The organism is Gilvimarinus xylanilyticus (genome assembly GCF_024195295.1).
In the GTDB taxonomy this organism is placed as follows: domain Bacteria; phylum Pseudomonadota; class Gammaproteobacteria; order Pseudomonadales; family Cellvibrionaceae; genus Gilvimarinus; species Gilvimarinus xylanilyticus.
The window spans coordinates 1-115,343 of sequence record NZ_JAMFTH010000004.1; the positions used below are offsets into that span (position 1 = coordinate 1).

Below are 115,343 nucleotides of genomic sequence, written 5' to 3' on the forward strand. Positions count from 1 at the left end.
GCAGAACGCAGAACGCAGAACGCAGAACGCAGAACGCAGAACGCAGAACGCAGAACGCAGAACGCAGAACGCAGAACAGTGTGTTGTAGTTCGCTGCAGAAAACAAACATTACTACTGAACGCAGTAGATTTTGTTCCCTGACAAGGCGCTTGGGAGCCACCCGCAAGGAGCATATATTAATATGTGACTGAGGATTGCGAGCAAGCAACGCAGTTCAGGGGACAAAAGATCAAGTTCAGGGCCCGTAGCTCAGTTGGTTAGAGCATCCGACTCATAATCGGCAGGTCGACAGTTCAAGTCTGTCCGGGCCCACCATACGGAAAGCCGCTATCTTTCATGTGCGGGGTACCATAGTTTGGCCAAAATGGCCAAACTATGGTCACCTAGCATACCTGAAGTGGCCATTTTTTAGCCCCTCCCCTCTCTCGGCAATAGCAGAGGGGGATTAGGGGCTCACCTATAGATTACTCTCCCTATCGAACTGCCTCCCAATGTGGCTCACCCTCCTCACCTCAGAAACCCTATTCGTGGTATGCTTTGGCGCATAATCTTTTAATGTAGAGCTGTCTGATAACGACATCTAACAGCGCTAAATATGATGGTCGAGTCGAGATTACTCTCAGGCGATACCCGCACCTTGCAACACACCAACATTTCGCCCAGTAGCAAGACCAAGGAGTGGCCTGATGGCATCTGAAGCGGATACCCGCGCAAATTATATCGATCCTGCCTTACGAGCAGCAGACTGGCAGCCGAGCAATATCATTCGGGAGCATTACTTCACCGACGGTAGAAAGATGGCCGGAGGAGTGCGTGGGCGACGTTGCTTTGTGGATTACTTGCTTCACAAAGACAATCGGTCTCTGGCTGTTGTAGAAGCCAAAAAAGAATCCGAGCATCCAACCAAAGGCCTGCAACAGGCCATCGACTATGCGAATAAGCTTCGTGTTCGTTTCGTCTATTCCAGTAACGGCAAACAAACCTACGAATTCGATCTGGAAACAGGCAAAGGCGACTACATTGAGTTCTACCCAACGCCTGCTGAACTGGAAAGGCGTTATGCCGGAGAAACCACAGATTTAAGTCAGGAATTAAGAAACATCCCATTCCATTTAGAAGGGGCCATGCAGCCACGTTATTATCAAGAGCTGGCAGTTCATGCGGCTACCGATGCCATTGGCCAAGGCAAATCCCGCATTTTGCTCACCCTGGCCACCGGTACCGGTAAAACCTTCATCGCCTTTCAAATTGTTCATAAGGTATTTCAGGCACGCTGGAACCGAGATAATCCCGGTTCACGCAGGCCACGCGTTCTGTTTCTGGCTGACCGTAATATCCTGGCCGACCAAGCCATTAACACCTTCAACCCCTATGAAAAAGACCTAATCAAAATCAACGGGGAAGAAGTGCGTAAACGCAATGGTGTGGTGCCAACCAACGCACACATATTTTTCGCGATCTATCAGGCAATTGCGGAACGAGCCAATTCCGAAAAAGAAAGTATTGATGGCTACTACAAAGCTTATCCCAAAGACTTCTTTGATCTGGTGTTGATTGATGAGTGTCACCGAGGTGCTGCTAATGACACAGGCTCTTGGCGAGCCATACTCGATCACTTCAATAGCGCGGTGCATCTGGGCTTAACCGCCACACCGAAGCGCACAGACAACGTAGACACCTATGAATACTTTGGTCAGCCAGCCTATGTCTATTCACTTAAAGACGGTATCAACGACGGTTTCTTAACCCCGTACCGGATAAAGCGCGTTAGAGCCAATCTGGATGAACTGGTGCTCACCAAAGATGACTTGATCGTCGAAGGTGAATCTGGCCAAGATTTATATCAGGTCGAAGACTACGACCGCAAAATTATTGTAGATGAACGTACAGAACTCGTCGCCAAAGCCATCTTACAAAACATCAACCCGCTGGAAAAAACCATTGTCTTTTGTGAGAACCAAAACCATGCGCTGACCATGCGCGACATGATCAACAAATACAAAGCCGTAAAAGACCCACATTACTGTGTACGAGTGACCAGCGACGAAGGCAAGGTCGGCCGCGAGTTGCTGGAAAAATTCCAGGACAACGACAAAGACATCCCAACCATTATTACCTCATCACAAATGCTCACGACCGGTGTTGATGCCCGCAATGTCCGCAATGTGGTGCTGGATCGAACCATCGGCTCGATGGTGGAGTTCAAACAGATTGTGGGGCGAGGTACCCGAGTTTTTGATGGTAAGGACTACTTCACCATCGTGGATTTTCGGGGGGCGACCAACAACTTTTATGATGAGGAATGGGATGGCGAGCCCGAAGCTCCGGGGCCAGGCGGAACCCGAGAACCAACACCGCCACCCTACACGCCAGAGCCGCCCGAAGGCGGCGACGGGCCGGAACCCGAGCCAGGAGAGCCGCGCCCGAGGTTAAAAGTAAAACTTGGTAAGCACCGCGAGCTCAAGGTCATCGATATTGAAACCCGTTATATCGACGAAAATGGCAAGCCTCTGACTATTCAGGAGTTTGTTGAACGGTTAATTCAACAACTGCCAGGCTTGTTCACAAGCGTTGATGAGCTTCGGGATATCTGGTCAGACCCAGACCTTCGCGAACAACTCTTGGCCAAACTGGTACAGGCTGGCTTTGATAAAGTACAGCTCTCGACACTGCGCCGGATGTTCGAAGCCGACGACTGCGACATGTTCGATTTGCTGGCGTTTTTAGCCTTTGAGCAACCCATGGCTACCCGTAAATCACGAGCGGCAGCAGTGCGAGCGAATAACGCCTTCTTTGACCAATACCAACAGGAAAAGGCCAAGCAATTCCTGCATTTTGTCTTAAATCGCTACGAGCAAACGGGCGTTACTGAATTGGCGCGTGAGCGCCTGCCAGCGTTGATTGAGCTATCCGGCCTAGGAACTACCAAAGATGCCTCCATGGCTTTTGGTGGAAAACCTGCGCAATTACTCGCTGCCTTCAAACAACTACAACACCAGCTGTACCACGTGAGTTAACCAATGGAACTGAACTTAGCCCCTAACCCTTTGCATAGACAAGTACAGACCTTGCGAATTGATAAGGTCGCTACGCTGATCGGCGAGAACGGCTCAGGAAAATCTAGTATTTTGCAGTCGGTGTTTGAACAACGATTAGCCGGGCGGGATCATGAAAACCTTAAGGTCGTGTGCTTCTCATCTGGTCAGAACGAGAACTACTCAGAAAAATTCAGTGCTTATTTGAAAAGAGAAAGGCAAGCCGGGCGCGGCCTCAATCTCGACTGTTTCTATTTCGACAAAACCTGGTCGAAGCTGCTGATCTTTTTAGCCACAGCCATTAAACGCAACGGCAAAGTTCGGTCTTTCCTGGTGGAACAGGAATACGTCAATGAGTCGCAGCCAGATAAAGACGATTTGAGTACAACCTTCAAATGCGCCTTTAAAGTGGATAGAAACTACATTGCTCGAGTGCAAGATGCACTCAAGCGAGAAGAACGCGGCGAGGCCGATACTCTGCGTGCGACGCCATATTTTCGCTCACTGGAAAGCTTTATTACCAACCTGATATCCCGTGAGTATGAGTTTGAAGAGCCCCTGCGAAAGCGAACCGTCGATCTCACTGCCAATGGTTTAATTAGGGTTTCTTTCGACTACGCCACGCTACTACAGGCGGGTGATGATGAAGCTCAAGCCGGCGAGCCCAACGCCCAAGCCATGGCTACTCACTGGGACCCGGAAGTGGCCTTTTTCACTCAGGCCGCTGACAACAACTACTTTATCGATAAGCCACGCAGTCAACTCGTATTCAAACACAATATAGAGCTGGACCAGCTTAGCGATGGGGAATACCAGCTCCTGTTCTTGTATGCGCTAATCGATCTGTTCGACTCCGAGAAAACCCTGTTCCTATTCGATGAGGCCGACTCGCATCTTCATTATAAAAACGTCGAAAAGCTATGGGGGCTTCTCCACAGCATTCAAGGCCACGCCATCACCACTACACACTTACTCGATTCCATTTCAGCTAAAGAGAATCGTATTGAGCATCTAAAGGTGGTGGAAAAAGGCAGGATCAACGAAGACAACAAAATCAAACAATTGATCAATCGCCTGAGTGTGCTGTCACGCGCGAAATCCGTGGAATTTGAAGTTTGTGGCAAACTGCTAAACATCGCCTTGCTAGATGATTACAACGATTGGATTATTTTTACCAAACTCGTATCAAAAAAAGGTTTAGACGCTGGTCGATTGACTCAAGTTCATGCTCTAAAGAAAACTTCCAGCTGTGCAAGTGACGCAGAACGTTTAGGGCAGGCAAAAGTAGATTGGGTGAAAGGTCTTGGAGCGTCCGAATCACAGCTGAATACTACGAGAATATTTCTGATTTGCGACAGAGATGAGGCAAATCCAAACTGGCAACAAAATGGTGTTGAGTTAGCGGGAAAGCCTTACAAAGATCTACTGAAAACGATTAGATGGCCAAATGGTTTCAATACTAAAACCTACCTGCTCGCCTGGAAGCGGCGTGAAATAAAGAACTATTTACTCTCATACACGGCCCTCGAACACTTCGGTGTACTCGAACATATCAATGGGGCTAATATCGCTGCTATAGATCACCTCAAAGCAGGTGATTCAGGTGACAACAATTCAATTCGTCGCGTTAACGCGAAAGCCACTATTGATCCATTGATTAACTCCGATGGCGAAGGCTTAGACCCAGGAAAACTCCAAGCCTATATCGACCTGATGCCGCCCGAAGAAATCAGCGAAGACATCACCAATATGTACAATTTTATTATCGGAAAACTCTGAGCATGTCACTACAACAGAAAATAGATCGCATTACCGACATTCTGCGCCGCGACGATGGCATCAGCGGTGCCATGCATTACACGGAGCAGACATCTTGGGTTTTGTTCCTGAAGTTTCTCGATGATTATGAATTGGGAAAAGAAGACGATGCGGTATTATCCGGCAAGGACTATCAACCGGTACTCGATGACGAGCATCGCTGGGCATACTGGGCCTGCCCTAAGACAACTGATGGTAAATTGGACCTGGCACGTGCAAAAACCGGGGATGACCTCACCGATTACGTCAATAACCAGCTATTCCCATACTTGAAAAGCTTTGCAAATGCTGCCGCAACGGGTGCAGATCCAAAATCTTTTACCTACAAAATTGGCGCTATTTTTCAGTACTTGGACAACAAGGTCGCCTCTGGCCATACCCTGCGTGAAGTATTAGATATTGCCGATACTTTGAATTTTCAATCCGATGACGAGATGTTTGAGCTGTCTCAGGTATATGAAAGTTTACTGCAAAACATGGGGGATGCTGGCGGCTACGCTGGTGAGTATTACACTCCGCGCCCTGTTGTCCGAGCGATCGTTAAAGCTATAAATCCACAACCACTTGAAAAGATCTATGACGCAGCGGCGGGTTCTTGTGGGTTCTTAGTTGAAGCATTTGAATACAACAAACCCACACCTTTCAAAAAAAGAACCGGGAGGGAACTAACTAGCGAAGAATACGATTTCCAGCGCGTCGACGCTTATTGGGGGTTTGAAAAAACCTCACTCGCCTACGTGATGGGGATGATGAACATGATTTTGCATGGCATCGAATCCCCCAACCTGTTTCGTGGTAATACCCTGACTCAAAATATCCGCGACATTCAAGAAAAAGACCGTTACAACGTTATACTGGCGAACCCACCGTTTGGCGGCAAAGAAAAGGCGCAAATTCAGCAAAACTTCCCTATCCAGAGTAATGCGACTGAATTGCTGTTTTTGCAGCACTTTATGAAAACCCTTAAAAGTTCAGGCAAAGCAGCTATCGTATTGCCAGAAGGCGTGCTCTTCCAAACCAACAGCGCCTTTAAGCAGGTGAAACAAGAGTTGCTTGAAAACTTTAACCTACACACCATTTTAAGCCTGCCAGCAGGGGTGTTTTTGCCGTATTCAGGCGTTAAAACCAACGTACTATTTTTTGAGCGCAGCGGCGGCACAAGCGATGTGTGGTACTACGAATGCGAGCCCGAGCAAAAACTCACCAAAAACAAACCGATCACCGACGAACACCTAAAAGAGTTTGTTGAGCTCTATAATAGCCGCGAAACCACCGAACGCTCCTGGACGGTATCGGCCAGAAAGCTTGCAGAAGACTATGATCTAGCCGCCAAAAACCCCGCCAAGCAAAAAGATACCGAGCATTTAGCGCCAAGTGACATCCTCAAGGAAATTCGCACCAAGGAAAAGCTGGTGTCTGGGCTGCTGGATGAAATTGAAAACCTGTTGGCGGAGCATTAAGAATGAAGCAGGTTCAATACACGCTTCCGAATACTTGGACTTGGAAAACTCTCGATGACGTATCTGAAAAGATTACTGACGGAACTCATCACAGCCCCAAGGTGCAACACTTGGAATGGGCGCCAGGTCGATTCAAATACATTACATCAAAGAATATCAAAAATAATGGCATGAAACTGGATGACATTTCCTACATAGACCAAAATATTCACGATGAAATTTACGCCAGGTGTCCTCCAGAGTTTGAAGATCAGCTTTTAACAAAAGACGGCGCGATGACTGGTACGTGCTGCCTAAATGAGTTGAATGAACCTTTTTCATTGCTGTCGAGTGTTGCTCTGATCAAGCAAAAGCGCTCAATAATACAGCCTAAATACTTGAACTATTACCTGCAATCTCATGTGGGTCAGAACTTCCTTCTCGGAGATATTTCTGGAGCAGCAATAACTCGAACAAATATTAAGAAGCTCAAGAGCACGCCAGTTCCATTAGCGCCGTTTTCAGAACAAAAACGCATCGTCGAAAAACTCGATGCACTGCTCTCCCGCATCGACACCGTCATCGAGCATTTTCAGGAAAGCGTCAAATTGTCTGATGCCTTGTATGCAAGCTCTCTTGATCAGGTGTTTGAGAAAGTCTATTCAGATTATTCAACGAAACCTTTATCGGTCCTAGCGAGTAAAATTGGGAGCGGGGCAACACCAAAAGGTGGACAAAAAGCCTACAAGAAATCAGGGATATCATTGATACGCAGCCTTAATGTTTATGACTCGGAATTTAAGCTAGAGGGACTAGCTTTCATAGATGATGACCAAGCTGTAAAGTTAAGCAATGTAGTGGTCGAAGAAGGTGACGTTCTATTGAACATTACCGGTGCCTCAATCGCTAGGTGCTGTGTTGCTCCAGTAGATTTTCTGCCTGCTCGCGTGAACCAACATGTATGCATCATTCGTCCGAATGAAGAGTTAAATTCTACATACCTAAATTATTTGTTGATTAGCCCTAAGTTTAAGGCTGCTTTATTGTTTCAAGGCGCGGGCGGAGCAACGCGCCAAGCTTTAACAAAAGTAATGGTTTCTAACTTAGATATACCGTTGCCACCGCTAAAGACGCAGACCGAGCTAGTAGGAAAAGTGAATCTGTTAAGCCAGAAGAATCGAGCTTTAAAGGAATCTGTCAACTCAAAGATATCTGATTTAATCACCTTAAAAACATCAATTCTCGATTCCGCCTTTAAAGGCGAGCTCTGAGGAGGAAAGCATGAGCTTACAAACCAATCTCAAAGGCCGTTTACGCAATACTTCTTTGCCCAAAAGCCACGGCTTAATGCCGGTATTTGAGGCGGTGGTAAACTCCATTCACTCCATCGAAGAAAAAGGAAACGCTGATAATGGCAAGATTGTTCTTCGCATTAATCGAGCTACCCAACGCGGATTGGACTTAGACAAACAATCTTTACCCCCTATCATTGGCTTCACAATAGCCGACAATGGCTGTGGTTTTGATGAGACCAATTTTAAGTCCTTTGAAACCCTCGACTCCGACCATAAAATTGCCAAAGGCTGCCGGGGTGTTGGCCGCTTGATGTGGCTGAAGGTGTTTGATCTGGTCGAAGTGGAAAGCCACTTTCTCGATGTTGATGGTGAACTAAAAAAACGCGCATTCCGTTTTGACGACAAGTTGGGCGTTCATGGTGAAAAGGTTGAGACAGCAACTGCTCAGCAAACAGGAACCCAAATTAAACTTGTTGATTTTGATGAGAACTTCCGTAAACATGCGCCGACAAAGAGCGAATCCATAGCCAATCAGCTACTGGAGCATGTACTTTGGTATTTTGTGCGAACTCAGGATGCTCCAAAAATACTTGTAGAAGATGCCGGAGAGAGCGTTGACTTGGATGTACTCTATGATCAACACATGCATGCAAGCGCTTACCACGAGAAGATTAATATTCGCGACTATTCTTTCGACCTTACTCACATTAAGTTTCGTGCCTCAGTAAATAAAAAGCATCATTTAGCTCTCTGTGCGGCTAACCGATTGGTTAAAGAAGAGTCTATCCAAGGTAAGCTCCCTGGCCTGTACGGTAAAATTTCAGACGCGTCCGGCGAGTTTACCTACACCTGCTATGTGTCTTCTGATTACCTAAACGAGCACGTGCGAAGCGAACGTACTTCCTTTGATATTGCCGAAGATGTAGAGGACATGTTAAATGAAGTCAGCTTTAAAGATATTCGCGATGCGGTATTAGATCGCACAAGGGAATATCTACAAGATGTACTGGCAGAAAATGTCCATGCCGGTCGCAACCGTGTCGATGATTTTATTAACAATCACGCGCCGCGCTACCGCCCCATTGCCAATTACGTTTCGGAAGAGCTACTGATTGTTGACCCAGAAAAGTCGGACAAAGATCTGGAGCTACACCTTCATGCACAGTGGTATGAGGTGGAGCGACAATTGGTCAGCGAAGGCCATGACATCATGCAGCCCCAGAATGATGAGCATGTAGAAGAATACAAAGAACGGCTGAGTGAGTATCTTCGCAAAGCTGAAGACCTTAAAAAATCAGACCTAGCTAATTACGTTTCGCATCGCAAGGTCATTATTGACCTGTTACAGAGATCTATCGAGCAATTAGAGGACGGTAAGTACGCCCGTGAAGATATGATCCATGAGTTAATCATGCCCATGCGTAAAGATTCCGGTGAGGTGTTCTTAGATTCCTGCAACCTTTGGCTGATTGATGAGCGGATGGCATTTCACAACTATTTGGCCTCAGACAAAACGCTGAACGCCATGCCTATTACCGGCAACGAGTCCACCAAAGAGCCCGATTTACTCAGCCTCAGAGTATTTGATAATCCACTACTGGTTAATGATCAAACCAGTTTTCCCCTCGCCGCTATCACCGTTGTCGAAATCAAACGTCCAATGCGAAACGATATGCGAGAAGGCGAAGATAAAGACCCGATTGATCAAGCACTCAGCTATCTAGAGCGAATTCGAGAGGGGAAGGTCTCTACAAAATCCGGGCGTCCGATCCCAGGCAATAATGACATCCCGGGCTATTGCTATGTGCTCTGTGACTTGACTGAATCCATGCATCGACGTTGCCGCCGCGCCAATCTGCGTATCACATCTGACGGCATGGGTTATTTCGGTTACAACGAGCCATCTCATGCCTATATCGAAGTAATTAGCTTTGATCAGTTAGTGAAAGCGGCAAAAGAGCGGAACCGAGCATTCTTTGACAAGCTTGGCTTGCCTTCTGTTTAGTAAACCATAACTACCAAAAAATTTCTTTATCTTGAGCACACGGTTGCCAGGGTCTTTCCTAGGCCAAGCTGGTAACTTCGCTAGTTACATGCCACCTGCAATACCCTATAAGCTTTTTGAATCGCATCTTTCAGCATCCACTTAGGCAACCCTGTCTCCTCCCGAATAACCCTATATGCCTGCTTCCTGGAGACCATCTGCTCATCACAACCTGCAAAATACTCAAGTGCCTTAGACTGAGCTAAACGCCTCTTAGCGAGCTTCTGCTGCTCGATGTAGGCCTGATGTCGGCTCACCAACTGCTTAACCTGCTCTGGAAAGCGATACTCCAGGTAGCCCACTGATACATCCAGTTCAGCCGCTATGGCTTTAAGCGAAAGCGGCTCATCTTTTGATTTGAGCAGGCGAGCCAGCCTTTTGAGGATCGCGCGATGATCACGCTTAAACTTAGAAGAGATTTCCATAAAGCTAGGCGGAAAAGGACAAAAATGGCCGAAATCCAATGCCTGAGTGACATGGGCAGCATTCCCGCTAATTAGGTCATAAAGTGAGATTCCTAGGCCAAAAGCCACTTTTCTCGCATCATTCAAGCAAAGCCTTCGCTGAGAGTGAATAACCGATAACAAGTGGTCTCTGGATAACAATTGATAAAACTCATCTTCCCGCCCAGATTTCCAGTAGTAGTCAAAGATTTGATCTAAAGATTGCCATATTCCTGAAGAGGTTAACGAGTCTGGGCCATAGGTGGCAATATCGCCAAAAAGCTCAACAACATCTCGCCCAATGTCTTGCCAGCTGGACACTATGTCCTTTTTCTTAAGGCGGGCCTTACGTTTTGAGAGCGTTACTCCGCATTCCTGACAACGCCCGAGTGGGCGCTTTTTAATATAACTCGCCTGATCGCAGCCACAATGGTCACATTCAGTCAAAAATGGCGTGCGATGAACAGGGCACGCCAAAAGTGCTCTTAGCTGCCAAATTAATTTGAAGTAGCAATCCTGACCAAAAGCTTCCATTTCGGCAAAACACTCTGGACACCAGCGGAATCCATGATGCAGCTCTCCTCTGGAGAGCGTAAGCGGGCCGTTAAACACTGAAACCGTCGCCCCCTCTAAGGGCTGCCTAGTCATATAACTCAGCATTAACTGAACGCCCTTAGCCAATTTGTTACTTCTCAATAGACTGTGCACACCGATGTAGCTAGGCAGAAATGGCAATGCCGATTGAATCTCTTCATGGCCTTCGATCTGCCTATAGCAGTATCTAAGAAGCTCTCCCACATAAACTCCGTGTTTATACGAAAGACGGTGTAAATATGAAGGCAAGGACTCAACTTCGGAAGTGCCGAGTGCTCGAAGAGCCACAGGAAAGAGGAAGTCATTCATGCTCTGGCACCTCTGTACGGTTGCCTGGCTTACGCCTAACCGGCTTTTTCTGGAACGGCTTCGCCTTGGTTTTTTTCTTCTCAGCTCTAGAAGCGCCTGTGGTGTCCTTCTGTCCCTGCCGTGACAGAGAGCTACGCCGAAGCGATTTTTCGCCCAGCTGAATTTCAGCGCCAATTTCAGCCAAATCTACGTCTGAGAGCCTCTTACTCATCAGTAACTCTCGCGTGATGGGAGTCCCTTGATAGGAGGCAACTGAATCAACGCGCTTTAGCCATGCCTTCAGAAGTCCAATGCACCCGAAAGAGCCCTCGTAAAGGTCTTCGGCCACATGTTTCAAGTCCCCAACACACGGTGCTAAGCTAAGCATGCCAGAGTAGGTGTTCAATATTTGGGCGAAATAGTAAATATCTTCTGCATTTGCGTGGTATCGCGGAAAATGCACCTGATGATTCCGGCCCAATAGATGGGGTGAGTTTTTTAACATATCTAGAATTGGATAGGCCCCAACCAGAACAAGCACTATACCGGTAGTCTGTGCTAGGCACTTCAGCGAGTCCATATAGGCATGTGCTGCCTGGGCATCTTTGCTCGCGTAGCGAATGTGCTGGGCTTCATCGATAAAGAGAAACTGAACCCGTCTCTCACGAATCGCGTTCTCAAGTGCAATCCGTAGCGTCGCCTCTGTAGCACGATCCATTTTTTGCATTGCGATGACATCGTCAAGGTCTTGCCCCTTGATTGTAAATAATGGATGCTTAACAGCTTCTAGCATCCGCTGGGTAAACGCCTTCGTAGAGAAGCTGCCATGTGGACCGGCGTTTACCGCTTCTACCACAACCGCATCCATTAAACCCGTATCGACGAAACGACACTTACCAAACATCATTTCTGCCACTTTTCGAATCAGCAGAGATTTTCCTGCCCTTGATGGGCCTACGATACTTACCACTTCACCGGGAGAGGCACAACTCAGAACAGAAAAAGTTTCTGCAAGCGCCACTTGCCAATTTCTATGCTTTATCGCGATGTCAAACTTTTTAGAGTTAATCATCCCAGACATGCTTAACCTCCCAATCTTCCGTTGCTAATTGGGAAACTTCAGCGCCTTTTAGAGCATCAAAAATAGACTGACCTTCACCGGAATCCATCTTATCTGACTCATCAGAGCTCACTTCGAGAATCATACTGCGTCGATCTTCTGATTTTTCCGTCATTTCCCTCAGAATACCGACCAGCTCTTCATCAGCTTGCTGCTTGATTAATTTTTTATCATTGTACGATTCTGTAACCAGAAGGCTTTCAACACGCTGTGATACGGGGTCTAAAGACGAAAATCGATTGATCGATGACGTTTGGCACTGTATCCATTCCCGCCCAACGAGGACGTAGATCACGTGTGGATTGTCTGGATCTTTTCTACATTCTAAGCTTTTTTTCTGACCCTGATATTGTCGTAGTTCTGGGTTGTAGTACCACATGGGGTCTATGTGTATCCCCCGAGCATAATCCACTTTATATTTACCCTGATCTACGGAGCTGGCCACCATGTACTCTTCATTAAGCTCTTGCGGTATCGCCATAAAGGGAAATTCTTTTTCATGACGCGCCAATGCCTTAGCGGGACTCTCCGATATAATCCCCCGAGGGTTAAACGAGCGCCATTGCACAAACCGCTCAAATTCACAGTAAAAATCATACGCCGACATTACTGCAAACTTGTCAGGCTTAGACTCCCCATCGAATGATCTGGCGTTCTTATAATCTGTCAAATTTCCAGGCCTTTGGGAAAGCCACTGGGTCTTGAATTCGCCGATAAGTCGTTCAACCTCAGCTCCGTAGCGGGAATGAGAAGCTGGCCGTAGAACCAGCTCGATCATATTGTGCGCAACAAGGGCATAGAAATAAACAGACCGAAAGTCAGCCCCTCTATCTACTATGATTTCTCTGGGAAGCTTTCCGTGCCTCCGCACGCATTCACGCATCACCCTTGCTACGGATACTCTCGAAGGTGCCTTGAAGGAAACGCAAAAAGCTAAGACGCTGCTTGTGGCCAGATCTAGCATCACTGTGACCCAAGGCCTCATTACATAAGGATAATCACCATCAAAATAGACCAGGTAAATTTTGGCAAGAAAATGGTCTATCGCCACCCTTTGCCAGGCAATATCTGCTTTAAGCTGGCGATCCAGAGGATTTGATGGCGCAGAGGCAGCATTCTCCGCTCGCCTTCCCCCCTTTAGCTTCGCCAACTTTTCCGGGGCTATTCTTTCCAGAGCTTTCGTGAAGGTTTTCTTGCTAACTGGAGTGAAGGCTTGATCGATATCTTTAACGTACGATCTATACTCGATATATAGCCTATACGTAGACTTGAACCTGCTTTCATTGTCATATAGCGTCGAGCCTTCAAGGAGGAATTTCTTAAGACATGATTCTTGAGAGTGCGTCAACCTAGTTCGACGGTTTCCCGAGTAGAGCCACCTGGGAATCAATGCTTCAAATGCACTAACTCCTCTTGCTTCTCCTTCTTTTATTTGAGCTTTCCAGCGGCGTACCGACCGACCTGCCTCACCTGACCTGATTCGCTCAATCTTCGCAATGGCAGCTTCAGCCTGCTTCTCGGTAGGGCATCTTGCAGCATTCACGCTGATCGAATCAGATTGCTCATACACCCCTACCCCCTTAAAATCCGAAACAAACTCGAGATGCGCTTTGTGACGCACCAAGAAGCATCCCTTAGGCTCGGAAATTAGCTGACGATCCCAGTCAAAAAACAACTCCTCACGATCTATAGCTTTAAGAATTTCAGAATAACACTCTAGCTTTAGACGCTTACGTAGCTCATACAGCGACCAGCAGAAAGATTCGTCAAATACTCGGTCTAGCTCACTAGTCGATAAAGAACGTGACTCATATGAACGGTTGCGGATAAGGTTTTCAATATTAAGAACCTTAAAACCAGGTGAAGATGGTACTGCATAAACTATGAAGTGCAGCCCGGCCTTTCCGAATGCTTCTTTAGCAGGAAGGTGTTGGTACGAACCATCGCTATTTTTTATCCAATCTGAAGGGTTACATTGGATCTTTTCGAGAACCTCCTCCTCCATCTTTACTTCAACCACACAGGGGCCATCGTTTTTAAGAAGCAGAAAATCTGGCGTGTACGAATATCGCTGACGCCGACCAGTCTTAATCGTTTTGATAATCGTTACGGGCTCTAGCTGATCCCATATCTCTACCACCATGTCATCGTATTCAGCGAGCAGAACAAATGCCTTCTCTCCCTTTCTGCTTTCCGATGAGATCGTTTGCCCCATTTTTGTGGAGTATGTCCAACTACAAATATTGGTACGAGCATGTGTACCCACCATGCGAGAAGGCTCAGAGGAGCGTACTCGCGCTATGTAATCAATCGCATCCTGACTAAGATTGTGCTCCTCCAAGTACCTGTGAAACTGAAGTTCTGTAAGCATAGATCCCCCTAATCCGTCCAAGTAACCGCAAATTTGAGGGCGAGCGGGTACCTCGAACGGCAGATTCGTGAATGAAGGTCTTGACAGGGCTTTTAGGGGAAGGGATACTTGACCTACACCACGAAGGTACTCCCTTCCCTAAAGGCCGATTACAAGAAATTGTTTTCGGCTTTTTTGTATCTACAGCACACTGTCCTCCTTTTTTCTCTGGCGATTACGTTAAACTTGGGTTCTTGTATCTGAGCGCACATCCTGTGCACGCGCACAAGTCATACACTAGAGCTCGATACGCCCCAAGACTACCAGCTTTTTAGGGAAATTTCACTTTTCAGCTTATTTGCCGAACTTAGCGTACATTATCAACGTTTTCGACGATTTTTATATGTATATTATGTCTTCTTGAATGTATGTGGCGTATTGAGTACATCTAAACTCTTCTGATATGATTTCCCATATGTTTCAATAAGTTACACAACTTTATCGATTGCTCGAGGCTATTGCCCGCCTGCAAGCAGCAATGGTCCTAAGCTGAAAGCTTATACACTTAGGGCTAACGACAGTTGTGAGCCGGCGTACTCGGACAAAACCGCTAGGTGCAAACTTCTAAACATATAACCATCAGTTAGTTAGCGCTCACATCAGGACAAGAATTTTAAGAATCTGTAATCCCCTTCCAGACGGTAACTGAGGCATTTAAACCCCACAGACCTAAGCGTAAGATTTTTAATAAGCCATTCCTCTATCCACTTCTATTGGCCGCACATCGATGCAATAAAGTTTCTCGGCTTAAAGGAAAATTCGGTGCCCTTCTATTTTCAGACCTTTCTGACAAAAAGCATGATTAATTACCTAGCGCTACCGAATGCAGCGATCTCCACACCCTTTCAAAGGCGTCCACATCACCTTCAAGTAGCAGATCAATGGGGCGTCGACCGTTAAACGGGGCATTAAAATTCTTCATTTGCATGAAGCCATCAACATTCTGAGGGTTCTCGAACATCATCCTCAAAGTTTCGTTAATGAGTTCTATGTATTCTAATTTTTTACCGTACGTCTCATCCATAGTGCTGGAATCGAGCGATCCAGGCTTTCGATCTGGTATCATTCTCGCTTGGTCAGAGGGTGAAACCCCCCAACGAATTAAAATTTTATGTGCTTTAGTCTCGCTCATTGCTAGGCGCTCTTTTAACCTATTGCTAATAATACCCATTCTCATTACGAGCCAATTGAGGAAATATGGCTACGCAATACATATCCAGAATTACTAGATGATTCTTAATCCATTACAAGGTTTTAACGGGCTTCAACTGGCGTTTTGTCAAAACATTGTGACAAATATTATTTCGCTAGGCTTTCAATTTTCTTCCATTTACAACTAGCACTTTCTTTATTAAGACCAAAAATTTACTTATGAAATGGAGATTAGCACGAATAGGAATTTCAATTAAGAAGCATCGAGAATAATAATTCTTTACGGTTTTAGCTGTCGCGGAGAAAACACGGCTGGCCTGCCAACAAATTTGGCTATCTAAAGTGACGATTTTGAAAGACCAATCCAAAAACTTTTAAGTTACATTGATCTCGCCGACACTGAAATCTCAAATCTGAGGATCACCGCCCCCCCACCGAATGAAATTGATTCAATATTCGGTGTAAACTAGCTTTAACGCCTATAGGTTTCCAAGAGGCTTCAATGCATCACTCCTCCACCATAACTGAATCTAAACTAACCCGTGAAAAACAGATCCAAAGACTCATTCTGGGCTGCTTTAACGCCCAAAAGTACTTGAATGACCCGCCACACCTTTCCCCCTTGCTTCCCACTTCTTACGTCGCTTATAACCAGAGCACTGCCAAAATAGATACCCGTACAATAAAGATCTTTTTGGTATACATTGATTTCGGTCTAGTAGGGACTTTTGAAGCCACTATCGACGGTCTCATAATCACCAATCTGAGCCCCCGAGTATGGGGCGATTACCCCGAAGGCCGCACCTTATTGAGGCATGGTGATGTAGAAAACCAGTTTCGATTCCCTTTTTTTGAGTCGCTGGACTTAGAGCGTGATTGCCGACGCATGGGCTTCGAGGTGGACGAGGATGACGTCTTAACCATCGCGGCTATAACTCTGGAACCTCTTAATGAGAAGCTTCAAGTCCTGGCTAGCGACCAAGTGGACCTTAAGCCTCTCTACATGTCGCCTGCCTCTTCGAAGCAAGAGAGAAACTCAATAGACCATAATGTAAAGCCAAGACTTTTAGTGCTCGATGTAGACAATACTTTGCTGAGTACGCATGCCTTCGATGCGGAAGTCGCGCTCGCAAGTGGTTCTAAACTAACGGCTGAAGGCTACCTTGAACTACTCCCGTCGGGTGGTGTGATCCCGTTCGATGAGTTGCCTGCTAAAACCTATCCAAGACCCCATCTTAAGCTCTTCATCACTGCGGTTCAGGCAATGGGCTATGATTTGGCCATATGCACAACCGCGACCCGAGAATACATCGATCGAATGCTGCCTCTGTGCGGCATAGATTTAACCGAATTCTCAGTCATAAAAACACGCGAAGACCTGACTTTCCGTGGCAGTAGAATAATAAAAGATATACGAATGTATGCTGAATATGGATACGATATCGATCAGATTGTGGTCATAGATGACCGACGAGACGTCTACTATAACTCCGAAAATTTATTGTTAATCAAAGAGTTTTTGGCGTACAGCGAAGCTTATAAGGATGATCAGGAGCTACTCATAATGCTCAAGAAACTTGAGTATCTTGGATATCGATCCTTACCCGAGCTTAGAAAGGAAATAGGTGCTTACGAATATCGCGAGAGACAGCTCGAAAAATTGCTGAGACGCTGTTTCAAAGCAGATAAGCACGTTGCCGGATACGAGCGTTACCATCCTACACTGATACGCCAAAGAAGCTTCGATCTGGATTTCTACTATCATGATAACGAGGCAAATAATCTTGTCGACGAAATGACAACATTTTTCGTTTACATTGATTATGGCCTTGTAGGCCTGATTAAGATTCACGAAAATGGCTACTTAGTCGACAACCTCTGTCCGAACATATGGAAAAATATCCCAGGCGGTAAGTCTCAAGTCAATCTGGGTGAGCTTGAAGCTAAGAATGTCTTGTCAGGACTCGATGAGGGTGAAGCGAGTAAAATCTGCAAGGACTTGGGTTATGAAGAGTATAGTAATGATATCTTAAGAGCGGCAGCGATCTCCCTACTGCCGCTTTCGGGTAATATGCACGTGCTGGCATATTTCAGCCTTTTTGACGATGAATTCTAGCTCCATAAATGTATTTCGCGATCCGGCGTCGGAATCATTGAGAGATTTTTGTGCATGACATTGCATCTGGTTTTGTCTCGATTAAGGCTGCATGCTGAATTGGAAAAATATGGCAGGTAAAGACAAATGATGTCTATGAACTCAGTAAATGAGAAAAGGATTGTGTATATTGACATGGACCATGTGCTCTGTGATTACAATGCAGGGTATAAAGCTCATCAGGAAAAATACCCAGACTTAAAGTACCCACAGAGTCAACCCGGACTTTACCAGAGCTTGAGTCCAATGCCTGGCGCGATTGAAACCTACGCATGGCTGGACAACCATCCCCAGCTGTCGGTTTATATTTTGACCTCACCCTCGATTAAAAATCCGCATTGTTACAGTGAAAAAAGAATCTGGGTAGAGCAGTACTTGGGTTTTGAAGCCGTAAACCAGCTGATTATCACACCCCATAAAAACCTCAATAAAGGGCACTATTTAATCGACGATAATATTAAAGGAAAAGGGCAGGATGAATTTGAAGGAGAGCTCATACACTTTGGATCAGAGCGCTTTCCTGATTGGCCATCTGTTCGTAAATATTTTTCCGAGAGATATTCTTTGGTAGATAATTTATAATCAGGTGCCAACCATATTGCCAGTATTTATGGGTATTCAGAATCCGTGAGGCGACACATGGGTGCATGGAGACGGTTTTCGATTTTGAAGTCTGTCGTTATACCTCTAGCACCAACCGCGAATCAAAGTCCGGGTTCCTTTCTTCCGGATAGCCTCTCGGGTTGCACGCGACTCTACACCCTCCAATACGATATGATGAAGAATTATGCATGTGCCCGTGAACCCATAGATCGGGATTATTTTTATTTATAAAACCCTCTAAGTCAGAAGCATATGCCGAGGTTACGACATCACCCCGGTGCAGGTCTGCGACGGATCTTTCTGATGGGGCGTGATGGGTAACAACCACATTCTTAGTGGCTTTACTTGATTGCAATCGCTCTCCAAGCCATTCGAGTGACTCACGGTGTATGAGTGCTGCATCCATTGAGCGCAACTTGCTGTATCTTGGAGAAACCCGAATTTTTTTGAAGTCGTTCATAAGCTGCTGGCATTGGGCGCCTGCTAGTCTCGGGTCGCCATAAATTGCAAAGTCGGTCCAGAGCGTACAGCCAAGAAAATTGACCCCATCAATTTCTATACTTTCATTTTCAAGGAGATGAATATTGGTCCCCTTGCATATCTCACGCATGTCATCAATATGCTTGGGATAAGCTTTTCCATAAAACTCATGATTACCCAGAACATAGATAACAGGCTTGTCTCGGATCACCTCCAGCGCCCACTTTATGCCTCTGTCCTTTACGTGAATGTCACCGGCGAGCAGCACGACATCACAGTCAGTGGGCTCATAGTCAAACGTTTCGAACTCCAGATGTAGATCACTCAAAAGTTGTATCTTCATTGCATCTCTCAAGTTTGTGCTGAATCACCTAAATAACCTACAGGGGCTAGAAAAGTAATGTGTCGTTTAGATGATGGCGTTTACATTAACATTGAATCCTGGGTAGCGCATTCCAACTGGTCGTATAGCTAGGCGAGCGGTAGCTCTGCCGCATCGCCCATTTCTTCTTTACGCCCTCGGCCGCTGTGTGCACGCTGCCGGTGCCGTATTTTGCGTTAATGCTGTCCATCACACTCATCAGCGCATCGGCCTTGGGTGGCTGCGCTGGGGTGAACATGTCCGATTGCAGATAGGTTTTATCGACGATGTCCACCAAGCCCACGCCAGACTTTAAAAACTGATACCCTTCTTTAAACAGGTGTTTGGCTCCGCGTTGGGCGGCGGCCACGATTAGCCGTGTGTCATCTGTGGGATAGGGTAGCTGTATCGTGCAGCTGCGGGCGTAGTGGTTTTTATCAAAGGGTGAAGTCTGCAAAAACACATGAATAAGCTTCACCAAATGCTTTTGCTTTCGCAGCTTTACAGCCGCCCGGGTAGCGTACAAAGCGGTCGCCTGGAGTACCGGCGGTAAGGCAGTGGCTTTTTCGCCAAACGAACGGGTGCAGTAAATCTGTTTTTTGGCCGGTGGCGCTTCTTCCAGCTCCAGGCAGCTAACGCCGTTTAGCTCCTCTATCGTGCGCTCCAGACAGACGGAGAACCGCTTGCGCAGCCACTTCACATCGGCATTTGAAAGCTCCCAGGCGGTGTTAATGCCCAAGTACCGTAGTTGCTTGCCCAGTCTTCGCCCCACACCCCAAATGTCTTCAATATCGGCGCGTTTCAGTAGCCACTGTCGCTGTGTCTCGGTGCTGACCACACACACATGCTCTAGCGCGTGCACCTTCTTCGCGGCGCGGTTGGCTAGCTTGGCCAAGGTTTTACTGCTGGCCATGCCCACGCCCACTGGTATACGCACATCGCGCCATACAGCGTTCTTCATCGTGTGCCCTAGGGCTTTTAAATCACCGTCAGCGGCCCAGGGGCGTACAAAAACTTCATCAATGCTGTATACCTCTATTTCGGCGGCGTACTGGCGCAAGGTGGTTACGACTCGGCTAGATAAGTCCCCGTATAACGGGTAATTACTGCTAAAGACCGCCACCTTGTGTTTGCGCAGCAAATGATCCACCTTCCAGACGGGCTCTAGGTCCGGTATGCCCAGGGCTTTGGCCTCTTTGCTGCGGGCGACGATAAAGCCATCGTTATTGCTTAGTACCACCACGGGGCGGCCTCGCAGATCCGGCCGGAACACCTGCTCGCAACTGGCGTAAAAGCTATTGCAATCAACCAGCGCAAACACGGTGGTACCTGATGGATGCTATTACCACGCCCTCAACCACCAGCTCAGTGTCGCCGGTGCAGGGGATGGGTGGAAAGTCATTATTGCCGGACAGCAAACGCCCCAAGCGCGTATCCAGTACCTTGCAGGTCAACTCGCCGTTAACCGCCGCAATCACCACATCTCCATGGTGGGCCTCCAGTGACCGATCTACGACCAGTAGATCCCCATCGTAAATGCCCAGCTGCAGCATCGAGTCCCCCTGGGCCCGGGCGTAGTAGGTAGCCGCCGGGTGGCGAATCAGGTGCTCGTTCAAATCCAGCGGCTGCTCAATGTAGTCGTCCGCTGGACTCGGGAAGCCCGCTCGTACACGATGGGTAAACAGGTGCAGGGGCAAGCGGCTTAGCGGCTCTCTAACCGGTATAATCTTCATAGTGACCAATACTGTAAATATATACAGTATATCGGCAAAGGCTCAGACAGCGTCAAGGGGTTTTACATGTGCGGGCGAATATTCGTGGATCAGACGCCAGGGCGGCAGACATGCTCAGGGTGTTGGACTTGGGGCATGACCAGCTGCCTACCCAAAACAATCTGGCCCCCAACGAGCCGGTACCGGTAATCTTTACCCATGATGGTGGCTATGACCTGACCCTATGTGCTGGTGGCTCCACCCAGCTTGGCCACCCGAGCAGACAAAGGCCCGGTTCAATACCGGCGGGGCATAGTACTCGCGGCAGGCTATGTGGAATTGCAGGGGTTGTTACTCCTTTGAAAAAGGCATTTATACTTGATCGAACCTGAGTTGAAACCCCAGAAGTATCTAGCGACATTGACTGGAATCTCGTTCACCGATTGGCGTAATTATGAGCATACCAACACCCGTATTCGGCTTACTCATCGAATACTTTGAAACCGGAACCGAAGGCGTAGTCTGGGCACTGCAGCAGGATGGCACCGCTGGCTACGAAGGCCTGATTATTTTGGAGCCTGGTGATCAGGTTGACATCTTTAACCATAATGGCCAGAAGGTTTATGGCGGTATTATTGTGCCCGACTATTCTATTGGGGCTAGGCAAAGACCTGGCTCGACTATTTCTCAGCCAGTAGCGCTAGGAAGGTGGGCGCACTGGATTCAGTCAGGATTTGAGCCTGATGTCTGGGCTGAATACTTCTGTTCTGGCAGGTTTCGCGGTGCAATTTATAAGCGCGCGTGAAACACGTAAATAGGCATGATATTGGTCTTCAATTGACTCCAGTAATGCCGGGATATCCCGTAAACTACCTAAAATTATCTCCAGTTTGCGTAATTACACGTAGTGAAGGTAATCGCGGATAATTTGCAGCGTTGTCGTTGAGTAAAGAATAAAGAGCGCATAACTCTACGTTGTCTTAGGCGACGGGATCCGAAGGAGCGTCGGTTAGAGGATATTTCGATAGCAGAAACCTCACTCAAGATATGCCATTTTCGGCTATAGAAAGCGCATTTTGTATCAGTTTAAATATCACTTACTAGGGGCTAGTGGGGCGCGTTTCCTTTTGATTTATAAGGAAATTATCTTTTCCGTCCAAACCAAATGAAGATTATTACGTCATTTTTGTATCAGTTCCTATATCAGTTAACCGGACCTGCTATAAGAAACCATAATTTTGTATATTTCGTTCCAATCAGTACCCTCTAGTGTAGATTTGCGCGTCACCGACTTCAGAATGTATTGCTACGGTAGAGCATTTCTCTGGAGATGTAATTACAAAGCTCACCACGAAAAACCTCAAATACAAGGAGTATGTTTTGTCTGGCAAGGCAAGTCACACGGCGGCAGATGTCTGGAGGAGCACGCATAGACATCTCCCTTATTTAATCTTTATTCAATGGGAATCACTATGTAATCCCCAACCCTAAAAGCCTTAATAAGCCTTTGGCAATTCACAAAACTGACATACGGGCAAACAACCCAAGCATCAAATATCCAGTCGCATGCTTGAGCAACCAACTAAGAACTAAACATTAAAGTCTCAAACTAGATTGCTCTGCACGGAGTTTAAACCGCGTAGAACGCTTTAGTCGCTAATCTTTCGACTGGAGTAAGACTGTAAACGAATCTTCTTCTTGCCAAAGCGCTCGAATCCAATCATTCTCCTGTATACGGGTATCGCCCCACCCCTCACCCGCCCACAATACTTGGGAATCCCAGTCCGCATTGATATAGGCAAAAACACCAATGATATCGCTATGCTGTTCTAAATGATCGAAGACCGGTCGATACCAGCTATCCCACAGCTCAAGCGACTCGGATTTGGTAAGTTCGTCTAACTGAAATCCGCGCGGTGCAGCTTCGGCGATAAAGATAGGTTTTTGCTTGGCTTGGGCAAACTGGACGGTACCAAGCTTTGATGAGCCAAGCACTAGACCGGCGTCAAATATTGAATAGCCAATCCACTGCACATACTCGTCGCCGGGCCAGTAATCTTCCCACTTCGAAGCTGTGCTGGCCGGTGTCACTGAGCTCATCACGGTATTAAAGTTAGTCAACTCGTGGGCCAGGAAGGTATCCACAATGCGGCGGAAGGCTTGTTTGAAGGCAGTGGGATCGTAGTGGTTATGGGCCCCGTCAAACTCGTAACCCGGGCGCACGAAGAAAAACACCTCTGGATAGTCGCCAATAAAACGGGCTACTTGTTCGATACATGCGTCTTTATCACCATTGGCGGTGGCCACTTCCGAGTCGTTGTAGGCCATATCAATGGACAGGTGTATTCGCACCCCCTCGAGCGTGCCCGAATCCAAATAATGCTTTAGATTAATAGGCCCCGCGCCGTAGTCTACAGTAGTGACTAAGCCGGGTAGTTCTGGTAAACAATCAAAGCCAAAACCGATATAAGAAGTTATGCCCGCTGGTACACCCAGATGATCTATATAGCCATTACTGTAGGTGAAATTACCCCCGACAGAAGCGTTATCCTGGCCGACAAACAACCAAGTTTTGTCGGCCTCTGGGCGATAGACCGGAGGCATGGCTGAGACCGGCTCATGCGGTGTATCTGGCTCAAGCTCGGAGTTAGGCGTTTCGGGCGCATCGGACTCTGGTCCACTGGAGTACGGCCCGGCGGACCCACCCCCGGAACCGCCGCAAGCGCTCAAACTCAGCGCCAGCAAGGACAATACGATCGAAGCAGCCTGAGCGTGTATTTTACACATCGTCACAAAACGCCTCACGAATCATGGCCATTTGACGCTGAATGGCCAGACTGTCCCGCGCGGCCACCACCGAAGAGCCCGCCCTGCCGGCCAGCAAGTCATTGGTCACCGCTTGGGCCTCATAATGAAAGCCATCTGTCGCTCGCTCGTCCACGAAGTGATCGACTCGATCATCCAGCACATACAAAGACGCCTCGCGTGCGCGCCAAAAATCAGGGATGGCGATGTAACCCTCCTCACCGATAATGTACGCCCAATTTTGCAGTTTGCAGCGAAAGGAGGTGCCGAGCGTCGCGACCGCATCCGCATAATTGAACAACACCGCCAGATCGTCCTCTACTCCGTTGGGGGCATGGCGGGACACTACCTGAACCTCGGTCGGGTCTTGTTTCATAAATAGCCACGCCAAAGCTACGGGATATACCCCCATCTCCAACAGACAACCGCCTGCCAATTTCGCATCGTACACGCGCTTTTTAGAATCAAAAGGAAGCTGAGGGTAACCAAAATCAGCTTTAATCTGGCAAATGCGACCAATGCGCCCTTCTTGCACCCAACGCAAAGCCGTCTGCACCGGTGGCAGAAAGTAAGTCCACATGGCTTCCATCAAATAGCCACCTGTGCGCTCGGCGACACGCTGTAACTCCTCGCACTCTTTGGGAGTTACCGTCATCGGCTTTTCGCACAGCACTGCTTTGCCATGCTCTAACGCGGCCTTGGCATGCTCAAAATGTAAGTTGTGAGGAGTTCCGATGTAAATCACATCGATGTCCGGATCAGTCAGGAGCCCCTCGTAGCCCTCATAAGCCTTGGCGATGCCATGCTCGCGGGCGAAGGCAGAAGCAATATCACCGTTGCGAGCTGCTACAGCGTGTATCACCGCGTTTTCAACGACGGCAAAGTCGCGGGCAAACTGTCCAACAATATTTCCCGCGCTCAGCAGCCCCCAATGAATGGGCCGGCTCATGATTGCCCTCCCCGCGTAAAGTCAGCTTCCAATTCCTCCAGGGTTTTACCTTTAGTCTCCGGCAACAGCCAATACACCAACACCAACCCAATAATCGCGAAGACTCCGTAATTCAAAAAGGTGATCGCTGAGCCCCAGTTAGATAACTGCCACGGAAAGATGAATTGCACCATAAAGCTGACAGCGCTGTTGACTACACCGATAAACGCCATCCCGACACCTCGCAAATGATTCGGGAAAATTTCCGAGAGCAAAACCCACATCACCGGCCCTAGAGAGACCGCAAACGAGGCTACAAACCCGAGAATACCGATTAGAATCAGTGTTGGTTGGATATTGATAGCCGCTTTGATAATCTGGCCCTGCTGCTCGCGCAACTCGCTTTCACTCAGGTATTCGCGCAGCGCCCGCTTGAAGGTCACATCATTCTTGTACACCACACCCTCCAGCGGTACCAGGCGGGTTTTTAGCTCAACGTTTTCAATTTCAATTGCTCGAGCGTCATCCACTACAAAAGTTGCTTGTTTAAAGCCATAAGCACATATTGCCATGCTAAGAATCACGCCGAATAAACCCACCAGAAGCAGAGGGCGGCGACCGTAGCGGTCTATGCAGAACATGGCGACCAGAGTAAACACAACATTGGTTAACCCTACCCAGATAGCTTGTACAAATGCTGCGTTTGTGCCCACACCACTCTGTTCAAAAATCGTAGGGGCGTAAAAATAAATGGCGTTTACGCCCGTAATTTGCTGAGCCACTCCCAATACCAGCCCCACGACCAGCGCGAGTCGAACACTCGGTTTCATTAGCTTCGCGAGCCGTTTAAAGAACGGCTCCAAAGCGCTGGTATGGCTCGCTCGAATCTCTTCCACTTCGCGCTCAGCATCCACTCCCGGCGTTAGCTTGCGAATGACGGCTAGCGCACGCTTCGACTGGTTGTTCAGGACCAGCCATCGAGGGCTTTCTGGGATTCGTAATAACATCAGTACATATAGGCCCGCCGGTACCAACTCTATACCGAGCATCCAACGCCATGTGTGTGAGTCTAAGCCAATCGTATCGACCCAATCGGCTCCCGAGGAAGCGGTCTGCAACAAAACATAATTGGCAAAATACGCTGCAGAAAAACCAACGACGATATTTAACTGATTGATGGACACCATACGTCCACGCTGAGAAGGGTGGGATATTTCAGCAATGTAAATCGGTGCCAACGAGAGCGACCCGAAACCCAAACCACCGATAAAACGCGCAAGGGTGATCGTAAAAAAGTCAGGAGCCAAAGCCGAGAAGCCGGCGGACACTGTGTACAAAATCGCTATCAACAAAAGCACCGGCTTTCGACCAAAACGATCGCTCAAAGGACCTGCCGAACCACCCGCTATAATCCCGGCCGCCGTTGGTGCGGCAACCACCAAGCCCATTTGCCAGTCAGAAAGGGCAAAATCGGCTGCTATGGAGGTAATAGCACCAGAGATAATCGAAGCGTCAAAACCATAAAGAAACCCGCCCAACGCCACCACAATGGCAAGCCGAAAGGCTTGTGCTGTACCGGCGGTAGGTGCTATGGGCACGGCAGCTGACGGCTGGCTCATGCTCCACCTCCCGCCAACCGGTCTTCCACCACGGAACTGGTCTCAAACTTATACCGCATATTGCGATAAACACACACATCGGTAATGTCTTCCGGCGTCCCCTTCGGACAACACCGGTAATTGGTAGACACGCGGTAGCCCCCGACGACCGGACGCACCCGATGCCAGGTGTGGCCATGAAGCATAACCAGTGTGCCTTTTTTCGGGGTAAGCACTACTTGATCATCGAACTCTTCGTTTACCTCCCCCACGGTAATAGTACCCCGGCGGTGAGAACCGGGAATGACCAAGGTCTGACCGCCCACTTCCTCACGAATATCGTCAGTGTAAATCAGGCGGTTGACGTTGAAGCGTGCAGCGCTTTCTTCCGGGTCACAATCCTGGTGCCAGGCCTGGCCTTTGGTTCCCTTGCGGGAAAACATGGTCATGCAATACAACGAATACCAGCCCTCTCCCAGTAGCGCTTCGGTCAGCGCCGTAAGGCGGGGATCATTCTCCGCCACATCGAAGGCATTCTGCCCCTCTTGCTGGGGAAACCAGGGAATGACTTCCGTGGCAGACTTATTCAAAAACTCATCCGTATGAAGAAATGCCGGGCTCGAGCCAAAATGGCGAACAATGAGTTCCTGGTATTGATCCATCAATTCAGGCTCAAAAAAATCTTCCAGCACCAGATAACCATCGCGCCAGAATTGTTGGGCTAACGCTTCGTAGTTCATATAACCCCCGACCCTCTACGGTCTTTCGTTATTGTAAAGTTAGTTATTCAGCGGGTGCCGGCTTTTAAAGCCTTACCTCTATGTGCAACACCCGACGTTTTTTATTACACCTAAGACTCTCTACGGTACGAGAAATGGCCAAAGTCCGCCGCTCGGGCCGTGCCGTTCAAATCCTGACACGCCATTCCGATAAACGTCCCGGTAAAGCTGGCTCCCTCCCCTTTCCCCGCCTCGCAGGATAGGTAGCGATAATCCAGCGTTACCGGCAGCTCAATCCACTCGCTATCGTCATAACGATAAGAGAAGGTCAGCTCCGCTCGACGCACAACCGCTTTCAGGTGCACTTGGCAACCGGGCTTCAGCGCAATGGGCTCGACCGGAAAGCTGGCTTCCAAGCCCTGCTCAGCGTGGCAGGACATAATAGCCAGCTGCTTGCCTTTTTCTTCATCATGAGAGATGTATAGGTAATGAAACTTCTGTGAATTGTAGTAGCAGACAAGACCAGCCATTTGCTGAAAACTCTCGGGCTCAAATTCTACTGAGGTACTCGCTTCGCATTCCAGACTGTCCTGGCGCAGAGCAACAAAAGAGGACTCGTAATAGCTGCCTAGAGACTCACGCCCAAACAAACGAAGGTAACCTGACCGCTCAGTCAAGCTGAACAAGCGCTCGTGGCGCGGTGTTCTCAACCATTGAAATGCCGATGGCAGCTCGCTCTGCTCAAAGTCGAAATCAGTCGCCGGTATTGACCAAGGTTGCTCCGGCAGGTCCGGCGCCTGGACCGAGTCTTCCGGCAGACCGGCCCCATTGTCCAGACGCAACCAGCCCTGCTCGTCCCAGCGCACGCGCTGTATGGAAGACTCCCTCCCCAGAGGACTAAAGCGATCAATAGAGGACAGAGGCCGCGAGCACAAATGGACCGCATAGTGCTCGTTTCCGTCAGGTGTATCCACCACCGAGCCATGACCACAGCGCTGCAGAGGAAGATCGGGATTATCTTTAGCGGTAATAAAATGGCCGTTAGGATCCAACTCATAAGGGCCACTTAATGAACGCGAGCGAGCCAAAGTCATCGCGTGGTTATAGCCCGTACCACCTTCGGCAGTCAAAAGATAATAATATCCATCGCGCTTATATATGTGGGGCCCTTCTGTAAAACCAAGCTCGGATCCTTTGAATATATTCTGCGGTGAACCGACAAGTTTTCCAGAGGAAGTATCGTACTCTTGCAGCATAATACCGCCAAAAAACGTCCTGTCAGGTCTATGGTCCCAAACCATATTAGTCAACCATTTGCGACCATCATCGTCATGAAATAGTGATGGATCAAAACCACTACTGTTTAAATAAATTGGATCGCTCCACTCGCCATCAATACTCTCACAGGTGGTGAGGTAGTTATGAGTATCCTTAAAATTTCCGTCAAAGCGCTTGACGTCGGTGTAGACCAGCCAGAAAACCCCATCAGCCCAAGTCAGACAGGGCGCCCAAACGCCACAGGAATCCGGTTCGCCTGTCATATCCAAAAGCGCAGCACGGTTAAGTGGGCGACTTACTAAGCGCCAGTTCTTTAAGTCACGCGAATGATGAATTTGTACTCCTGGATACCACTCAAAGGTAGAAGTAGCAATGTAAAAGTCTTCGCCAACACGAACGATGGAAGGGTCGGGATTGAAACCCGGTAAGATGGGGTTATTAATCTTTTTAGTGGTCATGGAATAACATCTTTTTTACTGAATTGTATTCAATGCTGATCGATATTTAACACCCGCCTCCGTGCTCACAAACCATATAGTTCATGAGTTGGTATCATTGACCTAACTGTCGTAAGCTCGGTAAAGAAGTGACAGCCAGAATCCGTTGTTAGTCGACCAATCGTTTATTGCGTTTATTTTTCACTCGCTAAGCGAGCTGTTGCGTGAAAAAAATGGCTGCCCGAAGACAGCCAAAAGCGCTTAGGGAGGATATCCTCTTACTAAGTCTAGCTTTGGAGAGCTCAGCTAGAAGGTCGCGCAAACTCTTAGTTATGGATTTAAGCGAACAGCTTTAGGGCCAACGTCACCATTAAATTTTTATTTAACACCTGCACTTCGTGGCCCAGGAGGCCCACTACAGGCCTCCGACTACAACTCTATTGCATAAGAGCCTTCAGATTATAGTTTCGCTCATAGCCGATAATGACGCCCAAAGCCCGTGATGGCGCTACACCGCCATTAAGCACGGACACCTCTTACTCGTTACCGTTAACGTTAACAGTGAGGTGGTGCAAAGTCAATATAATTTTTTCAGCAAGTCTACCCATGCCAAACATCACTAAAGCAAAAGAGCTAAACCACTAGCCGTCTAATCCTCTCGGTAAGAGTAGCGAGTCACATTAAAAATACTTGTCGATTGGAAAAATACAGCTTCGAATACCTGGTGCGCGATAAATAATCGAATAGAAAGGGGTCAGTACTGCACCAACCACCTCGTTAAAGTTGTTATAGGTCTTTTCTAGCGCTCCACTGCAGAAATACCTCCAAGGCCTCGACACTTTGCGCGACAGGCGCTCCTTAAAAGCCACATGTAAGAAATTGTACGGTTCAGCCCGTTAGTCTTGGCCCTTTCGATCAAGCTGTAAGGACAAGTGCGGGCCTTGGCTCCGGCCTGCCTGTTGTCGATGGGGTGGACACCATCGTCTAGATAACGGACGAGTCTACCTCACTGATTATCCAGGTATAACAATGCGTTGCCAGTCGCGCTTTGACACGGCACATTCGTCAGCCTTTTCTCCGTTCAGACTCTGAACTTGTCGGTGATCGGCCTTGCCAGCTTTTCCCTTTTTCTGGACAACTTTGGCCTCCATGAGCTGTCGTCGGTCATGGGACCAGCAACCAAGGCGGGTAATGCGGTAATCCTTGCACGCTTTTCCGTAGCCTTCGTAGCGATCTATTATGAGGGTGCGAACGGCCCATCGAGTAGGTCCATCGGCACCGGCTGACGCCGGGAGTCGGCGTAACGGAATAACAGGTGGGAGTGGAGCGAACCTGCCCATCACCCACATGTAACATCGACTCTCGGCGGTTTTGCGCGACCCGTTATGCAGATACACAGTCGCTTCGTCCAGGTGCATGACGGACTGTTCCAGAAGCGAGCCATTCAGTATGGCTGATCAATCGTTTTCCAACTGTCCCGAACGAATCGTCCCAGTACAGCACTTCAATTTATTGCGTTTTGTTGCAGAAGGCACACAGCGCTCGACTAATAATCGAGAGTGCCATGTCATCCTGAACGATGACATTCAACAGTTGATAGCCTTGCGAAAGTCACCAGCTTACAATGTAGGTGATTTTCGACACCCTCGAGCCACTGGATCATGCCGCCAAGGCCGTGACCGGGTGGTGCAATGCTGCCCCAATCGCGCGGAAATCTTCGCCGTGACTGAACAGTAGCGCATCGCCACCTCACCAAACTGCTTAGACTCGGCCAGAACGGTTTGGATTAACCCGCTTTGCTCGAACTCTTCGATCAAAACCGGCCACTCAGACTGAGGAGGTATTTTTCATAAAAACCTTCTGTTATTGAAAACACAAAAGCTACATACATCAAGCTAGATTGGGGAGGTAGGATTTAGCTTGGCGCTTAATAATAAACTGTCTAGACGCCGGCCCGTCCTGTCGTTATAGTGTAGATTCGTTTAAAAAAGAGAATAATATGCCCCAAAATATAAAACGTGTGATTATACTCGGTGGCGGCAGTGCCGGATGGTTAACCGCGAGCATTATCGCAGCCGAGCACGGCGGAAGAAACTCCGCCAACATCCAGTTAACCTTGATCGAATCACCCGATGTCGCAACAGTGGGGGTCGGAGAAGGCACTTGGCCGACAATGCGTCAAACACTAAGAAAAATTGGTATATCAGAAACAACCTTTTTCCGCGAGTGCGATGCATCATTTAAACAAGGTTCACAGTTTCGTGGCTGGGCAGATGGGACCGATAATGATACATACTATCACCCGTTCGTACTGCCAGAAGGGTATCTCGACACCGACTTGCATCGCTACTGGCAGCAGAATTGCCAGGATACTTCTTTCGCTGACGCTTTTACAGTTCAGACTCATTTGTGCAAGCTCGAATTGGCTCCCAAACAATTCGCAACACCGGATTACGCAGCCGTCGTCAATTACGGCTACCACCTAAACGTCGGGAAATTCGGTCAACTATTACAGCGCCACGCGACACAAAACCTTGGCGTAGCCCATATCCTCGACCATGTGACAGGCATTAACAGTTTAAGCAATGGTGATATAGCGTCTCTCAGAACTCGCGATAACGGCGAACTTAACGCTGACTTATTTATCGATTGCAGCGGCAGCGCGTCGCTACTATTAGGCAAACACTTTAGTGTAGCCTGGAATGATTGCCGACCATTTCTATTCAATGATCGGGCAATTACCACTCAGATACCCTACAACAACCCTCAAGCCCCAGTAGCATCTACCACTATATCCACAGCACAACCCGAAGGCTGGATTTGGGACATTGCGTTACCAACACGACGCGGTGTCGGGCACGTTTACGCTAGTGACTTCACTAGTGATGAACATGCCGAACATCATCTGCGTAAATACGCCGCACGTGACATAGGCGAAAAAAGCGCAGAACAACTAGACGTTAAAACGATAAAATTTGAGCCCGGTCACCGCAAACAGTTTTGGCATCGTAATTGTGTGGCTGTGGGGATGTCCGCTGGCTTTATAGAACCATTAGAAGCCTCCGCTTTGGTGCTAGTAGAATTAGCTGCCCAGATGATTCGCGACGAACTACCCAAAAATCGCGAGATGATGGACCTTGTAGCCCGGAACTTTAACAGTAAATTCCTATATCGCTGGGAACGTATTATCGAATTTCTAAAATTGCATTATTTACTGTCGCAACGCGAGGAAGGCTACTGGAAAACACATCGCCAGCCAGCAACGATTCCAAGCCACTTAGAAGAAAAACTTCAACTATGGCGTTACCGCCCGCCATCTGAATACGACTTTGATCGAAAAGACGAGATCTTTTCCTCTGCCAGCTATCAATATGTATTGTACGGAATGGGATTTCACACTGAGATGAGGGCCTCCAACAAGGCAGCTGATTACGACAAGATTATCGAGCGTCACTTAAACCAAAACAGAGAAAAACTAGGTAAGTATACACGTGGCTTGCCAAGTAATCGGGCCCTTATTTCTCACCTATGTCGCTAGGCAATGTATGAGAAAGTACTGAAATTTAAAAATTCGATTTTTCTTCGGGGCTTTCTAATTCTAGGAAAACAATAAAAGCTCATATTTACCAGTTTTGACGTGAAACTCGCTTTGGGACGCCCCAAGTCCATCTAGAGCATCTTTCCCAACAACTATAAGTCACTGTTTTCTAGATCCAGCGCCGCGTCATGCCACCCTTTGAAAGCTACTTAGAGGTTTCTACTCACCATAGCAAAGCTGCGCCGCAACTTGCACGAACCACACGAAAAAGCTACGGCACAGCACTTTTAATTTAGGTGGAAATTAGGGACGAAGGTCAACTAAGTAGCCCCCATTCGCAGTTGCCCAGATTTGAAGTTGGGAATACTCACGCTCACCCACAGGAATAAAGGCCATTCCCCCATAGGTACTTCCACCATACCCACCGACCAACCGCCATTCACAACCAGCGTAATTAGTAAAATCACTGGCCGGCGGAAGCGCCTGAGCCATAGACGCCAACAATACTGCCACGCCCGCTGATACGAACTTTAATACGCTCTTGATACTATTCTTCATAATGTACTCCTTACATTGAACTGAACTAATGCGGTAGCACTAGCCATTTGGGGCTTTCCCCAAATTAATCATCCGTTAGATTAATCAGTGATTGACCATCTCTTCCGATGTAAACTTCGACCTCCCCCGCTTCAAAGTTAGGCACCATCACGAACTCGGATTTAACGCTGGATACCAGAGCAGAGGATAGTTTCTGATATATAGTGTTGTGGTCGCCGCTGTACAGTCTTAACCGACATGACCGAATTTTGCATTCAACTTCACTCAAAGAAATATTATAAAGCGATTCATCCTCTAAAAATAAATCAATAATTTCTTGATTTTTTTCAGTAGCCTTGACCCGATCACCAATATTTTGATTTTCAAAATCAGATGCTACGTTATCGAAAGTAGGACTTTGCTTTCCAGACAACAATCGATCTTTAATATACAACCCTCGGGCAGCACTCTTTATTATCTCCTCTTCAGCTATAGGAGATTTTTTTACAGCCACAACCTTCTTTATGGTTTTAGTATCCTTCGACCAATCAACCTCTAAAGATTCACTGATTTTTTCTGACGTAGATGTACCTTCAACTATTATTTTTTCAGAACTCCTATCCTTACCCTTACCATACTTATGCTCAAGGGAAGCGACATGATTCTGTAGATAAATTATTTTTTCATTTTCCTTATGGCACGAACCTTCACCATGAAAACGTTTTTCATCACCCGAATATTTTAAGAAAAAACCTAGAAAGAAAAAAATCGAGCAGGAAAAAATAATATTAAATCCTTTCATTATCTATTCCTCTCTTATTCCTCATAAAATCTATATAATATTTATCGGTCGACTAATCATAGATTTCAATTTAAGTCATTAACGAATATAGCAAAACCAAAACGTAGAACTTTATAATTAGCTTTAACAACTCGCAAAAAGTAGTAAAAAAAGCCGCCCAAAGGCGGCTTTTTTACCGAACATTACAAATTAGAAGTTCCAGCGAGCGCCCAAGGTGTAACGAGCGCCATATTGATACGCATTAAGAAGCTGAGCCTCGTAACGGCTATAGGTTCGCTGTGTTTCCTCAGTAACGTTCAGCCCTTCAAGAAAGACCGAAATATTGTCTGTTACATCATAGGTAACGCTAAGATCTACCTGACCGTAAGCTTCGGTAAAGCGCGGTTGAGTCTGATCACCCGCACTCGCTCCGAAACCAGAAAGGAACTCATCACGCCAGTTGTAAGCAATACGAGCCTGGAAGCCGTAACCCTCGTAGAAACCCACTAAGTTGGCCGAATCACTCAGGCCCGGCAAAGCAAACTGATACCCCACCTGAGCACGATCTACCTCTGAATCACTACTTACGTCAGTATAGTTGGCCTGAACACCAAAGCCCGTATCCCAAAACATGTGCTGCAACGCAATTTCATATCCCCAAACATGGGCATCTTCACCGTTTGACGGAAGCTGAACCTGCCAGTTAATCAATGGATCAGAACCGTCTTGACGAATACCTTGCGAAACACCGTCCGGCATAGTAACCGCATACCCCAAATCTACCGTTTCGTAGTAGATTTCTTCAATGGTAGCGTCTGGCCCCACATTAGCAGCTGCTTCCGCAGCACGGTCACCAGCGGCGGGGTCACGCAAACCAAATAAGGCTTCTTCACGAACCTCTGTGACCAAAAAGTTGTCTACTCGCTTATCAAAGTAACCGATAGATGCATAACTGCCTTCGCCATAATACCACTCAAGCGACAGGTCAATATTGTCTGAACTGTAAGGAAGCAGATCAGGGTTACCCCGAGAAGCGCTACGCTGACCCGGCTTTGGATTTGCAGAAACAGACGTAGTACCACGCATCGACGCTAAATCTGAGCGGGTAATGGTTTGACTATAAGAAAAACGTGCTATTAAGTCATCGGTGATACCCAAGCTGGTATCCAAGCTTGGGAGAAAGTTGTCGTAACTTGACTCCACCTCAGAGAAGCTTGATTCATCGGCAAAACGAGTAAACCATTCAGTTGGTGAGGCCCAATCTACGTATAAAGCCTCACGCTGCATACTGCTCGCCAAAACATCAGTATCTTCATAACGGATACCGGCTACGGCATTGAACGGCATACCATTAAAGTCACTGGAAAAATTAAACTGCATGAACGCACTAAAAATATCTTCAGTGATTCGGTGGTCATCAGTAAAATCACCCGGACCAAATTCAGCAGAAAGCGATCCACTTTCTTCAGCACGAGCAAGAACATCGGCGGGCAAATACTGGAAGTATGAATCAGGAAGCGAAGAGCCGCCACCAGACAATTCGCTAAATAAATCATCCGTACTAACAGGAGTCAAAAGATCGGAGAATACGCCCGCATCTGCAAATGCGTTACCACCGCCAGCCTGAAAAAAGGAACCAACAAAAGCAGACCGGTTTATCATTTCCTTCTGAGCCACACCAAAGTCGATACTGGTTAAGCCTTCATCCGTATCAGCAGACCAGGAACCACTCAACTGAAACTCGTCGATCTCCGTATCCATAAAGCTACGGTTGGCAATTGCAATATTAGAACCTACCTGCTCCGGCTCAAAAGTAGAGCTATTTGGCTGAGTGGTGATGACCGGAATCTCGGTGGAACTAGCATCATATGTTTTTCCCTCACCAGCGGCCCCATTAAAAGGAACGCCTAGGATAATAAAGCTGTTGTTACCGTCATCCGCACCTTCCGCCGTTGCGGTAGAAGAGTGCCAATCGGCCTCAAAGCTTAAGTTCTCAGTTGCTTGCCACTCGACATTTAAACCAACGGAGTCTGTTTCATTCAGAATCGTATCGTTATAACCGAAATAGTCGTAGCTACCACCTCTTTCAGAAGTTTTAGTAGTGGAGCCATTTTCATCAATAGTTGCATTATCAACGTTGCCGCCACCATTAAACCATACACCGAACTGGTTGCGCGCAATATTATCTTCGAAGTCCGCGTAAAAATAGTCTAACGTAGCAGTAAACTCTTCAACTGGCTGAAACTGCACTGTAGCTTGCGCATTCGTTCTAGTTCGCTCGTGATCTGCCACGTCAAACTTAGTGTTTTGAGGGTAAAAGTAATTTTCAACCCCTTCGGCCCGATTGTCCGTAACGTTGGCGGCCGCAGGATTAAGACCGCCGTTGGTTACCCAGCCATCTATTTGAGCGTTTTGCTCGCGATTATGGCGTTCCTGATAAGACCCAGCTACCAACACACCTAACTTGTCATCCAACATTGTTGTGCTAAACAAGCCTGATATCTCTGGGGTGACATCATCACCCGCTTCGACCGAAGCCTCATGAACAGCCTTAACGCCGACGGTTGCCTTAGTCTGACCAATATTTAATGGTCGAGGCGTAGAAATATTGATAGTAGAACCGATGCCACCGGAAGCCACATCAGCCTTGCCTGTTTTATAAACCTGAACACCTGAAACGCTCTCAGAAGCCAAGTTGGCAAAATCAAACGAACGAGTCGCCGGTGCCGAAGAGAAACCAATTTGTGACGCCGGCATAGAACGACCATTAAGAGTCACGAGGTTAAAGTCCGGGCCAAAGCCGCGCACGGTTACACGCGAGCCTTCGTTGTTTTGACGATCAATCGACACGCCGGAAATACGCTGAAGAGATTCCGCTAAGTTGGTATCAGGGAATTTACCGATATCTTCCGCGGAAATGGCGTCGACAACACCATTGGCGTCGCGTTTGATATCCATAGCGCGATCCAACGAAGCGCGAATACCGGTTACGACTACTTCCTCCAACATACCGACGTTGGCTTGGTTATCTTGTTGCGCTGTGGCTTCAGCAACACCTCCCCCCATCACTAGCGCGATGGACGAAGATAAAAGACGTTGTTTTACAGTGAGTTGGCTCATTATTTTTTTGCTCCAGTTTATCTGCTTATCGATGGGCTGGAGATAACCTGGTCCTCACCTCCAGCTAGCGCACCCTATTGCGCGTTACCGTTAACGTTAACAAAAGCGTTGTCAGGGCGTCAACAAAAATATTTAAGCTAGTCGTTATACAGTGGGATGGGAGGAGAGTTTGAAAGACTCAAAAAGGTGGGAACCCGCAGAACTTGCGGGCTATTCAAGCACAGTTGACCCCCGCTGGATAAGTGAGTGGGCCAATATTTCATGTTTTTGCAGCTTTATTCCAAGCAGGCTATCGGCTTTAACCACCTCAATCAGCAGATTAACCGATTGTGTTGATAACTCCTTAATAGGTTGGCGCACGGTGGTAAGCTGAGGGAAAATAGATGTCGCAATGTTGGTATCGTCAAAACCTGCAACGGCCAAATCCTCTGGCACCCACATACCCCGACGATGGGCGGCGGCAATAACTGCGCTAGCCATATCGTCGTTACTGGCGAATATGGCGGTCACGGGTTTACCGGAATCCAGTATTTGCTTGCAAGCTTCCATACCACTACTGAAAGAAAAGCTACCCTCGGCAACAAGGGCCTCATCCACAGGCAAACCATGCTTGCTCATTGCATCTTGGAACCCCTTGAAACGGCTGACCGCAATCCCCTGATGGACATCCCCCTTGATAAACCCAATAGCCTTGTGACCCTGGGCAATCAAGTGTTCGGTCATTTCAAAAGTAGCGCGGTAATCGTCAATAGAAACATAGGAAGAGCGATCCAGTTCCAGCCCGGGGCCTACGCGGACATAGCGGACTCCAACTTTATCTAATGCATCTAATAAAGGGACGTACTCGCATAAAGGAGGAGGTATAATCATCCCATCAAGCTTGTATCGTTTGGTTAACTCCTCGACGATCGAGTCCACATCCATTTCACCATAGGAGCAAGGCTCAATGACCAGGTGATACCCCAGCTCGTTACAGCGCTGCAGAACACCAATTAAATATTGACTGATATAACTGCCCAGAGAGTTATCATACAAAAAGCCAATCAGATATGACTGACTTCCAGACAAACTGCGAGCGGAGGCATCAAGCCGATAGTTCAGCGCCTGAACGGCTTCCATCACCTTGTCATAGGTATCAGCGGCCACCCGATCTTTGTTTAAGACCCTTGAAACAGTCATCAGAGACACACCCGCCCGCTTGGCCACGTCCTTCATCGTAACTCTGGTCGACTTACCAGCGCGTTGCTTTTTACTCATTCAGCTTCCAAAAAATCATATAAACCAACCTAGTACCCCGCGCGCTCAACGGAACGCGGTGCGGCTTTAGTAACACAAATATCGAAAAAATGCTACGCTGGAGTGCACTTAGACACCAGTACGCCATTATAGTTAACTCCCACTGAGCGGGCGCTCCGAAAAGCTCAAAGCGACTGCGCCGCGACAGAAAAAGTTGAATCGGGCATACCCTAGAAACCCACAATTAACCGCTCCCACAAACCTTTGCCCTCTACAAGTCTCATGGCTACCAATGCCCGACATTCTAAAATAGAACTCGTATTGCGCTAAAAACGAACTACGATTGGACCAACCAGGCCTCTAGGAAATGCACAACATTAAACCATGAATGGCATACTGTGGCATGTATATACACCCCGCATTTAATCCACGATCCGATAAAAAGTAAGGTAGACCTGATTGTGATAAAACGACCTATTTACACTCGCTTTAATCTATTATTTACATCCCTTGCGATTATGTTTTTACTGGCTGGCTGTCAAAATTCGCCTCAAACAAGCCACCATACCTACCATGTCTCACCCCAGGGTACGAACGAGGCCAGTGGTAGCGCCAACGACCCGTTCAACTCCATTAACGCCGCTGCACAAAAAGCGCAGCCGGGCGATACAATACTGGTACACGCCGGCACCTATCGCGAATGGGTCAATCCGCCGCGCGGTGGCAACGCGAAGCAGGGCCCCATTGTTTACAAAGCCGCCGGCGATGGCCAAGCTCGTATTCTCGGATCTGAGCGGGTTAGCGGCTGGCAAAGACAGAGCAACGGCCTTTACCGAGTCTCACTCGATCCCGATTTTTTCGGCGAATTCAACCCTTTCTCGCAACTCACTCGCCACCCGGAATATGTCGAGGCCGATGAAGAAGGTGACGGCTGGGGCTGGTTGAAATACGGTCGCTGGACACACTTGGGAGATATTATTGCTGATGGAAAAGGATTAACCGAGCGCGAAACCTTGGATGAGCTAAACGGCCAGCCAATGAGTTGGTACGCGAGTGAAGACGACGGCAACACCATCTTATGGGCCAACTTTGGCGACCTGGACCCCAACCAAGTTTCGATAGAGGTTACCAGTCGCCCCTTCGGTTTTTTCCCGAGTAAGCCGGGCCTAAATCATATTACCGTTGAAGGATTTTCTGTTGAAAATATCGCCACTCATTGGGCGCCACCGACGGTTTTCCAGCCCGGCGCCATCGGCCCTAATGGCGGCAACCACTGGGTGATCAAAAATAATACTGTGCTTTACAGCAAAGGGGTATGCATATCTATTGGCAACCCTAATGGCGCTGCGGACAAAGATGGCAGCGGTTATCATCAAGTCATTGATAATGTGTTACTTCGTTGTGGCCAGGGCGGTATTGCCGGTGAAGCCTGGAATAAACATTCGCTGATAGCGGGTAATCATATAGAGGACATAAACTACCGCGAAGAGTTCGGGGGCTGGGAGACCGCCGGAATAAAACATCACAACACATCGAACCTAGTGATCAAAAACAACCTGATCCGCAATGTGTATACACTGGACCCAGAACGCGGAGCAGCCCACGGCATCTGGAACGACTTTAAAAACAAAGACTGGCGTATCGAAAGCAACGTGGTTATCGGTGCAGAGGCCTCATCAATTTTATTTGAAGCCAACTGGGACGGCTACCCTAACGTTTTCGCTAACAACGTCATCGTCGGGGGACAGGTTTCGGCCTATTCTTCACGGGGTGACGTCATGCTTCACAATCTATTTCTGGATGTAAAACACAGTTGGGGCAATCAAGACTGGCAGGATCGCCCCACGCTGGCCGACAGCTACTGGCTGAACAACCTGTTTATTGGTAAGGGATTAGACCCAGAGATTGAAGCCACCAATTTTCAATACTCGAACAACGCCTACCTTGGTGGTGCTGAGGCTTTACCTCAGGAAGAAAATGCAATGACTTTACCTGCTCAAGCTGAGTGGTCGATTCAAGAAGGTGCGACAGGCCTGAGTCTACAACTCACGCTGCCGCCGGGCACAGATACTCTCAAAGCAACACCAATAAACGCGCAAATGATTGATCTGGCGTTGACCATCGACCCTGCCGTATCCGCAGGGTTCTCAGGAGACAGCCGCCAAACTAAGCAGCTTAAGCCTGGCCCTTTTGTTGATTTGACAGCAGGAACCCATGTTTACCCGTTATTGCCACTTAGCGACCGCTATTTACGAGCGAAAGCATTTATAGGGGACTAAGCTTGGCTCAAGTATGAATCCATAGGGCTCACAACGGTGAGCCCTGATTGTCTTCGATAAATCGATGCTTATAGGACGCTTTTAGTCAAATTGATCAAGGATGTCGACACAGGCAAAAACACTCGATCGTATATATCCTCAAGATCCAGAGGATAAAACACGCGGTTCACTTGATAGCGTTGATAACCTGTAAGATAAAATAGATGTACCATCTTAAAGTCGACCAAATCAGCTATCGTGCTCACCGTCGTAGGGCAATCAAGAACACCGGCCTCGGACTCGCGCTCATCCAGCACTTGGCTCACATTGCGATCTTGATTACGTAGGTCATTGAGTATTTGCAGCATCAGAAGATCGTAGAGATCGCCACTGCCTAGACTCCAGTCGGTTACCGAAGGTTCATGACTGTGCAAGGTTGCAAGCGAGAAGGCTTCGCGTGGTTTTAACCCCAACCCCTCTAGCAGAGCATCTAAAGTAAACGCACTGGCGCCCAAGTTATTAGCGAAAGTGGTGGCTCCACTTTTCTCTGCTGGAGTGAGGTATGCATTACCTTTTTTCAAATAGTACGCCAGTATCAGCCCGTACTTCGCTACTTCATATTTAGGGTGACGCTGCAACCGAGTAAATGCCCCTCGGGCCGTCGCACTGCCCATCGCGATATTGGAAAGCAGAAGTTCTGGGCCAAAATCGTGATGAGCAATCTTCCGCTTACCACCCCGCCTTAAAACCTCATCGCGCCAGACCAGAAAACTGAATCGGTCAGAAGCCCCCTTGCCCGCCATAATGGCATTCATAACCCGCGCGTGACGATCATCAAGTGCCTCACCCTGTGGACCTTCTGCGATATTGTCGCCGAAAACACCCGGCCAATCTAAATTAGTACCCCACACCGGCCTGGCATTTTTATGCCCATGGCACTCTTGGCAGCTTTTGGGGTTTCGGGTCAGAACCGGCTCGTCCGGGGTAAAATCCAGCACTGAAAATTCCCAGTCGCCCGTTCTCGTATGCAACTGAGCCATGTCCAGTTTATGGTAGGTGGGATCATCCGGCTTAGTACCTATATTCATCATTAACAATCCATCAGAGCCGAAAAGAATAATTCTGGGGTATTTTAAGTTTGATTGGCCCGTCGCGCGAGTATGCTCGACTAAGGAGAAATTGGTTTGGTAGTGCACCGGAAGTCTGGGCAACAATTCATCAATCGATTGAATATCGTTTTCATTAATGTAGCGCTCAATACCGGATATTGTCATATCAGTAACAGCTCCATTATCCGGCGTTTGAGTTAAAGGCACTATGGTATCAAACGCACTTTTTGGACAGAGCCTAAAATGACCGGCTACGCCTCCAGAATGAAAGAACCTCTGATAAGCATCCTCTTGTGTAATCGCACTGCCTGATGAACTGATCAGGAAAAAGTACGCTCCGGTCACAAACAAAAAGGCGGTATCTTTTAATTTACTGTACAACCTGTCATTCTCCCTCGGATTTTACACTTGCTGACAGATGGTCAACCGGATCCACCGAAAGAAATACGTATTCTCCCGTCACTTCATCGACCGAGCAAATATAGTAAAAAACCTTGGTTTGTCCGCCATGAACATCAATCAACGCGACTCTCGTTTGGCTATCGACGTAATATCCAGCAGCCGAGCACCCTTGAAACGACTCTAACAACTGCCATTGATTTGGATAGTAGATTGGGCCATCCGCAATAATGCGCTGCCACTGGGATTGTTCATCTAGATAGGCCTCTGAACGAAAATTTCCGTGCTGATCCTGCCAAACATCTTCACGTTTACGCTCCACAAACTCCTCTGCGGATAATGATGATGAGACACTCTGAGATCTTTTTTCTCTTTCAGCCGACGCCGAACTTCTTTGAAAGGTATCAACCGAGCTGACACTTAGTCCAGCCGGTTCAGTTAACGAGTATGAAGTTAAGGATTCTACGGATCCAGAAGGATCTTCCGACTTAGGTGGCTCTATTTGCATCAAAGTATTAACCACTGGCCACGACAGTCCCAACACTGCCATGATGAGAACTACGACCATATAAGGTTTAAATTCCATGATCTACATCGCCCGACATCTGCGACAAGGTTCCCCTTGCCGCAGAAACGTCATTTTAAAGGGAGCACCCTGCTGAAGCCGCTTGAGAGGAATCAACAAAACACTGTGAACAGCTCTGAGACCACAAGGGGTGCGAAGCCGGACAATTAGGATTCGCCAAAGCACTGGATACACTCGAGCTACTGTTAGAGCTTATACTTGAATTAGTTGTGCTGGAATCAGAGCTTGAGTTGGCAGATGACACACTGCTAGCACTTGAGCTCGCCGGGTTATTACCATTACAGCCACCACGATATTCACAGGCCTGTGCATTCACACCCGGTTGCCAACTGCGGGTGAATTCAAGCATAGCGGCCTTAACCGAATCATCCAGATCGCCGGCGTATTTATCGATGGCTCCATCACCAACATAGAGCCCTACGTAAGCCATGATGTCATCGGTCGACAATCCACACCCAAAGCCGGTATTCAGTAGTTGCCGCGGATCAGAGCCTTTTGCCTGACTGGCTTCGTTGCGAGTGACAATATCATCGCCGTTAGTGTTGAGTAAGCGAACAAGCTCTTTACCTTTTTGCTCTCCAATCAATGCACTAAAGTAAGTTTCAGCATCCGCTACGGTCATGCTGGGGTTAATAGACGGTGGGGCCCCCTGATATCCAGACATTGCTTGAAACTGGTCATCAACTTCAATGCCTAAGTTATACTCAATATCAAGAATCGCTTCGCGCGCATTCGCCGGGTCACTACAAATACTGGCATTGCTGACAAAAATCCCCTCGGCATTCAGACAACCCGTGCCATTACCCACGTAAGTAACGCAAACGGTATCACACCACGGCTGGGTAAATTGTTGGCGTCGACCAGATACTACATGAGATGGGTTTTCATCGCTGGCACACGTAAGCTCGTTGCTGTTACCTGTAGTGCTGGTATTGCTAGTTGGACTGCTCGATGATTGATCACTGTCACTTGAATTTGAGGCAGATGCCTCGCTACAGCCACCTGCCTGTGCTTGTGCGGCATCTACAAAGCAGGCCCCGCCACACTGGAACGGATGGCTTGCAGGGCAAGACTGAGCAAACACTATATGACTTAGTAGCAATAAAACTGCACCAGCTATAGGGGCAACAAGTAATCGATTAACATATTGCATTTTTCTCTCCTTGATAGAGATAGACCGTGCTAACCACTGCGGAATAGGCACGTATTGGACTTTGGATAGAATTAGCAGCGTGGTTATTATTAATATTTACCACCTACTGACTTTGCCCTATAGACCTAAAACAATTCCGTAGGGCTTAATTCAGACTTAGGTATCCCAGCCTGATATTTTCTAATAAACGAAACTGTTAATTAGAAAAGCGAGACTAATCATTCAATCTGGCGACTAAAAGAGGATTGGTCGAAACCCAACAAAAGTAGAACTCGAACGGTTGTTATATGGAAAAAACGAACCAAGGAATTCGCGTTTTTTCAGTAAAAACGAACACCAGCATAAGCTTTTCAATAGATGATAAACGGAATATTCAGAAGCTAGTCAAGCTCGTCGTCTGATAGATTGAATGTTATTCTGTAAAGCCCTTTCGGTTACCTCGATCTAAACCGATGTAACCATCGGTTTAGATCGACAGCCCTATCAAAAGGCTCTTCGTTATTACAAAGTTTGGAGAAATTTGATAACACTTTGCTGCTTGTCGGCCCCAAGAGCGTTGAACGCCGCACGCGAGTTAGCAGCGTCTCCATCATGCAAACCAATGGCTTGACCTAAACTACTGGCAGCGCCATCGTGCATAAACAGGGTATTCATTCCGTTTCGCTCCAGCAACTTGATGTTCTGCCCTATTCCCCATAAAGGCGCGGTGCGGAAATCACCGCCGTTAACATTCCAGATTTTCATATCTGTATAGGGGCGAACATAAAGATCACGGAAGGCTTCTGGTGCATCGCTACGGGTTTTTTGGGTTGGTTGGTGACAGTCAGCGCAGCCCACCTCATGAAAAGCCACCTCACCTTCTGCCACATCGGGGTCGGCGTAAGAACCGTAATCCCGCACAGGGACATGCAACAACTCGGTATAGGTAACCACTTGGTCAAACTCGGTTTGACCGATGTCGGTTGGCGTCAGCCCCAGGTCGTTCTGCAGAGCAATTTCAGCTTGTTCGTGTACCGAGTCAACAGAGCCGTCCCAGGTCAAGCCAGCTTCAGCACCTTCAATCCACTCCAGAATACCCACACCGAAAGTCGGTGGCGGCAGAAGCGCACCTTTGGGCGTATTCACCACGAATTCGCCACGTCCATCGCGGAAGTGGCAGTCACCACACGACCCTTCTCCGGCAGGCTTTTTAATATTGCCATCGCTATCGGTGATCGCGATACTGCCGGCAAACCCGGTACCGCCCGGACGTGCCCCAGAGGTTTGCGGCATACCGTGAAAAAGGTCATGGCCTTTCAGAAAGTCATCCACCTCTTTACCTGTGGTGACACTGGTTAAATGCTGGGTAAAACGAGCATTGCGCTCCTGATCCTCTACCGGGTTACAACCGTCGGAATAAACGTTGTAAACACTGCCGCGACCAGCAGAATTCAAACGTGGGTCACCCGTTGAGGTTTCAAAGCCTCCACCAATCGTCACATGCTGCAAGGTGTTGTATACCTGAGAACCAATACTGGTACCGCCCGGAAAACTGTTATTGGAGCCACCAAAGGTCGCTTCCCAGCTTAGAATTTGGCCGTAGTTATACTCCGATCGAATCGGCCAAACGCCACCACCATTGCCACCCAAGACATACTGTGGCCCCTGGCAATTGCCGGCACCGTATTCAAAAATTTCCAATCTCATGGGTGCGCGCGAAGTTTCGGGATTAATTTCCTGATGCCCCGGCCCATCCACAAACTCGGTACGGTAGCGCTCAAGACCACTAATTTGGGACGTGTTGTACGGCATGGCATCGAAGGTTATAAAGTCTTGGGGGCGATCGCGCGAGTGCGGATGCCCATGTCGTTGCCAATTGGCGCTGTAGTAAGTTTTAGTCTCGCGGGAGCTGGGATCAATACGGTCGTTCGGGTTTTGTTCGTCATACTCGAACAACGCGGAATAGACCCAGTTACCCTCGGGGTCGTTATTAAACATACCGCGCATACGGTAGCGGAAGAAGTAGTAATACTTGCCGTAACACGCGCCCGGCACCTCCGCCTTGTAGGGGCCGGTCATACTACCGGGCATATCCGCCTTGTGAAACTGAATCTGGTTATTGGAGCACCAGAACTCAAGGTTCGGATCTTTAGGGGAAATGCGGCCCGAGGTATCAACCTGAGAAAACTGTGCAATCAAACCTTCGCCGTTGGCATAACCCGCGCGCCAGGTGACATTGCGACCGTCCAAATCAAAGGTAAAACCATAGGTGCGCGGCGGAATTCCAGTCACGGGTGTTTTTAGTGCAGGTGCCGGATGATCTACCAGTGGCAGTTGCGGCACCAGCTCAACGTCAGCCACCCACCACATATTATTCTGGCCATCACCGGCGGTCGATGCAGTACCGGTATCACCCACGTAAAAATAAAGGGGCTCGTCGTTGTAAGTCACCTGATACTGCACTTGGGTCACCAGCTCGCCGCAATCATCTTCAACAACTCTCGCGCGCTCAATGTAGTCGAAGACTCCTGTAACTCCACCGGCAGCAACTACATCTTCAGGGCTATCGACCAGCAGCGGCGGCCAGTTATCTTCGCACCCTTCAACACAAGTGCTTTCACCGGCAGGATCATTATCAAAGGTGTATAGCGTGTAACCCGGGAAGGCGGTATCCTCGCCTGCTTTAAGGTACGTCCCCAAGTCAGCATCAAACTGAACCCGAGCTACAGGCGCTTTTTCAGGCTCTACGACAACAGGGCCACCCGAAGCATCTGCGGCGTAGCAAGGCGAACTTTCAATACCCTGACCAGGCGTCACACTAATGCTGTGGATGCACTGACCGCTTGCAAATTGATCACCCTGCAACCGAACTTCCAGACTATAAGTGGTTTGTAGGTCCACATTGCCTGCAGAGATTTCATAACGATAATAAGCATCACCTCTGGTGGGCTGGTAGAGCACCTCCTGTCCGGCAAGATTAGGCGCACTGCCCTGTAAACCCACAATCGCAAAGCCTGGAGTACGACTGGCATCAGCAGAGTGGTAAATAAGCCCATCGGTAGTCATACCGAATTCGTAGCCTTCGCCCAGATCGGCCGCTGGGTCTATATCGGGCTCATCGGACCCGCTGCAAGACGGAGAGCTGGAGCTAGAAGAGCTAATCAAACTGGATGAAACACTCGATACAGAAGAACTTGAACTGCTGGGCTCGGACGAAGAGCTGCTGCTGGGAACAGCGCTTGAACTCGACACGCTTGAACTTGATGAGACACTGGAACTGGAAGACACCACCGAGCTGGATGAGCTGGAAATAACCCCAGTTTGCAAGAAATTGACAGCATCAATATTAAGCGCGGTATCTCCGCTGTTATAAACAAATTCCACCGTAGCCCCAGCCGGAACACTAAGAGAACGCTGCGCGGCCAAGTAATTACCTACCCAAGTGCCATTGGCATCAAAAGTTAAATCTCCAGCATCAGCGCCATTCACTTTGAGAGAAATTTTCCCCGAGTTTTCCGAAGCGTAAAAAACTTCTAATTGATCGGATGGAGCAACGTTTGTAAACCGTAAGCCTGCACCTTGTGTACTGATGTAGGCCACACCTTGGCCACCAGAGGCAGCGCCATCTTCATAGATCTGGGCAGCCCCTAACAGCTGTCCGGACTCGGCTTCGAACTCATTTTGTAAAGCGACCGCATCGGTGACGCTAGACGACGATGAATTGACCGTTGTACTGGAAGCGCTTGATGTAGCACTAGAGCTGCCAGCACCTCTTTGCTCTGCAACCACATTGTAAACGGGAGAAATAAATTGACCCGTCGCGTTATCTTGAATTTTCAACTGAATGTCATAAGCGCTGCCAGAATTGACCAAATTGCTAACGTCCCGCTCCCAGCGTCCATCGACACGTTCACCGGCGGCGCAGTTGTCATTGTTAATGCACAGGTAACTCCAGCTTCCCGACCAGCCTTGATCGTCAAAATATAAAGTGGCTTGGCCATCATTAACATCAATACCTTGGGCCGCCAATGCTGAAAAAGAAACGGTCGACAGAATCACACCCACTGCAAGGCTTAAACGATACACACGCTCAGGTGTTGCGATTTTAGGTCGTTCTGGAGTGGCGTGTTTCAGCCTCCGGCAAACACGATCGTAAGACATTGTGGAACCTCGTTATTATGTAATATTAATCAGTATCGCTTTCGAGCCTGTACCGCCAACTACTTAAACTCTCGCGAAACCTAATCGGTGCACTTTGCGCGAACAGTAATAGGAAAGTGCATATCTTCTATCATCAATGGGCTGATAATCGAGGTCAATTCGATCGCAGTTCGAGTGCTGGACAAGCAGTAAGCTCGAACTTAAGAAAAATGAACAACCCTATAATTGCCACATAACATATTGTTTTAATTGAAAAATATTGGCATCAAAAACATCCGTCAGGATTAGTTCGCGCAGGCGCACTAAATAACCATTCCACTTTTCGAGGGGATTTGGCGCGCATTGCATTTCTTATGCGGAGCTACGATTTGATGAGGTTATTGAAGCGGAAAAAACCTAGCGAGAATCGCAAGAAAATCAACACAAAAAGAAAACTAAAGGCGGGATTGGTGGTTACCGTATAGGCCCTTATTACAGGGCCTATCGGTTGATAGTTTTTTAAAATTTAAAGCGTTTTCACAAATGCCTGAACCGCCGACTGCTCAGAATCGCTGAGGGCATTGTAGGCATCGGTAACCGACTGAGCATCACCTCCGTGACGTCTGATAGCGTCGGCAACACTGGCAGAGGCACCATCGTGCATATACAGCATGTCGTGCCCATTGCGCTCTAACAAGTGAATATTCTGACCAATACCCCACAGAGGTGCAGTACGGAATTCGCCCTCCCCCAAATCCCACGTTTTCATGTCGGTATAAGGACGAATAGTCAGGTTGCGCAAATGCGTTGGTGCATCAGAGCGGGTTTTTTGCACCGGAGTATGGCAGCTGGCACAGCCAATTTCGGTAAACGCCACTTCACCTTGACTCACCGCTGGGTCACTGTAAGTGCCAGGGTCACGCGCAGGCACAGTTAACACCTCAACATAGGTGGTTAACAGCTCCAGCAAGCGGGGCGGCATTTCAGCCGGATCCACACCATGGTCAACAACCAGCGCCGATTTAACCTGATCGGCCACGGTAGGCTCTGAACCCTCCCAGTTAAAACCGGCTTCACGCCCTTCAATCGCTTCCAGCAGTTTCACGCCGTACACTGGTGGCGGTAAACGCATGCCTTTACCCGGTACGTTAACAGGCTCTGTACCTCGCCCATCACGGAAGTGACAGTTACCACAGGTGTCACGACCAATTTGTACATCCGGATCGTTAAACGTGCTAGAGCCTAGCTTGTTGGGATCCACACCGTGGAACAGATGATGCCCCAGGATAAAATCATCCACCATGTCTTCTTTGTGCAAGGTCACCATGGGCTGAGTGAAAATCGCATTGTGCTCTAGATCGATGTAAGCACCCGAGTCAGAGAACACTTGACTGGTACCGGCTTTACCGGCTGGGTTTAAGCGCGGATCACCGTACTTACCACACCAACCACAGCCCACTACATAGTGGGAGAAGTCATTGTAAGTTTGTGCTCCGGTGTTACCGGCAATAGCGGTTACTTCGAAGCTGATCACCTGACCGTAGCTGTAAGCCGAGTCAAAACCGGGATTTTGAGTCAGGGCAAAAAACTGCTGGCCATTTGGCCCACCGGCGGTGTTGCGCATTGATTCATTACGCAAAATACTACCGTTGATACCAAAACCTAAGTGCACATCACCGGGGCTGTCTTCGGCCCAGATAGTGTAGCGATCGAGGTTGCGTAAACGATCATTGTTGTGGTGCGCATCCAATACCGCAGCGGTAGTACCGTCTTGTGTAATGGGGTGACGAAAGCGCATCCAGTTAGAAGAGCCATCCACAAACGGCTCGTAGTTATGCGGATTAACACGCGCGCCCTTGGTGGTAAACAGACCGGTCCAGATCCATTGCGTTGCCGGATTATTGTTTAGCGCGTTAGCGTGCAGGTACCGGAAGAAATAGTTGTAATCACCAGTACAAGGGATGGTCGCTGTACCATCGGTTACCGCTACTTTCTTAAAGGTTAAGTCACCGTCGTCCGAGCAGTGCATCTCAAGCCCCGAATCACCGGCCTGTTTGACAATATATGGCCCCCAACGCCAAGTTAACTGGTCGCCGTCAATATCAAACGCAAAGCCGTGGCTAGTAGGTGCATGACCGATTTCAGGCGTGGCCAGCGCATACACAGGATTTGCCCGCGGTGGAGGTCCCACTTCACCGTCGGTGAGTGAATTGCTCGTCCAGTCGAGGTGGGCAAAGGGTGAGTCTGGATCGACATTATCACCCGGATCACCGTTGCCGCCGTCGTTACCGCTATCATTTCCGCCGTCGGCACCATTGGTAGTGTAGTCATAACGGGGGAACTGGTCAGCGCCCACACCAGGCACTTTCAACTGTGCGGTAAAGCTACCACCAGGCAAATTTGCGAAGGTGTGCTCGTAACGATCGCCGTTTTGGCTCGCGGTATAACAGTCGGCTTCCAGATCACGACACAAATAGTAAGTGCCGGAGTCGGGCCAACCTGGCTGCACGGTAAACCACAGAGTGCTGCCGCTAACGCCAAACGGCTCATCGCCGTTGCCTCCGTTATCTCCGGGATTGCCATCATCAGCGGCCGCCACTTGTACACTCACCTCATCGCGCACACCGGTCAGGGTATGATCGGCTTCGGCCAGTTCAACCGCGAGGGTATGTGTGCCCACAGCCAAACCATCGATCACCACGTCGTCGCTGCTGTATAACGGCCCCTGATCCTCACCATTAACAAAGTAGTGTACGTGACCATCGTTTTGCGCCAGCGGCCAGTTATTAACCACAAAGCCCAACGTAATGCTCTCACCCTCAGTAAAGCTGGCACCATTGGCCGGTGAGGTGATACCCACTGTGCCTTGTGGGGCTGGTTGATCACTCACCTGAACCTGCACGGAATCAGACGCCACAGCGCCGTCGTTATCCGTGGCCTCGACACGAAATTGCCAAGTACCCACTTGATCGGCGGTAATACTAAAACCGTAGGGCGCACCGTTTTTTTTTCTCACTAAGGTTTCAGACATACCTGGGGCGGTCGCGTACAAGGTAACGCTGGCGACACTGCCGTCGCTGTCCGAGGCCGTTGCCGTAAGGTTTACGGTGTCCCCTAAAGTTGTAGCAGCCGGTTGGTTCAACGTCACCGTGGGTGCCTGATTCTCGACAGGGTTTGCACTGCCCCCCTGAAGAGTAAAGTCCAGCAAATCAACATTCATAGCCGCATCGCCATTTTGGTAGCGCACTTCTACACTGGCACCTTGAGGCACCTGAACATCTACATCAACGGTGTTGTAGCTACCGACCCAAGAGCCGGTGCTGGTAAAGGGCACAACCATATCACTGCCGTTTACCCGCAAGGTGATACGCCCTGATACTTCTGACGCGTAAGTAATGCTCACGGTATCGGCCTGCGGCGCGCTATCAATGCGAAAGCCTGCGCCATTGCTGCTGATGTAAGCCACACCCTCGCCACCACTGGCCGCTGTATCCGGGTAAAGCTGCGCGCCGCCAAACACGGTGGCGGTTTCGGCCTCCAGTGTCAGGCTGGTGGGGTCACCACTGCTGCTGTTATCTTGCACCACGGTTTTGCTGGTGGTGGTCTCTGCTGTGGCGCCTTGATCGTCCACGGCCACGGCACGGAACTGGTAGTTGCCTGCCGTATTAACGACAACGTCGAAGGTGTGAATATTGCCAGAAACCTGATCAACCAATGTTTCGCTACCGCCTGGGGCAGTCATGTACAAGGTTACAGATTCTACGCTGCCATCACTGTCGTTAGCGTTCACAGCTACTGAAATAACGCCACCTTCGGTAACCAGGCCTGAGTTTGTGCTGGCCGAAATCGTTGGTGCAAAATTGGGCTCATCTACCGGGTCACCACTGCCCTTGGTAAAAGTCGCCTGATCCTGCACGGTGTACTGACCGCTTTCGTTATCCTGAACTTTAAATTCAATGGCGTAACTTTGACCCAAGGTGCCATTGAAGTTACGGGTAAACAAACCGTCGGCACGGGTCGCAGACAAACAGTAAGCGTCTAAACACAGATAAGCGAAATTGCCTTCCCAGTCCGGATTGTCCTGATGAAATACTTGCAAGGTGGAGTCGTCGATATAGCGAATTCCAAACTCGGCATTCGGCGCTGGATCCGGATCCTCACCGCCGTCAGCCAAGATATTTTTATAGATTATTGTTTCGTCAGTGCGGCCATCGTTATCGGTGGCCACTGCGCGCAAGGCGTAATTACCTGCCACTGACGTATTAACGGTGAAGGTATCCGCGGTACCTTGTGAGGTCCCGACCAGAACTTCGCTGCTGTTGGGCGCGGTAACATACAAACTGATGCTGGTTACCGAACCATCGGCGTCGCTGGCGCTTACGTCAACCGTAAAGCTCTCGCCGGCCACCACTTCTGAATTTTGCGCCACTAAGTTGACGCTAGGGCTTTGCGGATCAACGGAGCCCGGATCACCAAAATTAAGTTCACTGAACAGGTTGACCCCGGCACGAATAAAATCGGTGCCGCCGGTAGCGTTTTGCCAACGGTTTAAAATAGTGCTGTTGGCCTGAACCCGGCTATCGCCCCAGTAACCCTCTGGGCCATAGACGCCGTCGTTAGGATTCCAGCGTGGCTGCGCGTCCCAGTTGGCGTTGATATAAGTGATGGCGCGCAGAACATCTTTGCTGCCGCTTGAGTATTCCGCAATAAAATCAAAGTACGGCTGATACCACTCGTTCCACACTTGATCGGCAGTTTTGTTAACCTGGTTATTGCCAAAAGCCGCGTCGGTGGAATAGGTAAGCGCTCCGGTTTTATAGCGCTGTGGTGTGGATTCATTGATAAAGAGAGGCTTGTTGTGGGCAACAGCAAAGTCTGCCACCTTGCGCACTTCAGTCCAGTTACAATCCTGTGGCGCAAAATAGGAGATACCCACCCAGTCGACCACATCATCGCCGGGGTACCACTCATCGGGGTTAATAGGCACTGGACAGTAGGTGGCGGTTTGCCAAACCAAGGCGATACGATCGTCATAGCCTAACTGCTCAATACGATTATGCACATAAGCAAAAGTAGACTTTACCGCTGAGGGGTTGTGATTATTCCAGGGCCCATCAACCTCATAAGCCCACCGTAAGTACACGGGGCGGTTGTAGCCACCCAAAGTATTTAACAGCGTATCGATATTCGCGTTGTAATTACCGGCTGCAACCTGATCAATCACGCCGTTCATAGAGACTCCCACCACCAGCGCCCGATCTGGATAAGTGGCGGCCAGCTCGGCCACATTGTTACGTCCTGCACCGGCATCGGCGCTATTAGTCAAACCGTCCAGGGTTGCAATTCCCACATAATTAGTGACACCTGCGGGCTGAGTGCTTACCGATGAAACATACTCACCAATGCTTTCGATATCCTGCCCTACAGATAGCATGACTCCATCATCTGGAACCAAGGTACCACTGACCGCGTATGCCTGTGAGGCTGCAAATGTTGCAATACCCAACGTAAGGCTATGGCGACGAAACTCTTTCCAATAGCTACTCATGGCTTACCCTACCTTATTGTCTATTGTCGTTAATGAATGTCCGGCCGGAAAAAACCAGATTCGAAGCATAAAAACGCAATCCAAAATCAGGAGCAAGTTCTAGCTTAGGTAATAGTGGTGTGGAAAACGTACTGCACGAAAATAAAGCTTTTTTACTAGTTTTTATTGGTTAATAATTTAGTTCGTCCCACACAGAGGTAACATATTTTCTTTTGTATCCTTGGGGTTTGGGAGCTGACTGTTACTTTAAAAGCGAACGGTAACAGTTACACTTTAAGTAAAGTCCTTTACCTTCTTATAAATCTTAATAATCGTTAGGTGCCATTTTCTGTGCTGGACTGAGGTGAAGAGTTCGCGTCCCGATATTGACTGGGCGTCATACCCACATGCTTTCGAAACAAAGTAAAAAACGACGAGCGTGAACGAAAACCTACCGACTCGTAAATTTCTTGTACCGACGATTTCGCCCACTCTTCACTGATCAAACGCGTCTTGACTTCCTCCAGCCGATACTCGTTGATAAACTCAAAGAAATTTTTCCCAAACTCTCGATTGATAACCTGAGAAAGCTGACGCGGAGACAGAGACAACTCCTCCGCCAAACGCTCAATGTTTAAACGGGGGCGACAATACAGTTTATCCTCCTCCATACGCATGGCTATATAGCCCTGAACAGTTTGATCCTCGTCCGAAGAAGGCTCATCACTAGCGGCCATTTCCTTCTCGGGCGGTGCGGGAATCTGACGGGTGGCAGGCGCGTAAAAAAGACCCGCAAAAACAATAAAATATATTAATCCCAATTCCAGCACGCCGGGTAAATGAACCACTGTTTCCATCAACGACCAGGGAGCCCAAGGGTAGAAAAATGGCGGCAGAATTTCTAACGCCCAGACCAACAGAAACCCCCACACCATAAGCCTGAGCCACCCGTATTCCATCAACTCGACCGTGCAGAAACGATCTTTTAAACGCTCAGAGTAACGTTTGATATGGAAAAGCGTAGCGACTGCGTACCCAACAGAAGTAGCAAAACCCAGCACACACACCAGAACAAATTCACGCCAAAACATTACCCCAAGCACCGAATGCCATCCCAAAGGCTCAAAAGCCACAACAGCCAGCCCCGGTGCGAGAGGCCACATATAAGACCAGCGCCAGGGGTAAGACTCTGAGGTTAAAGCGCGCGTATAGTGATACAACAACGGCCCATGAACACTGTAAACCAGTGCCCAGAGCGCATAACCGCGATCTCCCCAGATAGGATGTAGGACTCTGAACAGTGCGGGGTTATAAGTTAAAAGAAATACCAGCTGCCCTACCGCGAGCGAAACCAAAAATGCAGACAATAATCGCTGACTGAGCGGCCTCGGGGGCCTAACCAGCATCAACACCCCAAACACCAGACACTGGAACATCAACATGATCAAGATCAGGTCATAGGCATTAAACTGGGGTTGGCTGAGCCATTCGTAAAATAGGTGCATCACGGTACCTTGAAGTCGTTTTTGCCCCGGTATGTTTATCGTTATTGTTGAATTCCGTGCTCTACCCAAGCTTCAACTTGTCTAAAGCCATGATATACGTTAAAGTTAACGTTAACAAGCATCTGCGATGCTGGGATAAGAACTCACTCAGAGAATTTCATTAATCAATAGACAATGGGTGCCCTGAAGCACAAAGAGTTCTTTTATAGCTTCATATAGACTGCTTGAAGATAAGAAATTTACAACCCAAAACCATATAAATCAACGACTTGAATGATGCACCTGAAGGATTGATAACTGTTTCCACAGGGTCAGGGGTATAAGTACGACATACCTGAAATCGTCACATCATGTTTTACAAAAACATGATTTTGTATTTCGGAGCATCAATCAAACGAAAAATTTTAAGGGTTAGCACGGAGAGAAATAGCTTATTTTGATTACCGAAATCCGGCTAAATAAGGCGCTTTAAATTGTCGAACATCGTCAGATTGCACGCGATTCCACTGCAGCCCCGACCAGTACTGACCCCCTAATAACAAACGAATACAACGAGACACACTATGTACTTTCTTGGTTTAGATATCGGCAGTTCCTCGGTTAAATTGTCCGTTATTGATGGCGACAGCGGTAAGCGGGTGGCCAACGCCACCTACCCTCCGCAAGAAATGACTATCAATGCCCCTGAATCAGGCTGGGCCGAGCAAGCACCGGAAGACTGGTGGGACGCCGTAAAAAAAGGCTGTGAGCAGCTTTGGCAAATTAAGCCGGAAGCCAGAGATAACATCGACGCCATCGGGATTTCCTACCAAATGCACGGCTTGGTTGCCGTGGACAAGGACGGCAAAGTGCTGCGTCCGTCCATCATCTGGTGCGACAGCCGCGCGGTGGCCACCGGCGAACAGGCCTTTTCCGAACTGGGCAAGGACTGGTGCATGGAGCATTTGCTGAACGCCCCCGGCAACTTCACCGCAGCCAAGCTGCGCTGGGTCCAGGAGAACGAGCCCGAGCTCTACAGCCGTATTCACAAGATTCTGCTACCCGGTGATTACATTGCCCTCAAGCTAACCGGTGAATGCACCACTACCGCCTCCGGTTTATCCGAAGGGGTATTTTGGGATTTTTCGGAAAATCAGGTTGCGGATAAGCTGCTAAAACATTGGCACATTGACCCCGTTTTATTGCCCAGACAGGTGCTTAACTTAGGTGTACAGGGTGAGGTGAATGAAATCGCCGCCCGCGAGCTCGGCATCAACGCCGGTGCCAAGTTGGCCTTCCGCGCAGGCGATCAAGTTGCCAACGCAATGAGTCTTAATGTACTAGAGCCCGGCGACGTCGCTACTACCGCTGGCACCTCTGGGGTCGTTTACGCCGTGACCGACAAAAACATCGCCGACCCAGATCAGCGAATCAATACTTTTTTACACGTGAATAAAGGCGATGCCGAGGCACATCGCGGCCTACTAGCGTGTATTAACGGTGCAGGGCGAATGAACAGTTGGCTGCGAGGCGTGCTGAGCACAGGCGGCGATCTTTCTTACCCCACATTAAATGAGCTAGGTGAGTCCGTAGACCCGGGCAGTGATGGATTAAACGTATTCCCTTTTGGTAACGGCGCCGAGCGCATCATGCGCAACAAGTTATTGTCTGCACAATTGGACGGTCTGGATTTGAACCGCCACGGGGTTAACCACATCGCCCGCGCTACGCAAGAGGGTGTGGCCTACGCAATGAATCTAGGCTTTGACTTGATCAAAGATTTGGGCGCCGAAACCCGGATCGTTCGCGCCGGCCACAGCAATATGTTTTTAAGCCCGGTTTTCACTAGCGCGTTCGTCAACCTGATCGGCGCACCACTGGAGTTGTACCAGACCGACAGCGCCGACGGTGTCGCCCGCGCCGCAGCCTGGGGCTGCGATTTCTACACCAGCCGTGACGATGTGTTCCGCACCTTAACGTGCAAAGCCGTACTCGAACCGCAAGCCCAACTACAAAACCAATATCAAGATCTGTACGGCCAATGGCGCACGGCGGTCGAGCAGCGTTTAATACAAAACCACTGATTCACAACAACACGGGCCACCCCAGGGCAAGGCCCAATCTATTAACCACAGAGCCAAAAGGTTTTTTATGAGCATTACATTAGGTGATAAAGAGTATTTCCCCGGAGTCGAAAAAATTCAGTACGAGGGTGCCGAGTCCGATAATCCACTCGCCTTTAAATGGTACGACGAAAATAAAGTCGTCGCGGGAAAAACCATGAAGGAACACTTCAAGTTTGCGGTCTCCTACTGGCACACCTTCTGCGGCGCCGGTCACGACCCTTTCGGTCCAGGGCCCTTCATATTTCCATGGAACGAAGGTAAAGATGCCGACACCCGCGCGCGCATGAAGCTGGACGCAGCTTTTGAATTTTTCACCAAATTAGGCACTCCCTACTACTGCTTCCACGATGTAGATGTGATTGAGGAAGGCAACTCCCGCAGCGAGACCAGCGCACGCTTAGCCAAATGGGTAGGCTGGGCCAAAGAGAAACAAAAAGAGTCTGGCGTTAAGCTTTTATGGGGTACATCAAACTTGTTCAGCAACCCACGCTTTATGAACGGTGCCTCCACCAACCCAGACTTTAACGTGGTTGCCTACGCTGGTGCACAACTTAAAGACGCTATGGATGCCACCATCGAACTCGGCGGTGAAAACTACGTGTTCTGGGGCGGCAGAGAAGGTTACATGAGCCTGCTGAATAGCGATGTAAAGCGCGAACAGGAGCACCTAGCTCGTTTTCTAACGATCGCACGTGATTACGGACGCGCCAATGGTTTTACAGGTAACTTCCTGATTGAGCCCAAACCAATGGAGCCGACCAAACACCAGTACGATTTCGACAGCGAAACCGTTATAGGCTTCTTACGTCATCACGGCCTCGATAAAGACTTTAAGCTGAACATTGAAACCAACCACGCCACGCTGGCACAACATACCATGGACCACGAAATGCAAGTCGCCGCCAACGCCGGCATGCTGGGCTCCATCGATGCAAACCGCGGTGATTACCAGAACTCGTGGGACACGGATCAGTTCCCCTACAACATCAACGAAACCGTTGAGATGATGCTGGTGCTGCTGCGCCACGGCGGCTTCCAAGGCGGCGGTGTAAACTTCGATGCGAAACGTCGTCGCAACTCCACAGACATGAACGACACCTTCCACGGACACATCGGCGGTATGGACGTATTCGCCCGCTCACTGCTGATTGCAGATGACCTGATCCAAAAGTCTCCGCTTGAGAAAATGCGGGCCGAGCGTTACGCCTCATTCGATAATGGTAACGGCGCCGATTTTGAACAGGGAAAACTAACTTTGGAGCAACTGGCTGACATTGGCAACAGTGTAGGTGAGCCTAATCAGACCAGTGGACAGCAAGAGCTGTATGAAAACATCATTAATCGTTATGTACGCTAAGCGGCTCTCGCGATAAGGCAACCACACCAAAGCGGTCTTTGCCGCGTAAAGACCGCTTTCGACACTAATCATCGCTTTGGCAAAAGCTAAGCCTCCTTCCTCGCCGCCATATGGGACTGCTGGCAAAATTAGCTCTCAAGCTGATCAGAAATCACTCAACCCGCAGAAAAGCGTTAAAATACGATCTCAAAATGGCCAAACTATGGTACCAACTGCTGGCCAAACTATGGGTACCCGCACATTCAGGTAGCGGCTTTTTTTATTGCCCATAGCTCAGTTGGTTAGAGCATCCGACTCACCTCTCTATAAAACCCTGGGGCAGGTCCACTGCTCCTCTCTGCGCGGGCCCACCATACGAAAAGCCGCTATCTTTTTGGGTAGCGGCTTTTTTATTGTCCGCCGCGAAGCACCCTCTACGCCCGCTCCCCTAGCCCCTAGCCCCTAGGCTCACCGGAACCGTTACCAATTGCCTCTGTCCAAGTCACGCAATAAAGATAACGGAAACACTATGGACGGCGTTCGAGCCACGGACATTGACGACGGAATTTTCGATGTTGCCCCCGCGCCTGGGCGACACTTTCGTGTCTGGACGGTGGTGTTAGCCATATCGATTTTAGCACACTTGCTTCTCGGCTGGCTGTGGAGTTTGTATGAACTTAAGCCAATACCCGAAACAAATACCGTTACGCTGAAAGTAAAAATGAAGCGGATGGAAGTTTCTGCCCCGGTTAGAGTGTCCGATAATCCCGCTACAACACCAAGCGTTATACAGCATACAGAACAGGATGCCCCTAAATCGCCAGTTAAAGCTCGCCAGACACAGACAGCCCCATCAGAACCCAACCCGGTTCGCACGACCATAAAACCTGCTCAAGCTGAACCGATAAACACCCAGCATCCAATCTCCACCTCCCCGTCTCCAGCGTCAAACCCCAGCACTCAGAGCGTATTTGACCCTCGTTTACAAGCAAAACTTAATCGGGCCGGCGGCGCTGCTCGCGCCGCGCCTTCGGCAACATTCTATACAGATATCAGTGGCAGCACACGGCTGGAGCTGGGCGAAGGCAAGTGTTTGCGCTCAAAGGTAGAAGATAAACGGGGCTTTACCACCAACTGGTATTTAACCGGCTGTAATCAGCAACAGAGCGAAGGCGATAAAATTATTCAGGCTCTGGAGCGTCGCCTCAAACGTTAAGCGTTTGCACCTGCCGGGCGACAATCGCTTTCGCACTTTCCATAGCCGCCGGGCTCAGGCTTGTTTGCTGGCTGCCCAGGCGCCGCAACAAGGGCGTGCGCCCGACCAGTAAAAAGGTTACCTGCCCCACCAGCATATGGGTTTGCAGTATCACCTCGCGGGAGTGGGGTGAGGCATCACAGATTTTCGCCACCAATACACATAAAAAATTCTGCACACGGGAGAAGGCGTTTTCATACAGCGCTTCGAAGGCCTGGGTGGGCGACACCTGTTCGCGCAGAACCAGCATTAACCATTTTTCGGCCTCGGCATCGGTGGCAAACACATCAATCATACGGTGCAGTGTTTGGGTCAGCATATCGCGCGCTTGGCTTGCGCTCAGTGGCTGCGGATCGGGCATTTGCGCGTAGGATAATTTTTCCAGGATGCGGCGGCTTATTTGCCCGACAATGGCAAGGTACAAGCCCTGCTTGTTACCAAAGTAATAAGCAATAGAACCGATGTTCGCGCCCGCTTTATCTGCAATCATGCGCGTAGTGGTGGCTTTAAAACCCAGCTCGCCGAACAGGGCAATACCCGCTTCCAACAATTTGGCTTCGGTGGTTTCACGCTCAGTCATTGGGGGTACCCTGCGCAACCTGATCGCCGACCTTGTCTACCGATATTTTAAAGGCGTAGCTGTATAACACCGGCACCACCAACAGCGACATCACCGTCCCCACCGCCAAACCAAAAGCCATAGCGCTGGCCATGCCGTAAAACAGTGGGTCGCGACTGAAGATAAGCGGCAAAAAACCCAGAACGGTCGTCACCGTAGACATAATAATGGGCCGCAGCCGTCTGACTGAGGCGCTCACTATCGCTTCGGCGGCGAGCAGGTCGGGATCTTTGCGGTCGATATCAATGCGGTCAATTAACACAATGGCATTGTTGATAATAATACCCGCTAGACTGTATAGCCCCAGGAGCACCATAAAACCAAAGTCGGCTCGCATCACCAGCAGCCCTACGGCTACGCCGACAATAACCAAAGGAATTGTGACGACAATCAGCAGCGGACGCTTGAAGGAGTTAAACTGTGCCACCAGTAAAATAAAGATTAACCCAATGCAGATGGGCAGGTTTTCCTGCAAGGCGGCCTGCCCCTCGGCCGACATTTTGACCACGCCGTCATACTCAATCCAGTGACCGGGCGGCAGCGTTTTCTCTAACTCGTTAAACGCCTCGGCCACTTTAGGCTGCATTTGTTCGGCGGTTAGCTGCGTACTGCGCGCCTGAACGGTAATGGTACGCACCAGGTTTTCGCGGTCTATACGACCGTAACCACTGGTCATTTTTATTTCCGCTACCTGATTGAGCGGCACCCCACGACCATCGGATTCCAGTGGGTACACGGTAAGAGATTTTAAACGCTCCAGGCTGCTGCGCTCCTCGTCATCGTTTCGCAGCATGATGGGGATCAACTTATCGCCCTCGCGAAATCGCGACAGCTGGTATCCGTCTATGGCGCCTTCCAAGGATTGAGCGATGTCTTCCGAGGTGACATCTGCCGCGCGAGCCTGGGCTTGGTTTACGTCGACATCCAACGCCGAAACCCGGGCCTCCCAGCTGTGTTTAATATCCTGCGCACCGGGTTGGCGTGCGAGTATGGCCTCGGCATCGCGGGCGGCATTAAACAAGACTTCGCGATCCGGGCCTTTAATTTGCACTTCCAGCAAATTACTGTCTGAAGGCCCCAAAAACATCTTAACCACCTGGGCGCGAATTTCGGGATGGCGCTGACTCATATACTGACGCAAACGCTGAATGACGGCATCGACCTGATCGCGCTGTTGAACATTTACCACCAAAAAACCCTTGTTTACCGCTGGATCAATCGGGGTTAACGACAACACAAAACGCGGCCCGCCAAAACCGGCATAGGCAGCCACGCTGGCAACGCCTTCGCGCAGCGAATCAGAGTCGAGAATTTCCCGGCTTAATTGCTGCACCGATTCATCGGCTAAGGTCGGGGAAATATCCACCGGAAAATCGATATACACCAATACTTGGTTGCGATCCGAATCGGGGAAAAATTTTTGCGGCACCATTTGCATAAGTGCCACCCCAACCACCAGTAGCCCCGCCATGCTGAGTAAAAAAATAACTCTGTGGGTCAGGGCGCGACGGATCAAGCCGTCGTAACGACTGCTCATAAAACGAAACAGTCGGTCCGATAGAGACAGCTTGGTATTGCTCTGCGCCTGCGCGGGCAAGGTTAAAAACCGATGGCACAGCACCGGGGTTACCGTGAGCGATAAAAACCACGAGGTACTCAGAGTAATAGCGATGACGATGGAAATAGAGCGCGTGTATTCCCCGGCTACATGGTTCGCGAGCATAAGCGGCAAAAACACTAAAATGGTAGTAAGCGTCGAAGACAGTAGTGGCAGCGCCAACTCGGCACCGGTGGTGCGCAAGGCTTCATCCCGCGAGTCGCCGCTCTCCAGTCGGGTTTTAAAATCTTCGGCCACCACAATGGCATTGTCCACCAACAAACCCAGCGAAATAACCAGCGTCGCCAGGCTCATGCGCTGCAGCGACATGTCCATAAAGCCCATAATCGCCAGGGTAACCAGCATAACCGCCGGGATTAATGAGCCCACAATAACCCCGGTGCGCCCCCCCAAAAATAGAATGACCACTGCCAACACAATGGCCAGGGTTTGCAGCACACTGGAGGTTACACCGTAGACGGCGTTGGCTACCTGCTCGGACTGAAAGGTCATAATCTCCAGCTGGTAGCCGGCGGGTAAGCTTTGCTGCAGCTGCTCGATTTTTGCTTTGACCTGATGGCCATAGTCGAGCACGCTGCGCCCATCCAGCATAGAAATCGCCAAGACTATCGCCCGCCTGCCATTAAAATAGGCGGTTTGGCTGACAGGCTCTTGGTAGCCGCGCTCGATATCGCCCAAATCTCCCAGGCGTATGGAACCGCCGGTACCGGGCAGTTTAATCTCGGCGTTGGCCAAATCATCCAAACTGTCATAGGCCCCGCTTACCTGTACGGCAAAACGCTGGGGGCCGGCCTCCATCTCTGCCGCGGGCGGCAAAATATTGCGCTGCTGTAACTGCGAGGTTAACTGTCCCGGCGACAGGCCCAGCTCTGCCAGACGCGCCTCGGGTAAATTAATATAAATCCGCTCGGCCTGGACGCCTAACAGCTCGACCCGCTTACTGCCCTCCAAGGAATACAACTCAGCGCGAATATGCTCGGCCATTTCCAACTGCTCGGCGTGGCTGTAGACATCGGATGACAGCGCCGCTGTAACCACGGCCACATCGCCAAAGTCGTCGTTAAACACCGTTTTTTGCGTACCCTCGGGCAGGGATGTATAGGCGGTGGAAATTTTTTGCCGCACCTCGTCCCAAATTTGGTCCAGATCAAAAAATTCGTCGCGAATTTCGATATGAATTAACGAGCGTCCGCGCATGGAAGTGGAACGGATAGACTCCACCTGCCCCACTTCGCGAATGCTCGCCTCAAGGGGTTTGGTAATTTTCTCTTCGACCTGCTCTGCCGAGAGGCCAGGAAAGGCGGTACTAGCCAAAGCCTCGCGAATGATAATTTTGGGGTCTTCGCGCGCCGGCAAGGTGAAGTAGTTGCTGAGGCCAAACAGCACGGAAAGCACCAGGCACAGCAACAGGACCGGGCGATAGCGATAGGCGAGCTGGGAAATATTCATTAATTAAAACGCTCCGGTCCCTGGCCCAGAATCGCCACTGTTTGCCCCGGCGCAACAAACTCGGCGCCGCGCGCCACAATCTTATCCCCGGGCATCAGAGAGCCGCGCACCTCGGCCAGTTTTACTCGCGGCTCAATCAGCTCTATATCCACCCGCTCGAGAGTATTGTCGGGGTTTATGCGCAGCACATACACACTTTCGTTATCACCGTGTACCAATGCGGTTAAAGGAACCAGCAGCGTTCCCTGGTGAGCAGCAGCGCTGCGAGCGGGAGACAGCAGAACCTGAGCGGTCATGCCCGAGCGCAGCTCGTTACTGGCGCCCTCTACCGCCAATACCAAGGGGTAATTGTTGGATGATTCGGGACGGGTGCCAATGTGCTCAATGATCGCGGTGCGACGCTCGTTATCCAGCGCGGGGATCACCACTTGCTGCTCGCTGCCGCGCTCCAGCTTGCTGACCATGGCCTCGGGCACGTGGGTGTAGACTTCAAAACCGCCGCGCTCGGAAATGGCCTCGAGCACAGGCTCGTTGGGGCTGATGCGCTGGGCCGGTTCGGCCAACCGATCGCTGATAGAGCCCGCAAAGGGGGCGCGTAGCTGAGTCAAAGCCACATCGCGCTCGGCAATGCTGACCGATGCCTGGGCAGAACTGAGCCGCGATTGCGCGGTATCCAGAGCGGCGCGAGCGGCATCCAAATTCGCCTTGCTGACAAACCCTTTTCCCTGTAATTCTTGCAGCCGGTCAAAGTCCAGCTGCTTTTCCGTCAGCGCAGCTTGCGCTTCGGTGGCCGACGCCTGGGCCTGATTGAGCACCAGCTGATAGCGCTCGGCGTTCAAGCTGGCCAGTACCTGCCCCTGCTCGACCGCGTCGCCGACATCGACGTGGATGGCCGATATTTCACCGCCCACTTCAAAACTGAGCACGGTGCGCTCTACCGCGCGTAAACGGCCGCTAAGACTTACCTGACTGGCGCCATTGGCCGCTTTAACCTGGGCGGCATCTACCAGGCGAGGTTGCGGCGGCTCGGCTGAGGACGGTTTGTCATTACAACCCGATATAAGTGCTGCACCCAGGACGAGCACCCCTAGCCGGGACCACTGTTTAAATGACGGCTTCACTCCCACCTCCGGGATTATTTGCGGATAGGATTTAATCAAACGATTAACATATAATCATTTGATTAAATTTGCAATCACTGGGAGTCCTCATCGCGGCGTTTTTGCGCGTCTTCCTGCAACACGCGGCGCAACTCGTCCAGATTTTTGCGAATCGCGCGGCCGTAGCTTTTGTCATCGCCCCACACCCGCGCCAGTTTACGCAGTGAATTTTCATCGTGGGTTTCAAACAACTGCCCGGCCCGCTCGGCAGCCTCGGTGCTCAAACCCAGCTCTTTTAAGGCATCCACCCCGAGCTTTAGGGCCGAATGGAAGGTCTCGCGACGCAAACCAGTCACATTGGCCGCAATCAGCTTATAAGCGTGGCTGCGATCGATGGCACGTACTAAAATTTTTAAATGCGGAAAGCTGCGCTGGGCGGTATCCACAATACGCATAGCGCGCTCGGGCTCATCCACCGCGACGATAAGTAAAGTGGCCTGATCACCGCCCGCGGCGCGCAGTAAATCTTTGCGCGAGGCATCGCCGTAATAGACCTGCGACCCGAAACGACGCACCAGCTCCACTTGCCCCGGACTGTGATCGAGAATGGTCAGCTGGTAACCCTGAGCCGACAACAACCGGCCGATAATCTGACCAAAGCGTCCGTAGCCCGCAATAATCACATGCTCACTGGGCGGAATACTCTCATCGGCAAAACTGGCCGTGCTTTTCTTGCGCCCAGTGCGCGAAAAGAGTGTTTCGTACGCAGCGAGTAGTAACGGCGTTAACAGCATAGACAGCGCCACCACCAGAATCACCAAATCGCCCACCTCAGGGCTAAACACCTGATTGGCGTTGGCCGCCGCGACAATCACAAAGGCAAACTCGCCCCCCTGCGCCAAAGCTAAGCTAAACAGTAACCCGCGCCACTTGCCCATTTTAAAAATCGCCGCCAACAGCATAAGCACCAGCAGCTTCGCCGCCACCAGGCCCACCACGGACAAACCCATAACCACCGGTTTATCCAGCAGCAAGTCGAAATCAATGCCCGCGCCCACGGTGATAAAAAATAGCCCCAACAACAAACCTTTAAAGGGCTCTATATCCGCTTCAATTTCATGGCGATATTCACAATCGGCCAAAACCACCCCGGCAATAAAAGCCCCCAGGGCGGGCGACAGACCAATGGACTGCATGAGCACCGTAATGGCCACCACAATAAACAGTGCAAAAGCGGTAAATATTTCTCGCGTGTCGGTTTCGGCAATTTTGCGAAAGATAGGCGCCGCTAAGAAGCGCCCCGCCAGAATCACTGCGGCAATAGTGGTCAGGCTGATAAACACTTGCACACTGGCAGGCAAGCTCTCGATTAGGCTGTGGCTTTCCATGGGCGAATCGCTGCTAGCGACATTCGACAGCAAAGGCAATAGCGCCAAGATGGGAATAATGGCGATATCCTGAAACAGCAATACCGAAAACGTATTGTTGCCCGCCGGCGTGTTCAACAAACCGCGCTCTTGCAGCGATTGCAGCACAATGGCGGTGGAAGATAACGCCAAAGCCAGACCAATCGCCAGCGCGCTGCGCCAGTCAAGATCGCTTACCGCCATAACCAGCAAGGTGATTAGCCCGGCACTCAGCACCACTTGCAAGCCGCCCAACCCGAGAATCGGGCGGCGCATATCCCACAGGCGGCTGGGCTGCAACTCCAGGCCAATCAGAAACAGCATCATCACCACGCCAAACTCGGCGACATGCATGACATCCGTCTGATCTCCTACCAGCGACAGAGCGTAGGGACCGATTAAAACCCCGGCCAACAAATACCCCAGCACCGCGCCCAGGCCCGCGCGCTTAGCCAAGGGCACCGCGATAATAGCGGCGCACAAATAAATTAGGGCATTAATCATTGCCATCACTCCGTTCTATACTGTTAGGGCCTGTTAACACTAATTAAATGCGCCTGCTGGAAGCCAGTTTTGTTTCCAGCTAGGCGCCGTGAGCGAAGTTTGGTTATTCCAAATAAGCGATCGGCAACAACGCTGGGAACAAAACTGGCTCCAGCCCTTCGGGTTGCGGCTAAAAATCCGCCACCCTGCGTCGCCTGCATGGACGCAGGTGAGGCGCGAGAGCAGGATGCGGTAAGCTTTGCTCGTCGTTCATTTGGAATAACCAAACCACTCTCCTCGCGCCTTGATTGGCAAATTTTTAGTCGCAACAGGCTGCATTTAATTAGTGTTAACAGGCCCTAACACATTCCCAAAGGAGGTTTATTCTCCCTATGATCACTATAACCGACATTCGCGTTACCGCCGTTGCCGCACCACCTACAGGCTTTGGTGGTGACCCCCGAAATATCGCCCAAGGCGGCCCGACTTATGCCAACGTCTATTTACAGGTGTTTACCTCCGACCCCGACCTAGTGGGCAGCAGCATTATTTTCACCAACGGTCGCGGCTTAAAAGAGCAGTGCCAGTTAACCGAACAACTGGCGCGCCATTTTTTGCTTGACCCGACCTTAGATGTGAGCCAGCTGCACCAAGATTTTAACTTTGCCACCATCGTCCAAAAAATGCTGCAGGACCCCGACTACGCCTGGCTGGGCAGCGTGGGCATGTCGCGCATGGCGATTGGCGCGGTGATTAACGCGCTCTGGGACCTGTTCAGCCGTCAGCAGCAACTGCCAGCCTGGCACGCATTACTGAACCTGGGGCCCGAGCAACTGGTGGCGTTAATCGACTTTGAGCCCATTGCCGATGTGCTCTCACCCGACGAAGCACTCGCCATGCTGCAAGAGGCACAAACCGGCTTAGCCGAGCGCTGCGACGACATCTACGCCCAGGGCTTACTGGCCTACAATACCGCCGGCTGGAGCGGCATTGCCATTGATACCCTGTGCGAGCAAGTTCAATCTTTGTGCGAACGCGGCTGGCCTATGGTTAAGGTCAAGGTCGGTGCCGGTTTCGCCCAAGCTCGCCTGCAAGCTGTGGATGAGCGCCAGTGGCTAACCCGCGCCCAGCTCGATGCTCTGGCCGAGCGCAGCGCCGCCGAGGACATTGAACGGCTTAACGCAGTCTTTAGCACTATTGAGCAAAACGATAGGCGCGCAAGCAAAATGACCGTGGCGGTAGACAGCAACCAAATATTCGATCCTCAAAGTGCTATCGTATTTATCCGCCATCTGGCCCGCGGGCTTTACGCCATTAATCCCACCTACCAGATACAGTGGTTTGAAGAGCCCACCAATCCCCATTCGGCGCTCGGCCACATTCAAATCGAGCAGGCCTTACAGCGGGACTTTGACGACCTAAACCCGCCCTTAAGAGCGCCGGTATCCACGGGCGAACAGGCCAGCTGCCCCAGTGTGTTTAAAGATCTACTCTTTGCCTACACCGACCCTGCCCAGGGCAGCGCCTCATTACCCGTTCTGCAAATGGACTACTGCCGGGTGGCGGGTATTGCCGACAACCTGGCGATTTTGCTGCTGGCGCAAAAGGCACGAAACAATGGCCACCGGGTTCGTATCTGTCCTCACGCTGGCGGCATTGGCCTGTGCGAGGGCGTACGCCATGTGCAGGCAATCAAGCAGGCGCTGTTTGGCAAAGACAATGGCAACGGGCAACTAGACATTCTCGAGTTTGTCGAAGAACCCACCCGCAGCGTGCACGAAGGGATTTTTACCCAGCCGGCGCAGGTGGTTAACGGCCACTACCAAATGTGCACGGCCCCGGGGGTGGGCGTTGACTACACCGAAGCGGGCCTTGCGCAATACCAGCTTCCCGGCGGCAGCGCCTGGCAGAGCGAATCGCTGCAACCGCTGGCGCGGCAGATTAGCCCTTAACCCGCCGCCTGATAGGGCTTAGCCCCATCAGGCATAACTGTCACCTTACTTTTGCTCGCTCGCCTCACCGTCGTTCGCGGCACTGGCCTGGGCGTCCGGCATCTCTTGCACCGCAATGCGGGCGGCCGGCGCCGAGCCGTCTTTGTCTTCGCCAAAGTAGAGCGTTTGATGGGGAAACGGTATTTCAATATTGCGCTCATCAAACGCGTATTTCATGCGGCGGTTAAACTCTCGCCCCACCTGCCACTGCTTTATCGGCTTAGTCATAATGCGCGCTTTAATCACAATTGCACTATCGGCAAACTGATCAACCCCTAGAATTTCTATGGGCTCAATAATCAGATCTTTGTATTCATCCTCTTCCTGCATTTCAGCGCCAATCTCCTTGAGCACCTCAATCACTTCATCCGGACTTTCGCGGTAGGCCACGCCGACATTAAACATGTAATAGCTGAACTCTTTGGTGTAGTTCTCTACCACTTTAATTTCGCCGCAGGGCACGGTGTATACCCGCCCATCCAGATCGCGCAGCTGCACTTTGCGCAGGGTAATTTTTTCCACAATACCTGTCTTACCCCCGACGCCTGCAACATCGCCAACCTGTATCAGGTCTTCGAAAATCAGAATAAAGCCGTTTAGCACATCTTTAATCAACGCCTGAGCCCCGAAACCCACGGCAATACCCACCACCCCGGCACTGGCAAGCAGCGGCGTGACATCTACCCCCAGCTCGGAAATCAGGGTGATACCAAAGATCACCACCAAGGTGCCGTAAAGGATATTGCGAACAATCGGTAAAAGCGTATTAATGCGGGCACTGCCGCGGCTGGACAACCGATAAAAGTAGCGTTCAGCGGCGGTGACAACCACCTCAAACACCACCATGGTGACAATCAGGCCAATGGTGAAACTCAGTAAGCGGGTAGACCAGCCGGTTATTCCCTCGACAATTTTTGTGTTGGAGCTATCGCCCCACCACACCACCACCAGGGCCAAACAGGCGAACAGCACTGTGAGCAGAATAAGGGAGAAGTTACTTAAGCGGTGATACAGCTTAATACGCTTGATATTGCCCGGCAGGCGGGTGCGCTGGCGCAGCTTGCCGTACAGCTTCCGATTACCCACGCGAATTAAAATAATAATGACAAAGGCGATAACGCCGACCACTGCCGAGGCGAGCGCATGAGCCGACCAACTGCTGGTAAAGCCGAAGCTTGCGAGAAATTTTTCTACCACGCTCTGCCACGACTCGGTCACCGCCGAGACGTTTATCACTTCATTGACATCCACGCCGACCGATTCCGACTGGCCACTGCTAGAGGCCTGCTCGCTGGCGCGGCTGGACGCACTACTGGCACTGCTTGAGGAAGACTCTTGGGTAAACTGCTCGGCAATGGCCTGAATCTGAGCCTCAACACTTTGATTAGCCGCTAGCCCCAAAAGTAATACTAAAATCATGAGGAATCTTGGTAGGGGGTTGGCGCCACACCCGGGCAAGTCCATAATCGAATACCTCTTTGCTCCATACATACAAAAACAGCGGCCCGGTTTGGGCCGCTGTTCGCGGTCAGTCTAGCAAAACCTTAGCAATCTTCGCCAGACACTGCTTCGCTGACATTAATTGACGGCATCTTCGACTTCATCAGCCGCATCATCCATAGCATCGCCTGTTTCTTCTGCGGCGTTATCGAGGTTTTCACCCATTTCTTCTGCAGGGCCATCATTGGTGTCACAGGCGGCCAGTGGCAGGGCGAACATCATCATCAGCATCAAACGTTTGAACATTGTCATTTTCAAGCTCCTTTTACTTTCGTAGGTATCGTTATTGCGAGAGGGTGAAAGCCCTCGAGCGTTACATCTGGATACAAGCTTAAAGCGTGCCAACTTTTAAATATCCTTAAAAACGGCGATAAAACAACGAATTCGCCGTATTCTTAAGGCTTTACACCTGCCGTAAGCCACGATGGGTAACGGCCTAGCTGCACGACACATGCAAGAATTACAAAAACAAGGCTAAATTGACTTTAAATCCTGCAGAGATACGGGTTTAAGGAAACTACCGTCGATACCCGAAGCCTCCGCCCTATCTTGAGCGACGGCTTCCCCGCTGAGAACAATCACTCGAGAATCTGGCGCCACATTCTTAATGCGGCCCGCCAACTCGTAACCGGTGGTGTCCGGCAGGTTCAGATCCATTAAGACAACTTCGGGACGTAAGGACTGAAGCTGAGACATAGCCTCCTGACCATTTAAAGCCTGTGCGACACGCCAGCCCAACAACTCCAGCAAGCTGGACGTCGCCTTTAGCGCATCGGGGTCATCCTCAATCAGCAAGACACTAGCGCCCATCGCCTGAGCGTCGTCATCGGCCTCGGCAGCGGGAAGATAATGCGCTAAAGTGGTGTACAGCTGATGCTGATCAACTGGCTTACTTAAATAAGCGGTAAAACCCGACTCCAGACAGCGATCCATATCACCTTTCATGTGCGCGGCGGTCAGGGCAATTAAGGGTTGTTCCAGCCCAGTCTGACGCAGCTTTTGCGCCGCCTCGTGGCCACCCATCACCGGCATATGAATATCCATCAGAATAATGTCGAACGGGGCATTCTTTTCCTTCTCGAGCGCCACCAGGCGCAAAGCTTCTTCGCCATTGCGGGCATAGGCTACGTCTAACCCCGCCTGCTGAACAAAGTGGCCGATTAGCAGGCGAATATCACGCAAGTCATCTACCACCAGCACCTTGCCCCGTAAAGGCGCGAGGTCGGTGGAGGGGGAGCGTTCCGCTTCAAACTCCAGAGAAAATACCCGTCGCTCCATCTGGGAAATATCGCCCACGTCCACTGTGAACTCGAACCGACTGCCTTTGCCTGGGGTGCTCTGAACCTGAATATCGCCTCCCAAGCGCTGCACCAGTTGCCTGCTAATCGCCAGCCCCAATCCGGTTCCGGCCTTGGTTTCTTTGTAGGTGCCATTATCTTGCACAAAGGGCTCGAAAATCGTTTTGAGCGCCTCTTCGCTGATCCCCACCCCTGAGTCAATCACCGCGAACGCCAGGCATTCTCGGCCATCGACATCTTGCGGCCGCACCTGCAGTGTGATTTCCCCAAAGTCGGTAAACTTGATGGCGTTGCCCAACAGGTTTAATAACACCTGACGCAAACGTGTAGGGTCAGTGTAGATCTGGTGGCTGAGAGGCTCGGGAACGTCCATCTTAAGCTGCAGGCTTTTGTCGATAGCCGCGCCGTGCATCAAAAAATAAACGTCGGTTAGAAACGACGATAAATAAACCGGCTGAATCTCCAGCTCGAGTTTTCCCGCTTCGATTTTGGACAAATCCAAAATATCGTTTAGCAGACCCAACAAATGTTTGCCATTGCGGTGTACAACGCGCAAGTGCCCCAACGAATCATCGTCTTTGTTGGTATTAATTAACAGTTCGGTAAAGCCCAAAATAGCGGACAGCGGCGTACGCAACTCGTGGCTCAAGTGGGCCAAAAATTCACTTTTAGAGCGGTTTTCGGCTTCGGCTTTTAAGCGCTCGACGCGCTCGTGTTCCATTTCCCGGCGGGCCAAGGCGTAGCGAATAGAGCGGGCCAGCTGCTCGGCGCCAAGATTGTCTTTAACCAGATAATCCACGGCGCCCGCCTGCAGCGCCTGCATATCCACCTCACCTTGGTGCATGCCGGTTAGCAGAATGATCGGGCCGGTAAAACCAATTTGCTGGGCCTCGCGCAACAGCTCAATACCATCCTGCGCGCCCAGTTTATAATCCATCAGACACAAGTCGTGTCGATTTTCAGCCAACATCGAACGGCCAGCGTCATAACTGCTGGCCCAATCAATCTGGTAAGGACCGCGGGAAATCTCTTCTAGCAAGTCCCGCGCAAGTAGATAATCGTCCTCATCGTCATCGACAATGAGTAGGTTTACGCCATACATAATGTATCTTTCTAAGGTAGTTCGACGAATTCCACCCAATATTTGCCCAGGGTGCGCATTAGCTCTACCAGCACATCGAAGGTCACCGGCTTGGTAATGTATGAGGCGGCGCCTAAATCATAACCTTTAAGCATGTCCTCTTCGGCTTTTGACGTGGTCAAAATGACTACCGGAATGCGCTTTAACACCGGGTCCTTTTTCATTTCCGCCAGCGCCTCACGACCATCCATTTTGGGCATATTAAGATCCAGCAAGATCAAGCCCGGTAAAGGGTATTTTTCGCGATCGGCGTAAACGCCTTCACCGCGTAAATATCCCATTAATTGAACGCCGTCTTCGGCAAAATGCAGCTCATTCAGTACCCGGCTTTCTATCAACGCCTCGTGAGTTAACAGGCGATCATCCTCGTCATCATCCGCCATCAGGATGATCAAAGTTTTTTTGTCCGCATTCATGTTTTATTCCTCTATGGGATCGTACTTAGTTTGTTCTAATGGTAAGCGGATAATAAACTCAGAACCCTCTCCCGGGGTGCTCTGAGCTTCGATAACGCCGCCGTGACGCTCGATAATTTTTCGGCACAATGCCAAGCCAATACCGGTTCCCGCGTACTCGTCCCGGCCGTGCAAACGCTGAAACAGGTTAAACACCTTGTCAGCATAGTGTTCCTCAAAGCCAATGCCGTTATCAATAAACCGTAATCGGCACCAGTCGCCCGGCGTCTCATCCAACCCCAGCTCCACTGCGTATTCGGACCCGGTATCGGCGCGCACCTGAATATGAATGGGAACATCCGGGCGCCGAAATTTAATGCTATTGCCAATCAGGTTCATAAAAACCTGACCTAACTGCGAGGCATCGGCGTCCATCGTGGGTAAGGGGTCAATATCAATTTTAGCCCCGGCATCCTCAATAGCGTACTCCAGGTCCTCTTGAACACCCAGCATAACTCGGTTCAGGTCCACCGTTTCAAAAGGTTGCTGACGAGTGGAAACCCGTGAAAAACTCAAAAGATCATCGATGAGTTGCGACATCCTCTCAGAGGCGGCGTGCATCCGCTCGACGTAATCGGCGCCGCGCTCACCCAACTCGCTACTGTACTTCTGGCGCAAGCGGTCACCAAAAGCTCGGATTTTGCGCAGCGGCTCCTGCAAATCGTGAGAGGCGACAAAGGCGAACTCTTCCAGCTCGCGATTACTGCGCTGTAGTTCTTCCGAGTATTGCTGCAGCGCCAGGGTGCGCTCTTCGACCTTATCTTCCAGTTCGTTATTGGCCTGCTCAATACGTTCGTATAGGGCCGTTACGCGATGATTGTGTCGCAACACAGCCACAAAAACACCCAGCGCCAACAACAACCCGATAACGTTCGTGGCAACCAGGACTTTAAGAATAAACTCCCGATCTTGTCTCTCCACCATGCGATTGCGGTGCAACAAGGCCCGCTCATCAGACTCCATTTGCGAGATCAGCTGCTCGATTTGGCGGCTGAGGTTTACCCCCAAGTCCGTGCGCACCAAGCGATTGGCTTCGGCGCGGCGGTCCTCATGGACCAGCTGCACCACCTCTTGCATTTCATCCACTTTTTGTCGCACGAGCTTGTGCACTTGAGCAAAGCGCTCTTTTTGCACTTCCATCTCGGTGGTGGACTCGGCCAGTGACGCCAGCAGCAAGTCGAGCTTTGCCAGGGCGTCGTGGTAGGGCTCGAGGTATTGTCCTTCAGAGGTTAACAGGTAGCCTCGCTGCCCGCTCTCGGCACTCAGTAGCTCGGTTTTCAGGTCTTTGATTAGCCCCATCACCTGCAGCGTGTTGGTCACGCTTTGGCTGTTTTCATGCATCAACCCGATAGACCGGTACGCCGAAGCCATGCTGATACTAAAAAAAACCACCACGGCGGCGAGCACAAGTAAACCGGGTTTGCTGGGTAAGGCGATAGACTTAAAACTATTCCTCGCACTCACTTATCGGACTCCGAGCCCAGCGTATCCGCCAGTTCTTGCAGCGTTTGGCTACACCTTTGACACTCTTGCAGTATCACATCTAATGCGGCCACCGAACGCTCAATATCCGAGTTACTTTGCAGCGCCAGCTTTCCCAGCTCGGCGTTCACCGAAATATTATTGAGCGGATTGCGGGCGTCGTGAATTAACTGCTTAACGCGTTCGTTCATGTCACTCACCGTTCCTCTTGCTCAGCGTAACTGTTGAGTCGGTTGTACAGGGTTTTCAGGCTAATTCCCAGCATATCGGCGGCTTTCTTTTTATCACCGTCCAGATGCTGCAAAGTGGTCTCGATCAGCTCGCGCTCGACATCTTCAACGGTTTTCCCCACGGTAATCCCGGACATACGATTCTCACCCGTTTTGGAGAAAGGCGATGATAAGTCGTCCGGCAGAACCAGGGTTTTGCTGTCACGGTCCGCCATAATATAGGCGCGATGAACGGCGTGACGCAGCTCGCGAACATTGCCCGGCCAATCGTAGGACTGTAAACGCTCAATCGCCGCCTGATCCACGCCAATGTCATCTTGATACTGGCGATTAAAATCGGCTAGAAAGTGCTCTACCAGCAGGGGGATGTCTTCCAGGCGCTGGCGCAATGGCGGAATGTAAATAGGAAACACCGCAAGGCGGAAGTACAAGTCTTCGCGCAGGCAGTTTTCTTCGGCCAGCTGAACCTCGGTGCGGTTGGTGGCCGAGACCACCCGGCAATCGACATCAATCGCACTGGTCCCGCCCAGCCTCGTCAGCTTTTGCGTCTCTAGTACCCGCAGCAGGTTGGGCTGCTGCTCGAGCGGCATTTCGGTAATTTCATCGAGAAACAAGGTACCCTTGTGGGCTAACTCGAACACCCCAGCCTTGCGGTGGCTGGCACCGGTAAAAGCGCCTTTTTCGTGGCCAAACAACTCACTGGAAATCAGGTCGCGTGCAAAGGCGCCGCAGTTAGCGGGAACTAACGCCCCCTCGGGCTGGCTGGCGTAGTGTATTGCCCCGGCCACCACCTCTTTACCGACCCCGCTTTCACCCATCAGCATCACGTTGGCCTTGGTTTCGGCTACCCGCTCGATCATTTCATAGAGCTTTTTCATGGAGGCCGATTCGCCCACCAAATGACCAAAATGCAGGCCAGAGCGCCCTTCGGCACGGGGCTTTTTCGCCACTGGGCTGTCCAGCAGGCCTTGCAGCTGCTTTAAATCAATGGGTTTAATCAGATAGGAGATATTGGGACCGTAAAGGTCCTTAACCACCGATTTGACCGACGGATGCCCGGTTACCAGTGTTACGTTGGTGGTATCACCGTTTTCCAGGTCATCGAGAATGTGTAAGCCACTGCCATCGGGCAGGATCAGATCAAGTATCACATGATCAAAAACCCGGCCCGAGGCAACCTCTTGCGCCTCGGCTACCGAGCTGGCCACCACAACTGAATGCCCCAGCATACTGAGCAATTCGCTGGTGGCGTCAAGAAAAGCCTGGTCATCGTCTACCAGTAGTACTTTTGCCACGTTATCCCCTCTTGTTCGTGCTTGGCCGTACATTGCGGCCTTTCTTACAGGTTGGTTGTAAACACTGCGATTTATACCACCTTGCCACCTGGTTCGTATAACTATTTATGACAGTGCACAGTCTAATGTTGGTGCGTAATCCTTCGGGTCAAGATGACTCGCTTGAAGCCAAAGCGATACTTCTTGCGCCGCCTTTAACCTGAGCGCTTTGCGCCGCTATAAACCAACCGCGTTAGCAACTAGGCTAATAGGTTAGCTGGCATAGCGATTGCTATGGAAAGTCTGTCGAGTCTAAACGAACCTCAGGAGCAGTACAATGAATCGTCCCTCCCCCAGCAGCAAAACCTTGACTTATCTGGCAGGTATTGGCGGTGCCGATGCCACGGGTGCCGAATCCCTGTCACGCCATAATTCGGCTCAATCGAGCATGGCAGCCGGCCAAGGTCCCCAAGACCTGATTCGACGCCTGTTTCGTCGGCTGAGCAAACCTCGTGGTTAATCAGCGCTCTTTATATCAGACATCAAAAAGCCGGGCCCGTGTTGCGGGCCCGGCTTATTAAACTAACTTAAAACGCTTGAAAAACGCTGGTCATTGCCATCCGCTTAGTCAATTTTGAAACCTTGCCGTTGGGGGACAACTTCTGCCAGACGAAGCCTGCACAAAAAGCCCCACAAGCCACTGACTTGAGCACTGCCCAAGCATCTATGTCGCCGTCTTGGCGCACAGTTTCGCGCAAATGAACGCCGCGGGCCTGCAAACGCTGATGCTTTAACTTAATCTGTTTTTGCAGTCGCATTGGCCACCTCCTGACGGAATTTTTTCACACTCTCTACCGTGTACGGAAAACCTAGGCGCCGCTGATACTTTCGCAAGGCCAAATGAAGAATAATCAGCGATAGAAACTGCAGCAAAAACAGCGCAGCAAAACCAATAAGCGGTACGCCGCTCCACTCGTAAGCCCCCCAGGCGCACATGGCAGAAAAGCTCAGCCATACCAACAGCAGTGCTGGCAAAGTGAGCAGCCAAACCGCGATTGCCTTGGGAATGCTCTTTAGCGCTAAAACAAACTCCAGGCGAAACAAGTCGGCGCCGTCTTTTGCCAGCGCCAGGGTCTGCTCGCCCAAGTCGATCATGCGATCGAACTCATGCCCCAGCTGAGAATTAGAGCGCCCCTCGGGAGGCGCGGTGTCCTCGCGAGGGGGCGACTCTTGACGCTCGTTACTCACGCTTACTGGCCTTTGTTAGAGCCGCTCAGCAAGCGCGACACCAACCAGCCTGCGGCGAAGGCGACACCCACCGTAACCAGCGGACGTTCGCGCATGTAGCTCTCGGCCTGCTCACCGTACTCGCGCGCTTTGACTCGCCCTTCTTCGGCTTTAAGACGAGCCGACGCAGCACCTGCCGAGCCCACCGCACCCACGGCATCACGCACACTGGATGAGGCATCTTTGATTTTATCAAAAGCCTCTGATACTGAAGCTTCTGCATTGGGGGTAGTCGCAGTCGTTGATTGCTTAGCCATAGTAAAACTCCTGTTGGGTTATCAGTACTTTTTAAATAGTGTAGTCGTCAGCGCTAGCGACGGCCTCGACCAAAGATCAGAGACAGCACAAACAACACAAGGAAGATTACAAATAAGATCTGTGCAATTCCTGTTGCTGCACCGGCGATACCGCCAAAACCAAACACGGCGGCGATTAAAGCAATAACAAAGAACAAAATAGCGTAACCTAACATCATCTTTCTCCTTTTGAGGACTTCAAGGTTTTACTCTCAATTGTCGTGCCAACTTAAAACGGCGGTTTTTCAAGGAATTCACAGGGTAACTGCACTCTTTTTTGCAAAGCCTGCACGTTTTGCGCACTTTTTTACATTCTATTCAGACGCTTCGTGGGAGGGGGCAAAGCCACCATTCAAAACTTTCACCCAACTGCCCACTAGGTCGAGATGGGTAGCCAGAATACGAAAGCAAACCAGCAACGGAATGGCTATCAGCATACCCACGGCACCCCACAGCCACCCCCAGGCAAACATCCATAAAACCACTAATAAAGGATTCATATTAAACCTGTGCCCTAACAGGGTCGGAGTCACAAACTGACACTCGATAAAATTCAACACCAAAAACGCGCCGGGCACCGACAACACGTAAAAGATTTCGTAAAACTCGATAAAACCCACACCGGTCAAAATCACCACTAGCAGCATGGGGCCGACATAAGGAGCGAAATTTAGAATGGTCGCCAATGCGCCCCAAAGCATTGCGTCTTCCACCCCCAATGCGGCCATAGCGGCGGCAGTCGCCACCCCCAGCCCGACATTGATAAGAGAGATAACCAGCACATAACGAGAGACATCGTTTTGAATAGCTTGAAACATCACCACCGTCATTTTTTTGCGTGCAAAAGAGCTTTGCGCACGTACCGTATTGCGCATCAGCTCGTCGCCAAACACCAAAAAGAAATAGGTGATAACAATAATGGCACCCACCTGCACGGCAAACAGCATGGTAGTTTCGGCCAGCACCGAAAATACGCCCTGAAACGTGGAATTAACGGCCTGCTCAATGGACTCGCCCTCAGAGCTCGCGGCGCCGACGCTCCCGCGCAATGATTTAAGCGGTTCTGCTACCTCTGAAGAGAGTCGCTCGGTAATTTGCGGCACCACTTGCAGCCAGCGGCTCGCCGGATCAGCCAACAAACCTAAGGAGTAGACCACCCCTACGAGCAGAGCACTAATGACTAACACGGCACCCAGAGGACGAGGAATCTTAAAAATTAGCAAAAAACGCACAATTGGGCTGGAAAACAGCGCAATAAAACCCGCCACACAAACCGGCACCAAAAGTGTTTGCGCAAAGTAGAGGGTATACACCCCCGCAAGCAGCGCGAGAATCTTTAATGTCTTCGAGGCGTGCCCGGACTCTACGTCCGCTCCGTTATTGATCTCCATTTGAGTATTCATGCAGGGCCTATTTTGATGACTGAATCACAGTTAATAAATGAAATATAAGCCAACGAGAATGCGAGTTTCGTACCACCCTGCTCCCCGTCTTTAGTTTTGATAACACAACGAGTACCACACAGGCTCAAAGACCGAATTACAAAAGTGCGTGTATCTTTTGCACCCGTTTTATTCCCCGCAGGGCACTTAACAGGCTGTTAACCTGTATCAACGCGGCTTTACGCAGCTGGCACGATTTGCGCATTAGCCAGGGCAGACTAATCACTGACCCGCTTTTTTTGATATTGAATTTTTAGGAGAACACTCATGAAACGCAAATCGATTCAAAAATTTATCGCCCCGGTTACTTCGGTCGCGCTGGTGAGTGCATTTACGGTATCCACCGCAATCGGCGCCAATGGCACAACAGCCTATGACGACAAGCGCAATGCCGATGAATATTGGGAGGAATTTAAACAGGACAGCGAACAGAGCTGGGACAACACCCAAGAGGCTTTTCGCGACGGTTGGATTGAAAGCAAGCTGGAAACCGCACTGGTGTTAAACGAACACCTCAACCCGTTCGATATTGACATCGCTGTGGACAATGATACCGCCACCCTCAAGGGCGAAGTATCCAGCGAAATCGACAAAGAGCTGGCCGAAAACGTCGCGATGGGCATTGAAGGTATCGATGAAGTCGACAACCAACTAACCGTCGATGATCAGTTGGCATCTAGTACCGACGAGGAAAAAGGGCGCGACTTTACTCAGTATATGGAAGACATTACCACCACCGCTGCTATTAAAACCGAGCTTTTGTCTTCATCCAACATCAACGGCATGTCCATCGACGTGGACACCTATAACGACGAAGTCACACTTTCAGGCACCGTAAAAACGGATGCTCAGCGCAAACTCGCCGAGGCAATTGTCACCAAGCGCGAGGACGTTGTGAAGGTAGTCAACCAGCTGAAAATTGCCTCGTAAACGCACTGCCACAATAACGACGCCGGGCACCAGCGCCCGGCAGCAACCGGAGAAGATTATGACCCAGACAGCCTTTATCCAAGATATGGAGTCGCGCCGCGAACAGGCGCGCAAGCACATGATGAACGGTGCGGTCACCGAGGATTTTACTCAAGATCGCGAAACCATTATTAAGCTTTTAAACGAAGCTTTAGCGACCGAATTAATTTGCGTATTGCGCTATAAAACCCACTACTACACCGCCAATGGCAAGGGCACCAAGGTGGCAGCGGCGGAATTTTGGGAACACGCGCAAGAAGAGCAAGAGCATGCCGACCAGCTGGCCGAGCGCATTGCCCAACTGGGCGGCACGCCCAACATGAACCCGGAGACGCTCACGGACAATGCTCACAGTGATTACCATTGTGGCGGCGACACACTGGAAATGCTTAAAGAAGACTTGATTGCCGAGCGTATTGCGATCAGCAGTTACCGCGAGCTGATTGCCTATATTGGCGACAAAGACCCCACCACCCGGCGAATTTTAGAAGATTTGTTGGCACAGGAAGAAGAGCACGCCGACGACTTGGTGGATATTATCGAGCATATCGCGGAATAACCAAACCGGTTAAAAGGCAACGGGGAACGCTGTTAGGCTGTTCCCCGGTTGTTTTTAGGACACTCACGCGCGGGATTTTTTGATCAAATCGTAGGCCACCTGAATCTCTTTGGAGCGCTCGGTGGCCGCCTTAACCGCGTCTTCGGGCAAGCCCTGCCCGGCGAGCTTGTCCGGATGGTACTGGCTCATCAATTTGCGATAGGCCCTTTTCACTTCGGCATCACTGGCCGACGACTCTACCCCCAGGGCACTGTAAGCTTCGGCCAAGGCGCTGGCGCTAGACTGACCAGCACCGCCTGCGGCGCCACCATGTTGATAGCCGCCCCCGGCAAAAGAGTGCTGCGCCTTAATCATTTTCAGCAGTTGCTCAAAGGCAAAACCACTGATTCCCAACCCCGCCGCCACTTCGCGCAACACCCGCTCCTCCGAGGCATCAAAAGTGCCGTCGGCCAAGGCCAGGTTAACCAAATAGGACAACAGCATCTGCACCAGGTTATGGCGACGCCCACACTGAGCGCGAAACGCGGCAAGGGTCTCCTGTGGGTCAAAATCGCCCGCCGAGCCCGTTTTAAACAGCGCAATAGCCTCGCGGCGCTGCTCGGCGTTCAGGCCCATTTGCGTCATTAACTGTTCGGTTTGTGCGATTTCCACCTCGCTGACGCGCCCGTCAGCTTTGGCGATGTAGCCCAGCAGGGTAAAGGTGGTGGTAAAGAAACTTTTACCTATCGCTTCGCGGTCGGCCTGCGACGGCTGCCGGACATTGGCGGCATAGCCTTTATCAAACAAATGCCCCAGAATCACCCCCAGAATGGCTCCGGGAATAAAACCGATCACAAAACCGATAATGCCGCCTACTAGCTTGCCCATCTGAATACCTGTCTCACACTGAATAAAGCCGCTAAGCTTATCACAGGGCACCCGTATTCTGCGCCGCCCGCCGGGCAACAATTGGCAACAAATCTTTACCCGCTGGGCGCACTCCGGCGGGCGCGGCACCTCGCGAAGCGCCAGCCCATTCCGTATAATCGGCGCACAATTGATAAGAACAGCACACTATGACGCAGACACCTGAAACATTACTGGAATCACTACTGAGGCCCCGTCTGGAGGACAAAGCGCTCGCTTTCTGGGATAAAGCCAAAGCCGAGCTGAACACAGGCTGCAACACAAGCCGTTTTGCCGCGCTGATTGCCCTGGCCAGCCGCCACAGCAAAAGACGAGGACTGGCGCTTAGCGGCGCTGACCAAGCTGCCATCAGCGCAGAGATACCGGGACTGACATTGCGGGATTGGAACCTGCTCGAGCTTTTGCGTGTCGCACTCATCTGCAGCCGCAATGACCTGAACGAAGACAGCTTTGCGGCGGATTTCGAGGCACAATTCACCCACGCCGATGAAGGCGAAACCTGTGCGCTCTATCGGGCTCTGGCGTTTTTACCGGCCGGGGAGCGCTTTGCCTGGCGCGCCGGCGAGGGTTGCCGGACCAACATGCTTAGCGTGTTCCGTGCCATCGCGCTGGATTCGCCCTACCCGGCGAAACACTTTGACGCCACCGCCTGGCACCAGTTGGTAATGAAAGCGCTGTTTTTAGAGCTGCCAGTGTGGCGACTAGTGGGCCTGGATGACCGCCGTTCGGCCGAGCTTACACGCATGGCGCTAGACTATGCCGAAGAGCGCGGCAGTGCCGGGCGCGATTTACCCCTGGGGCTTTGGCTGTGCCTAGACGATCACGACCCGGACCGAGTAGACCGCTTGGCCCACACGCACTGGCCCGGTGCGGATACGCGCAAACGCCAGGCGATGGTATTGGGCCTGGCCCGCGCGGGGCAGCTTGCCACTTTGCAAGCCTGGGCAGACGGACCAGTGGCCCCGGAAATTGTCGAGGTGATTAAACAGGCCCAAAACGGCCAAACCACACAAACCCATTTTGCCCGCCTAGTGGCGGAACAAAGCGAGATTGAGCCATGAGATTTTTTGACCCACATATTCATATGTCCAGCCGTACCACCGACGACTATCAAAACATGGCCGCCGCCGGTGTTCGCGCGGTGATCGAACCCGCCTTCTGGATGGGCCAGCCGCGCACCAACGTGGGCAGCTTTATCGATTATTTCGCCAGCCTGGTGGGCTGGGAGCGTTTTCGCGCGTCGCAGTTTGGTATTGCCCACTACTGCACCATTGGCGTTAACTCCAAAGAAGCCAACAACGAGGGCCTGGCCCGCGAAGCGCTGGAGTTACTCCCTCAGTTCGCGCTCAAAGAAGGCGTGGTGGCCATTGGCGAAATCGGCTACGACGAAATGACCCCCGCCGAAGAGTGGGTATATCAGCATCAGCTGCAATTTGCCGTGGACCACGACATGGTGGTGATGGTGCACACCCCCCACCGCGACAAGAAAAACGGCGTGCTGCGCTCTATCGATGTGGCCCGCGAAATAGGCGTGCCCATGGAAAAGCTGGTGATTGATCACAACAACGAAGAAACCGTTCAGAGCGTGCTGGACGCCGGCGCCTGGGCGGCCTTTACCATTTACCCCAACACCAAAATGGGCTCGGAGCGGATGGTAGAAGTGGTACGCCAGTACGGCCCCGAGCGTATTATCGTCGATAGCTCGGCGGACTGGGGCGTGAGCGATCCGCTCTCAGTCCCTAAAACCGCGCATTTAATGCAAGAGCGAGGCATCGACAAAGCGGCCATTGAACTTACCTGCTGGCAGAATGCCCTGGACGCTTACGCCCAATCCGGGCAAATTGACGTTGAAGAGCTGCTGCGACAACCGGTTATCGACCAATCGCAAAAGTTCAGCGACAACACCGTGCTGCGCGGTCAGCAACCTCGCATTGACGAGCCCGTCAAAAATTAAAGGCAGTTGTACGTGTATCAGATAGAACAAAGCTTCACCATGAAATACGCCTTCCCGGTCTGCTTTGACCGGGACACCCTGGCACCCGAGAGCACGGTTTTAACCGATATTTTATCCCGCGCCGGAGATGGCCCCCATCGGGTACTGCCGGTGATTGATCAAAATGTATTGATCGCGCACCCGGATATCGTCGACCGCTTGCAGTTGTACGCGGATGTCCACGGCGATGTACTGGAACTGATTGACCCGCCGTTGATTGTGCGCGGCGGCGAAATCAGTAAATCCGACCCTATCGAGGTAGATGAGTTTTACCTGCGCACCCAAACCCAAAATATTGATCGCCACAGCTTTGCCCTGGTGATTGGCGGCGGCGCGGTGGTGGACGCTATTGGTTACGCGGCGGCCACCGCTCACCGGGGTATTCGCCTTATTCGTATGCCCACTACCGTGTTGGCCCAAAACGATGCGGGTATTGGTGTGAAAAACGCCATCAACTACCGCGGTCGCAAAAATTATCTGGGTACTTTTGCCGCCCCTTTTGCGGTGATTAACGATTTTGATTTTCTCGCCACCTTGCCCCAGCGCGATAAAGTCAGCGGCATTGCCGAGGCCATTAAAGTCGCGCTGATTCGCGACGGTGAATTTTTTAACTGGCTGCACGAAAACCGCGGGCCACTCGCCGAGTTTGCGCCAGAGCCCACCGAGCGAATGATTACCCGCTGCGCCGAGCTGCACCTGGAGCATATTCGCTCCAGCGGCGACCCCTTTGAGCAGGGCAGCGCCCGGCCGCTGGATTTTGGTCACTGGTGCGCCCACCGCCTAGAAGAGCTGTCCGCCAGCGAACTGCGCCACGGCGAGGCGGTGGCCATAGGCATTGCCCTGGACTCGCTTTACTCCTACCTCAAAGGCATGATTGGTATTGAAAGCGTAGAACGCATTCGCGCCACTTTAGAAGGGGTAGGCTTCACTCTGAATCACAAGGCACTGGAATCACTGGATATTCACAAGGCGCTGGAAGATTTTCGCGAACACTTAGGCGGCAAGCTCTGTATTACGTTGCTCACCCGCGAAGGCGCCGCCATCGAAGTCAACGAGATTGATCACCACACCATGGAAGAGTGCCGCCAGCAATTGCTGGGGGGCGTATGGCCAAAGTAAACCCCGCCGTTACCTATTGCAGCAACATCCACCCAGGCGAATCCTGGGCGGATGTTATGCACAACCTCAACAGCCACGCGCTTGAAGTAAAACAGCGTTTAAAGAGCAATGCCCCGTTTCCGCTGGGCCTGCGTATCGCTAAGCAAGCGGTTCTGGAAGCGGACGACCACGCCATTGCCGAGTTTCGCCAATGGTGCGAGCAACACAACGCTTACTTACTCACCATTAACGGCTTCCCCTACGGCACCTTTCACCAAACCCGGGTTAAAGAAAACGTCTATCTGCCCGACTGGCGCGAGCGCGCAAGGGTCGAGTACAGCAAACGCCTGGGGGATTTAGCCGTCGCTCTTGAGCCAGGCGCCGAACGCATTTCCATCTCCACCGTGCCCATTGCGTTTAAACCGGCTTTTAATGATGCGGATTGGCCTCAGGCCATCGCCCATGTGCGCGAAGTGGCCGAGCACTATCGCGATATCTTTGCGCACACCGGCACCAAACTGGTACTGGCCATAGAGCCGGAACCGGCCTGCGTACTGGAAACCACCGCCGAGGCCATCGACTTTTTTGCGCGCTTAGATTTACCCGATGATTTGCGCGACTACGTGGGCCTGTGCTTTGACGCCTGCCACCAGGCGGTAGAGTTTGAAAGCGCCGCCCAGTGTTTGCAGCAGCTGAACGACGCGCAAATCCCCCTGGGCAAGGTGCAAGTATCCAGCGCGCTACAAGCCACGGACGAAGAAATACAAGCGCTACTGGATTTTGACGAGCCGGTTTACTTACATCAGAGCGTTGCACGTCACAGTAAAACCGGCGAGCTACACCGCTTTACCGATTTGCCCGAATTTGCCGCCGCCTGCGAGCGCGGAGATGTATTCGATGAATGCCGGGTGCACTTTCACGTGCCCATTTTTTTGCAGCACCTAGGCCGGGTGGGCACCACCCAACACTTTCTGCGCGAACTGCTACCCTTAGTGGATAAGTCAGTACCGCTGGAAGTCGAAACCTACAGCTTTGCCGCGATACCGGAAAACCTGCGCCACGGCAGCGTAGGCGAAAATATCGCCCGCGAGCTTGAATGGGTACATAAGCTTTTATTTTAACGACTCGCGGCAATAAGCCATTTTTACATCAAAGAGGTTGAAAACGTCTTTGGCAAAATTCCGTTGCGGCTTCAATAAAACAGAAATTTTGTAGAATCGAGTGGGTTTTCGCCCATTTACTACTGAGCCGAGCGGAGGCGTATTTTAGTGGGTAAGCAAACAGGACGTTTGCGCAAGTATCGCCAGGCCACGGACGGCCTGTCGATACGGCCCGCTAAAATACGCTGGAGTGAGGGGACCCCGAAGGGGCCAGTGGTTGGGCGAGGTTTTTGGTTACTTTTTGCCGAAAAAAGTAACTCGCCACGCCCGGCGACACGGGCTTATAAAAAGGAAATGATAATTTCAGCATAACTTACATTAACAATGTGGTACCCCACATAAGACAACGAGATTGATATGCAAAGAACTGCCGTTCTAAATGTAGTTGGCCTAACCCGCGCGTTATTGGGGGAACACACCCCCAACATCAACCGCCTGGCTGGGCGCAGCACCACCATCAAGCCGGTTACTCCGGCGGTTACCTGCGCCGCACAGGCCACCTACTTAACCGGCAAGCAACCCAGCGAGCACGGTATTGTCGCCAACGGCTGGTATTTTCGCGATCAAAACGAAGTCTGGCTGTGGCGCCAGAGCAATAAGTTAATACAAGCCCCCAAAATCTGGGACATTGCCCGGGCGCGGGATGCTAGCTTTACTTGCTCTAACACTTTTTGGTGGTACGCCATGGCCACCGACGCAGACTACACCCTAACGCCACGGCCACTGTATTTGGCAGACGGCCGCAAACTACCCGACTGCTACACCTACCCGTTAGAGTTGCGTGAAACCCTTACCGAAAAATTTGGCACTTTTCCGCTGTTTCACTTTTGGGGCCCGGCCACCAGCATAAAATCCAGCCGCTGGATTGCCGATGCTGCCATGCATGTGGAAACCGAGCACTCGCCTACCTTGCAGTTGGTTTATTTGCCGCACCTGGATTACTGCCTGCAAAAATTCGGGCCCGATGGCGACATAGGTAAAGACCTGCAAGAGATTGATGAGCTGGTGGGCGAGCTGATCGACTTTTTTACCGAGCGCGATTGCCAGGTTATTTTATTATCCGAATACGGCATTGGCCCGGTCAATCGCCCGGTGCACCCCAACCGAATTTTACGCGAAGCGGGTAAGTTATCGCTGAAAGTGGATTTAGGCCGCGAGTATCTGGACTTTCACACCTGCCGCGCCTTTGCCATGAGCGATCATCAAATTGCGCATATTTATATTCAAGCGCCGGAAGACATCGACGAGATTAAAGCCTTGTTCAGCAATACCCCGGGCGTTGCCAAAGTGCTCGCAGGCGCCGAGCGCGCCGAATACGGTTTGGACCACGAGCGCGCCGGCGAGCTGATTTTGCTGGCCGAGCCGGACAGCTGGTTTACCTATTACTACTGGCAGGATGATGCTCGCGCACCAGATTACGCCAACCAGGTCGAGATTCACAAAAAGCCGGGCTTTGATCCCTGCGAAATGTTTTTAAACCCCAAACTCAAGCTGCCCAAGCTGCGCATTGTGCGTAAATTGCTGCAAAAGAAACTGGGATTTCGCTATGTGCTGGATGTCATATCCACCGACCCGTCGCAATTAAAAGGCTCCCACGGGGTATGGGACGGCAGCGACTACACCACCCCGGTATTGATGAGCAGCAACCCGGATTTACTGCCGGGGCATCAGGTTCACGCCACCGATGTCTGCGATCTTATTTTGCAACATATTTTCACCGAGCCCGACACCGTTAACGCACCGTCATTAGACACCCCTGATTCCGAACAAGAGACCACCGATGCTTAAAACCGCACTGGCCCTGGGCCGCGTCAGCAACCTGCCCACGGTCTGGATGAACGTACTGAGCGCCTCTGCCTTAAGCGCCGCCGCGTTTGGCTTTAGCCTACCCGTAGCCGCCGTGATTGTCGTGGCATTAGCCATGAGTTTTTTCTACGCCGCCGGCATGTGCTTAAACGATTACTGCGACCGTCACTGGGACGCCGAGCGCCAACCGTTTCGCCCCATTCCCGCCGGGAAAGTAAGCGCAAAAACCGTTCTGGGGTATGCGCTGCGATTATTCTGTGCAGGCTTTGCCGTGCTCTTGTTCGCTCCCAGTCCGCGCGGGGTGTTAGCTGCCTGCGCCCTCGTCGCGCTGATTGTCGCCTACGATTACTGGCACAAAAAACACTGGGCAACGGTAATCTTAATGGCGCTAACTCGCCTGGGCGTATACCTGGTTGCCGCCTTTGCCCTGACGGGAAGCGCCACCACGGCAGTGGTGGTAATGGGCCTGGTGCAATGCGCTTACACCTTGCTGGTTACCGTGGTGGCTCGACTAGAGAACCGCAAGCCGGGCGGCTATGGCTTTCCCGTTATTCCCTGGATAATCGCCGGTATGGGACTAATCGACGGCATAGCACTGGCCGTAATGCTCTCACCGCTGTGGCTTATCGCCGGGGTGGTAACCGTGGTGCTTACGCGCTGGGGACAAAAGTATGTCCGCGGCGACTGACAGATTGTCAGAAAACCGCCCCGGTTTTCCGCAGCCTGCCAATCCAGAAATCTAAGGGAATTTATTCAAACAATGGATATCGAGTATAGAATCAACCACCCAATCACCACCGATCAGTTTATCAACTTGTTAAAGGAGTCAACGCTGGCAGAGCGACGCCCAATTGATAATAAGAGGTGCATGGAGGGTATGCTTGCAAATAGCAACTTGTGCATTAGCGCTTGGCACAAGCATCGCTTAATCGGTATTGCCCGAAGTCTCACTGATTTTCACTACGCCTGCTACCTATCAGATTTGGCAGTGGGCCTTGAATATCAAGCGCAGGGAATTGGCAAAAAGCTGCAAGCTCTCACGCAAAAGCAACTGGGGCCTGAATGTAAGCTTATACTGATTGCCGCGCCCACTGCTCACTCGTATTATCAGCACTTGGGTTTTACCCACAACTCGCGTTGCTGGGTGTTGGAGCGCGACGCCGCTATAGCAACCTAAGCGGCGGCGCTTCAGACTATTAACCCGATGGCAGTATATGCAGGGTTAATAGGCGGTGCAGGGACGCACCGCCATGAGCCGAAGGTTCATGCGAGCCCTAAAAATCCAGGGTTTTCGCACAAAGCCGCCTGATTTCTAGGGCGAAGGATAAATAAATCAGGACGATTTATTTATCCACCAAGTTATTAGAAGAACTTATTTAACAGTGAGGCCGCTCCGTCGCCGGTCATCCCTGCTAAGAGGTCCCCACCCGAACTGCTTTTATCAATCAACTGCGGAATCATATCCGACAGGCCGCTGGCGGCTGTGTCGGTATCCACCCCTACCTGATCAGCAAACTGGGACACCTTGTCTTGTCCCAACAGCCCTAAAAGATCAGAGGCGGAAAAACTCTGATTGCCGCCATCGCCCAACCAGCTGGAGGCCATAGCCGCCAGGCCACCACCGCTACCGGTGAACTTGGCCACCAGAGCGGCAATATCAATATCGCCGCCCTCGGTTGGCAGCAGCTGTTGTAAACCTTTCATCACCGCGTCAAGGTTGAGCCCTTCAGCCTGCCCTCCCAGCTGCGACATGAAAATCTCGCCCGCCATTTTAAGTAAACTCATAGCAACTCCTACAGCGCTGCGAACTTGGAATCAAACAACTGAGCGGCCGCATCGGTAAAAGGAAAGTTGGCACGAATATACTCTAAAGTCTTACGCTCGGTATCCGTTACCCCGGGACCGTCCTGAGCCGACTTGAACAAGTCCTCCACTTCATCTTTGGCCAGGTTGGATTCACCCCGACCCGTTGTGTGGTGCTTAGCCAGTTCCAATAATTCCTTCTCGTACTGTTCGCCATCTATGCTTACATACGCCATTGTCTATCTCCTTGATAAATGCCCGAAGGGGCGACAAGGTTGATAATAGACCGCGAACTATGACCGTGCCATGTCAAAAAATGCATAAACAATAAGCCATTAAAAAACCCGGGGCTATAAGCCCCGGGTTTCATTTTCCAACTTTAGCATTACCAATACGCGAATAAAGTTAGCGGCGCTCTTGCACGGCTTCGCCGGCTTTGCCAATAACAATTTCTACCCGGCGGTTCTGCAAACGCCCCGCCGACGTATCATTGCTAGCGACTGGATGCGACTCACCATAACCGCGAGTTTTGATTCGCGCGCTGGTTACACCGTTGTTCACCAAGGTGTCTTTAACCGACCGGGCGCGGCGCTGAGACAGATCCTGGTTGTAATCCTCACTGCCGGTGCTGTCGGTGAAGCCCTCGATCATGACATCGCGATCGGGATACTCGTTAAGGAATCCCGCAACACGCTCCAAGGTGCGCTGAGAACCTTGCTTAATCGTGGATTTGTCTACCTCAAACAGAATATTACCCAAGGTTAAGACCAATCCTCGATCAGTCTCTTGAGTCGATATATTCTCCAAATCACGCTCAAGTTTTTTCGCCCGCTCGCTCATTTCGTCGGCTCGGGCCTGAGCGGCCAATGCCTCTTGCTGCGCCGCCTTGGCTTGCTCCTGAGCCGATTTGGCTTCTTCTTGCGCCATACGCGCTCTTGCTTCGGCCTGCTCAGCGCGCTGGGTGCGGGCATCCAGTAATAGCTTATTGCGACGCTCACCGGCATTTTCCACCATTTCATCGGCTTCGTTCATTCGCGCCGTCTGGGTGGCCACCTGGAGCTTGCGCTCTACCAGATACACTTGGTGCTGCACTTGCTGCGGCTTCGCGTCGGCGTTCAGCATGGCCTCCAGCTTGTCGATAGCCTCTTCGGCTTCCTCAAGTTGCACCGGGGCGTACTCGCTGGCCTCTTCCGTGGTGGATACCATGGCGTACTGGTCGCGTAAGCGCTCTAAACGGTCATCTGGTTCTTGGGTGGTGGCACAACCACTGGCGATTACCAGAGCAAGTATACTGCTGCTGGCTAAAGTTCGTTTTAACATAAGCCTTCCTCCATTCGAATTCATTATTAAGCGGCGCAGTCAGTTACTGCACTTCCGCTTCGAGCGCGCGCAGATTTTCTTCCAACTCATTGGCCGCCTGCTGCGACTTTTTGGCATGGCTGGTTGCTACGGCCAGCTCGGCATCAGCCATAGCTTTCTCCAGTAGCTGACGCGCCTGATCATAATTTTCTTCACTCATGGCGCGTTCGGCGCTCTGGTAGTGTTTTTCCGCATCGCGCAGCGCCACTGGGGCGTAGCGATCAGCATTAAGGCTTTTCGCTTGATCAATACGCGCTTCGGTTTGCGCCACCATGGACTCCGATACAGGGTTTTGCGTTGCACACCCTACTGCAAGCAGGGTGCAAAGCAGCGGTATCATTAGCCAAACAGATTTCATAAGCTTCTCCTTTGTAATTCATACATCTGCGCAGCGATCCTTGTAAAACTTGGGTCATCAAACACATAAGTTTCGCTATTGCAGGACGACACAGGCTATTCAGCAATACAGGTGCCAAAATGACACCCATGTCACCATAGAGAAGAAAAATGAGAACTGCGGCAAAGGCTTAAGGTAGAAGCTAATCCGATAAGCGACCGCAAAACGCTCGCGAGACCAAGCGGGTTAGCAAATCTATCAATTCGCCAAATAGCGCTCCCATCTTTAGCCTCAAGCGCCGGTTATAGGCAAGAAATGTAAATGAGTGATGCATAACAAATCCGGCGCTTTTACAATTACCCTCGATTCATAAAAATAAAGGTTAAACATGAAACAGTGGGTCATTACATTTATCTTCGCCTTGACCAGTACTACTGCATTGGCAACCCCTCGCATCATTTTCGATACCGATTTCGGAGGCGACGCCGACGACCTGGGCGCCCTGGCCATGCTTAATCATATGCACAACCGTGGAGAGTGCGAGTTCGTAGCCGTGGCGAACTGGAACAACGAGCGCTATTCGCTACCGGCGATCGCCGCGATTAATCAATACTACGGTAATGGCGAAATCCCGCTTGGCACACGTAAAGAGGGTTTGTGGCACGGCGCTTGGCAATACAACAAACCCTTGGTTGACGCCCTGGGTAGTCCTATCACCGCTCAGCAAACACCAAGCACCACCGAGATGTATCGCAGGCTCCTGTCCAAAGCAGACGATAACAGCATAACTATCGTGACCGTCGGCCCACTTCTTAATATATTAAGCCTGCTAGACTCTTCGGCGGATCAGTACTCCACTCTCGACGGCAAAAGGCTGGTCGAGAAAAAAGTTAAAGAGTTTGTGGTAATGGGTGGACAATTTCCCAAGGGCGAATGGGAATGGAATTTTAACGGTAATATGCCTGGGGTAACCCGTAAAGTGATGGAGAAGCTTGACGTACCCGTTATATTCTCCGGTTACGAAGTGGGCCAAGCCGTAAAAACCGGTGAATCATTAAATCAACTGGAAAAAGACCACCCACTCTACATCGGCTACCGCCACTTCAGTGAACACGCCGAGTGGATGCAAGAGCAGTTTGATGGCGACATTTCTGCCAACGCCTCCTACGACCAAACTGCTGTGCTTTACGCCGTACGCGGCCTGCAACCCTACTGGAGGCTGTCCCCCAAAGGCATAGCCACCGTGAACGATGAGGGCGGCAATACTTGGGAAGAAACGGCTGAGGGTGAGCACAGGTATTTGATACTAACAGATGCTAAGGCTGCGACCCACGCTGTGCTTTCGGCCATGCTGGGAGAGGACACTAGCCTAAACCAAACCAACGGCGAGTGACCTGCCAGCGACTTAGCAAAGTAAATTCGAGCACCCAAAACGCAAGCAATGACAACCCCACAACCGGCAACAAGATACCGAGCAAAAGTATGCAGACGGTAAGCACCCGCCCTACCCTGGTAGAGGGCACGGCAGCCGGGGCGCCCAGCGTTCCCGACGGCCGGCGGCGCCACCACATAATTGCCCCACTGACACCCAGCAGCACCAACCCGGCCGTGGTAACCACACCCAGCACTAGGTTAAACCAGCCGAATAAATAGCCCTCGTGGGCGGCGACGCCAATACCGACGATACGATCCACCAGCGGCTTATCGGCGAAGTTTTTCGACCGGGTGATATCGCCTTGCGGGTCGAACCATACATCAACACGCTGGGGACGATTTTGGGTTTGCGAGCTGACTTTAAAGTCATCACCCGCCGCCGAAATTTCAACCGGGTGAGGCAAAGCCAAAGCGTGTGCACGGGTGACAACAGCGGCGGGCAAATCGATGGTATCCACCACTGAGGGGCGCCAGGAGGCTCGCTCTTGTGCGCGGGTTTGCGTCCAATCCTGCACCACCGGGGCCGCATTCCACTGGCGCACCTCTTTAAAAGCGGCGCCCCAGACTAAGGCCCACGGCAACCCAGAAATAAGCAGAAACAAGGTAAAGGCACTCAGCCACATCCCGGTAACGGCGTGAATATCGCGCCAAAACAACCGCTTGCCTTTACCCAGGCGCGGGTAAAGTACACCGGCTACACCTTTGGCGCTGCGCGGCCACCACAAATACAGCCCGGTCACGATTAACACCACGGCCCAACAAGCGGCCAATTCAACCAACACCGAGCCAAACCGCCCTGCCATTAACTCGCCGTGAAACTCGCGCACCTGGCGCATAAACATATCGTCATAGGCGATGCTTTTCAGTACCTGGTTGCGATAGGGATCGACATACACCTGTATGCGCTCGCCCTTGTCGCTCACACTCACCACGACCGAATGCCGCTCGCTTTCCGGCAAGCGATAGGCCATAAATTGCGAACCGGGATAAGCGGCCTGCGCGGTTTTAATAAGCTGGTTGGGGGTAAAACGCTGTTCGCTCACCGCCAATTGATTAACTGGCTTATCCACCCAGTGTTCAAACTGCGGCTTGAATAAATAGATGGCTCCGGTAATGGCCAAGGTAATAACAAATGGAATACAAAACACACCCGCGTAAAAATGCCAGCGCCACAAAGTGCGATAAAGTGTGCGGTTTACCTTGCTCTCGGGTTTAGTGCTCGCCTTGGTTTGCGGCTCTGTCAAGTTGCTCATTGCCAGGTCTGCCTCTTACAAATCATAAGAAAAGTTGAGGTAAACCGTACGCCCAGGCCACGGGTGGGCAACATAAGCGACTTCATTGGTCAGGTTATCCACCCCCACGCCAGCGCTAAAAGCTTTACTAAAGCGATAGCTGGATTTGATTCCCACGCGGGTGTAAGCATCCTGCGCGCCATAAACGTTTTCTGCGGTATCGGTGTTGTCCAGGCGTCCGTAACTGTTGCTGGCGTACTGCACACTGCCCCCAATGTCCCACCGATCGCTTAAATGATAGGTCGCCAACAAATTCGCGCGCCACTCGGGCATTCGCGGAAAGGTATTGCCGACAATACTGGGATCGGCCTGATTTTCTAAAATTTCGGCGTCTGTATACGCCAGATTCAGTCGCACATCCAAAGGCATCGACCAGATCTCATTGACGTTGGCGATAAACTCCACCCCACGGGTGCGCACCCGGTCGATGGGAATAAAGGTACGAATCGACGATCCGCCGGGCAAAATAGTGGACTGAGAGTCGATGGCGTTATCGACATCGTCTTGGTACAGATTTACCCGCCAGTAACCATTCGCTAAGTCGCGCTGCAGCATCAGGTTTTGATGCAGTCCGTCTTCGGGGCCAAGCTCGGGGTTAGCCAGGCTGATGGCGTTATAGGCGCTGTACTGGCTAAACAATTCCTCGACAATCGGGAAACGATAGGCCTTGGCCAGCGAGTAACGCAACTGCCAGAGGTCGGCAAAACGGTAACCGGCCGAAAACTTGGGCGAGAATTTATCAATGTCGTTACCCGGCACAGGCTCCAAATCAAAGCCTGGGGTCGATGGGTCATCATCCGAGTAATAACCACCTTGGCTCTGCCACTGCTCGTAACGCCCACCAAACGCGAGATCAATAGCGTCGCTCAACTGCCAGTTAAGCTGCGCAAAGGCCGCCGCCACATCGGTCTCGCCGCCACTGCGACTGCGATAATTGTTTTTCTCGGAAGCGGCATAGTTATCGGAGTTGTACACATTGTAATTTAACTTATAAGACTCGTAGCGAAGCCCAGTCACCACATCCAAATCATCCAGTAAAAAATCGTCGCTGCTGAGCTTAATCTCGGCGGTCTGCCAACCGGTGTCGTCATAATCGCTTACCTGACCACTCAGATCATAAGTGGCAAAAGCCGGGTTGCTGGCCGAGCTGCGATTAATATCTTCAAGAATATCAAACTGGCTTAGATTGGCCTCGATACGGGTGCGCTCACTGAGATCGGCACGCAGCCGAAGGCCTACCGACAAACTTTCGCGATCGGCCGAGCTGACGTTTAGCCGGTGCACCGGGATATCATAGCCATTACCCTCAATGACCACGCGACCGCCGTAGACAGCTTGGCCGCTATCGTCAAACACATAGCTATTAGGTTGATCGGTGTCGGAGTGACGATCCTCATAGGCAACATTCAAAAGCGCGGAAAACTGATCGACTTCGTACCCGAGCTTAAACTTGAGGTTGTCGGTGGTGGTATTCACAACGCCCGAGTCGCCGAAATAAAGACGCTGGTTATTTTGCGAGTCCGGCCCCTCAATGCCGCCACTGGCGCTTACTGAACCTTCCGCCGCAGCGGGCGCCGCGTAGTAAAAAGATTGCGGCTGTGAATCGTTATCCAGGTGATTGTAAGATACGTAAACGCTGGTATTGCCAATTTTATCGCCAAACGAGACAAAGCCCTTGTAGCCACTGACACTGTCATCGAAACCGTAATCGTCAAAACTTTGAGAAAACCAAGAGCCATCCACATGAAACTCGCGTTTTTGCGGAATAGCCGTTTCGATCTCTACCACCCCGCCCATGGCGTTGCCACTGTACTCGGCCGAGTAAGGGCCGTAGATGACGTCCACCCGGGCAATTTCGCTGGCCGACACCATGGTCCAGCGCGGCGCGCCACTCCAACGCGATTGCAACAGATAATGCAGCGGAACACCGTCAGCGAACACCATGGAACGCGAGGTTTGAAACATATTGGCACTGCGAATACCCAGGGTGCCATTGGAATCGCCGATAAAACGCCGGCGAATGACCAGACTGGGTTCGTACTTCACCACATCCTCGGTGGTGGCCATATTAATGCTGGCAAAGTCGCCGGGTTCGAGAATACTGGTGGGCCCGACCCGCTCAGCGGTGCTACTTTCGGCGCTCTGTCCCCAGACTTTGATTTCTTCTATTTGACTTGTCGACTCGGCCGCAGCGGGCGCACCTAAAAATACAACGATCCCTAGGCCAAAAGGCACACTGATAGTTCTTTTCATAATTCTCCCCCAAAGTGGGTAGAGAACTTAGGGCAAAGCGGCCCCGGCGCCCAGTGACAAATTGTCGCACCCGGCAAATACCTATACGCAATGCGAAACAGTTGGCAATAACCACACCCACCGGGTTAAAAGCCAGTGGGCTTAGCGGCGGCGCAAACCTATAGTGCCAGCGCCCAGCATCATCAACACCAGAAAAAGAAGTGCCAGGGGCGAGTTAACCGGCAAATTAGCCGGTCCACCGGGCACAGGCGGCGGTGCAACGTTATTCACAAAAACGCAGCGAACCGTATCACCCGCCTCGAGCGTTACGCTCACTGCACTGTCGCCATCGTAAACAGACGGCCCGCCGACGCAGGTGGCCCCCAGCAGATTCCAACCGTCGGGCACAGACTCACTGAGCTGATAATCACCGGGCGCCAAATCGGTAAAGGTGGTGGACACGCGACCACCGGTCGTGGTCAGCACAAAGCTACCCAGATCGCCACTGAACGGGAAACTATCGTCGCCGCCCACCGCGACATTCGTCACAATTAAGGTAGAGGTGGGAGCTACAGTGCGCTCATTAAGAAATACGCATGCCTCCCCATTGCCATCGGTTGGCATGGTAATAGTAGCCGAGCGGTTTGCCAGATCAATCGAGTGGCTACCCGAGCAGCGAATAGCGCGCAGCGACCAACCGTCGGACGGCATTTCGGTTACGGTGTAATCGCCCCCCGGTACACCAAAGCCCCGCGCGGCTCTGCCGTCACTGGTGGTTAAAGTTAACGAATTAATCGGTAAGGTGACGCTAAAGTTAAAACTGTCATCGCCGCCAATCGATACTTTACCCAGCGCCAAAACGCCCCCGCGAATGCGGCGGCGGACGTTGGTAAAGGTGCAGGTAACCTCTTCGCCTGCGGCCACAGTAATCTCAGCGCGGCCGTTCAACAAATCTGTGCTGGAGCCATTATCACAACTCAGCGCGTTTAATCGCCAAGTGGGGATCAATATCTCACTGACCTGGTAAACCCCGGGCAACAGATAATCAAACCGACGCTGCGCCGTACCGTTTTCGGTCTCGAGGGAAAAATCCCCCAGATCACCGTTAAAGCCAAATGCGCCATCCTGTGAACCCGACTCTTTAACAATAGTAATGGCGCCGGGCTCGGGCGGCAGCGGCCGATTGATAAACGCGCAGGCCACGCCCGGCCCGGAGCCGTCCAAAGTCACGGTGACAGAACCCGCCGCAAGGTCGATCGCCTGGGTGCCAGTACAGCGAATATTATTGAGCGACCAACCGGCGGGAATCGATTCGGCAATGGTGTAATTACCGGGCGCCAGGTTGGTAAACAACTGTTCCGCATGATGGTTGTTGGTGCTTAAGGTAAACGCACCCAGATCACCATTAAAGTTGAAACTGTCGTCGCCTTCTAACGAGATCTTGGCAATGGCAATGCTGCCAGTGGGCGGTGGATCCAGCGAGTTTACATAGGTACAGGTGACATTCTCCCCCGCCTGCAGGTTAACGGTTGCCGAGGCGCCGTTCACACTGCTGTCACCATCGCAGCTCAATGAGTCCAGACTCCAACCGGCGACTTGGGTCTCGCTAATGGTGTAGCTACCCGCCGCCAGAAAATCAAACACCTGGGTGGCACTGCCGCCGCTAGTCGTTAGATTAAAACTGCCCAAATCCCCACTAAAGGCAAAGGTGCCATTGTTGGCGCCACTGTCTTTTACTACGGTTATCGAAGCGGGCGCCGGTGGTAGTAAGCGATTGACGAAAGTACAAACGGCGCCGGCGCCGGTAGGCACTGATACCGTCACTGCGCCGGTTTGGGTATTACTGGTGTGAGCGCTGCTGCAGCGAATTCGGGTTAGGGCCCAGCCCTCGGGCACCAGCTCATTGAGGGTGTATTCGCCCGCGTCTAAACCAGTGAACACCTGACGCGCGCGGCCATTACTGGTGGCCAAATCGAATGCCCCCAAATCACCGCCGAAGCTAAACGTAGCATCGCCGCCGAGCGCCAGTTTGGTAACCACCAATGCACCTACCGGCGGCGGGTTGAGTTGGTTGGTGTAGGTACAGGTGACATTTTCACCCGCTGCCAGGTCGACACTGGCGGTACCGGTATTTACATCCACGCTAGAGCCGTCGTCGCACGATAACCCCGTTAAAGTCCAATCTGGCTCCACCGCCTCGGTAATCTCGTAGGTGCCGGGGGTTAAGTAATCAAACCGCGTTGAGGCACTGCCGCCCTGGGTGGTCAGGGTAAAGTCATCCATATCGCCGCTAAACGCGAACACGCCATTGTGTTCGCCACTTTGTTTTACCACAGTGATTGAGCCGCGCTCCTGGCGATTGATAAATACGCAGGCCGCCCCGGCCGTGGTGCCGTCAAGGCTGATCGTGACCTCGGCATTGGCCACATTAATAGCCTGAGCGCCGGTGCAGCGAATATCTTCTAATGCCCAGCCTTCGGAGGCCAACTCACTGACCGAATAATCGCCGGCCGGCAGCCCGGTAAAAGCACGGGCGACATGACCATTGGTGGTGACCATATCGAACACCCCAGCGCCCAAGTCACCGTTAAAAGTAAAGGTGTCGTCGCCGCCCAAGGCGATTTTGGCGATAATAATGGTATCGGTAGGCGGCGGGTCCATGCTGTTGCTAAAGGTACAGGTGACGTCTTCGCCTTCGCCCACAACGATACTGGCCGTGGCCGTTTCCAGATTGGTGGCACTGGCATTCGAACAACTGATGTTATCCAGAGTCCAACCGGCGGTAACCACTTCGCTGACACTGTAAGTGGCCGGGGGCAAATCGCTAAAGGTAATTGATTCGCTGGCCCCGTCCGTCGTCAGGGTAAAGTCACCCAAATCGCCCGCAAAACTAAACAGGCCATTGTCTGCGCCACTGTCTTTAACAATAGTAACCGAACCTGGCTCGGGCGGAATTTCTGAGTTTACAAATACACAGGCCACTCCACCCCCGGCGGGCAACTCAATACTGACTTCGTTTGAATTCAGGTCGACATTCTGACCGCCGCTGCAGCGAATAGAATCCAGCATCCAGCCGGCGGGCACCGCTTCACTAACATCGTAGGTTCCGGCGCTCAGGCCACTAAACACCTGGCGGGCATTGCCATCGCTGGTGACCAAATCAAAATTCCCCAGATCACCGGTAAAGCCAAAGGTGCCATCGGCGCCCGTTGAATGTTTAGCGATAACAATGGTGCCCGGCGGTGGCTCTTGTAGTTGGTTGGTAAAGGTACAGGTCACATGTTCGCCATCGGCTAGGTCGATAGCCGCACTGCCGCTTGCCACGTCTACCGTAGAGCCGTCGCTGCAGCTGATATCCGTCAACACCCAATCTGGCAGCTCTGGTTCACTAACGGTATAGGTGCCGGGGTCCAGGTCATCAAAGGTCATGCTGGCAGAACCGCCGATGGTGGTCAGGGTAAAGTCGCCCAAATCACCGGCAAAACCAAAGGCGCCATCGGTGGTGCCACTGTCTTTAACAATCACAATGGAAGATTTGGCACCCACCGGATCGACAGTGCAGCCCAGCGTTGGGTCATTGGGGTCGGGCTGTTCTAGCGTCACCCGCTCAAGGTTACTGTCTAGTCCCGTGTCGATATCAAAATAATCGGGCGGGTTACTCTGGGTGGCGTCGTACACGTTGAGCGGATCACCGACACCCCCCACCGCGCTTCCCTGATTCACCGAGTAGCCCTCAATTCGCAGATTACCGGAACCATAAACCTCACCATTTAAGGTGAGGCTGTCGGAACTCATCATTCCATCGGGACCAATGCTAATGACACCGCCGCCATCCACAAGTGCTTCAGTCTGGACCAAAAATAAACCCGTGTTTTCCACACTGGAGCTAATAATGGCATTGGCATTTACAAAAAACTGACAACTGTTGTAAATATCACCATTGCTGTTTAGCTGCATCTGCCCATCGATTTGCAGATGGTCGGTATTGACCAGAGAACCACCAATATTCGCCGCACCTGCAACTCGCATATCCGCCGAGTTAAGAATAGTCCCCGAATTAAGATTTAACCCGCTCGGAAATTGCAGACTGCCTGCATTATCGATGGTAATAAAGCTTAGGTTAGTAGCCCCAGCAATGGCTAAGGTGGCATCCGCATGATTGGTCATGGTGATTTCACCATTGATGTTCATACCGGAGTTGAACGCTGTATAGCCCTCGTTGTTCAGGGCAAAACCAGTGTTGACCACCACATTGGGAATATTCGCTTCCCCACGCACATATAATGCGCCCGCCGAGTTGTTCATAGTGCTGGGCATAAACACCGCGCCACTCTCAACACAAATACTCGAGCCGGCAGCAAAGTTATTAATTGAGCCTGTGAACATCCCTGACCCCGGATTGCCATCAGTACGTACCAAAAGCACATCACCGGGATTTAAGTTGTAATTAGCCCCTCCCCCCTCATCAATCAACGTCGGGCTAGCGCACGCATCAGAAAAAGTTTGCGCATTAGTAATAGGCGAAAGCAAACCCAGCAGTAATAGAGACAGGGACCAGAACAAAACAACAGCGGGGGAGATCAAGCGGGACATCGAGCTTAAATTCCTATTTTGGCACGAAAGTTAGGTAAGCGGTACTTGGCAAAGTCAATGACAAAACTCCGCGCAAGCCAAGCCACCTTCTCCTTAAGGCAATTACTATAGCACGGGGGGTTGAGGTACTGCGACGATCAGCCCAGCCAAGCGAGCAGCGACTCACTGAGAAGTTTTACGCCAGCAACGGCTAAGAGTACGTAACAAACACCATAAAACCAGCGGTCGGAAACCCGGTGGTGGAGCCAAACTCCAAGCCGCACACCTATCGGCGCCAAGGGTAGCAGCACCAAAGAGGTCACAAACGCGCGGGTATCCAATTGCCCCGTCCAGACATAGGGCACCAGTTTGATGTAATTAACCACGCTGAAAAACAACACCGTCGTGCCCACAAACAAAGTTTTGGGTAGATGCTGAGGCAATAAATAAATTGAAATAGGAGGGCCGCCAGCGTGAGCAATATAGCTGACAAAGCCCGCAATGGTGCTCCAGAAGCCGCCGCGCCCCACACTGGCCGGTTTAACCGCCACCCGCTGCAAAATATGTTTGCCCCACACATAGTGGCCGACAAAATACAGCGCCATCACCCCCACCATAAAACGGATCATATTGGCATCCATATAGGTGGACATGGCCGCGCCCAGTATTAAACCCAGCATGGCAAAGGGGAACATAATGGCGAGGTTTTTCTTATCCCAGCGGCCGCGAAAACTCCACAAGCTGACCAAATCCATGCTGCATAAAATAGGCAGCAATACCGCTGCCGCCAGGCGCGGATCGATGGCCAGTGAAAGCACCGGCACCGCCAGTGACCCCAGGCCGCCACCAAAGCCGCCCTTGGATAGGCCCACCAGCAGTACCACTGGTATCGCCAAACAATAAAACAACCACTGATCGATCATTGCGCCCCCACATCTGAAGGCGCAATTTTACACAAGGCAGCGTTAGTGGGAAACGTCGTAGGGGTTGCCGCCCAAAGCGTTGGAGATATCGGCAATCGCTTTTTGCGCCCGCACACTGTTGCCGGCGGCATCCAGCGGTGGGGAAATAACCGCGATGCCGAACTTGCCGGGCGATACCGCGATAATGCCGCCCCCTACCCCGCTTTTGGCGGGCAGGCCGGTTTTGTAGAGCCACTTACCGGCATCGTCGTACAAGCCGGCGGTGGCCATGACCGCGAGAATTTCAGGCACGTTTTTAGCTGAGGTTACCTGTTGATCGGTCACCGGGTTCTTACCCGCATTGGCGAGAGTGGCGGCCATAATGCCTAAGTCCCGCGCATTAACGCCCACCGAGCACTGGCGAGTGTAAATATCCGTAGCCCGGAGGAAGTTGTCATCAATATGGCCATAGGCGTGCATTAAAGACGCAATAGCGCGATTGCGCTGGTTGGTGGCCGCCTCGGACTTATAAACATCTTCCAACACGGTTAACTCGCGTCCGGCAAATTCGTCGTATTCGCGCGCAATTTTCCCCCAGATTTCCTCGTAATCTTTTCCGTCCACCAGGCTCGTGGTGGTAATTGCCCCGGCATTCACCAGCGGATTCATTTCCGCGCCCTGGTATTGCTCGATAGCGACAATGGAATTAAACACCTGGCCCGTGGCATCCACCCCCATGTTTTCCACCAACTCCTGGGTGCCGTCCTGATCCATCACCAACGCCATGGTAAAAACTTTGGAGATCGACTGTATCGATACTTCGGATTTTATATCGCCTTGGGTGTAAACCTTACCGTCGGTGGTGACCAGGACTATGCCGTAAATATCCGAATCTACTTTAGCGAGGGCGGGAATATAATCGGCGTTTTTTCCTTCATCCAAGGTACGGTATTTTTGATAGGCCTCACTCAGCGCCTGTTTGATGACGGCCTCGGTCAGTTCAGCCGCTTGAACAAAGCTTGCGGCCATAACCGCACCGCTGAATACCAACGCCTTCAAGATCACTCGTCGCTTGTTCATAGTCTGTTCCTTTTTCTATGTTGTTCCTTAGAAGAAATCGTTACTGCTAAAGGTATATTTCACCGAAAACTGCACCCGGTTGTCGGTGCCGAAGGCGCCACCAAAATCAGTGCGCTTACCCCACAGATACTCCCCGCCTAACATGATCTGCGGCCAAGGGCTGTAAAGCAAATTCACCGAGGCGTATTCACCTTTTTGAAAAGCGCTGTTTAACTGCCGGCTCTGGTTATCTACTTCGGTAAAACTGTAACCAAAGGCGCTGCTCATCCGATCATTCCAGGCGTGCTCGTAATAAGCCACCACACCCAGCAGGGGGACAGCCTGTAGATCTTCCGGATCCAGATTATCCGGCGCGATATCCATACCGCCGTCATTCATATAACTGGCAATTCCCTCACCGTACACCAACCCCAGGCGCAAGTGATCATCACCCAAATTGAGCACGCTACTGAGGTTAACCCCATACCCCAAATCATTGCCACTGGGCTCGTGATCGGCGGTGCCCGACTCTTCATAACTTAAATCGCGCACAATACCCGCGAGCTGCATATGCCCCCAGTCGTCTTGCATACGGTACTGGGCGGTTAAATCCGGCAGCGCGTTACGGCCATTTAAATCAAAACCGGCCGCACCGAGCAAACCGTCGTCGACATCCACACCCGGGTTCTCGATGGCCAGGGCAAAGGTGTTGGCCCCCTCAATGGGTGTCCAGCGAATCTGCGGGTTGCGCAAATACACCATGCCCGCCGGCCCCCAGTAGTCGATCACATTGGGGAATAAATCGCCGTCCATAAACAGCGTATTAGTCTGCCCGGCCAACAGGCTGCGCCATTGACCATAGGCGTGACGCAACCGGATTGTGGTTTGCCCTTCATCGCTGCCCACCCCGAACATATCGAATTCAAACACGGTGTAAATGCTGTCATCGCCGACAGGCAAGTCGGCTTTTACCCCCAGGCGGCTTTGCCGGGCACTCAGTATTGCCTGACCGTCGCTACCGTATTGTCCATCCGCTGTGGGAATACGCGAGGGCCGCAAAGTAGAATCCCACTCGGGCTGTACTCGCTCAAAGTCCTGCACATAATCGAGCTGAGCAAAGCCGTATATTTCAAACTTTTGCCGCCAACCGGCGTTGTTTACCGCGACGGCTTCGTCCATACCCAAGCGCGCCTGCAACATTTCCAACTGGGCGCGGGTCATCACCACCTCATCGCGCAGCTGGTCCAGCTCATCGGCGACAGTCAGCGGGGCAGCGGGGAGCAAAACAAAAGCGGGAACAAAAAATCGCAGGGGCCAACGCATATCACTTCCTCTTATTGAATGCGTAGAAAAGCTTAATATAGCCTTCGATTATGACACTGGCAAACCGGGCTAAAAATTACAAAGCGCGAAATACAAGCGAGGTGTTTATGCCGCCGAAGGCGAAGTTATTACTGACCACCTGCTTAAGCGGCCGTGACTGTAGCGCCCCGCGCACATAGTTCAAGGGGGCGCAGCGCGAATCGGGTTGCTGCAAATTTAGCGTGGGCGCCAGTAAACCCCGACGCATTAAATGCACGCAAGCCCAGGCCTCTATCGCACCACTGGCCCCCAGGCTATGCCCCAGGTGGCCTTTTAGACTGCTCACCGGCACATCCGAACCATAAACCTGATAGCAGGCCTTACTCTCGGCAATATCGCCCCACTCGGTGGCGGTGCCATGCATATTGATATAGTCGATATCCCGCGCGGCGATACCGGCATCCTCCAGTGCCCAGCGCATGGACTTGCGCATGCTGTCGGTGTCGGGCTGAGTCACATGGCCGCCATCGGAGTTGGTGGCAAAGCCCACCACTTCGGCCAGCATTTCGGCGCCCCGGGCGCGAGCGTGTTCATACGCTTCCAGCACCAAGCTACCGGCGCCTTCGCCAATCACTAGGCCATCGCGGTCGACATCGAAGGGACTTGGGGTCTGGGTGGGCGTGGCGTTTTTAATACTGGTGGCGCGAAAAGTATCAAACACCGCCGCCTCGGACGGGCATAGCTCTTCGGCGCCACCGGCTAATATGACATCTTGTTTGCCACTGGCTATGGCCTCGTAGGCGTAACCAATCGCCTGGCTGCCCGAGGTACAGGCCGAGGCGGTAGGATAAACACGACCCTGAATGCCAAAGCACACACTCAGGTTAATAGCCGTGGTGTGGCTCATCATTTTCAGATAATTGGTGGCGGTAACCTGGCGTAAATCCCGCCCGCTTAACTGCGCGGCGAACTCGCAAATAGCGTCGGTGCTGCCGGTAGATGAGCCGTAGGCAATACCCATACGACCGCTTTGGCAAAGTTCACTATCGAGCAAGCCGGCTTCCATTAACGCCGTCTCGCTCGCCACCGCCGCCAGCTGCGACACCCGTCCCATGGTGCGAAGCTTTTTGCGCGGGTAATGAGCCGGTAGGGTAAATGAATCCACGGGCCCCGCCAGACGAGTGCGAAGCCCCTGGTAAACATCCCATTCGGGCATCTGGCGAATACCACTGCGGCCCTGGGCCAGGGCGTTTTCAAAGTCACCCCAGCGTTGACCCAGAGCCGTCACCGCCCCCAGGCCCGTAATGACTACCCGCCTCACGAATCCAGCCGTTTTAAAATCAACGAGGTATTCACGCCGCCAAAGGCAAAATTATTGCTCATAACAAACTCGCACTCAATCTCGCGGCCACTGCCTGTCAGATAATCCAGGGGGGCGCATTCGGGGTCGGGGGTCTGCAAATTAATGGTGGGGGCAAACCAGCCGCTGCGCATCATCTGCAGGCTAATCCAGGCCTCCAGCGAACCGCAGGCGCCCAGGGTGTGGCCGATATAACTTTTTAGCGAGCTGATGGGCGTGCCCTCGCCCAGCACCGCACAGGTGGCCTGAGATTCGGCAATATCGCCCTTGGCGGTGGCGGTGCCGTGAGCGTTGACATAACCAATGGCCCCCGCATCCAATCCCGCATCGTTTAAGGCAAGCTCCATGGCGCGCCCCATGGTCTCGGCCTTGGGCTCAGTCACATGGGCGCCGTCCGAGTTGGTGCCATAGCCGACAACCTCGCCCAAAATGGTGGCCCCGCGGGCGCGGGCGTGTTCATAGTCTTCCAAAATTAACGAGCAAGCGCCCTCGCCAATCACCAAGCCGTCGCGATCTTTATCGAAAGGGCGCGGGGTTAACTCGGGCTGATCATTGCGGGTGCTGGTGGCAAACAACGTATCGAATACCGCCACCGGGGTCACATGAAACTCTTCGGCGCCGCCGGCGACCATTACATCCTGCATCCCGTATTTGATGGCCTCGTAGGCGTAGCCAATGCCCTGACTGCCAGATGTACACGCCGACGCGGTGGGAATAATGCGCCCGGTCATGCCGAAAAACATGCCGATATTCACCGTGGCGGTGTGGGTCATGGTGCGCAAATAGGTCGAGGCGGTGAGTTCGTCGGTGGTGTTCTGAGTAATAATTTTGCTCAGCGCCGGAACATCGCCGGGCGTTCCTATGCACGAGCCATAAGAGACTCCGGTAGCGCCATTGGACAGCACCGGGTCGTCGGTCAGCCCCGCCATATTCAAGGCCTGCTCAGTGGCGTAAACCGCCATAACCGACACCCGCCCCATGCTGCGCAGTTTTTTGCGCGGGTATTTAGGCGCAACAAAATCCACCGGCGCACCCAGACGGGTGTTTAGCCCCTCAATGGCGTCCCACTCGCTAAGCGCGCGCACTTTGTTTTGACCCGCGCGCAAGCTGGATTCCATATCCGCCCACTCGTTGCCCAGGGCACTGACCGAACCGGCGCCCGTGATCACCACTCTGCGCATTACAACATCCCACCGTTAACGGAAATCACCTGACGGGTGATATAGCTCGCCTGGTCACTCATTAAATAACCCACCAAGCTCGCCACTTCCTGGGCCTGGCCAAAGCGGCGCAAGGGGATCATTCTTTTCGCCTCGTCGGCGAACACCTCGTCGATCATATCGGTTTCAATAATGCCCGGCGCGACGCAGTTAACGGTGATTTTGCGTTTACCCAGCTCCAGCGCCAGCGCTTTCGTGGCACCAATAAGCCCCGCCTTGGTAGCGCTGTAATTAACCTGACCACGATTGCCCGCGAGCCCCGCCACCGACGATAAGGTAACAATCCGCCCGCCCTTGCGCGCCTGCACCATAGGCATTACCAGTGGCTGAACAATATTGTAAAAGCCATCTAAATTGGTATGAATCACACTGTCCCAGTCGTCCTCACTCATGGCGGGAAAGGCGTTGTCGCGGGTGATGCCGGCATTGCACACCACCCCGTAAAACGCGCCTTTCTCGGCGACACTCTGCTCCAGAGCCTCGCGCGCGGCAGACCGGTCGGCCACATCAAAACATAAGCGTTCAGCCTCGACGCCCAAATCGCGAATGCGCGCGCACACTTCATCAGCCTTTTCCACACTGCCCCGGCAGTGCACACTGATGGCAAAGCCCGCTTCGGCCAGCTGCAACGCAATCGCTTTGCCGATACCCCGGCTTGAACCTGTAACCAATACCCGGCGCTGCATCTTCTCTCCTGTGTTCACTCTATTTTTCTCTCTCATCCATCCCGGCTATGACGACTCTAGACCCGGCGGCTCGCTCGCGGCCAGATACGCGTCCGGGTCATCCGGGCGAAAGGCCGAAAACTCGGCATCGGCCAACACCCATTGCGGATCACCGGCGTCGACTATCCGACCGCTAAAAGACACGATTTGCGCTTCAAACAACCCGACCTTAACCTCAACCCGCAACACTTGTCCCAGAGCAAACACCGGTTGGTGCGCATGATACTGCCGCGCGCTGATTAAAAACGCGGGCTCGATGGAGCGCCCGGCGCGCTCGTCTGCCAAGCCCAACCACACAGCGGCGGTTTGCGCCATAAACTCAATCCCGGTCCAGGCGGGTACGCCCTGTTGCACGGCGGCGTAAAACGCATTATCCGTGCTAATGGTGGCTTCGGTGACCACTTTATCTGGCTCGCTTAGCACCAGCCGATCAATCAATCGCATGGGCAGCCGGTGCGGAATATAGCGCTCAATATCCATCGCGTCTTCCCACAATAATCGCGGCGTTATTACCGCCAAAGGCAAACGAATTACTCAAGTAAACCCGCGCCCCCGAGGTGTCCAGGCGCTGCCCAACCTCAACCAAGTTAAGCGCCGCAATCTCGGGGTCATACTCCCCATCGTAGCAATGGGGCGGCAGTTTACCATCGCCCTCGTTCAACGCCAGCCACATCAGCGCCGCCTCGTTGGCACCAGCGGCGCCCAATGTATGGCCCAATTGGCCCTTGCTGCTACTGCACAGCGGGCGATGGGGAAACAAACGGTCAATCACCCCGGCCTCCATGGCGTCGTTAAGCGGAGTGCCGGTGCCGTGCAGATTAACGTAATTAACGCTCGATGGATTCAATTGGGCCTGCTGCAAGGCCCGCTTAATCGCAAGCTCGGCCCCGGTGCCCGCCGGGTCCGGGGCCGATATATGGTGCGCGTCAGAGGATGCCCCCGCTCCCATCAACTCAATGTCGTGCACCAGTGGTTCGCGGGTTACCACAAAAAATGCTGCCGCCTCGCCAATATTAATACCGCACCGGTTGCGGCTAAAAGGCACGCAAGGGGCATCGCTAACCGAATCCAGCGCCGCAAAACCGTTTACCGTCAGGCGGCACAAACTATCGGCGCCCCCCGCGATCACTGCATCGGCCATATCGCTGTCCAGCAAGCGCTGGGCCGATGCCAGCGCATGGGCGCTGGATGAACAGGCCGTAGACAGGGTATAGGCCACCCCTCGGGCGCCCGTCAGTTGCGCCACCAGAGGCCCTAAATTGCCAATTTCCTGCGCGGCGTATTGATAATCTGCAGGCACTGCCCCCTGCTCAACCTGTGCCGCTACCGCTCTTTCGCCCTCGGCAATCCCCGAGGTACTGGTTCCAGCCACCACCGCAATGCGCCCAGGCTGATAGCGCTGACGCACCACATTCAAGGTATCGTGCAGTTGCAAAAGCGCCGCCTGGGCGAGCTGGGCGTTGCGACTTTGGTAGCGCGCAAGCGCCGGTGGCAAACTGGGCAGAGCCGAGAGTACCGGTGCGGTATAGGTCGTCGCTCCGGGTATCCAGTCGCACTTGGCGAGCCCTTTGGCGCCGCTAAACAGCGCCGGGGCAATCGTTTGTTTACTATCACCCAGGGCGTTCACCAGCCCCAGGTCGGTTAAATACACAGTCATAAAGGTTTAACGTCGACCCGGTAGTCACCATAAAAAAATTGATTGGGATTGCGCGTGCGCCACTGCCACCAGCGCCGGGGACCGCGCAGCAGGCGTACTTCGCCATCGGCTTTATTCAGCGTTAAGCCCGCCGCGCTCACACACTGGGGGGTTAAATGTTCGCGCCTCTGCCACCAGCTAAAAGCGGACAGTAGCGACTCGGCGTCGGGGCCGCGGTATAGCTTACTCACCTCAAGCTGCCACTGACCCTCCCCCGGCTGGGCGCGAAACAGCGGCGCCCCCACGGTATCCAAAGCGACATATACCTGACCTGCCTCACTGCGCATCAGCAAACGCTGCTGCACCGTCCCTTGCTCGAAAATTGTGAGCAGCGCCGTGCTATTTTCTACCTTGGCGCAGGCGTTAGCGTCGGGCATCGAGGGCGCGCGCGCGCAGCCACACAAAACCAATCCTACGACCGCCAACCAGCGCCACATCAGTCGCTCTCCGACGCACAAAACTGTCCCAGAGCATTTAACCGCCTTTGCGACTGGGCGACAAAAGGATTGTCCTTATCCCAGGCGTAGCCGGCGAGAATCGAGGAAATCATCTCTCGCACACTGGGGGCCTGGTTGGGAAAGAAAATCACATCCTGAAACAAACCGCTGTACCAGGCATCCACAAACACGCGAAAGGTATCTACGCCCTCGCGCAGTGGCGCTTCGTACTCGCGCCGCCAGTCTATGGTTTCCCCCGCAAGCTGACGCGCAACCAGCTTTGCCGCCATGCTGGACGAGCGCATGGCGATGGTAATACCCGAAGAAAAAATAGGGTCCAAAAACTCGCCAGCATTCCCCAAGAGCGCATAGCGGTCGGTGGCCAAATGCTTCACATTGCGCGAGTAGCCGGATAACTGATTGGCCGGATAACACCACTCGGCCCGCTGCAATAATTTTTGTAACTGCGGCACCTCGGCGTGCATGGTTTGCACCAATTCCAGCGGCGATGAAGCGCCGCGCGCGGCCAACTGTTCGGGGCTGGCCGCCACCCCCGTGGAGCATTTCCCGCCGGCTAACGGAATCACCCAGTACCAGATATCGCGATGTTCGGGATGCACCACGATTAACACCTTATTGCGGTCGAATTCCGGGTCGGTAATATGATCATTGACATGGGTAAAGGCGGCGTTACGCGGGGGCAAATCCGAGGGAATTTCCAAATCCAGCAGGCGCGGCAAGACCCGGCCAAAACCGCTGGCATCCAGCACATAACGGCAGACAACCTGCCCGGTTTTCCCGGCGGCGCTCTGGTAGTCGAGAACGGCGCCCTCGTCCATTTCGCGATAGGCGGTGACACTGTGCTCAAAGGCAATTTGCACACCCTGGGCCTGGGCCTGGTCGGCCAGTAATTTGTCAAAGCGCGCGCGCTCCACCTGAAAGGTCGTGCCGTGGCCGGGGGTAAACTTTTCTTCAAAGTTATAGTAGGTTCCACACTCGCCCTTGGCGAAGGCCGCGCCGTTTTTAAATTGGAAACCGGCGTCGCGCACCGCCGGTAAAAAGCCGGCCTCTTCAATGTATTGCATACACTGGGGCAGCAAACTTTCGCCGATGGAGAAGCGGGGAAATTGTTCGCGCTCGAGCACTAACACTTTTATTCCCGCGCGATTGAGTAGCGCCGCGGCAATCGCGCCGGACGGCCCCGCGCCTATAACCACAACATCAACCTGTTCGGGCAACTCGGCCATGGGTTACTCCCTTATTTTCTGCGCCCAGGGCGCCAACGCAAAAGCCAATACAATTCCCACCAACACCACCAAACCAAAATTGTGTATGGCCGCCGTAGCGCTTAAGGATAAAAGGCCAAAAGATAGCACGGTGGTGGCCGTGGATAAACCGACCGCCAGAAAGGTAGCCTGCGATCGGGCGGCGCTCTCGCGCCAGAACAAGGCGTAATCCATACCAATGCCCAGCACCAACAGCAGCGCCATAATATGAAACACGCTAATCGCCTGCCCCAAGAACAACACCGCCGTCAGGGCAATGCCGCTCGCCAGCGCCGCCGGTAGCACGACCCGGACCGCGCCCCGCACTCCGTAGCGCGACCACAATAAAACCAAAATTACCGCATAGGCGCCCAGCAATAAAACACTGGCGCGCTCGCGATACTCGCGCAGCAACTGATTGGTACGCGTCACCGGGTCCACCCAGCGCACACCAGGCACGGTTGCAGCAAAAGCGGACAGCGCGGCCCCATCTTGCAACCCGTAGAGGGATATCACGCCATAGTGTTTACCCCGATTGACAAAGTAGCCGGGGGCTGAGGGCAGCTGGGCATAGCGGGACAGTTCGGCATCGACATCGATAAACACCGGCGATGATAACGATGCAATAAAACCTGATTGGGCGGCGGATTTGACCCCCAGGGTTTCATACATGGATGCCAAAAGGCCGCTGTCGATCACCCTATCCTGCCAAATCTCGGCATTGCGTCGCTGGCGCTCCCCAGACGGTAGCAGCTTGGCCAGCGAACGATAGCTGTGCATGTACCCCGCCTGCACCCCGGCATCCAGCTGGGGCTGAAGGGCCTCAAGGCGCTGCAATAATGTTTCCGCACTGGACGCCTGCACCAGCAAATAAGGCAGTGCCGGCTGTACGGCAAGCGCGCCGCGAACCCGCTGATCCATCGCCTGAAGTTGAGGATCGGCGCGCTGCATCTGCCGAATATCATCGTTTACTTGCCACACCGACGCCCCCACCCCCAGCAGTAAAACAACCACAATGGTCAGTGCCGGGGCAGTCAGCTTGGACAGCAACCCAAGCTGCAGCCGGCTAATCTGCGCAATCCACTTGCTCAGCACCGGCCCTAAACTAAAACCCGCAGGCCGGGACAAAAGCTTGGGGTAAAAACCAATTACCACGGCGTAGGCAACGACTAACCCGCTCCCTGAAAGCACCGCAATTTGCACAAATCCGGGAAACCCCGAGGCGGTAAAGCTTAAATAACCCGCGCCGCTAGACAGCACCCCCAGGGTTAGTGGCGCGATCAGCTGACGCAGCCCCTCATCCGATCGCCAGCGTTTTCCGGCGGCAAAACGTTTACTAAAAAAATGCAGGCTGTAGTCAATAGCCACCCCCACCAACGCCGCCCCAAACACCAACGCCATGATATGCACCTGGCCAAACACCCATTGGGTCATCGCCAGGCCAGCCACTACACCTGCGGCTATGGGCGCAAATGCCAGCGGCAATACGCTGAGTTGGCGGAACACCAACAGCAGCAACACCACAATTCCCACCGCCGAACCCAGCCCCACGGTGGAGACTTCGGCGCGCGCCTGTGCTGTGCCCGAAAGGGTATAAAAAATCGCCCCGGTATCCAGGCGTTGATAACCGGACAAATCGCGCAAAGGCGCAAAGGCCTTTGCTAACACCTGGGCAAACTGAGTTTGGGTGGCCACCGAATAAGGCGAGGCCGCCAACTCAATGCGCAGCACGTAAAACTTTTGTTGCTCTAAGTTGATGTACGGAAAACCGGCGCCGTCAATTTGCAGCGCTTCGGGAGCGGCTAATGCCCGCCTCTTAAAAGCGGCCAGGGTTTGCAATGGGTCATTGGCTAGCGCATCGCGATTAATGCCCCCGGGGCGAGTCAACACATCCCGCAGGGTGCTACGGCGCAACGATTCCAGCGACTGGTTTTGCAGTTTTTGTCGCCAGGCATCGGTTAAAAAAATGGGTGCGTTATCGGAATACAGGTCGCTAAAATGATCTCCCTCCGCCCCCAGGCCCAATTGCGGGGTCTTAATACACGGGCAATCTTGCAGGCGGGTAATAACCTGTGGCAACCGCTCTACGACTGCTCGATTATCATCGGCGCCCACTAACAACAGAGCCTGGTTCGCAAAGCTTTGCGATAATTGGCGCTCGGCCTGTTGTTCTGCTGCAGAATGGTTTTGCTGGGGAAACAGCGCCAGCAAGTCGGTGTTGATCTCCAAGCGAGGCAGCATCCACAATCCGGCCAGCAACATAAAGGTCGCCAGCAGTCGGCAACACCACACCCACGGGGTCAGCATTAGCGAGTCTCGCGATCCGGGTAACTGAACTCGAGCAAGGTGTAGTCGTCATCGGATTCGGCAATGGTCACCTGAGTAATCAGCCCGCCGCTGCCGGTCACCAACAAACGATCCACCACATCAGCCAAAGGCGCCTTTTGTGGGACCAGCGCCATATGCCATTCATTATTTGCGGCGGGCGCCAAATAGAGCGTAAACACGCTATAAAGTTGTTCGGGCTTTAGCGCAAAAAGCTGTTCAAACATACGAAAAAAACCGTACACCGAAGGCTCGGCCGAGGGTGTGATCACTTCTTGCTCGCCATCTACCAAACGGACAATCTTTTCGCCATTAACTTTATAGCGAACCGCGAAGGGTTCGTGCAGTTGCCAATCAATCGTGCCCTCAGCGGACAGAGCAAAAGATCCCTTGCCAATAATCGGCTCTGCCAGTACCGAGAGATGCTTTTCCTGGCGGACATCTCCCCCGAGAGGAAGCGAATCCCGTACCGCTTGCGCGATAGATTCCAACCTATCGCGTTGGGCGTCACTGTTTACCGGATAATCCAACACTCCCTGGGCTGCGCAGCCCAGAGAGAAAAATAAACCGCCCAGAAACACCCCAAAACGTATCATGCATTCCTCCGTTGGGTTTGATAAGCGGCTACTTTCTCACCCAAAATAGGCGGCGTGGCGAAACACATTTCGCCGTTCTGTAAATCTACCGCTACCTGAGTGCTATAGCCTTTGGTCAGGCGTTCACCCGTCTCAACATCAATAATCGTGTAGCTGATTTTTAACCGCACATCCCACTCCTCCAGTTTCGCTTCGATGCGAATGGTGCGATTAAAGCGGGCGGGTTTAATGTACTTTAAGCGTATATCCACCACCGGAAACCCATAGCCAGAATCGCGCATAGTGAGGTAGTTGTAATCGATCGCATCCAGCAGCTCGCAGCGTGCCTGCTCAAAGTATTTGACATAGTTTCCATGCCAGACGATGTCCATACTGTCGACATCGAAAAAAGGCACCTTTACCTCTTGCGAAACCACAATAGGCGCATCAGTCATTGGGATACAACTCCCAGTGTTGGGCCCGGATACGCGACACACTGTCGCGCAGGGCCGATTCCAGCGGACGGTCTTCTTCTACCGTGGCAAAGTACTGCTGAACCTGGTCACACATATCCTGCAGGGGCAAAGTAATGGCGTCAGCGTTAAAATCAGCGTCGCGCCGGCGTAATGTCAGCGCCTGGGTAGCGGCCAGAAGCCCGGCCGCGGCCACTTGCTCGGTCAACTCCAGCACTCGCTCGCAGTCGCGCGCAGCAATGGTACCCATACTCACCTTGTCTTGATTATGGCACTCGGTGGAGCGGGAAAACACACTGGCGGGCATGGTGTGTTTAAGTGCTTCGGCAGTCCAGGCCGAGGCGCCAATTTGCACCGCCTTAAAACCGTGGTTGATCATCGCCCGGTCCGCGGTGGCACCGGATAAGTTCGCAGGCAGACCATTGTTAAACTTCACATCCATTAGCAGCGCCATTTGCCGATCAATCAAGTCGGCGATATTCGCCACCGCGGTTTTTAGCGCATCCATAGCAAAAGCGATATGACCACCGTAAAAGTGTCCGCCGTGCAGCACATGTTCGCCTTCACCATCGATAATGGGATTGTCATTGGCGCTGTTTAATTCGGTTTCGATAAACTGGCGCAACCAGGGTAAAGAATCTTGCAACACGCCGATAATGTGCGGCGCACAACGCACCGAGTAACGGTCTTGCAGGCGGTCGGAGTTGCGCGCGACTTCACCGGCGTCCAGGTCGTTGTGAATCCAACGGGCGATCTGCCCCTGCCCCGGGTGCGGCTTAACCGAAAACAGCTTGCCATCAAAGTGATTGCTGTTGCCCTTTAACGCGACGCTCACCATCGCGGTAATACGGGTTGCCAACTTAGCCAGGTATTGGGCCCGGTCAAACGCCAAGCAAGCCACAGCGGTCATCACCGCCGTGCCATTCATAATCGCCAATCCCTCTTTGGGGGCCAGCTTTAAAGGCGCCAATTTTTCCGCCGCTAGGACCTCGGCCACCGTTTTGCGCTCGCGGTTATAATAAACATCGCGCTCGCCGACCAAGCTTGCCGCCACATAGGACAGGGGGGTCAAATCGCCACTGGCCCCTACCGAACCCTCTTCGGGTATCACCGGTACTATGTCGCGCTGAATATAATCAGCCAATCGCTCCAGCAGCTCGACCCGAACCCCGGAATAACCCCGCGACAGGGATGCCAGGCGCGCGGCCAAAATCGCGCGGCCGTGTTCACGGTCGAATTCGCGCCCCAAACCACAGCCGTGAAAACGGGTTAAGTGCAGAGGTAACTCCTCGACCAAATGCGGGGGAATACTCACCGTACAGGAATCGCCGTAACCGGTGGTGACGCCGTAAATAACCCCCTCTTCGCGCCACAGGTCACTGACAAAGCGGGCACTGGCGTTGATCCGCGCCAGGGCGTCGGCATCATCGGTCAGTCGGGCACCGGCGCCGCGCGCAATCGCGACCACGTCTTCAATGGTGATAGGCGCGGCACCAAATGCAATATCGGTGGGCGCAGTTTTGCTTGTCATAATCGGTTAACGCTCCTGACGATTTTTTCGCTGGGGCTTATCAATGCCCCAGTAGTCGTAAAAATTAAACCACTGTAGGGGTTCGGCGCGGCAAAGGCGCTCCAACTGGGTGATATAGTTGCCCAGCAAGCGACGGCAGGTTTGCTCGCGCTCGCGCCTCGGCACTTTTTGGCCGTCGTAAAGAGGCGTCATTTCGGCGCGATAGCCCGCGCGGCTGCGATACCCGGCGAGAAAATAAACCGGCGCCTCTAACATTAAAGCCAACCAAAAAGGGCCCACCGGAAATTGTGCCTTGCCGCCCAGAAAGTTTTCACTAAAAAAGCGTTTCTGATTCTCCGGCGGCAAACGATCGGCCAATAAAATCAAAAACTCACCGTCGTTCAGTTTTTGCTGCAATAACATCGCCGTTGCCGGGGTAATATCGCCCACCTGAATCAGCCGCATTTGTACTTGATCGCTGGCACTGTCGAGCAGACGATTGAATTTTTCGGTATTGGCCGTGTGCAAAATAACATTGAGTTTGAGTATCCCTTCATTTTCTACCACCGCTCGGCACATTTCCAAGTTGCCGAAATGAGCGCCCAGTAATACCGCGCCTTTGTT

The 115,343-nt window shown here is 51.7% G+C and carries 87 protein-coding genes and 1 tRNA gene (1 of these 88 running past the window's edge); 26 read left to right on the top strand and 62 right to left on the bottom strand.

Annotated features, from left to right (window positions below; genetic code table 11):
- Positions 1–239: 239 nt before the first annotated feature.
- From M6D89_RS12115 to M6D89_RS12140, 6 genes are all read left to right on the top strand, one after another.
- Positions 240–316: transfer RNA gene (locus M6D89_RS12115), tRNA-Ile, on the top strand.
- 371 nt (positions 317–687) lie between these two features.
- Positions 688–3,018: an EcoAI/FtnUII family type I restriction enzme subunit R gene (hsdR, locus tag M6D89_RS12120; protein WP_253968342.1), complete on the top strand. Its 2,331-nt coding sequence runs from the start codon at positions 688–690 to the stop codon at positions 3,016–3,018.
- A 3-nt stretch (positions 3,019–3,021) separates the two neighbouring features.
- Positions 3,022–4,815 (top strand): AAA family ATPase, encoded by a 1,794-nt coding sequence (locus M6D89_RS12125; protein WP_253968343.1) that lies wholly within the window; start codon positions 3,022–3,024, stop codon positions 4,813–4,815.
- 2 nt (positions 4,816–4,817) lie between these two features.
- Complete coding sequence (locus M6D89_RS12130; protein ID WP_253968344.1) at positions 4,818–6,314, top strand: class I SAM-dependent DNA methyltransferase; 1,497 nt, start codon at positions 4,818–4,820, stop codon at positions 6,312–6,314.
- A 2-nt stretch (positions 6,315–6,316) separates the two neighbouring features.
- On the top strand, positions 6,317–7,564 hold the full coding sequence (locus M6D89_RS12135) for a restriction endonuclease subunit S (RefSeq protein ID WP_253968345.1): 1,248 nt from the start codon (positions 6,317–6,319) through the stop codon (positions 7,562–7,564).
- A 10-nt stretch (positions 7,565–7,574) separates the two neighbouring features.
- Positions 7,575–9,593 carry an ATP-binding protein gene (locus M6D89_RS12140; protein ID WP_253968346.1) on the top strand — a complete coding sequence of 673 codons (2,019 nt, stop codon included), beginning with the start codon at positions 7,575–7,577 and terminating at the stop codon, positions 9,591–9,593.
- A gap of 80 nt (positions 9,594–9,673) precedes the next feature.
- On the opposite strand, the gene M6D89_RS12145 is transcribed toward M6D89_RS12140, so the two are convergent.
- The 4 genes from M6D89_RS12145 to M6D89_RS12160 all read right to left on the bottom strand — a co-directional run bounded on the left by M6D89_RS12145 (position 9,674) and on the right by M6D89_RS12160 (position 15,619).
- Positions 9,674–10,978, bottom strand: a complete 1,305-nt coding sequence (locus M6D89_RS12145) for a TniQ family protein (protein ID WP_253968347.1) — start codon at positions 10,976–10,978, stop codon at positions 9,674–9,676.
- On the bottom strand, positions 10,971–12,038 hold the full coding sequence (locus M6D89_RS12150; RefSeq protein ID WP_253968348.1) for an AAA family ATPase: 1,068 nt from the start codon (positions 12,036–12,038) through the stop codon (positions 10,971–10,973). The genes M6D89_RS12145 and M6D89_RS12150 overlap by 8 nt, the downstream gene beginning before the upstream one ends.
- Positions 12,022–14,448 (bottom strand): Mu transposase C-terminal domain-containing protein, encoded by a 2,427-nt coding sequence (locus M6D89_RS12155; protein WP_253968349.1) that lies wholly within the window; start codon positions 14,446–14,448, stop codon positions 12,022–12,024. Before M6D89_RS12155 ends, M6D89_RS12150 begins: the two co-directional genes overlap by 17 nt.
- Before the next feature lie 841 nt (positions 14,449–15,289).
- On the bottom strand, positions 15,290–15,619 hold the full coding sequence (locus M6D89_RS12160) for a hypothetical protein (protein ID WP_253968350.1): 330 nt from the start codon (positions 15,617–15,619) through the stop codon (positions 15,290–15,292).
- Between the two features lie 522 nt (positions 15,620–16,141).
- On the opposite strand from M6D89_RS12160, the gene M6D89_RS12165 reads away from it, so the two are divergent.
- Positions 16,142–17,755, top strand: coding sequence for an HAD family hydrolase (locus M6D89_RS12165; protein WP_253968351.1), 1,614 nt, complete (start codon positions 16,142–16,144; stop codon positions 17,753–17,755).
- A 174-nt stretch (positions 17,756–17,929) separates the two neighbouring features.
- A complete protein-coding gene (locus M6D89_RS12170; protein ID WP_253968352.1) occupies positions 17,930–18,376 on the top strand; it encodes a 5' nucleotidase, NT5C type in 447 nt (148 codons plus the stop codon).
- A gap of 97 nt (positions 18,377–18,473) precedes the next feature.
- On the opposite strand, the gene M6D89_RS12175 is transcribed toward M6D89_RS12170, so the two are convergent.
- From M6D89_RS12175 to M6D89_RS12185, 3 genes are all read right to left on the bottom strand, one after another.
- The gene (locus M6D89_RS12175; RefSeq protein WP_253968353.1) at positions 18,474–19,220 is read right to left on the bottom strand and encodes a metallophosphoesterase; all 747 of its coding nucleotides are present in this window, start codon (positions 19,218–19,220) and stop codon (positions 18,474–18,476) included.
- An 85-nt stretch (positions 19,221–19,305) separates the two neighbouring features.
- Positions 19,306–20,559 carry a Y-family DNA polymerase gene (locus M6D89_RS12180; RefSeq protein WP_253968354.1) on the bottom strand — a complete coding sequence of 418 codons (1,254 nt, stop codon included), beginning with the start codon at positions 20,557–20,559 and terminating at the stop codon, positions 19,306–19,308.
- A complete protein-coding gene (locus tag M6D89_RS12185; RefSeq protein ID WP_253968355.1) occupies positions 20,543–20,971 on the bottom strand; it encodes a LexA family protein in 429 nt (142 codons plus the stop codon). Before M6D89_RS12185 ends, M6D89_RS12180 begins: the two co-directional genes overlap by 17 nt.
- Before the next feature lie 433 nt (positions 20,972–21,404).
- On the opposite strand from M6D89_RS12185, the gene M6D89_RS12190 reads away from it, so the two are divergent.
- Positions 21,405–21,755, top strand: coding sequence for a hypothetical protein (locus tag M6D89_RS12190; protein WP_253968356.1), 351 nt, complete (start codon positions 21,405–21,407; stop codon positions 21,753–21,755).
- A gap of 851 nt (positions 21,756–22,606) precedes the next feature.
- On the opposite strand, the gene M6D89_RS12195 is transcribed toward M6D89_RS12190, so the two are convergent.
- The 6 genes from M6D89_RS12195 to M6D89_RS17495 form a co-directional block, all read right to left on the bottom strand.
- Positions 22,607–23,743, bottom strand: a complete 1,137-nt coding sequence (locus M6D89_RS12195) for a glycoside hydrolase family 26 protein (RefSeq protein ID WP_253968357.1) — start codon at positions 23,741–23,743, stop codon at positions 22,607–22,609.
- Positions 23,730–24,704 (bottom strand): Gfo/Idh/MocA family protein, encoded by a 975-nt coding sequence (locus M6D89_RS12200; RefSeq protein ID WP_253968358.1) that lies wholly within the window; start codon positions 24,702–24,704, stop codon positions 23,730–23,732. Before M6D89_RS12200 ends, M6D89_RS12195 begins: the two co-directional genes overlap by 14 nt.
- Positions 24,701–26,302 carry a sugar porter family MFS transporter gene (locus tag M6D89_RS12205; RefSeq protein WP_253968359.1) on the bottom strand — a complete coding sequence of 534 codons (1,602 nt, stop codon included), beginning with the start codon at positions 26,300–26,302 and terminating at the stop codon, positions 24,701–24,703. Before M6D89_RS12205 ends, M6D89_RS12200 begins: the two co-directional genes overlap by 4 nt.
- Complete coding sequence (locus M6D89_RS12210; protein ID WP_253968360.1) at positions 26,299–27,021, bottom strand: phytanoyl-CoA dioxygenase family protein; 723 nt, start codon at positions 27,019–27,021, stop codon at positions 26,299–26,301. Before M6D89_RS12210 ends, M6D89_RS12205 begins: the two co-directional genes overlap by 4 nt.
- A 110-nt stretch (positions 27,022–27,131) precedes the next feature.
- Positions 27,132–28,736 carry a glycoside hydrolase family 43 protein gene (locus M6D89_RS12215; protein WP_253968361.1) on the bottom strand — a complete coding sequence of 535 codons (1,605 nt, stop codon included), beginning with the start codon at positions 28,734–28,736 and terminating at the stop codon, positions 27,132–27,134.
- 992 nt (positions 28,737–29,728) lie between these two features.
- Complete coding sequence (locus M6D89_RS17495; protein WP_418930359.1) at positions 29,729–30,166, bottom strand: IS66 family transposase; 438 nt, start codon at positions 30,164–30,166, stop codon at positions 29,729–29,731.
- Between the two features lie 548 nt (positions 30,167–30,714).
- Between M6D89_RS17495 and M6D89_RS12220 the strand changes: the two genes are divergently transcribed.
- Complete coding sequence (locus M6D89_RS12220; RefSeq protein WP_253968362.1) at positions 30,715–32,253, top strand: tryptophan halogenase family protein; 1,539 nt, start codon at positions 30,715–30,717, stop codon at positions 32,251–32,253.
- Between the two features lie 303 nt (positions 32,254–32,556).
- Here M6D89_RS12220 and M6D89_RS12225 read toward each other — a convergent pair whose 3' ends face one another.
- From M6D89_RS12225 to M6D89_RS12240, 4 genes are all read right to left on the bottom strand, one after another.
- A complete protein-coding gene (locus M6D89_RS12225; protein WP_253968363.1) occupies positions 32,557–32,811 on the bottom strand; it encodes a hypothetical protein in 255 nt (84 codons plus the stop codon).
- Between the two features lie 64 nt (positions 32,812–32,875).
- Positions 32,876–33,592 (bottom strand): hypothetical protein, encoded by a 717-nt coding sequence (locus M6D89_RS12230; RefSeq protein WP_253968364.1) that lies wholly within the window; start codon positions 33,590–33,592, stop codon positions 32,876–32,878.
- Positions 33,593–33,781: 189 nt separating this feature from the next.
- Positions 33,782–36,691 (bottom strand): TonB-dependent receptor, encoded by a 2,910-nt coding sequence (locus M6D89_RS12235; protein WP_253968365.1) that lies wholly within the window; start codon positions 36,689–36,691, stop codon positions 33,782–33,784.
- A gap of 210 nt (positions 36,692–36,901) precedes the next feature.
- Positions 36,902–37,948, bottom strand: a complete 1,047-nt coding sequence (locus tag M6D89_RS12240; RefSeq protein ID WP_253968366.1) for a LacI family DNA-binding transcriptional regulator — start codon at positions 37,946–37,948, stop codon at positions 36,902–36,904.
- A 440-nt stretch (positions 37,949–38,388) separates the two neighbouring features.
- On the opposite strand from M6D89_RS12240, the gene M6D89_RS12245 reads away from it, so the two are divergent.
- Positions 38,389–40,206: a right-handed parallel beta-helix repeat-containing protein gene (locus M6D89_RS12245; RefSeq protein ID WP_253968367.1), complete on the top strand. Its 1,818-nt coding sequence runs from the start codon at positions 38,389–38,391 to the stop codon at positions 40,204–40,206.
- Between the two features lie 68 nt (positions 40,207–40,274).
- Here the strand turns inward: M6D89_RS12245 and M6D89_RS12250 are convergent, their stop codons facing one another.
- From M6D89_RS12250 to M6D89_RS17400, 6 genes are all read right to left on the bottom strand, one after another.
- Positions 40,275–41,675 carry a hypothetical protein gene (locus M6D89_RS12250; RefSeq protein ID WP_253968368.1) on the bottom strand — a complete coding sequence of 467 codons (1,401 nt, stop codon included), beginning with the start codon at positions 41,673–41,675 and terminating at the stop codon, positions 40,275–40,277.
- 4 nt (positions 41,676–41,679) lie between these two features.
- Positions 41,680–42,279, bottom strand: coding sequence for a hypothetical protein (locus M6D89_RS12255; RefSeq protein ID WP_253968369.1), 600 nt, complete (start codon positions 42,277–42,279; stop codon positions 41,680–41,682).
- 55 nt (positions 42,280–42,334) lie between these two features.
- Positions 42,335–43,432, bottom strand: a complete 1,098-nt coding sequence (locus tag M6D89_RS12260) for a hypothetical protein (RefSeq protein ID WP_253968370.1) — start codon at positions 43,430–43,432, stop codon at positions 42,335–42,337.
- A gap of 501 nt (positions 43,433–43,933) precedes the next feature.
- Entirely contained in the window at positions 43,934–47,572 is a 3,639-nt protein-coding gene (locus M6D89_RS12265; protein WP_253968371.1) for a di-heme oxidoredictase family protein, read from the bottom strand.
- Positions 47,573–48,077: 505 nt separating this feature from the next.
- Complete coding sequence (locus M6D89_RS12270) at positions 48,078–53,099, bottom strand: family 31 carbohydrate-binding protein (RefSeq protein WP_253968372.1); 5,022 nt, start codon at positions 53,097–53,099, stop codon at positions 48,078–48,080.
- A gap of 314 nt (positions 53,100–53,413) precedes the next feature.
- Positions 53,414–54,211, bottom strand: coding sequence for a helix-turn-helix domain-containing protein (locus M6D89_RS17400; RefSeq protein ID WP_253968373.1), 798 nt, complete (start codon positions 54,209–54,211; stop codon positions 53,414–53,416).
- 935 nt (positions 54,212–55,146) lie between these two features.
- On the opposite strand from M6D89_RS17400, the gene M6D89_RS12280 reads away from it, so the two are divergent.
- From M6D89_RS12280 to M6D89_RS12290, 3 genes are all read left to right on the top strand, one after another.
- Complete coding sequence (locus tag M6D89_RS12280) at positions 55,147–56,646, top strand: xylulokinase (RefSeq protein WP_253968374.1); 1,500 nt, start codon at positions 55,147–55,149, stop codon at positions 56,644–56,646.
- A 67-nt stretch (positions 56,647–56,713) separates the two neighbouring features.
- A complete protein-coding gene (gene xylA, locus M6D89_RS12285) occupies positions 56,714–58,045 on the top strand; it encodes a xylose isomerase (RefSeq protein WP_253968375.1) in 1,332 nt (443 codons plus the stop codon).
- 508 nt (positions 58,046–58,553) lie between these two features.
- The gene (locus M6D89_RS12290) at positions 58,554–59,240 is read left to right on the top strand and encodes a hypothetical protein (protein WP_253968376.1); all 687 of its coding nucleotides are present in this window, start codon (positions 58,554–58,556) and stop codon (positions 59,238–59,240) included.
- Here M6D89_RS12290 and M6D89_RS12295 read toward each other — a convergent pair.
- From M6D89_RS12295 to M6D89_RS12310, 4 genes are all read right to left on the bottom strand, one after another.
- Positions 59,230–59,859, bottom strand: coding sequence for a CerR family C-terminal domain-containing protein (locus M6D89_RS12295; protein ID WP_253968377.1), 630 nt, complete (start codon positions 59,857–59,859; stop codon positions 59,230–59,232). The two genes, M6D89_RS12290 and M6D89_RS12295, sit on opposite strands and share 11 nt — an antisense overlap.
- Positions 59,852–62,965 carry an efflux RND transporter permease subunit gene (locus M6D89_RS12300; RefSeq protein WP_253968378.1) on the bottom strand — a complete coding sequence of 1,038 codons (3,114 nt, stop codon included), beginning with the start codon at positions 62,963–62,965 and terminating at the stop codon, positions 59,852–59,854. Before M6D89_RS12300 ends, M6D89_RS12295 begins: the two co-directional genes overlap by 8 nt.
- A complete protein-coding gene (locus M6D89_RS12305) occupies positions 62,965–64,086 on the bottom strand; it encodes an efflux RND transporter periplasmic adaptor subunit (protein ID WP_253968379.1) in 1,122 nt (373 codons plus the stop codon). Before M6D89_RS12305 ends, M6D89_RS12300 begins: the two co-directional genes overlap by 1 nt.
- 74 nt (positions 64,087–64,160) lie before the next feature.
- Complete coding sequence (locus M6D89_RS12310; RefSeq protein WP_253968380.1) at positions 64,161–65,975, bottom strand: monovalent cation:proton antiporter-2 (CPA2) family protein; 1,815 nt, start codon at positions 65,973–65,975, stop codon at positions 64,161–64,163.
- A 371-nt stretch (positions 65,976–66,346) separates the two neighbouring features.
- Between M6D89_RS12310 and M6D89_RS12315 the strand changes: the two genes are divergently transcribed.
- Positions 66,347–67,906: an enolase C-terminal domain-like protein gene (locus M6D89_RS12315; RefSeq protein WP_253968381.1), complete on the top strand. Its 1,560-nt coding sequence runs from the start codon at positions 66,347–66,349 to the stop codon at positions 67,904–67,906.
- A 45-nt stretch (positions 67,907–67,951) separates the two neighbouring features.
- On the opposite strand, the gene M6D89_RS12320 is transcribed toward M6D89_RS12315, so the two are convergent.
- The 7 genes from M6D89_RS12320 to M6D89_RS12350 all read right to left on the bottom strand — a co-directional run bounded on the left by M6D89_RS12320 (position 67,952) and on the right by M6D89_RS12350 (position 75,346).
- Positions 67,952–69,364: a mechanosensitive ion channel family protein gene (locus tag M6D89_RS12320; protein ID WP_253968382.1), complete on the bottom strand. Its 1,413-nt coding sequence runs from the start codon at positions 69,362–69,364 to the stop codon at positions 67,952–67,954.
- Between the two features lie 159 nt (positions 69,365–69,523).
- Entirely contained in the window at positions 69,524–69,697 is a 174-nt protein-coding gene (locus M6D89_RS12325) for a hypothetical protein (protein WP_253968383.1), read from the bottom strand.
- Positions 69,698–69,919: 222 nt separating this feature from the next.
- Entirely contained in the window at positions 69,920–71,845 is a 1,926-nt protein-coding gene (locus M6D89_RS12330) for a response regulator (RefSeq protein ID WP_253968384.1), read from the bottom strand.
- 11 nt (positions 71,846–71,856) lie between these two features.
- On the bottom strand, positions 71,857–72,300 hold the full coding sequence (locus tag M6D89_RS12335; protein WP_253968385.1) for a response regulator: 444 nt from the start codon (positions 72,298–72,300) through the stop codon (positions 71,857–71,859).
- A 3-nt stretch (positions 72,301–72,303) separates the two neighbouring features.
- Positions 72,304–73,803 (bottom strand): sensor histidine kinase, encoded by a 1,500-nt coding sequence (locus tag M6D89_RS12340; RefSeq protein WP_253968386.1) that lies wholly within the window; start codon positions 73,801–73,803, stop codon positions 72,304–72,306.
- A complete protein-coding gene (locus M6D89_RS12345) occupies positions 73,800–74,012 on the bottom strand; it encodes a histidine kinase (protein ID WP_253968387.1) in 213 nt (70 codons plus the stop codon). The genes M6D89_RS12340 and M6D89_RS12345 overlap by 4 nt, the downstream gene beginning before the upstream one ends.
- A 5-nt stretch (positions 74,013–74,017) precedes the next feature.
- The gene (locus M6D89_RS12350; protein WP_253968388.1) at positions 74,018–75,346 is read right to left on the bottom strand and encodes a sigma-54-dependent transcriptional regulator; all 1,329 of its coding nucleotides are present in this window, start codon (positions 75,344–75,346) and stop codon (positions 74,018–74,020) included.
- 316 nt (positions 75,347–75,662) lie between these two features.
- Here M6D89_RS12350 and M6D89_RS12355 point away from each other — a divergent pair, with 316 nt between their 5' ends.
- On the top strand, positions 75,663–75,845 hold the full coding sequence (locus tag M6D89_RS12355) for a hypothetical protein (protein WP_253968389.1): 183 nt from the start codon (positions 75,663–75,665) through the stop codon (positions 75,843–75,845).
- 67 nt (positions 75,846–75,912) lie between these two features.
- Here the strand turns inward: M6D89_RS12355 and M6D89_RS12360 are convergent, their stop codons facing one another.
- The 5 genes from M6D89_RS12360 to M6D89_RS12380 all read right to left on the bottom strand — a co-directional run bounded on the left by M6D89_RS12360 (position 75,913) and on the right by M6D89_RS12380 (position 78,311).
- On the bottom strand, positions 75,913–76,143 hold the full coding sequence (locus M6D89_RS12360) for a hypothetical protein (RefSeq protein WP_253968390.1): 231 nt from the start codon (positions 76,141–76,143) through the stop codon (positions 75,913–75,915).
- Positions 76,121–76,573: a hypothetical protein gene (locus tag M6D89_RS12365; RefSeq protein ID WP_253968391.1), complete on the bottom strand. Its 453-nt coding sequence runs from the start codon at positions 76,571–76,573 to the stop codon at positions 76,121–76,123. The genes M6D89_RS12360 and M6D89_RS12365 overlap by 23 nt, the downstream gene beginning before the upstream one ends.
- A gap of 2 nt (positions 76,574–76,575) precedes the next feature.
- The gene (locus M6D89_RS12370) at positions 76,576–76,869 is read right to left on the bottom strand and encodes a hypothetical protein (RefSeq protein WP_253968392.1); all 294 of its coding nucleotides are present in this window, start codon (positions 76,867–76,869) and stop codon (positions 76,576–76,578) included.
- A 53-nt stretch (positions 76,870–76,922) separates the two neighbouring features.
- Entirely contained in the window at positions 76,923–77,087 is a 165-nt protein-coding gene (locus tag M6D89_RS12375; RefSeq protein ID WP_472924534.1) for a DUF1328 domain-containing protein, read from the bottom strand.
- A 135-nt stretch (positions 77,088–77,222) separates the two neighbouring features.
- Positions 77,223–78,311 (bottom strand): AI-2E family transporter, encoded by a 1,089-nt coding sequence (locus tag M6D89_RS12380; RefSeq protein ID WP_253968393.1) that lies wholly within the window; start codon positions 78,309–78,311, stop codon positions 77,223–77,225.
- A 306-nt stretch (positions 78,312–78,617) separates the two neighbouring features.
- Between M6D89_RS12380 and M6D89_RS12385 the strand changes: the two genes are divergently transcribed.
- On the top strand, positions 78,618–79,280 hold the full coding sequence (locus tag M6D89_RS12385; RefSeq protein ID WP_253968394.1) for a BON domain-containing protein: 663 nt from the start codon (positions 78,618–78,620) through the stop codon (positions 79,278–79,280).
- A 58-nt stretch (positions 79,281–79,338) separates the two neighbouring features.
- Positions 79,339–79,878 carry a ferritin-like domain-containing protein gene (locus M6D89_RS12390; RefSeq protein ID WP_253968395.1) on the top strand — a complete coding sequence of 180 codons (540 nt, stop codon included), beginning with the start codon at positions 79,339–79,341 and terminating at the stop codon, positions 79,876–79,878.
- A gap of 63 nt (positions 79,879–79,941) precedes the next feature.
- Here M6D89_RS12390 and djlA read toward each other — a convergent pair whose 3' ends face one another.
- Entirely contained in the window at positions 79,942–80,745 is an 804-nt protein-coding gene (gene djlA, locus M6D89_RS12395; protein WP_253968396.1) for a co-chaperone DjlA, read from the bottom strand.
- Positions 80,746–80,933: 188 nt separating this feature from the next.
- Here djlA and M6D89_RS12400 point away from each other — a divergent pair, with 188 nt between their 5' ends.
- From M6D89_RS12400 to M6D89_RS12430, 7 genes are all read left to right on the top strand, one after another.
- Positions 80,934–81,845 (top strand): EboA domain-containing protein, encoded by a 912-nt coding sequence (locus M6D89_RS12400; RefSeq protein WP_253968397.1) that lies wholly within the window; start codon positions 80,934–80,936, stop codon positions 81,843–81,845.
- Entirely contained in the window at positions 81,842–82,738 is an 897-nt protein-coding gene (locus tag M6D89_RS12405; RefSeq protein WP_253968398.1) for a TatD family hydrolase, read from the top strand. Before M6D89_RS12400 ends, M6D89_RS12405 begins: the two co-directional genes overlap by 4 nt.
- 12 nt (positions 82,739–82,750) lie before the next feature.
- Positions 82,751–83,896: a 3-dehydroquinate synthase gene (locus M6D89_RS12410; protein ID WP_253968399.1), complete on the top strand. Its 1,146-nt coding sequence runs from the start codon at positions 82,751–82,753 to the stop codon at positions 83,894–83,896.
- Positions 83,884–84,996, top strand: coding sequence for a metabolite traffic protein EboE (gene eboE / locus M6D89_RS12415; protein WP_253968400.1), 1,113 nt, complete (start codon positions 83,884–83,886; stop codon positions 84,994–84,996). The genes M6D89_RS12410 and eboE overlap by 13 nt, the downstream gene beginning before the upstream one ends.
- A gap of 396 nt (positions 84,997–85,392) precedes the next feature.
- Positions 85,393–86,823 carry an alkaline phosphatase family protein gene (locus M6D89_RS12420; protein WP_253968401.1) on the top strand — a complete coding sequence of 477 codons (1,431 nt, stop codon included), beginning with the start codon at positions 85,393–85,395 and terminating at the stop codon, positions 86,821–86,823.
- Entirely contained in the window at positions 86,816–87,529 is a 714-nt protein-coding gene (locus tag M6D89_RS12425) for a UbiA family prenyltransferase (RefSeq protein WP_253968402.1), read from the top strand. Before M6D89_RS12420 ends, M6D89_RS12425 begins: the two co-directional genes overlap by 8 nt.
- A 180-nt stretch (positions 87,530–87,709) precedes the next feature.
- Positions 87,710–88,018, top strand: coding sequence for a GNAT family N-acetyltransferase (locus M6D89_RS12430; RefSeq protein WP_472924535.1), 309 nt, complete (start codon positions 87,710–87,712; stop codon positions 88,016–88,018).
- 185 nt (positions 88,019–88,203) lie between these two features.
- Here M6D89_RS12430 and M6D89_RS12435 read toward each other — a convergent pair whose 3' ends face one another.
- The 4 genes from M6D89_RS12435 to M6D89_RS12450 all read right to left on the bottom strand — a co-directional run bounded on the left by M6D89_RS12435 (position 88,204) and on the right by M6D89_RS12450 (position 90,361).
- Positions 88,204–88,626, bottom strand: coding sequence for a YidB family protein (locus tag M6D89_RS12435; RefSeq protein WP_253968404.1), 423 nt, complete (start codon positions 88,624–88,626; stop codon positions 88,204–88,206).
- Positions 88,627–88,634: 8 nt separating this feature from the next.
- Positions 88,635–88,880, bottom strand: coding sequence for a hypothetical protein (locus M6D89_RS12440; RefSeq protein ID WP_253968405.1), 246 nt, complete (start codon positions 88,878–88,880; stop codon positions 88,635–88,637).
- 169 nt (positions 88,881–89,049) lie between these two features.
- Complete coding sequence (locus M6D89_RS12445) at positions 89,050–89,964, bottom strand: OmpA family protein (protein WP_253968406.1); 915 nt, start codon at positions 89,962–89,964, stop codon at positions 89,050–89,052.
- A 43-nt stretch (positions 89,965–90,007) separates the two neighbouring features.
- On the bottom strand, positions 90,008–90,361 hold the full coding sequence (locus M6D89_RS12450; RefSeq protein WP_253968407.1) for a DUF4398 domain-containing protein: 354 nt from the start codon (positions 90,359–90,361) through the stop codon (positions 90,008–90,010).
- 367 nt (positions 90,362–90,728) lie between these two features.
- Between M6D89_RS12450 and M6D89_RS12455 the strand changes: the two genes are divergently transcribed.
- Positions 90,729–91,733: a nucleoside hydrolase gene (locus M6D89_RS12455; RefSeq protein WP_253968408.1), complete on the top strand. Its 1,005-nt coding sequence runs from the start codon at positions 90,729–90,731 to the stop codon at positions 91,731–91,733.
- Here M6D89_RS12455 and M6D89_RS12460 read toward each other — a convergent pair.
- The 18 genes from M6D89_RS12460 to M6D89_RS12545 all read right to left on the bottom strand — a co-directional run.
- On the bottom strand, positions 91,705–93,027 hold the full coding sequence (locus M6D89_RS12460; RefSeq protein ID WP_253968409.1) for a PepSY-associated TM helix domain-containing protein: 1,323 nt from the start codon (positions 93,025–93,027) through the stop codon (positions 91,705–91,707). The two genes, M6D89_RS12455 and M6D89_RS12460, sit on opposite strands and share 29 nt — an antisense overlap.
- 15 nt (positions 93,028–93,042) lie before the next feature.
- Entirely contained in the window at positions 93,043–95,319 is a 2,277-nt protein-coding gene (locus M6D89_RS12465) for a TonB-dependent receptor (RefSeq protein ID WP_253968410.1), read from the bottom strand.
- 141 nt (positions 95,320–95,460) lie between these two features.
- Positions 95,461–99,684, bottom strand: a complete 4,224-nt coding sequence (locus M6D89_RS12470) for a prealbumin-like fold domain-containing protein (RefSeq protein WP_253968411.1) — start codon at positions 99,682–99,684, stop codon at positions 95,461–95,463.
- Positions 99,685–100,028: 344 nt separating this feature from the next.
- A complete protein-coding gene (locus M6D89_RS12475; RefSeq protein WP_253968412.1) occupies positions 100,029–100,793 on the bottom strand; it encodes a sulfite exporter TauE/SafE family protein in 765 nt (254 codons plus the stop codon).
- Between the two features lie 42 nt (positions 100,794–100,835).
- Entirely contained in the window at positions 100,836–101,852 is a 1,017-nt protein-coding gene (gene glsA, locus M6D89_RS12480) for a glutaminase A (protein WP_253968413.1), read from the bottom strand.
- 27 nt (positions 101,853–101,879) lie between these two features.
- A complete protein-coding gene (locus M6D89_RS12485; protein ID WP_253968414.1) occupies positions 101,880–103,154 on the bottom strand; it encodes a DcaP family trimeric outer membrane transporter in 1,275 nt (424 codons plus the stop codon).
- A 76-nt stretch (positions 103,155–103,230) separates the two neighbouring features.
- Positions 103,231–104,454 (bottom strand): beta-ketoacyl-ACP synthase, encoded by a 1,224-nt coding sequence (locus M6D89_RS12490; protein ID WP_253968415.1) that lies wholly within the window; start codon positions 104,452–104,454, stop codon positions 103,231–103,233.
- Positions 104,451–105,674, bottom strand: a complete 1,224-nt coding sequence (locus M6D89_RS12495; RefSeq protein ID WP_253968416.1) for a beta-ketoacyl-ACP synthase — start codon at positions 105,672–105,674, stop codon at positions 104,451–104,453. Before M6D89_RS12495 ends, M6D89_RS12490 begins: the two co-directional genes overlap by 4 nt.
- Positions 105,674–106,399, bottom strand: a complete 726-nt coding sequence (locus tag M6D89_RS12500; protein ID WP_253968417.1) for a 3-ketoacyl-ACP reductase FabG2 — start codon at positions 106,397–106,399, stop codon at positions 105,674–105,676. Before M6D89_RS12500 ends, M6D89_RS12495 begins: the two co-directional genes overlap by 1 nt.
- 45 nt (positions 106,400–106,444) lie before the next feature.
- Entirely contained in the window at positions 106,445–106,918 is a 474-nt protein-coding gene (locus M6D89_RS12505; protein ID WP_253968418.1) for a hotdog family protein, read from the bottom strand.
- Positions 106,908–108,095 carry a beta-ketoacyl-ACP synthase gene (locus M6D89_RS12510; RefSeq protein ID WP_253968419.1) on the bottom strand — a complete coding sequence of 396 codons (1,188 nt, stop codon included), beginning with the start codon at positions 108,093–108,095 and terminating at the stop codon, positions 106,908–106,910. The genes M6D89_RS12505 and M6D89_RS12510 overlap by 11 nt, the downstream gene beginning before the upstream one ends.
- Complete coding sequence (locus M6D89_RS12515; RefSeq protein ID WP_253968420.1) at positions 108,092–108,571, bottom strand: hypothetical protein; 480 nt, start codon at positions 108,569–108,571, stop codon at positions 108,092–108,094. The genes M6D89_RS12510 and M6D89_RS12515 overlap by 4 nt, the downstream gene beginning before the upstream one ends.
- Positions 108,571–109,818, bottom strand: coding sequence for an NAD(P)/FAD-dependent oxidoreductase (locus M6D89_RS12520; RefSeq protein WP_253968421.1), 1,248 nt, complete (start codon positions 109,816–109,818; stop codon positions 108,571–108,573). The genes M6D89_RS12515 and M6D89_RS12520 overlap by 1 nt, the downstream gene beginning before the upstream one ends.
- 3 nt (positions 109,819–109,821) lie before the next feature.
- Positions 109,822–112,143: an MMPL family transporter gene (locus tag M6D89_RS12525; protein ID WP_253968422.1), complete on the bottom strand. Its 2,322-nt coding sequence runs from the start codon at positions 112,141–112,143 to the stop codon at positions 109,822–109,824.
- Entirely contained in the window at positions 112,143–112,757 is a 615-nt protein-coding gene (locus M6D89_RS12530; protein ID WP_253968423.1) for an outer membrane lipoprotein carrier protein LolA, read from the bottom strand. Before M6D89_RS12530 ends, M6D89_RS12525 begins: the two co-directional genes overlap by 1 nt.
- Positions 112,754–113,191 (bottom strand): acyl-CoA thioesterase, encoded by a 438-nt coding sequence (locus tag M6D89_RS12535; protein ID WP_253968424.1) that lies wholly within the window; start codon positions 113,189–113,191, stop codon positions 112,754–112,756. The genes M6D89_RS12530 and M6D89_RS12535 overlap by 4 nt, the downstream gene beginning before the upstream one ends.
- Positions 113,184–114,740 (bottom strand): HAL/PAL/TAL family ammonia-lyase, encoded by a 1,557-nt coding sequence (locus M6D89_RS12540; protein ID WP_253968425.1) that lies wholly within the window; start codon positions 114,738–114,740, stop codon positions 113,184–113,186. The genes M6D89_RS12535 and M6D89_RS12540 overlap by 8 nt, the downstream gene beginning before the upstream one ends.
- A gap of 6 nt (positions 114,741–114,746) precedes the next feature.
- A protein-coding gene (locus M6D89_RS12545; RefSeq protein WP_253968426.1) for an LpxL/LpxP family acyltransferase crosses the window boundary here: on the bottom strand, positions 114,747–115,343 show its 3' portion. The gene runs 330 nt beyond the window's last position; only the last 597 of its 927 coding nucleotides appear in the window; the start codon falls outside the window, past its right edge; the stop codon is at positions 114,747–114,749.

Coding starts and splice junctions, on each gene's coding strand:
- hsdR (WP_253968342.1), top strand. CDS start 688: ATGGCATCTGAAGCGGATACCCGCGCAAATTATATCGATCCTGCCTTA.
- M6D89_RS12125 (WP_253968343.1), top strand. CDS start 3,022: ATGGAACTGAACTTAGCCCCTAACCCTTTGCATAGACAAGTACAGACC.
- M6D89_RS12130 (WP_253968344.1), top strand. CDS start 4,818: ATGTCACTACAACAGAAAATAGATCGCATTACCGACATTCTGCGCCGC.
- M6D89_RS12135 (WP_253968345.1), top strand. CDS start 6,317: ATGAAGCAGGTTCAATACACGCTTCCGAATACTTGGACTTGGAAAACT.
- M6D89_RS12140 (WP_253968346.1), top strand. CDS start 7,575: ATGAGCTTACAAACCAATCTCAAAGGCCGTTTACGCAATACTTCTTTG.
- M6D89_RS12145 (WP_253968347.1), bottom strand. CDS start 10,978: ATGAATGACTTCCTCTTTCCTGTGGCTCTTCGAGCACTCGGCACTTCC.
- M6D89_RS12150 (WP_253968348.1), bottom strand. CDS start 12,038: ATGTCTGGGATGATTAACTCTAAAAAGTTTGACATCGCGATAAAGCAT.
- M6D89_RS12155 (WP_253968349.1), bottom strand. CDS start 14,448: ATGCTTACAGAACTTCAGTTTCACAGGTACTTGGAGGAGCACAATCTT.
- M6D89_RS12160 (WP_253968350.1), bottom strand. CDS start 15,619: ATGAGCGAGACTAAAGCACATAAAATTTTAATTCGTTGGGGGGTTTCA.
- M6D89_RS12165 (WP_253968351.1), top strand. CDS start 16,142: ATGCATCACTCCTCCACCATAACTGAATCTAAACTAACCCGTGAAAAA.
- M6D89_RS12170 (WP_253968352.1), top strand. CDS start 17,930: ATGGACCATGTGCTCTGTGATTACAATGCAGGGTATAAAGCTCATCAG.
- M6D89_RS12175 (WP_253968353.1), bottom strand. CDS start 19,220: ATGAAGATACAACTTTTGAGTGATCTACATCTGGAGTTCGAAACGTTT.
- M6D89_RS12185 (WP_253968355.1), bottom strand. CDS start 20,971: ATGAAGATTATACCGGTTAGAGAGCCGCTAAGCCGCTTGCCCCTGCAC.
- M6D89_RS12190 (WP_253968356.1), top strand. CDS start 21,405: ATGAGCATACCAACACCCGTATTCGGCTTACTCATCGAATACTTTGAA.
- M6D89_RS12200 (WP_253968358.1), bottom strand. CDS start 24,704: ATGAGCCGGCCCATTCATTGGGGGCTGCTGAGCGCGGGAAATATTGTT.
- M6D89_RS12205 (WP_253968359.1), bottom strand. CDS start 26,302: ATGAGCCAGCCGTCAGCTGCCGTGCCCATAGCACCTACCGCCGGTACA.
- M6D89_RS12210 (WP_253968360.1), bottom strand. CDS start 27,021: ATGAACTACGAAGCGTTAGCCCAACAATTCTGGCGCGATGGTTATCTG.
- M6D89_RS12215 (WP_253968361.1), bottom strand. CDS start 28,736: ATGACCACTAAAAAGATTAATAACCCCATCTTACCGGGTTTCAATCCC.
- M6D89_RS12220 (WP_253968362.1), top strand. CDS start 30,715: ATGCCCCAAAATATAAAACGTGTGATTATACTCGGTGGCGGCAGTGCC.
- M6D89_RS12225 (WP_253968363.1), bottom strand. CDS start 32,811: ATGAAGAATAGTATCAAGAGCGTATTAAAGTTCGTATCAGCGGGCGTG.
- M6D89_RS12230 (WP_253968364.1), bottom strand. CDS start 33,592: ATGAAAGGATTTAATATTATTTTTTCCTGCTCGATTTTTTTCTTTCTA.
- M6D89_RS12235 (WP_253968365.1), bottom strand. CDS start 36,691: ATGAGCCAACTCACTGTAAAACAACGTCTTTTATCTTCGTCCATCGCG.
- M6D89_RS12240 (WP_253968366.1), bottom strand. CDS start 37,948: ATGAGTAAAAAGCAACGCGCTGGTAAGTCGACCAGAGTTACGATGAAG.
- M6D89_RS12255 (WP_253968369.1), bottom strand. CDS start 42,279: ATGGAATTTAAACCTTATATGGTCGTAGTTCTCATCATGGCAGTGTTG.
- M6D89_RS12260 (WP_253968370.1), bottom strand. CDS start 43,432: ATGCAATATGTTAATCGATTACTTGTTGCCCCTATAGCTGGTGCAGTT.
- M6D89_RS12265 (WP_253968371.1), bottom strand. CDS start 47,572: ATGTCTTACGATCGTGTTTGCCGGAGGCTGAAACACGCCACTCCAGAA.
- M6D89_RS12270 (WP_253968372.1), bottom strand. CDS start 53,099: ATGAGTAGCTATTGGAAAGAGTTTCGTCGCCATAGCCTTACGTTGGGT.
- M6D89_RS12280 (WP_253968374.1), top strand. CDS start 55,147: ATGTACTTTCTTGGTTTAGATATCGGCAGTTCCTCGGTTAAATTGTCC.
- xylA (WP_253968375.1), top strand. CDS start 56,714: ATGAGCATTACATTAGGTGATAAAGAGTATTTCCCCGGAGTCGAAAAA.
- M6D89_RS12290 (WP_253968376.1), top strand. CDS start 58,554: ATGGACGGCGTTCGAGCCACGGACATTGACGACGGAATTTTCGATGTT.
- M6D89_RS12295 (WP_253968377.1), bottom strand. CDS start 59,859: ATGACTGAGCGTGAAACCACCGAAGCCAAATTGTTGGAAGCGGGTATT.
- M6D89_RS12300 (WP_253968378.1), bottom strand. CDS start 62,965: ATGAATATTTCCCAGCTCGCCTATCGCTATCGCCCGGTCCTGTTGCTG.
- M6D89_RS12310 (WP_253968380.1), bottom strand. CDS start 65,975: ATGATTAATGCCCTAATTTATTTGTGCGCCGCTATTATCGCGGTGCCC.
- M6D89_RS12315 (WP_253968381.1), top strand. CDS start 66,347: ATGATCACTATAACCGACATTCGCGTTACCGCCGTTGCCGCACCACCT.
- M6D89_RS12320 (WP_253968382.1), bottom strand. CDS start 69,364: ATGATTTTAGTATTACTTTTGGGGCTAGCGGCTAATCAAAGTGTTGAG.
- M6D89_RS12325 (WP_253968383.1), bottom strand. CDS start 69,697: ATGACAATGTTCAAACGTTTGATGCTGATGATGATGTTCGCCCTGCCA.
- M6D89_RS12330 (WP_253968384.1), bottom strand. CDS start 71,845: ATGTATGGCGTAAACCTACTCATTGTCGATGACGATGAGGACGATTAT.
- M6D89_RS12335 (WP_253968385.1), bottom strand. CDS start 72,300: ATGAATGCGGACAAAAAAACTTTGATCATCCTGATGGCGGATGATGAC.
- M6D89_RS12345 (WP_253968387.1), bottom strand. CDS start 74,012: ATGAACGAACGCGTTAAGCAGTTAATTCACGACGCCCGCAATCCGCTC.
- M6D89_RS12355 (WP_253968389.1), top strand. CDS start 75,663: ATGAATCGTCCCTCCCCCAGCAGCAAAACCTTGACTTATCTGGCAGGT.
- M6D89_RS12360 (WP_253968390.1), bottom strand. CDS start 76,143: ATGCGACTGCAAAAACAGATTAAGTTAAAGCATCAGCGTTTGCAGGCC.
- M6D89_RS12370 (WP_253968392.1), bottom strand. CDS start 76,869: ATGGCTAAGCAATCAACGACTGCGACTACCCCCAATGCAGAAGCTTCA.
- M6D89_RS12375 (WP_472924534.1), bottom strand. CDS start 77,087: ATGATGTTAGGTTACGCTATTTTGTTCTTTGTTATTGCTTTAATCGCC.
- M6D89_RS12380 (WP_253968393.1), bottom strand. CDS start 78,311: ATGAATACTCAAATGGAGATCAATAACGGAGCGGACGTAGAGTCCGGG.
- M6D89_RS12385 (WP_253968394.1), top strand. CDS start 78,618: ATGAAACGCAAATCGATTCAAAAATTTATCGCCCCGGTTACTTCGGTC.
- M6D89_RS12390 (WP_253968395.1), top strand. CDS start 79,339: ATGACCCAGACAGCCTTTATCCAAGATATGGAGTCGCGCCGCGAACAG.
- djlA (WP_253968396.1), bottom strand. CDS start 80,745: ATGGGCAAGCTAGTAGGCGGCATTATCGGTTTTGTGATCGGTTTTATT.
- M6D89_RS12400 (WP_253968397.1), top strand. CDS start 80,934: ATGACGCAGACACCTGAAACATTACTGGAATCACTACTGAGGCCCCGT.
- M6D89_RS12405 (WP_253968398.1), top strand. CDS start 81,842: ATGAGATTTTTTGACCCACATATTCATATGTCCAGCCGTACCACCGAC.
- eboE (WP_253968400.1), top strand. CDS start 83,884: ATGGCCAAAGTAAACCCCGCCGTTACCTATTGCAGCAACATCCACCCA.
- M6D89_RS12420 (WP_253968401.1), top strand. CDS start 85,393: ATGCAAAGAACTGCCGTTCTAAATGTAGTTGGCCTAACCCGCGCGTTA.
- M6D89_RS12425 (WP_253968402.1), top strand. CDS start 86,816: ATGCTTAAAACCGCACTGGCCCTGGGCCGCGTCAGCAACCTGCCCACG.
- M6D89_RS12430 (WP_472924535.1), top strand. CDS start 87,710: ATGGAGGGTATGCTTGCAAATAGCAACTTGTGCATTAGCGCTTGGCAC.
- M6D89_RS12435 (WP_253968404.1), bottom strand. CDS start 88,626: ATGAGTTTACTTAAAATGGCGGGCGAGATTTTCATGTCGCAGCTGGGA.
- M6D89_RS12440 (WP_253968405.1), bottom strand. CDS start 88,880: ATGGCGTATGTAAGCATAGATGGCGAACAGTACGAGAAGGAATTATTG.
- M6D89_RS12445 (WP_253968406.1), bottom strand. CDS start 89,964: ATGTTAAAACGAACTTTAGCCAGCAGCAGTATACTTGCTCTGGTAATC.
- M6D89_RS12450 (WP_253968407.1), bottom strand. CDS start 90,361: ATGAAATCTGTTTGGCTAATGATACCGCTGCTTTGCACCCTGCTTGCA.
- M6D89_RS12455 (WP_253968408.1), top strand. CDS start 90,729: ATGAAACAGTGGGTCATTACATTTATCTTCGCCTTGACCAGTACTACT.
- M6D89_RS12460 (WP_253968409.1), bottom strand. CDS start 93,027: ATGAGCAACTTGACAGAGCCGCAAACCAAGGCGAGCACTAAACCCGAG.
- M6D89_RS12465 (WP_253968410.1), bottom strand. CDS start 95,319: ATGAAAAGAACTATCAGTGTGCCTTTTGGCCTAGGGATCGTTGTATTT.
- M6D89_RS12470 (WP_253968411.1), bottom strand. CDS start 99,684: ATGTTCACAGGCTCAATTAATAACTTTGCTGCCGGCTCGAGTATTTGT.
- M6D89_RS12475 (WP_253968412.1), bottom strand. CDS start 100,793: ATGATCGATCAGTGGTTGTTTTATTGTTTGGCGATACCAGTGGTACTG.
- glsA (WP_253968413.1), bottom strand. CDS start 101,852: ATGAACAAGCGACGAGTGATCTTGAAGGCGTTGGTATTCAGCGGTGCG.
- M6D89_RS12485 (WP_253968414.1), bottom strand. CDS start 103,154: ATGCGTTGGCCCCTGCGATTTTTTGTTCCCGCTTTTGTTTTGCTCCCC.
- M6D89_RS12495 (WP_253968416.1), bottom strand. CDS start 105,674: ATGCGCAGAGTGGTGATCACGGGCGCCGGTTCGGTCAGTGCCCTGGGC.
- M6D89_RS12500 (WP_253968417.1), bottom strand. CDS start 106,399: ATGCAGCGCCGGGTATTGGTTACAGGTTCAAGCCGGGGTATCGGCAAA.
- M6D89_RS12505 (WP_253968418.1), bottom strand. CDS start 106,918: ATGGATATTGAGCGCTATATTCCGCACCGGCTGCCCATGCGATTGATT.
- M6D89_RS12510 (WP_253968419.1), bottom strand. CDS start 108,095: ATGACTGTGTATTTAACCGACCTGGGGCTGGTGAACGCCCTGGGTGAT.
- M6D89_RS12515 (WP_253968420.1), bottom strand. CDS start 108,571: ATGTGGCGCTGGTTGGCGGTCGTAGGATTGGTTTTGTGTGGCTGCGCG.
- M6D89_RS12520 (WP_253968421.1), bottom strand. CDS start 109,818: ATGGCCGAGTTGCCCGAACAGGTTGATGTTGTGGTTATAGGCGCGGGG.
- M6D89_RS12525 (WP_253968422.1), bottom strand. CDS start 112,143: ATGCTGACCCCGTGGGTGTGGTGTTGCCGACTGCTGGCGACCTTTATG.
- M6D89_RS12530 (WP_253968423.1), bottom strand. CDS start 112,757: ATGATACGTTTTGGGGTGTTTCTGGGCGGTTTATTTTTCTCTCTGGGC.
- M6D89_RS12535 (WP_253968424.1), bottom strand. CDS start 113,191: ATGACTGATGCGCCTATTGTGGTTTCGCAAGAGGTAAAGGTGCCTTTT.
- M6D89_RS12540 (WP_253968425.1), bottom strand. CDS start 114,740: ATGACAAGCAAAACTGCGCCCACCGATATTGCATTTGGTGCCGCGCCT.